A 113544-nucleotide genomic window follows, 5' to 3' on the forward strand; every position below is an offset into this window, starting at 1 on the left:
TCGACCCCGGAGTGGTCGTCAGGCCTCGACGGGGAGAAGAAACTCCCAGTTTCTTCGACAAAGTAACGTCCGGGCCGGCGATCAGCTTCTACCTTCGCTACCTGCCCGGGATTGATGACGAACCACTGGTCCGGCCATTCACGGACCGGTACGATGCGGCCGCATTCATCATAGGAAAAGCCGGCCGGGACCTTGCAGGAGTCACAGACGCGGAGTGTCAAAAGATCCGGAACTATTTCCCGGACTTTTTCGGGAGCGGGGACAGATGAGACAACAGGGAACCGGCCGGTCTGTGGATGTGATGAACAGGACGCGGTCAAAGGCCCGGGACACGAATATGCCGGACCGCAAAGGTGACCCCATGCAAAATCCCCCGGATATACCCGGCCCCGCGACCCACATCCCCCTCTTCCGTTCAGCACGGTATTCGCTGTACACCTCCGGGCCGGAAAAAAGCGGCACCGACATTTACGTCAGGATAAAACGGGACGGCACGCACCGGTATTTTATCCGGGACTGGTCGGAAGAGCAGGACACCTGCATGTCCGTCTCAGAAGAATTCGCGGTCCGGCTCCTCCGCGGGCTCGCCGCGATACCGGAGACGGCCATGTACATCGAGTCTGAGAATATCCGGCGCGTCCTGCCGGGATATTTTAACGCAAAGAGGGGAATAGCCGGCAAATGACCCGCTCGGGCTGCACCACCTTGAAAAAAGTATCAGAGAGATTTCTGCAGTTCGAGAATCTCTTTTCCGATCTGCGTTACTGTTTTTTTCTTAAAGGATTTCTTTCGCTCCCTTGTATAGTCGCCACTCCCGGGATCAAAACTCCGGATAAACCGGACTGCATCCTCCGGTCCAAGAGCATTGACCAGGGCATCGTACCCTTCGCTCTGGATCTGGGCAATTGTCTTACTCTCCGTCATGGTTCAACTCCATCAGCCAGCGCAACGGGTTATCGGCCCGTATTGATATATCTGGGCAATGCTTCTTCATAATCCTTATCACCTCATCATCAGTAGTCAGGAAGACCGCACCTGCTCTCTCAGCACATGCGATATGGATGGCATCCATTCCCATGATGCCGGTTTCTCCGATCTTTTCTGCCCGCGACAGCAGGACTTCATTAACCCGGATTGTCTCCCGGGCACGGTGGGTCAGCCGGATGACATGGGATTTTCTCACAGGATCCCCGATGAGACCAACCTCGTACATTACTGCAGTACTGGTAACCAGTTCCCAGTCAAGTGAGCAGCGTTTGAGGATCGCAAGAATTGCCTCGGTTTCAAGCCGGATACGTGTTTCGTGATGATTGTCAAAAGGCCGGCACAGGCAGCATACGTCCAGGTATATCTTCACAATAATCTTCCTGATTCTATATTATTATCAAAAACCGATAAAAGATTGCATCATTTTCCGGAGCTGAAAAACAGCCGGGGCTGCATCGCAACGAGAGCTTGGGATGCAATATCCTTGCAGGTGTAGGCACCGACATTTACGTCAGGATAAAACGGGACGGCACGCTCCGGTATTTTCTCCGGGACGGGTCGGAAGAGCAGGACTCCTGCATGTCCGTTTCAGAAGACTTTACGGTCCGGCTCCTCCGCGGGCTCGCTGCGATGCCGGAGACGGTCATGTACATCGAGTCTGAGAATATCCGGCGCGTCCTGCCGGGATACGTTATAAAAGGACGCAGGCGGTGAGGCAACCGAACGGCTGCTCCATCCTGTCGCCCGGTATACAAAAAGTTATTGCACTACCCGGTACGATATAATGAACAGTAAATACGAGAAGGGAAGGTATGGCATGCACAATTTCCGCTTTTCTGTTGTCATAGAAAAGGATGAGGACGGCTACACGGCATTCTGCCCGGAACTCCAGGGTTGTTATGCACAAGGAGAAACCTATGAAGAAGTCCTCGACAATATCCGTGATGTCATCCGCCTTCACGTTGACGATCGCATCGAATCGGGAGAGAAGATTCCCGAGGCCCGGCTCATCAACCTGACCATGGTGGATGTCTCGGTATGAGTGAGAAGCTCCCGCGGGTCCCGGCTGAGCGGGTTATTGCCCTGTTGAAGAAAAAGGGTTTTTCCTGCGTACGCCAAAGTGGGAGTCATAAAATTTTCAGGAATAATGCGGGAATCCGCGTGACAGTGCCGGATCATGCCGGGAAGATCCTGCACCCGAAGATCGTAAAACAGATCTGCAGGGACGCCGGCATCAGTCCCGAAGAACTGGGATAATTAAAATAAGCCGCATGTTCCGGTTTCCTCCCGCGCAGGTCGGAACAGCAGAAAGAGTGCATGTCCGTTTCAGAAGACTTTGCGGTCCGGCTCCTCCGCGGGCTCGCTGCGATGCCGGAGACGGTCATATACATCGTGTTTGAAAATATCCTGCACTTCCTGCCGGGATATTTTAACGCAAAGCGGGGAAAACCCGGCGAATGCCCTGCACGAGCCGGAAAAAATGTCAGGCAGAAAAATGCCGGGATCTATTTCCCGCCAGCAATCCCCCGTGCCCGTCCAGAACAAACGTCAACCCCCCGACCGCCCCGGAATCACCTTGCGCTCGTTCACGTCCTGCAACGGGATTTGCAAAGTTTATCATTTTATAATGCAGATAGTATGTCCGGATGTGATGCGCAGGTGACCCTATGCAAAACCCCCCAGTTCCCGGCAACGCGCCCGACCCCGCGACCGACATCCTCCTTTTCCGCTCAGCACGGTATTTGCTCTACACCCTCGAGCCGGTAAAACGCGGCACCGACATCTACGTAAGCATAAAACGGGACGGCACGTACCAGTGTTTCCTCTGGCACTGGTCGGAAGAGCAGAACCTCCTCACGCCTGTTTCAGAAGAACACGCGGTCCGGCTCCTCCACGGGCTCGCCGCAATGCCGGAGACGATTATGTACATGGAGTTTGAAAATATCCTGCACTTCCTGCCGGGATACTACACAGCAAAACGGGGCTAGCCGGTGACGGTAAGGAGCCTCGGGGAAATACCTGGAAGGGATCAGGAAACGAGAAACGCGGGGGACTTACTCTCTCGGAGCGGGTGATCCGGGAAAAATCCATGGTCCGCCACGACAAAGCCTGAAAAATCTTAAGCAGACTCTAAAAAACTCCCGGTTATTCCATTTTTTCTGCGTTGTTTTATATCCACATCCCATCTCTTCCTTCCGCTAACCGCTCCCGTGCAATCGCCACCGCGCTTTTTAATTTCTGTTCCAGCAGTTTGCGGGAGGGCAGCTCAGTGAAGTATTCCGCAACCCGGATACCACTTGCTTCGAGCTGGAGGAGTTCAATATGCCCGTCCGAGGAACCAGCACAGAGGATCAGGCCGATGGGCGGGTCTTCACCCATCTGGCGGTCATACCGGTCCAGCCACCGCAGGTAGAGCTCCATCTGTCCCTTGTCGGCCGCCCGGAACTTCCCGAGCTTCAGGTCGATAACAACAAGCCGGCGTAGTTTCCGGGGGTAAAAGAGAAGGTCGATATAATAATCCTCATGATCGACAGTAATCCGTCTTTGTCGGGCAACAAACGAGAAGTCGGTACCAAGTTCGAGAATGAACCGCTCCAGCTCGCGAAGTATCGAATTTTCCAGGTCTTTCTCAGAAAATGTATCGGACAATCCCAAAAAATCAAGGAAGTACGGGTCCCTGAACACCATATCCGGTGTCATTACGTCCTCATCACGCAATGCTGCGAGCTCTTTTTTTGCGAGTTCTTCCGGCTTCCTTGAAAGGGCAGTCCGTTCGAAGAGCATCCCCCGGATCTTTTCCTGGAGCACGCGGACACTCCACCGTTCGAGCCGGCACATCCCGGTATAGAATTCCCGGGCAAGGGGATCTTCGATATAAATGAGATTACGGAAATGGGTCCAGCTCAATTGTCCACTCAGTGAGTGGACTATTGAACGGTCCGGAAAAACCTCTGCAAAACGGATCATGTTGAAGAGATTGGTTCTCGCAAACCCGCGGCCATAATGAGCCGATAACTGGTCCGATAACTGGTCCGATAACTGGTCCGATAACAGATCAACCACCTGTTTACCGTACGCCGCACGATCTTCGCCAGGAATCTCTTTTCGGATCCGCTCACCGATATCCCAATAGAGCAGCACCATCTCAAGCGTTTATTCCTGCAGCAACCCGGATACGTGTTGACTCTACAAGGGACCGGATATCGCCAAGAAGAGCCACTGATGATTCAGGATTATCATGGACCGGAAAAATTATTTCTCCAGTCGTTTTCTTTGATGGTTTCTTTAGATGTTCCATGATGAAAGCCACTGGATCTCCAAAAAACAATTATTTTTTTCCCGGGATAACAGATGAGGTGCGGAGGGTGAAAGTTTTCCCACGTCCTTTTCGCAGGCAGATCCGGGAATATTTCCCGGACTTTTTCGGGAGAGGGGACGAGGTGTGCACGCCCGTTGCAGAAGAACATGCGGCCCGGGGCCTCATCCTGAGCGGTTGAACCAGCACCATCAGGATAATACAAATACCCGGGCAGCGCCACCTCAGGGTTACTATGGCCATCTCATCGAGCCCGTTCACGCTGGTCCTTATCCTCATCGCGCTCGCCATCGTATCGGCAGGGTGCACGGGCACGCCCGTCGCTGAGCCGCAGGCGGGCGGCACCATCCGTGCCTCCTCAGTCCCCCCGGCATCGGAGGTGTATCTCGATGGCGAATACCGGGGCTCCTCGCCTGCCATCATCGCGGACATCCCGGCCGGCCACCACACGCTGGAGTTCCGCAGGGAGGGTTACGAATCTGTCATGTATCCCGTCACGGTCACGGGCGGCATGGAGGATATCAGGGTGACGCTCACCAGCACGAATTACACCCTGCCGGTCACCGTCGCGACAACGACCACACCTTCAGACGGTCTCCCGCAAATCCACGTGGACGGGTACTGGACGCACCCACCGGCGGGCCGCAGCACGGAAAACCCGGTATCGCTGGTCGTGCACACCGAGGCCTTCAATGTCGGGCCGGTGGATGCCCGGGAAGTGACCGCATCGGTAAATTTCTATTATGAAGGGAGGATGATCTGCTGGAACACCGTATACCTCGGGACACTTGCGGCCGGCGGCCACGTGAGCCGGGACAACCAGTTCTCCTGCACGCTGCCATCGTCCATGTCGGACCAGGACCTGGAAGTCCGGTTTGAAAATGTGGTTGTAACGAAGTAAGACCGGCGCCCGGCCGGGAAGGGGACACACCATCCCGGTAATCGTAAGGGTCCGGAAAGAGACAGGAGCACTGGTTCTATTGTGCTATCGCTGTGATCGTTTGTTTTTTATCCAGAAGACATAGGGAAAACCAATACCGGTACTGCCGATCCCCAGGTCGAATAACGCCAGCCGTATTTTTCGCATAAACGAGTTGGGCCGGGTCCCGGCAATGATCGATTCCCGCGTTACCGGCCCCTGTGGCGGAACGAGTGCCGGAGACATAGTACAAAATTGTGATTTTATAGTTAAATGATCATGCACAGCCATCTCCACGCTCCCACAGGGACCGGGAAGCCGGGAAAACGGTACAAAAAACAGCAGGCAGTTCCATCAAAAACAAAAATATAAAGACCTTTATACTGACTTTTCCAGAGAAATACATACATGACATCCCGCACGCTCATAGTGACCCTCATCATAGTCACACTCGCCATTGTATCCGCAGGATGCACAGGCACCCCCGCTGCCCAGCCGCAGGCGTTGTCGGGGAACGGCACCCTCCATGCCACCACAGTACCGGCAGGAGCGGAGGTTTATCTCGACGGTGAATACCGGGGCCTCACGCCTTCCGCCATTGGCCCGGTCCCGGCTGGCCGCCACACGCTGGAGTTCAAAAAGAGCGGCTACGAGTCCGTGGAGCACCCCGTCACGGTCGTAGCAGGGGGATGGACGGGGTCTCGCTCCAGCTGAGGAGTATACAGACCATCATCCCGGCCAATACAACCGCAACCAGTCTTCCGCGTATCGACGCGCAAGGGTCCTGGGAGTACCAGTACGGGTTTAACAGCACCGCGGACCCGGAGAGATGGAACAGCACGACATTTCCGGTACCGCTGTTCCTGCACACCGAGTTTTCCAATGGCGGGACGGCCGGTGCCCGGCAGGTGACAGCATCGGCAAATGTCTACCATGACGGGTTGATGACCTGCGAAAACCCCATGGACCTCGGGGCGATTGCAGTGAGCGGTCACGTGACCCGGGACATCGAGGTCACCTGCACGCTGCCATCGGGGTATATCGAACAGAACCTTGTGGTCCTTGTCGAGAACGTGACGGTGAAGGCGTAAGGCCGGCACGGGGGAGCTATGCCATGACCCGTTGTTCTTACCCGGAGTGCAGGATCTCCCGGCTGCTTCGGCCGGGGATTTGTGGAGGGGCTGTAGGTTTTCTTCGGCAATACGACCCGGATGTTTTTAAAACACCAGTACAAATAAACCGGATCAGGTGAGCCAATGGAGACCATGAACATTCGGATACGGGGGGGAAAAGTAGGAATGCTGGTCCCCTGGATAAAAGAGAGTTTTCAGGAAATTCCCGGGAATTTTTTAAAATCCGGTGAGATACGCATTTTTGCAAAAGAGGAATATTATTTCAGAACCGGTTCAAACCTCCTTACTCTCGTAATCATGGATTTTGGAACACCGGACCGGTGTCTTGTGTCACTTGTTTCCGGGGGCGGGAGTGTAGGATTGTTCATACCGATATCATGGAACTCAGAAAACTCAGCAAATGCTGATTTTGTCTTCGATCTGAAAGCGGCCTGCCAAGAGTATTCCCTCGTTATTGAGGAGGTCCCCGGACCGGTATCCACGGGTGGGGTCCCGGATACGTACGGGTAATTCCCCCCGTAACGAAAACGGTACCGGCATATTCAGGGGCCTTGTCAAAAACGTCTTCCGGACCCTGTTGCATTCCTGATGACAATCTGCCGGATAACATACCAGCTCCCGGTGACGGGCGAGATCCATTCAGCAGATTGTTGACCGCAGCATTTTTTTCACTCTCGCCGGGGTGATTACATCCATGCCCGTTTTTGTAAAATGCGGGATGCCCGGCCCGGGGGCAGGCCGGCGGGTGTCCCGTTATATCACAAGCATCAGGAAGAGCAGGAAATACAGGGCAATCGAGACCGGGGGGACCAGCCGGAGCGACCAGTAGTTGACCTTCTGGATCCGGATCGTATCCTTATCTTCCATGTATTTCAGGATCAGGATGCCAGGGGTGTCCTCGACCTTCGAAGAACTTGGAGGAGTTCTTCTCATCCTCATGGTTCTGATGATCCATTCGGAGTCTGGTGATGGTCTCGGACCCGCAGGAACCAACCTTTTTGCCTTCCGGGCCAGATTCACTTCTAAGGGAACCCCATGAAGAACATCATCCTTATCGGCATGCCCGGCGCAGGCAAGAGCACCATGGGGGTGGTCCTTGCAAAGGCCCTCGGGCTGAAATTCATCGATACGGATCTCGCGATACAGGAAAAGATTGGGAGGCTCCTGCAGGAAATCATTGATACGGAGGGGGCCGGGGCGTTCAAGAAAATCGAGGAGGAGACAATACTCTCGCAACATGTTCACCATGCCGTCATTGCCACGGGGGGCAGCGTGGTGTTCAGCGAAACGGCGATGGAATACCTGAAGAGAGAGGGCGTAGTTGTTTACCTCAGGATCTCTTTTGAGGAAATGGAAAAAAGGCTCAGGAACATCACGACCCGGGGCATTGTCCTGAACAAGGGCCAGAGCCTCCGGGAAATGTATGACGAGAGGGTCCCCCTGTACGAAAAGTACGCCGACATCACCATTGATTGTTCAGGAGATGATTTTGAGACGGTTGTCGGACAGGTTGTGGATGAGACAGGTTAAACCCGCCCACATTGCATCCATTCCCATTAATTATCCTGAAATTCACCAACCAGGTCTGAAATCCGGCGTAAAATTTCATTGTGCCGGTCAAGACTGATGAACACCCGGTTGTCGGAAATGCGAATGGTATCGAGAAGTGCTGCATCATTCAGGGAGTCAAAACGGGAAATACTGGTGCCGGATAGAAATTCCCGGATTTTTTTTGCTTTCTGTTTTTCATAGTTCGATACATTCCTTGGTCGTCCACGGGCCATAATAATAAAAAGAGGGCTGAAATTGTATAAAAATTAGTTGAAAGACACCTGAATTATGATGAATATACCGGGTCCTGGCAGTAGTGAGTAAGTCGAAGAACGCTTTTCAGCGTTCTGTCGGAGAACTGCGTTCAGGGAAAGATTATTGATCCTCTCCTGCTTTAGGATTGGAGTGGTTCGCAGAATCCGAAGGGTTCATCAGAACCCTGAGGATGAGAAGATTTCAACAGAAATTTTCGAATCTCGACAAACTGAAGGGAGGCGAAAGCCGACCTTCTGGATGGGAGTGGTTTCTCAAAACCTCGATGAGCGGAAGGGAGGCGAAAGCCGACCTTCTGGCAATATTGGTACAAGGCACTATCTCTTATACTGTGACAGCTGATACTAGAGCACACTGTTCTATAACATAGGCAGTACGAGAAATCATTATGTTCGGATCAAGTAATTTTGGCGGCAACCGCGGTCCCCGTGACTTCGGCCCCCGTGAAATGACAAAAGTAGTCTGTTCAGACTGCGGAAAAGAGTGCGAAGTACCGTTCAAGCCAACCGAGGGAAGGCCCGTCTATTGCCGGGACTGCCTGCCGAAACACCGGAAGCCCCGCTTCTAAGTGTCTTAACGGTTAATTATTTTTCTTTTTTTTCCGAGCAGTCATCAGGCTGCGAGGACGAGAAGAACTCGCCAGAGTTCTTCGAAAAATGCTTATTAATTCTTCCTGTGGTTCGGGTCTGCTGACCCTCACCGATTCGAAGGGGTGAGGATCATAAGTATTGATTTCTTAAAAGAGCGGACGCGGTTTTTCACCAGGAAAACGAGAGGCTTAGTCCTCAAGGACCACCTTCACCTCCATATGGTTCTGATGGACCACTCATATTGGAAAATTTCCCCGCATTTTGTTCCAACTTCCTATGGTTTATATGCCCTTCACTCCAACCAGAAAATTACGACGGGGTAACGAGGAAGGTTTAAAAAAATGTCAACGCGGAATTCAAATAATAACATTTATTGTCGCTCTCCGGCACACATGGTGTATCAGGTTCGAGAGAAATGCCATAAAAAATGCCGGGCGTATTCCGGATTGATCGATATGGCCTTTTTTCCCGGATATGGTTTATCAGGGAAGTCCGGATGAGCATTCGATACCCCGCACTGGCACTGGCACTGATCGTTCTCGTTCTCATAGTTCCGGCGACAGCAGTTCCTGGGGGGAACTGGACCGAGATCAACGGGTCCGCAGAATTCCCGGAACGATACCATCATACGTCGGTTGTGTTTGACGACAAGATGTGGGTGATCGGAGGATATGATTCGGTCGGAGGGTATGATGGTGGATTCAGAAATGATACCTGGTATTCCTCTGGCGGAAGTGTATGGTATGAGGCAAACGCATCTGCAAAATTTCCGGCGCGTAATTTGCACTCATCTGTCATCTATAACAGTAAGATGTGGGTGATTGGGGGACAATCTTTCGGGGGTTATCCGCATAAGGATATCTGGAGTTCAACAGATGGGATTATATGGAACATGGTAACCGATACTGCTGGATTCTCCGCCCGTTACAGTCACGCGTCAATAAATTTTTTAAATAAAATATGGGTGATAGGAGGCTATGATGGTGGCTATGATGATGAGGTCTGGGCTTCTTCTGATGGTGTATCATGGAATAAGATCTCATCTGATGGAGACCACTTCACCGGCCGGGCGAGCCATTCATCGCTGGTTTTTAACAATAAAATCTGGGTGATTGGGGGAGACACAACGGGGATTGACACCGGGTATAAGAACGATGTCTGGTATTCTTCGGATGGCATAACATGGACTGAGACCGCAGTTGTCGGGGATCGCTTCACACCCCGGCATAGTCATACATCGGTTGTTTATGACAACAAGATGTGGGTAATTGGAGGACTCAGCGCAACCGGGATTATGGATGATGCCTGGTATTCAACCGATGGCATAACATGGATCAAGACCACACCCACCCTCGCCCCGCCAGCCCGGGAGAGCCATACGTCGGTTGTCTCCGGATCAAAAATGTGGATTATCGGGGGATATGATGGGTCATCCAATAAAAATGATGTATGGGCATCCCTGATAGCGCCGGTTGCAGGGTTTTCAGCCAGCCCGGTATCCGGTAATGCACCGCTTTTAGTAACATTCACAGACGCGTCTTTGGAATTTCCATCATCATATGTATGGACTTTTGGTGATGGGAGTACATCGTCATCAGTAAATCCTGTCCATTCGTACACGGCCGCCGGCACATACCCGGTATCCCTGACCGTGACGAACAGCGACGGGACCAGCACGGAAACCAAAGCCGCGTATATCACGGTCTTTGCTCCATCATCTTCCGGAACCGTTGCCAGCACCTCCGGCGATGACGACCCCCCGGACACCATGACGGATGTATCCCACACACCCATGACAATCACCGTGAACGTGGGAGGCAACTCGGCAGTACCCCTAGTGACAGTGACCGGCACCGGATTAAAAGACCTCATCGTTACCGCTACGGTGCTGGCCGGCCCGGGTACCGGTATTCCCCCGCCACCGGGGACCGTCTACGAGTACATCGGGCTTGTCCCGGCCCGGTACACCACGATCACCAGCGGGGAGATCACCTTTTCCATTCCGGCCACGTGGCTCGAAGAGCATGCGATCCGCCCGGACACGATCACCATGTACCACTATACCGGGACGGTGTGGGAATCCCTGCCCACAACGGTCCTTGCAACGAAAAACGGCCAGGTGCATTTCTCAACGACAAGCCCCGGGTTCTCCCTTTTTGCGATCAGCGGGATGCCGGGCGAATTGCCGGACATGCCCCTGACCAGCCCGTCCCCGCAGGCATCCGGTGACCCCACGCCCGTACCGGAACATACTCCCGACATTACACAACCACTCGCCACCCGGACAACTTCGCCCCCGCAGGTACAGCCCAATCAGCCGGCACCGGAATTCCCGCTTGCCCTCATCGCGGTCACTGCTGTGGCGTGTGTCGGGCTCTTCACCGGATGCATGCTGGTACGACGCTGGTGGACCCGCCGGCAGAACCCGGCATTGTTCCGGAAATACGAGTAACCGGCGGCCCTGCCGGAGTGCACGGGTCCCGTGGCACCGGTACCGCCCCTTGTTCCGGTTCCCAAAAAATTATTTCTTTCCCGCGATCACGACAAGCAGCCCGAGCGTCACGACAACAACCGCGACCGGGGGCGACGCCTTCGGGGTCGTTGCCGTTGCCACCGGCACCTGCTGCTCATCCAGCCATGCAAGAGCGTACGTCAGCTGGACGTCCTCGCCGGCCATCGCCCGGGCAACCGTCTCCTCAGTAAGCGGCACCCGGATTTGCGGCGCAATCCCCCCGGTGAGCGACGCATTGCTGTCCACCTGGACCACGCCGTCCTGGCCGAGAGACGCCCCGTCCGGGAAGAAGACGTACATGCCGAGCGGCAGGACCGCCTGGGGGCCGTTCATGCCAAACGCCCCGTTGCTCCCGTACCAGGAGATGACCTTCCCGGTGCCGGTCTTCGCAAACACCATCGGGAGCCCCTCGCCGGAACTGATCGTATCCGGGGAGACGAGCACCGCGACCGGGCCGGTATACCGGGCCGGCTGAGGCTGCGTCCAGGCCCCGGAGACGGGGGTGAACCGCCGTGAGCCGGGGTCGAACATCGTCGCGTACTCGTAGAAAACCGGTTTGTCAACAAACCAGCCGGCAAAGCAGGACGCGAGGTTGTCGTCCCCGCCGCTGTTGTACCGGAAGTCGATCACTACACCGGGGGCGTTCTTTGTATTCGCGTCCAGCATCGCGGCTCTGAACGGCTCGTACACTTCGTACGCTTCATCGTAGATCGCGATGTACACGTACCCTCCCGGCAGCGTCCGGTACGTGAGCGTGTCGGTGCTGACCTGCGGCTGGATATCGGTCAGGCGGTTTGCAGCGCCGATATCGTTCACCTCTTTCCCGAGGAAAAAGCTGCTCTTCTTCAGGCTGTCGTACCCGTCATCGTATGCCATGAGGTTCATGGTCCGCGGGTGCTGGATGGCACCGTACGTGATCTTGACCGAAGCCGACGCCCCCACCGGGGCCCGGGTCAGGAGCCGGGTCTTCTGGAGCAGGAGCCCCTCGGTCGTCGAGGGCTTCTTCACCGCCCAGATGGAGGACGTGGCGTTGATCGCATCGTGGATCTCCACCCCGTTCCACCCGGTCACCTCATCGCCAAAACGGATCCCCGCCGTCTCCGCTGCGCTGCCGTTTGCCACATAACTCACGATCACCTTTCCGGAATCCAGCCGGGTCAGCGCAAGCCCGTAGCCCCCACCGATGTCGGCATACTTTGCCCCGAAGTCTCCGTTTGTATCCAGCACTTCCACGTGCCCGTCCGGGATCGCGACCAGGTATCCCCGGAGGGCCCGGTAATACGCGGCCTTGTCCTGTTTCTTCTCCGCATCGGCGATCGCAGGCGCCCAGGTTTTGTAGAGTGCATCGAAGTCAACGGACCGCCACTGCGTAAAGGCATATCGTTCATTGATGAGGGTATGGAGCGAGAGGAACGCCTCGCTTAACGACCGGTTGCTGTAATCCGCGAGCGGGGTCTTGTTCGCCGCAACCGGTGAAAATGCGGCGATCAGTTCCTCGTTGTACGCGGTCTCGTTGTTCCGCTCGAACGGGACGCAGGTGTCGGTCCAGACCATCCCGCAGCCCGGGCAGCTGTCAGAACCGGCAGCGGCCACCGGGAAAACACCGGCCGTAAGGAGGAGGAGAAGGACACCAGGGATCACGAAGCGGGCGTTCATGCTCTTCAAAGGACTCTCTCCATTCGCTGGCAGGTAGCAGGGATCATAGTAGTTGCTGTATTTCGCCGTGCGGCTATATGTTGCTGACGCTTTCCCATGCGTATGGCGGGCAGCGGCCGGAATAACAACAACGGTGAAGAGGGGGCATGTACTCCGCAGGGAAAAAAGAACGGAGGTTCTCAACTGCTGACCAGCAGGCCGACCAGTACACCCGCAATTGCCGCAAGGGGCCGCGATGGTATCTGGTTCACGGCAATCACGGGCGATCCGGGGACAAGTTACATCGTTGCTCTCATTGTCCCTGCGATGATCGGGATCGTCGTTTTTTTCGTGATGACCCGTCAGGTCTTTTCATATTCGCGATAATTACCCATAAGAGAATGAAAAACAGCAGAAATTTGACGGAATAGAAAATAAACTGAATGCCCGGCAGTCCATTTTCAATAATCTCGTAGGGCTTTCCTGATGCATAGACAATCCCCTGTAAAACAGGCGATTCGAGAAACATAATCAGCTGGATAAGATAAAAGAGAAGCACCTGCCAATACGATTTCATCAGGAATAGAGCCAGGAACGGGACGATCCAGACGATAAAATAGGGAGTGAGTGCCACGTTGAGCAGGATAAAAGCAAAAACAGAAAAAAAGATGGCATAGCAAAGGATGACCGGCTTCCCGCTGGAGTGGTGGTAATACCAGTACAGTAAAAAACCTTCAATAATACAAAGCAGAATAACTGACAGTTCCCAGAATGGTTGAAAACCTGTGACGCTTTTTGCAATAACATCAAGATAATATATCAGGCTGTGGACTTCGCTGCCGGGGCGCCCCATCTGGGACTGGTAGGTGAAAAGAAATCCCTGAATATTCAGGAGAATAAACGGAATTACGGCCAAAAAAACCAGGAGGCAGGAAACAGCCAAGCCTTTTTTCATCGGGGCCGTGTCATTATGATTTTTAATCGTATGAACGATGAAAAACGGAAAACAGACGGCAGGAAACCATTTCGTCAGAAATCCACACGCCGCTGAAATATATGCAGGTATCTCTCTTCCATAAATAAATAATAAAAGAGAAAATACAAGGAAAAAAGTTGGAACGATATCAAAGGAAAATGAACCTGCAAATGCACTGAAAAATGCTGTGGCATACAACAATCCACAGAAAAATGCTTTGTTATTTCCAAATAACCTGGCTGCTATGAAATAGACGCAGACAAGCACCGCAATGTCAACAAGGCACATCAGGATGACATAAGAACCGACAAATACCGGATGACCCGGGACCAGCAGGGTAGGGATTGCTGCAATAAGGGCCGGGACAAGAAACAACTGGGGATATTCGATATGATAATCGACATAGGGTATATGACCGGAAAGTGCCTCGGATGCATATGAATGGTATATACTGAGCTCCACATTGTTCGTAACGGCAATATGATAGAGGGAGAGGGAGAGTACAATTATTTTTACAAAGATGAGGATACAAATCAGGAGAGATATCTCGTTAATAACCCGTTCCCGGGAATGTTCCGGTTTTTCTGTCGGCTTCTCTTTTGGCAATCGCTCAATAGTATCTTCATGGTGGTATGTCCACCATCCGATAAACATAATCACCGGAATCCCGACCGGGATGCAGAAACCATCAGGCCCATGAAAAAAGGGGCCGTACTGGAGTATATCCGAGATCGCAAAAAGGAGACCGCAAATAATTATCATTACAGAGGAAATCCTGAAGTACGGGTGAGAACCTTTTGCGAGTGATGCGATATTTACAATAAAAGAACAGACAAGAAGGATCGCTGCTAAAATCCCCACCATTAAGGGGACTGCATGTATTCCCGTGATATCTCCTTCAAAAATAAATCTGATAAGATTCGATACCGAGATGATTGAACTTCCATTTACCGTCTCCTGATACTGAAAAAGTGCCCATTGTATCCCGGCAACCGCCCAGTCTCCAATTGGGTAGCGTAATTTTTCAGGAACGCCGAACGCGTAAATATTTACAGGAATTAAAAAAACCAGGCAGTGAAGAATAAACGATGGGCGAAGTTTTATCATTTTTATTTTTACCAGTGGTTCAATATTCAATCATTCAGATATGAAATTTTTCTTATGATCCGACAGGTCATCAGACCTGGAGGACGAGAAGAACGCATCAGCGTTCTTCGAGTTCCGAGACCTTTATCAGAATCCGAATTGATAAACGTCATCAGGCCCGCATAAGTGGTTTTTACAACAAAGTGGAGCGGTTCGCTCATGTGGGATTGTGTGGCGGCCCCGCTCCATTTTTATTCCAGTATTTTATTACACCGGGATGCGCAACTATTCTGCATGGATAACACTCTGATCATCACCGACGCGGCCGGGTACGCAAAGGAAGCGCTCGTGGGGAAATGGACCCGCTGGCTTATCTTTGTCATCTGCGGCCTGCCCATGGCCCTCCTCCCGTTCGTGTTTGACTCAAAGAAGTTAGTAGACGGCGCGACCTTCCGCTGGGACCTCGTCCCCTGGACCGAGATCGCCATCATCTGTATTGTCGCCTTCCTCCTCTCGTTCCTCCTCTCGGGGTACCTGGCCCGGGTCTACCGGGGGGTAACACCCCCGCCGGAGTTCGACAACTGGGGGGCCCTGTATATCGACGGGATAAAAATTGCTGTCACCGGGTTCATCTGGTTCATCCCGATGTTTGTCGTGATCGCGGCCCTGTTCGCCGTCATCTTCGGCATGGGTGCAGGCGACACCGGATCTCAGATCGGGATGATCGGACTCATATTCCTCATTCTCCTCATTGAGATCGTGGTGGTCATCGTTACCGTCCTCTTCAGCATGCTGGGCATTATCCGGTGCGCCCGCACCGGCAGTATCCGGGAAGGTATCCGGTTTAGTGCAATCCTTGAGACGATCCGGACGATCGGCTGGCTGAATTACCTCATCGCCCTGGTGATCCTCATGGTCATCGGGTTTGTCTTCTTCATCATCCTCTCGATCGTCGCCTTCATCCCGTACGTGGGATGGGTGATCCAGCTCGTCTTCATCCCGTTCTACTCGGTCTTTTCCGCACGGTACCTCTGCCAGGTGTATGACCACGGCGTGCCACAGGCAACGGCCTGAATCTTTTTTTCCCTCTCTTTTTCTGCCGGTTACGACAGGACCTGTGCCATCTTCGCAAGCGACGCCGCCACCCGGCGCCGGAACACGTCGCGGTCGATCGCGGAGGCTGCGTGCCGGTCGAGCACCATGATCCGGTCGGCCTGGGCGATCAGGGCGTCCATGGCACACGCGGCAAAGACGAGCGCCGTGTCGCCGAGTTTCCCGCGGTCGTGGGCAAGGATCTCAGAGAGGGGCGTCACCTCCCCGGTCTGGAGACAGCTCTTCACGAGCAGGTTCGGGGCTGCCCGGTCCTCATCGATCAGGAGGAGCGGGGCCCTGCGGGCAACCGCGCCCTGCACCTGGAACGCCATCGTCATCGACCCGCTGCCCATGCCGCAGGCAGCCCGTGCGGTGCCGGCCATCCCGGGCGGGAGAGCGGAGAAGAACATGCTCACGTCCGCCCCGGCCAGCTCGCAGTTCACTGCTTCCGCGGTGCAGAGGCCGTCCACGGTCACGACCCGTTCCCGCCCGTCGCCAACCGCGTGGTCGTCCATGCCGGCGATGATCCCTTCGAGGAACGTGGTCTTGCCCTGTGCGTTCGAGCCGGCAACCGCGAACACCTCGCGTTTCCGGATGCCAAGGCCGGTCACGACCCGGTTGCTCGCCCCGAGCTCCAGCTCCACTGGCGCAAGCTCCTGCGGGCAGGTGAACGGTACGTTCACGCCTTCCTTGGGACCGGCAGTCCGGAAGAAGCAGCGGTACCGGGTGCAGTGCCGGGCGAGCCGGGCACCGTCACCGACAAAAGAGATCAGGCCGAGCGAAGGGAGCCGCTCCCGGAGCAGCTGCTGGTCGAGCGCATTGATCCACGCGGTCTCGAGCACCCGCACCGGCAGGGCGAAGACGCACGCCGCGACCGCTTCGCAGAGCGCTGCAACCGTCTCCGTGACCCGGAAGACCTCCACAGGGGAGAACCGGGCCGGGCAGGGGACGGCCCCGCAGAGGAGGAGGTGGACGCCCGACTCGTCCGCGAAGTTGCGGCTGTCGGCATGCCAGAGATCGGATGCGAGCGCTGACGGTGACCGGACAAGGGTGTAAGGTTCGGCAGTGGACGCGTAGTGCTGCGGAAATTGTGTGCCTTTCCCGGCGAGCGGGCCGAGCGCCGGCACGCAAAAAACCTGCTGCTTGACCCGCTCGATGATCAGGGCAACGGCACCGGCTGCACCCCGCACGTCAAGCGGGACCTCGGAGAGGAGCGGGCGGCGTATGATCACCGGTACCGAGAACCGGAGGGCGTCGCCGTCAAACGACCGGACCGCGTACGCCGTGACACCCGGCACCACCGCCGCCGTATCGATCGCCCACCGTTCATCACCGGGAAGGGCGAGCACCCCGGCAAGACAGGCATCCGGTCCATCATCCATGGTACGGGATTGCACCGTGAACCGTAAAAAAGCCGGTCATGAAAAGAGCTGGGCGGGGTTCCGCATTACTTCGAGCTGTCGTACCCGCACCGCTTGCAGCGGTAGGAGCCGTCGGGTTTCAGGACGATATTGGGGTCATGGCACTGGTCGCAGATCGGTCGGTCCTTCTTCACCTTCGACTTGGCCTGGGGGAGTTTTTCCATGGGAAGTGATTGCCGGGATTTCTATAAAGATATACCCCGTATTCCACCCTCATCCTTATGCACACACCCGCCCAATCCATGAACAGCAATGTCCCCCGACTCTGAAAAGCCTGCTGCCCGCGACCTCGAGACCATCGACCACTTCTTCGATAACTGGTGCAACCTCCCCTGGACCGAATGGGTCCCCTTCAATGCAACAAAACAGGTGTTCACCAAGATCCCGCAGGAGCCCGGCATCTACCGCATCCGTCCGGTGGGAAAAGAGTGCCTCGTATATATCGGCGAGACAAAACGGTCACTTCGCGAGCGCCTGCACAACCTCATAATCGAGCTTGCAAAGGCAGAGGGAATGCCCTGGAGCGATCCCCACACGGAAGCCCCGGCGCTCTGGGCATGGAGAACCGAGTGGTTATCAAACCACGAGGTCGAGAAGAATCCGAAGAATTCGATGAGTTCCGAGAGGTCATCAGATATCGTGGACGATAAGAGTCAGCAGGATTCGATGAGTTCTGATAGGTCATCAGATATCGTGGACGATAAGAGTCAGCAGGATTCGATGAGTTCCGAGGGGCCATCAGGCCGCGAGGACGAGAAGAATTCGAAGAATTCTTCGAGCGGCGAGGGGTTGGCAGACCACACCGAAGAGGCCCTGCTGCCAGTAGATCCCCACGGGTTCGAATGCTCGGCCGCACCGCTCGATGCCTCCGACAGCGGGCGCCGGGCCATGGAGAGTTTTCTCCTGTACCGGTACCGGCAGGAGAACGGGGAATCGCCACTCTGCAGCCTTGGCCGTTTCCACCCCCGGTACCGCAGGTCAACAACAAGGAAAGAAGGGGTGCGGGGCGCCCGGCTCGCGGAGGGGCAGAAAGACAACCCGGCCGGGAGACCGGGCCACCCGCCGCTCCGGCCTTCAGGAACACCCGGGGACCGGGACTGGATGGGGCTTGCCTGGAGCGAGCACGAGACACTCACGGAAGAAAAACTCCGAAACGTCCCCCGCAGCCCGGGCCTGTACCTCCTGCTCGGTGCCGGACAGGTCATCTCCATCGGAGGTGTCGGGGACTGTGCCGCCCGGCTGAACGGGCAGGCCGGGAGGTCGTGGGAGGGGATGGTGCCGCAGTTTTCGTACCATGTCCTTGACGAACCCATCCCCCCACACCAGCTCCGGGAGCTGGAGACGGACCTGATCGGAAATTTCTATGAACAGTTCCGGAAAGCGCCGGAACTCCAGTTCAGGAGCAGCAGTCACAGGCCGTGAACAACGTGGACCGGTTCTGGGGTGACCAATGACCCGCTACCTGATCGATATCCGCCTGATGGGTTCGGTGAAGCAGCAGATCAGCGGTTTAAGCCATCATCTGGATGAGAAATTCCGTCTCGGCAACAAGCTTGTTGTCCCGCATATTACACTTGCCGGGCCCTTTTCAACGGAGAATGAAGAAAAACTTCTCGAAGAGTTCAAACGGGTATGCACGGACCAGATAACGGTCCCGAAATACGAGGTCGGAGGGTACGGGTTTTTTGATGATACGCGGGTGGTCTTTGTTGCGATCACCCCGGACGAGTCCCTGAAACAATTCCGGTACAAGCTCGCGCAGGCAATCTCACCGTACTGCACATTACGGGACTATGACCGGGATTCTGCCGACACATTCAGGTTCCACGCAACACTCGCCATGAAACTTGACTGGCTCACCTTCCGTAGGATCAAATGGTATTTCAGGAAACAGGAACCGGTCGTGTACCGGCACCACCCGATCCGGGCGACCCTGCTCCGGAATTCAAAGATCGTATGCGAATATGATTTCGTCCAGGACCGTATGCTGACCCGGGCTCAGGCACTGAGCAGGGCGACGAGGAAGCGGGATTTTGATATGCTCAGGGCATGGGATGACGGGTGCCGGGAGGAATAACGGAGAATATTTCCCCCGATAAATACGGGCAAAAATATATCATCCCATAACCATATCATCGGTTATCAAATTCTGGGAGTTTATGATATGGCAGATAGTGCAGGCCAGACAGGCTCGATCAATGTGATCTCAACCCCGGGTGGGGCAAAGATCCAGGTAAGCCATAACAACAGTACCGAACAGATCGTTCCGGAGACACCGTACACCATCGGCGGGAAAGAGCCGGGCACCTATACCGTGACCGTCACCAAGGGTGGGGACTCGAATTCAAAGCAGGTGAAGGTTGAAGCGGATAAGACGGTCACCGTGTACCTGACCATCTTTAACGCCGAAGTAAATGCCGTCATCAGCAGGATTGGGTATTACACGGTCGCGTTCATCATGCTCCTTGCAGCAATCACCGTAGCAACGTATTTCAATTTCCTTATTCCTCACAGCAATTTGTTCAGGGAACTTATTTTTGTCGCATGTGCCGGTGGGCTTGGCGGCCTGGCCTTCAACATGTACGTCTATGTGTACCATATCGGCCGCGAGGAGGATTTCAGGGTGGAATACAAATATTCGTATTACCTCCGCCCGTTCCTCGGCATTCTCTATGGTACCTTTGTCTTCTTCCTGGTAGCCGGCGGCCTCATGATGCTGTCCGGGACAACGGCACCCACCATTGAGAATATGTACGTCCTGAAGTCCGTCATGTTCTATATCGCGCTCGCGTTCCTTGCCGGGTATGCGGAGGAGCCGTTCTCCCTCCAGCTGAAGACCCTGGCAGAGGCCCTGTTCAAGGAACCACCAAACACAGACACTGCAACAACAACCGCAAAATAACACCATCGCCTCACAGGAGATCACGAGAGGGGACGACCCCGGGTTCCGAAGAGGGGGCGGGCAGGGTACCGGATGAGAAAATTAAAAATTTACATCTTCGACTGGTCGCGGGGGAGTGCCGTGCCGTGGGCACCCGGGCCTTTTGCGCCGAGGCCGAGCATCGGGTCACGCTTCTTCTTCTTGTGCTCCCCGTCATCGGGAGACGCAGCCGGGACCTTGTCTAAGAAACACTCGACCGGGTCGCGCCCGCCGGCACAGGTCTTATCCTTGAATTCCGTGCAGTCCCCGCACACCGGCACCTGGGTTGGCAGCAGCGAGGGGAAGTGGTTCTTCCAGAGAGTGGGATCGATCTTGCCCTGTTCGAGAAAACGCTGGATATGCCGCGCCGTGTATTTCATGCTGATATCATAAGCACTGGATCCTCATATGCCTTCTTTCATGGCAGGGCCGGTCTCAGCCCTGTCGGCAGATCTCCGCGAGGAACACCTGCCCGTACTTCTCCTTCTTGAACGCTCCCACGCCAAACACGGCACCGAAACCGGCCATGTCGGAAGGCCGGGTGGCGGCAAGTTCACGCAGGGTCCGGTCGGGGAAGATCATGTACGGCGGCACGCCGTTCGTATCCGCGATCTCCTTCCGCAGCGCCTTTAAACGGCGGAACAAATCTTCAGCACCCGGGTCCAGCGAGGTTGCGGACTGCGCTTTCTCTTTTACCGTACCAGCCTCCGGCACCGGGAGCATCACCCGACAGCGGCCACGGAGCAGTTCGTCGGTCCGTGGCGTGCACCGGATCACCGGGTACTTGTCGCCCGCACGGGCAAGGAAGCCCTGCCGGACCAGCTCGCTTACCCAGGTGCGGTACTGTGCCTTGCTGTACTTCTTCCCGGCCCCGTACGCGGGGAGAGAAGCGAGGTTGTACTCCCGGATTTTTGCACCTTTCGAACCCCGGAGGACATCGGCAATCAGCTCGATCCCGAAATTCACGGGAAGCTGTTTCACGCAGGCTGCGATCGTCTTTGCCGCATCCGTGCAGTCCACCATGTCGGGGGGGTGGTCGCAGGTATCACACGCGCCGCAGTTCTCCTCCCGGTATTCTTCGCCGAAGTACGTGAGCAGGAACTTCCGGCGGCAGCCGGTTGTCTCGCAGTACTCTGCCATGTCCTGCAGTTTCTTCAACGCAACCCACAGGTGCTGGCCCCCGGTGTCGTCGTGCTCGAGCATCGAACGGACCCGCCCGTAGTCGCCCCGACTGTAGAGGAGGATGCACTCGCTGTACTGGCCGTCCCGGCCGGCCCGGCCCGTCTCCTGGTAATATCCCTCGAGGGTCTTGGGCAGGACGTAGTGGATCACGTACCGCACATCCGGCTTGTCGATGCCCATCCCGAACGCGACCGTGGCGCAGACCACCTGCACCCGGTCCTTGATGAACGCCTCCTGCACCTCTTCCCGCACCTGTTTCGAGAGCCCCGCATGGTAGGCACGCGCAATAAAGCCGCGTTTTTTGAGTTCCCCCGCCACCTCTTCGGTCTCCTCCCGCGAGAGGCAATAGATAATTCCCGAATCATCGCGGTGCTGCCCGAGATAGTCAGAAAGGAATATGAGCGGGTTCTTCTTTGGGATCACCCGGTACCGGAGGTTTGTACGGTTGAAGCTGCCCACGAACTCCCGGGCGCCGGTAAGGCCAAGCTGCTGCCGGATGTCCCGGCGCACCTCGGGGACCGCGGTCGCGGTCAGGGCGATGAGAGGGACCCCGGGGAAGAACTTCCGGAGCTGGGCGAGCTGCCGGTACTCGGGCCGGAAGTTGTGGCCCCACTCCGAGATGCAGTGCGCCTCGTCGATCGCGATCAGCCGGACCGGGACTGCGGAGAGGGTGGAGAGAAAATTCGGCTGCATGCACTTCTCCGGCGAGATAAAGAGGAGCCGGAGGCTGCCATCCGCGAGGTCCTCCCCGAGCCGGACCCGCTCGTGGTAATCGAGCGTGCTGTTCCAGGCCGCGGCCGGGATGCCCCGGGCCTGCAGGTCGTCGACCTGGTCCTTCATCAGCGAGATGAGGGGGGAGATGACAAGCGTGAGGCCGCCGAGGTAGAGCGCGGGCAGCTGGTAGCAGAGCGACTTGCCCCCACCGGTCGCCATGATCGCGAGGGTGTCGTGGCCGCCAAGGACCGACCCGATGATCTCCTTCTGGTGCGGCAGGAAAGCGGAGGAGCCCCAGTACATGTGAAGGAGTTGGGCGGTCGTGGCCATAGGATCCCTGATGCCCGGCAATACCGGGAATGCTGCCAAAGAATACGACGGCCGGCGGGAAGAATTTATGCAATGCCTGCTGTTCCCGAAGGGAAGAGCAGGCAGGAGAAGAAACTGTCAGGTTTCTTCGACCAGGGGGGAGATTTACCTCATGGCCCGCCTGAACCACAGGTTTTATGCCAATGCCAAAGGAATCCTTTAAGGAAGCATATGGCCAGAAAATGCGGCACGTGCGGTTTCCCTGCCCCCGACGGGGAATCGAAATTCTGCAACCGGTGCGGACAGGCGATCGTGGAGGAGCCGGAACCCGGGTTCCCGGTCTGCGGCACGTGCGGTGCCCGGGTTGCCGACCCCGAGGCGCAGTTCTGTGACAAGTGTGGCGGGCCGGTAAAGAAGACGAAATCGATGGCATGCCCGTCCTGCGGGAACCCGGCGATCAACGAGGACTCGAAGTTCTGCACCCGGTGCGGCATGACCTTTGCCAAGCCGGGCACGTGCCCATCCTGCGGTTTTGTCAACCCCGACAGCGAGGCGGTCTTCTGCAACCGGTGCGGGGCATCGCTCAAAGGTACAGGGACTGCAACCGCACCGTCAATCGCACCGTCCATCATCGTAACAAAGAAACAGCGGGTTCCCCTGCCGGTGCAGGAACCACCGGTCACTGACTGGGACCCGTGGAGCGACGGAGCCGATGATGCCAGTGCCCGGCCGGTCGCACCTCCGGTGAACCCGTACGGGTACCAGGACGAACCGGCATCGCGGCCCCCACAGATTCGCATGCCACCGAAGAAATATGCGCACCTCCCCCTGATCGCCGACGAGCTCAAGGGCGGGAAGAAGTCCTACGCGGACCCCGACGAATACACCGAGCCCCCTAAAAAAGAGCGCCCGTCAAAGAAAGGCGTCCTCGGATTCATGAAGCGGTAGACGATGGAAAGCGGCTGCCGTACAACGAACCCGAAAACGTATAACATCAGGCGGCAAACGGATCACTATCCAACGGGGTGGAGATTCATGAAGTCCGCGTTACCGGTCATTGCCGTCACTATCCTCATTGCCGCATGCCTTGTGCTGCCGGCCTCGGCAGCAGTCTATTACAGCACCAGCACCCCGCAGATCATCACCCGCGGCGACGAGTTAACCGTCAGCGGCACCGGCGCCACGAACGGCACGGTCGTCCTCTGGATCATTGGCAGGGACTATTTCGGGACCTGGGCGGTTGCGCCGGACCGGCACGGTAATTTCTCCTTCTTCTACAAACCCACCGAGACGGCCCGGTTCTCCGCCGGCCAGTATGCGGTCGTGCTCCAGGACCCGGGGCCAAACGGCATCATGGAGGTCGAGCCCGGCAAAGACGCGGGCGGCAACCTCACCATCATGAACCGTGGCAAGATCATCGTGCGGATCGGGACTAAAGAGGCGCTCAGGGCCAATGTCCAGAAGGAGACCGCTTCACTCACTGATGCCGCCAGACTGCAGGGCGTGGACGACACATTCGTCACGGAATATTTCTTTGTTGAGGACCCGATCGTGGTATTCAACGGGATCATCCCGGCATCGGACTCACGTCTCCCCGACCAGGTCACGGGCAACCGGATCTTCTTCAACGGCACGACCAACCTTCGGACAAGCGACGTCTTCCGGGCGGAGATCCGTAAGGACGGCGCGGAGACGCCGATCATGACAAAGGACCTTACGATCATCCCCGGCACCGGCCTGAACTCCTGGAACTATGAGCTGGACGAACCGGGCCTTCAACCGGGGAAGTATCGCATCTCCGTGCGCTGGGCCTCGTACAATACCACCGGCTCCAGCACAGCGTATTTTGCCGTCAGGGAAGGCACGGTCCCGGTAACGCCGGGCCTGCCGGCCCCCGCCATGAACACCGAGGCCCCGCTCCCGAAGGGGCTTGACACGCTGCTTATCCTCGGGATTGTGTTCGTCTCCGCCGTTGTCCTGTATACGGTCGGCAAAAAATAGGGATAATTGCGTTACGAGAAGTACGCAACGATATTCCGGAAGAGCTGCATGTTGAGCGACTCGGCAGGCAGCGCCCGGCCCTCGCGCCGCGCCTGCTCCTTCATGAGCGGCCAGTCATAGAGGTTGGTGAACTCCATTGCCCGCTCGGGGTGCGGCATCATGCCGAGCACCCGGCCGTTCGCGGAGGTGAGACCGGCGATGTCCTCCACCGAACCGTTCGGGTTGTAGGGATACTCACCGTCCGCAGGGTTCATGTCCTCCCGGCAGTACGTGAACGCGACCATCTTCTTCTGCCTGATCTTCTGGAGGGTTTCTTTCGAACACGAAAGGTTACCCTCGCCGTGGGAAACGGGGCAGTATATCCGTTTGATCCCCCGCGTCCAGAGGTTCTCGTTCGCCGGTTTCAGGGTGACAAACCGGCACTCCAGCCGGCCGCCGCGGTTTGGCATCAGGGCGATCTCCCGGGCATACGTCCTGTCGAACGCGGGGACGAGGCCGAGGTTTGCGAGGATCTGGAACCCGTTGCAGATGCCAAGCACAAGGTTGTCGCCGTCCATGAACTCCTGCAGCTCATCCCAGAGATTGTTCCTGACCCGGTTCGCGTAGGCATTGCCGGCACCGGTGTCGTCGCCATACGAGAAGCCGCCGGGGAAGACGAGCAGCCGGTAGTCTGCCATCGACCTGTCCCCCGCGATCAGGTCGTTGATGTGGACGATGTCCGCATCCATGCCGGCCCGGGTCAGGGCAACGTGTGTCTCCATCTCGGAGTTGATCCCATAGCCGCTCATGATCAGGGCCTTTTCAGGGATCCGTTCCGGTGCTGCCGGGGCCGTTGGCATTGCTGCCGGCCTCCTGATATTTCGCCGTACTGTTGCCATATCAGAACCTCCCAAACGAGGCCTTGTACGCCGTTTCAAGGTCCCTTACCGCCACGTCCAGGAGGAGCGTCTGTGCGGTGAGCCGGAACCGGCTCCCCCCCGTCCTCCCGAGCAGCACTGCGTCCGGCCCAAGCGCCTGCTCGAACGCCCGCTTGTGGTCCGGGGCAACCGTGACCACGAACCGTGAGAGCGACTCCGAGAAGAGGAAGTAGTCCGGGCGTATCGAGTCCGGGACAGGGACGGTGAGGTCCATGCCAAGCCGGCCGGCAACCGCGACTTTTGCGAGCGCAACCGCAAGACCACCGTGGTTGACCGGGAAGGCTGAGGCCACGAGTTCGTGGGCGATCGCGTTCGCGAGCCGGACATAGCGCTCCTTTGCCGCTGCCGCGTCCAGCACCGGCACGGTATTCCCGGTGCTCCCGAGCAGGGCGAAGTACTCCGACCCGCCCAGCTCCTCTTTAGTCCCGCCGATCACGTACACGAGATCGCCGGCGATCTTGGCATCCATCGAGACCGCCTTTCCCGCATCCGGGTGAACGCCGATGGAGGAGATGAGGAGGGTCGGCGGCACGGAGACCTTCACCTTCTCCCCTTCCGCGTCGAACCCCGAGAAGTCGTTGAACATGGAGTCCTTGCCGGAAATGAACGGGGTGCCGAATGTCTTCGAGAAGTCGTAGCACCCCTTTGCCGCGAGCTTCAGCTGCCCAAGGCGTTCGGGCTCATCGGACGAACACCAGCAGAAGTTGTCGAGGATCGCGACCGTGTCCAGGGGTACGCCCATGGCAACGAGCCCCCGCAGGGCCGTGTCGATGCCCGCACCGGCCATGTTGTACGGGTCGATCTCGGAGTACGAGGGGAAGAGGGCCTGCGAGAGGCCGACGGCCTTCTTCGACCCGGGGACAATCTTCGTCAGCGTTGCGACCGACTGCACCCGGCCCTTCCCCTGCACCGGCCCGAGCACGTGGCCGCCCTGCACGGTATGGTCGTACTGGATGGTGATGTACTCCTTCGAACAGATGTTCTTCCTCTTCATCATCGCGAGCAGGGTATCGTCGAGCCGCTCGGGGCAGGGGGTGTCCGGCTCGGGGTTTGCCTTCTTCAAAAAGATCGTTTTCAGCTGCTTCTTTGGCAGCCCGTCGTGCAGGAACGCAAGTTCGAGGTCCATCACGACCGCCCCGCCGCATTCCACAACACACCGGCCGGTGTCCGTGAACGTCCCGATCACGGTCGCTTCCACTTCCCGGCGCTCCATCAGCGCCATGAATGCCGCGAGGTTCTCCGGCTGCACGGCAAGCGTCATCCGCTCCTGCGACTCGGAGATCCAGACCTCCCACGGGGCCATGCCGTGGTACTTCAGCGGCACACAATCAAGCTGCACATGGCAGCCGTTGCACTCCTTTGCCATCTCTGCGACCGAGCAGGAGAGGCCGCCCGCCCCGTTGTCGGTGATGCTCCGGTAGAGGCCGGCATCGCGGGCCTCCTTGACGATCACGTCAGAGAACTTCTTCTGGGTGATCGGGTCGCCGATCTGCACCGCGGTGACCGGGCTCTTCGGGTCAAGCGCCTCCGATGAGAAGGTGGCGCCGTGGATCCCGTCCTTGCCCACCCGGCCGCCCACCATCACGATAAGGTCGCCGGCCTGCGCCGCCTTCTCGGAAAGCTTCCGGCCACCCGATTCCCAGGGGATCACGCCGACCGTGCCGGCAAAGACGAGCGGTTTTCCCGCGTAGCGGGGGTCGAAGTAACAGAACCCCTGCGGGGTCGGGATACCCGAGCAGTTGCCGCCAACACCCACGCCCCGGACCACACCGTCGAGGATCTGCCGGGGCGGGAGTACCGGGTTCGACATGTCCTTCCCGCGGAAGAGAGGGGCTGCAGCATCGGGGTCGCCAACACAGAAGCCGTAGATGTTGATGCATGGTTTTGCCCCGAGGCCGAAACCGATCGTGTCCCGGTTCACGCCCACGATGCCGGTCAGCGCCCCGCCAAACGGGTCGAGGGCCGAGGGGGAGTTGTGGGTCTCGACCTTGTGGGTGACGAGGAACTGGTCGTCGAAGATGATCGCGCCGGAGTTGTCGGAGAAGACCGAGACGCAGATGTCCCTGTCGCCCGCCGCCTCGCGGATCTCGTTCGTTGCCGCCTGGATGTACGTCTTGTAGAGCCCCTTTGGCACATCGTCGTCCATCGCGGAAGCGAAGATCGTGTGCTTGCAGTGCTCGCTCCAGGTCTGGGCAAGCGACTCGAGCTCCACGTCGGTCGGCTTCCGCCCGAGTTTCAGGAAATAGTCGCGGATCGCGTGGAGCTGGGCGAGGTCAAGGGCGAGCGGCCCCCGGCGCTCTCCCGTCTGCGGGTCAAGGATCCCTTCCTTCCCCAGCTTCATCAGCTCCGCGTCATCGATCCCAAGGTCCACCGGCCCCGCGGTCGGCAGCTCGTGGAGCTCCACGTGCGGCACGATACGGTCCATACCCGTATGCCCATATTCCTCCCGGGTCTTCGTGCGCACCCGGTTCACGAGGGGGTTTGCAAGCGTCCCGGCAAGGGCCCGGAGCGCCTCGGGGGCGAGCCGCCCGCGGACAAAGTAGAGCTGCGAGGAGTAGACCGCCTCCCCCTCGGCAAATTTCATTGCCAGGAAGTCCTCGATCGTCTGCCGGGCCGTGGTGCCGACATTGTCGGTCACGCCCGGGAGGAACCCGACCTCGATCGCGTAATCGAAAAGGGGCAGGGTTGCTTCGTCCACCGTGAACTCCTGCACGACCGGGTTGACGAGCTGCTGTGCTACCTGCACCAGCTCGTCCCGGGTGAAATCCCGTGCGCTCGTCGCGACCATGTACACATCGGTGAGGTGCAGTTCGTCGATGGGAAAGCCGAGCGACCGGATCCGGTCCGTCCGGGTCTTCAGGCGGGGGTCTTTGGTATAGTGAACTTCTATGCGGTGGACAAAAGAAGCCATGTACACAGATTTTGGCGCACTGGAGAAAATAGGTATCGTAAGGGCAGGTCACGGGTAGGAAAAAAGAGGGATCAGGCCATGTTACTTTCTCGTCACAACTACCGGGTCGAGCGTTGCATCGATCATCAGGTCGAAGTCCACCGTGTCCAGCCAGCCGGCCTTCTCGAACATGCTCATGAAGCAGATACCGGCAACTTTTGCCCCGACGTGTTTCCGGATGATATCCCGCACCTGCTCCTTGGTCACCGGCATCATCGGCATCGCAAGCCCGCCCATAAAGACGAGCAGTTTCGGGCGAAGTGTTGCCGGGCCGCCGGAGACCTGCATTCCCACATCCTCCACGTTCTGGATCTTTTTTGCCTTTGTCTCGTCAAGCAGGGGAACAAAGACCTGCTCCACGTGAAGGCCGCGGACCGCGACCGCATTGAACTCGATAAACGGCGTGCAGGTGCCCACGCAGCCGTAATAGGCGATCTGGTCCCCGTCCTTCAAGCCCAGGCCCTGCACAAACTCCTTGTAGGGGCGCAGGATACCGGGGATGCTCTTTGTTACCTCCCGTGTTACCATAACTGATCACCTGATCTCGGGCGGTATGCGGGATAAGTGTTGTTAAAAGCGGGGCACAGGTCACCGTTTCATAGCATGGCGGTAACACCAGCCGGCAATGAGTGGACTGACGATGACCCCGGCAATGACAACGATGCTGTGCCAGGAATAATTCTGCCGGATCACGAACTCCCGGATCACGATCATCGCGGCATAGATCGCACCGAGGAGGACGGAGAGTAATTTTGCAAGCGCCATCGGGTCCGCTGGCCGTGCAATGGGGAAGAACGCGAGCAGGAGGAGGAGGAGGAACAGGACGTACGTGAACGGGATGAGCGAGGGGGCAATAAAATACGGCTGGAGGTACGAGAAGATGCCGCTCATCACAAAGACAGGCAGGAGGAACACGGCCTCTTTTACCGTAAGCGGGTACCAGCGCATCGTGATCAGGACTCCGTTGGGCTGCCGGCATGATGAGTGTTGCGGCGGGAGAAAGGAGGATTACCGGAACCGGTCGTCCGACCGGGTCGTCTCCGCATTTTTACAAACCGACTCCAGCCACCCGCAGCGGGAGCCGGGGTACGCATCGAACACCGGCACGTACGGCTTGAGGTCGAGGAGCGGCGTGCCGTCCAGCACATCCACATCTTCGATGGTGAGCGTCCCGCCCGCCATGTCCACGGCAAGGAGCCGGACCACCGAGAGGCCGATCGCGTTCGGGCGCTTCGGAGACCGCGTAGCAAAGATGCCCCGGGGGGTTGTATCGAGGAACGGTTTTACCGTCAGGTTGTGATCCACGCACTTATGGAGGGCGTAGATGAGGATGACCCGCTCGAACCCGCTGAGGTCGAGGAGCCCTTCGCGGTACCGTGCGAAGATCTCAATCGTCCCTTGGGTACCCCGGGCCCCGTTCGGCTGGATGGGCATGCCGGCGATGTCACGGAACGGCGAGTGAATAGTGCCAACCGGGGCATAGGTGAAGGTGGCAGGGGGATCCTGCGTGTCGTGCATGAAGAGTTCTTGTCGCCCCGGCACTAAAAACCGATTGATTAAAAATTATTTCATCGCCATCATTGCATCGCGTTTCATCTCGATCGCGAGCGCAGTGCGGGAGCTTGCAACATGCTCGCGGAACTCGCGGGTGAGGGCGTTGATCGCGGCGTTGGTGGCTGCAAGTGATTTCACCGATTTGTTGGCCAGGGCCCCCCGGAGGTTGAGGTGCTGGGCATTGATCTGGTCTGATACATTCTGGAGGAGCATTGTGTTCACGCCCTGTTTTTCGAGATTGTAGATGGCCCTGAACCGTTCCATCGACGACCTGTTGAAGAGAGTGAGCCGGGCGGACTCGTTTGCAAGCCAGTGGACGGTCTCATTGTCCTCATCGATGCTCCGGGTCGCATTCAGGTAGGCCCGCGTACTGGCCCTCATGTCGGCCCGGCTCCCGTTGAAGAACACCAGCTGGGTCGTGGTCTCATCGGAGAATAACTTCGTCTGGGCACGAAGCTCCTCCCGGGCTTGTGTTATGTCGGCAGAAGTGGTCATGATCGGGACCGATGATGCAATCACCAGGTAATCGTCGCGGATTTGCCTGAGGGGGGTGGTCCCCTTACCGTTGCTGATGCTGTCGATGTACTTGATCGTGCATCGCATGCTGACGTCCATATCCTCTCCGACATAGGCGATATGCATCTTTTGGGATGCAATCACTTCCGGCCGGTCCTTCTGGTCAGGATCTGTACTCTTCGGGACCGGTGTGCCCGTGACGAGGGCAGAAACGCACGGCGCAACCAATACCAGGATCACGAGGCATGCTGCTACCCTGAATAATACTTTACGATCTCTTGAAATCACTGCAAATACCCCCTGTAAACATGAGAAAGAGAATTCACTTCCCAAAAGTGGGATCGGGCGTTTATAATATTGACCTGATGGCGGAGGTTATTCATCTAACCATCCGGTTATATTGAATATAATTTCCTGGATACGTGCGGCAATACGGATATACGCAGGGATCAGAAGACAGGAAGGTAAGGGAGAAATACTATACCAGAAGCTGACAAATTTTATCCTGAGGTACGTGCGTGGCAAAGGACTATTTTTTCAAAAACGACCGATCGGCCATCATCAACGAGGACCTCTTTGCCACAAAGAAGATTCAAAAAGAGAGTATCGACCTCGTAGTCACGTCGCCGCCCTACAACGTGGACATCCAGTACAATTCCCACGATGACCGGGGCACGTACGCGGAATATTTGGACTTCTCGTCCCGTTGGATGAAGCGGTGCCACGGGTGGATGAAAAGCGATGGCCGGTTCTGCTTAAACATCCCGCTTGACAAGAACAAGGGGGGCCAGCAGAGCGTAGGGGCCGATCTCACGACGCTCGCAAAGGAAGCCGGGTTCTCCTACCATTCGACGATCATCTGGAACGAGGGGAACATCTCGCGCAGGACCGCGTGGGGGTCGTGGGCAAGCGCCTCGGCGCCATACGTGATCGCGCCCGTGGAGCTGATCGTGGTGCTGTACAAGGACTCGTGGAAGAAAACGAGCGGTTCACGCGAGTCGGACATAACAAAAGAGGAGTTCATGACCTGGACGAACGGCCTCTGGACCTTCAACGGAGAAAGCAAGAAGAAGGTCGGGCACCCTGCGCCGTTCCCCGTGGAGCTGCCCTTCCGGTGCATGAAGCTCTTCTCGTTTGTGGACGACACCGTGCTCGACCCGTTCATGGGGAGCGGGAGCACGCTCCTTGCCGCCAGCCGGTGCCAGCGGAAGGGGGTCGGTATCGAGATCGATGCCCGCTACTGCGAGCTGGCACAAAAGCGGATCGAGTCCGGGTGTTAGCCGGGCTGGCTTTTGTGTGCGTGCATGGCCCGGGTTTGTCGTTTCCTGCCCCAAAAGGGCCGTTTCAACCAGAAACTTTGTAAATAACCCTGTCGTTCTTGTACAATCATGCACTACACCATCATCACGGAATCCCACGAGATGGGCGGGTTCACTGCCCGTTGCGTGGAGATCCCGTCCGCGCGTGGTTACGGCAACACCCAAGGTGAAGCGATTGCCAGTATCCGTGAGGCGATTGAAGTGGTGCGGGAAGCACAGAATGCGGAACTGCACAAAACCATTGCATCCGTCCATTCTGAGATCATCAGGATCGAAGTCGCTGACTCCGCATAAATTCCCCGGGTATAACCGGGGAATGAAAAGTTCTCTCCTTTTTAAAAATTACCCACGAGCGTATGTGCCCTAAAAAAGTTAAAACCCCGCCGGGTCGACCGCGTCCCACCGTACCTTTGCCTTCTGCACGAACCACCATGCCGGGACAAGAAGGAGCACTGAAGCAAGGACGTAATACGGATTTGCGAAGGCCACCGCGGTGAAGACCGTCAGGACGATCCCGACGAGGACAAGGTAGATGGCGAGCACTTTTACGTCGTACACCAGCACGTTCGGGGAAAGCCCTGCGAGCCAGGCCATGACCGCAACGGCATAGAACGAAACGGAAAGGCCAAGCACCACAGCGGGGAGAAGGTACGCGCCTTCTCCTGAAAGGAGGGCCACAACCGCGATAAAGAGCGCCGGTAGCAGCTGGAGAACGGCAAACGTTGTGAGTTTCCCGGTGATCAGCCTGCTGACCGCAACCGGCAGGCAGGCGTACGGCCCGAAGGTGTCGAACATCGTGACCCACGTGTACATCGTGGACGCGATCACGCCGGTGGTGATGGCAAAGATGAAGAGCAGGCCGTGGGGCGGGAAGTAGGGGCCCAGCAGGGAGAGGAAAAACCAGATCACGGCAAGGGGGAGGAGGAACGAGAAGATCGTCTGGCCGACCAGGCTCCCGCTCCGGTACAGGTCGAGCGTGTCCTTCGTGGCAAGCGGGGGGTCCGGCAGGAACGAGAGCCGCTGCATGAGGGGGGTGAACGAGTTCCGGTAGTTCTTCTCCGATCCCACGGATTCGGGACTGAAGAGTGCAATCGCGACCCCGAAGAGGACCGCAAGAATGGCGCAAGACGCGAGCAGGTTCGCCCACGTGAACGAGGCATTAAGGAGCAGCGGCGGGAAAAAGAGCGCCGGGTTCATGCCGGTCAGCACGGCAAGGCCGCCCCACCCCGCGACAAGGGCCAGCAGGAAGAGCCAGAGCGCCGGTTTTGACCGGGCATAGATGGTCGAGAGGAAGAAAACCGCACAGAGTCCGAAGAGGAACGCGAGCGCAAGGGTGAGGAGCAGGAGGAGGGCACTCGCGAGGGGGACGCCGGTGAAGGGCGAAGCAACGATGTACCCGAAACCAAAGGGAAAGACCCAGAGGATGAAGTAGTAGACCGTGTCCTTGACGACAAAGTTCGAGAAGATGAACTGCTCCGAGAGCGGGAGGCTCCGGGCGGAGTAGGCGAGGAGGCTTGCCTGCCCGAACCGCCGGTTCATCACCTCGTTGCCCAGGAGCCCGAACCCGCCGACCATGATCCCGAGCATCAGGTAACTTGCGTGGATGATCACCGTGAGATTGCCAGCGGGGAGCGTGGTCTGCATCAACGGGACGAGGAACGAGCCCATGAACGCGATCCCGAAGATCATGACCGGGAAGAGGGCAAACGAAAGGCTGCCAAACATCGTGGAATGGACCCGCCACTCTTCCTTCATCATGGCGTGGAAGAGTTCAAGCATGGCGATCCTTCCGGACGAGCGAGAGGAAGAACGAGGGCAGGTGTTCGCCCCTGCCGGTCAGGTCGGCAACGGGACCGGTGTGGAGCAGGTTGCCCTTGTGGAGGATTGCAAAACCCGAGCAGATCTCCTCAGCCACCTCCAGGATATGGGTCGAGATGAAGATCGTCTTTCCCTTCTTGACATACGCCGCGAGGTAGTCCTTGACTACGTCCTGCATGATCGGGTCGAAGTTGATGAGCGGTTCATCGATCAGGGCGAGCGCCGGCTCGTGGATGAACGCCTGCGTGAACATCAGCTTCTGCCGGGTGCCCCTCGACAAGTCCTTGCAGAGCACGTTCTTCTTGTCGGCAAAGTCGAGGAAGTCAAACCACCAGTCAGCCTTTGTCTCAATGTCCGGGATCTTCCGGACCGCGGCAACGAACCGGAGGTACTCCATCGCGGTGAGGAAACTGGGCGGGGTCTCCTGCTCGGGGATGATGCCCACACGCCCGCGTACCCCGACCGGGTCTGATGTCACATCGACCCCGAGCACGGTCGCCGTGCCACCGGTCGGCCGGGTCTGCCCGGTCAGCATCTTGATTATCGTGGTCTTGCCGGAGCCGTTCGGGCCAAGAAGGCCAAAGAGTGCCCCTTCCTCTACCGCAAGGGTCACGCGGTCCACTGCCTGTACTTCGCCATAAGTTTTCGATAAGTCACGTGCTTCCAGTACGATTGTCATGCCATCACTCCTCCACCTTCATTCCATACCAGATAAAATCAAGGCCGTTCCCGATGATCTTCTCACGTTCAGCCGGGTCATCTGTCAACAGTGCATGGGCGATCAATCCCGAAAGGGCAGAAGCCATTATACAGAAGAGACCTGACGGGTCGACATCCCGGATCTCGCCGTTTCGTATCCCGTCCCGGACAAGGTCTTCCAGGAAGAGGAAGTGGGACATGCCCTCCTCGTGGGCATTCGTTGAGACAAACGGCGAGTGGGCGAACTGCTCCATGAACTTCAGTTTCGCAGGGTTCCTTATACCCCATCCTGCCGCGTTCTTCCCGAGCCTGCGGAGCTTGTCCTTTGCGGTCTTCTCCTTATCAAGCCCCCGACACATTTCCCGGGCCGCCTCGCTCTTCACCCGGCGGTAAAGTGTATCGATCAGGTCCTCCTTGGTCCTGAAATAAAAGAAGAGCGTCCCGGTCGCAACCCCGGCCTTTTTGGAGATCAACGAGGTCGGGGTGCCAAAAAAGCCCCGCTCGGTGAAGAGGGTGAGCGCCGTATTCAGGATCGCCTCCTGCTTTTCCGGTGAAGGTTCACGCATGGGACTTCTCACCCAGGATTGCCCGCTTCACCCGTTTTACCCGGTTGATGCACCAGAGCCCCCCCTTCATGATGGGGACGACGATGTCCATCATCCCCTCCATCTCCTTTGAGACCTCTTTCATGAGATCGGGGATTGGCAGGTGTTGCGGACAGGCCTTGGCACACTTCCCACACTGGCGGCAGAGGCTGGCACAGGATTTCTCGCCCATGAGACCGCCGTGCCGGCCAACATACTGGAATTTTACCTCACGATCGTGGGGAAAGAGGGCGTGCGCATTGTAGCTGGCAAAGCAGCCGGGGATGTCGACCCCGGCCGGGCAGGGCATGCAGTACCCGCAGCCCGTGCACCCGACTTTCATGAGCCGGCGGTACTCATCGCGGACCCGGCCGATAAGCGCCCGCTCTTCATCGCTGAGCGAGCCACAGGCTGCATCTCCCGCGACGCAGAGGTTCTCATCGATGTGAACTTCGTCGTTCATCCCCGAGAGGACGACCGTAACCTCGGGATGATCCCAGACCCAGCGCAGGCCCCACTCGGCCGGCGATCGCTTCACAGGCGCTTCGTCCCAGATCTTCCGGATCGATTCCGGCACCCGGCCGGCCAGGTTGCCGCCACGCAGCGGCTCCATGATCATGACCGCGAGACCTTTTGCCGCAGCGTACTTCAGGCCCTCGGTGCCGGCCTGGTTTTTTTCATCGAGATAGTTGTACTGGATCTGGCAGAAGTCCCAGGTGTACGCATCCACGATCTCTTTGAAATCGTCAAGGCTCCCGTGGAACGAGAACCCGGCATTCCTGATGCGGCCGTCCTTCTTTGCAGAATCGAGGAATTCAAGCACGCCGAGGTCTTTCATGATCCGGAAACTTTTCCCGGCAAGACTGTGGAGGAGGTAGTAATCGATGTGATCGGTCTGTAGTGTCTTCAGCTGCCCGTCCAGGATCCGGTCCATATCCGCCCGCTCGAAAACTTCCCAGTGGGGGAGCTTGGTCGCGATCCGCACCTTCTCGCGGAACCCGCCGGCAAGCGCCTTTCCCAGCACCTGCTCGCTCTTCCCGAAGTGGTAGACAGGGGCGGTATCGATGTAATTTACTCCGTTGTCGATTGCGTGCCGGATCTGGCGGATCGCACGCTCCTCATCCACGCCGCCGGTCCGGGTGGACGGGAGGCGCATGCAGCCGAAGCCGAGCGCGGATAGTTTATCACCGGTTCTGGGAACAGTACGGTATAACATCGGGAACACCAGTGTAAATTGACTAGTCAGTCAATATGGTGGTGATATTAATAAAATTTATGGAACCGCTCTGTGTTACTCAGGATTCCCTTCATGGATCCCATAGATCCCGGACGCCCCCTCATGTCTCCGGACGATATGGAACCCGGAAAAAACCCTCCCATTCATATTCCAGCAGGGTTTCCGAACCTGTACGCGATCAATTATGGAGTGAGATTTGCCTAATGGAAAATTTTGGCATCTCGGATCAAACGAATACACACCTATTCTGTCTTTTCCTGAATCCTCCTGATCAGGTTTATCATATACTCTTCACCCTCATCAGAATTCAGCCATTCAATGATCAGAGACCTCAAATCATTATTACGCTTCTCGAAGAATGTGAGCAGCGCCGCTGTAATTATATCATTTCTTGAAGCATATTCTCCATTCTCAATCGCAGTATTGATTTTTTGTAACAGATCGTGGGGACATTTATACGAGATTTGTTCTTTTGGTTTACCCCGGATTGAAGGCATTTATTTATGAATGCAATGGAACTGTTAATTCTTTTTGCAATTCTAAAGAGATTCAAGAGAACCTTTTTATTATAATAAATTATTAATTGATTTGTTGAATATGAAGATTCCTGACGTATCAGCCGCTGGCAAATACAGGATAATGAATTCGATCATCAGGTGAAATGGGAAAATATTTGATCGCCAAAACTGGTCATGGTATTACCGTTGAAAAAATACAGTAATAAAACTGTCTGAGCGCGGATGATCTCTGTCCTTTATGTTGATGACGAACAGAACCTGCTGGATATTGCCAAGGTATTTCTTGAACAAACCGGTAAGTTTCATATCGATACTTCAGCATCAGTACCTGAAGCGCAGGAGAAACTTGTATCCATAAAATACGACGCGATATTATCCGATTACCAGATGCCCGTCATGGACGGGATACAATTCCTTAAATTCGTCCGGGAACACCATGGTTCGATCCCGTTCATCCTTTTCACCGGCCGGGGGCGTGAAGAAGTTGTCATCCAGGCACTGGAAAACGGCGCCGATTTTTATATCCAGAAAGGCGGGGATCCCAGATCACAGTTCGCCGAGTTGCAGAACAAGATCGAGAAAGCCGTCACGGAGAAACTGGCCATCCACGCCCAGAAGGTATCGGAGCAGCGGCTGACTGATATCATCAATTTTCTCCCAGACCCCACGCTCGTCATCGATGCGCAGGGAATTGCCATCGCATGGAATCGTGCCATGGAACAGATGACGGGTGTTCCCGCATCGGACATGCTCGGCAAAGGAAATTATGAATATGCACTCCCATTCTACCATGAGCGCCGCCCAATCCTGCTCGATCTCATCCTCTCGTACGATATCGCCATTGTACAGACCTATGAGAATATCCGGCAGAATGGCAGCTCACTCATATCGGAAAAATTCATTCAGGACATGTACGGGGGAAAAGGGGCATACCTCTGGTTTGTTGCATCCCCCCTCTGTGATGCTCACGGAAGTATTGTCGGGGCTATCGAATCGATCCGCGACATCACCTTACAGAAAAAACTGGAGCAGACTGTCAGGGCCAGCGAGCGGCGTTATCACAATGTTTTCGATGCCGCTGCGGAGGCGATGATCGTTGTTGACCGGGACTCCGGGAAAATACTTGATGCGAACATAGCTGCCATGCAGTTATACGGGTATACGCGCGATGAATTCAGGTCCCTGCAATCCCGCGATCTTACGGATGACAGAGCGCGGATGATACCGGCCGACCGGGAAGGAATCCTGCACATTCCCGAGCGACGGCACAGGAAAAAAGACGGCTTCCTGTTCCCGGCTGAAATCTCCGGTAATGTCTATCCCCAGAAGAAACAGACAATCGCTATCATTACCGTACGGGATATCACGGATCGTAAAAATGCAGAACGGGAACTTGCCTGGAGAAATGACGCCCTCAACGCGGCCAATGAACAACTCGCAGCAACCACGGAAGAACTCCGGCAGAATTGCGAAGAACTCGGCAACAACCAGCGTCAGCTGGTCCAGGCCAATGATTTCCTTACCAGCCTGATTTCTGCTTCGCCGTTTGCCATCATCGCTTTCGATGTCGGGGGTACAATCCTCCGATGGAATACCGCAGCCGAGCGGCTGTTCGGATGGTCAGAATATGAGATGGTCGGAAAAACTCTCCCGAACATTCCCATGGAGAAATTACCGGAATTCAGGGCATTTATCCAGCGGGTTCTTTCAGGAGAAGCCATTCCCGGTATTGAACTCCAGCGCATTACAAAAGACGGTTCGAAAGTCGACATACGTCTTTTCGCGGCACCGATATATTACGATGAGGTGACAATCACCGGCGTCCTTGGCATCATAGAAGATATTACGGAGCAAAAAGCGATTGCAGAGGCACTCTCGGATAACCGGAGGATCCTTGATACCCTTATGCATAATCTGCCCGTCATGGTCTACCGGTGCAGGAATGATCCCGAATGGACCATGGAATTTGTCAGCAACGGTTGTGTGGATCTTACCGGCTATGCTCCCGAAGATCTGATCCAGAATTGCACCATCTCCTTTGGGTCTCTCATAGTTCCTGAAGACCGGCACCGGGTGTACGATATGATCCGGCAGGGAGTTGACAGACTTCAGCCTTTCCAGATGGAATACAGGATATCCGACCGGGCCGGCCGGGTACGGGAAGTCTGGGGACAGGGGCGGGGGATTTTCAACAACCAGGGAGAACTTGTTGCCTTTGAAGGGTACATAACGGACACCGTTGAGATCAAACGGGCCTGAAAACCGATGGGGGATTACTGACACACAGTAACTCCCTGCCATTCATCTCCCTATCCCCGTAATGATTCCGACCACTTGTTGGGCGGTTACCGGGGCCACGATCCGTCGTGACGTCCCGTCATCCGGCGTATCATTCGATCCCGGGGCCCCGGATCCGAACCCCCCCGGTATTCTTCTCAAGTTCCTACTGCCGTTCCGGCAGCAGTCGCCCATCCAAAAGGGTCTATATTGACAGTTTTTTGAGCCCGAAATGTCCCCCATATGAGGATAATCAGGCCAATACGAGCATATTGCAAATCCGGTGTGCTATAATTCGCAAAAAAACGCGACTATCAGAAAACCGAGTTTTCAAATCGGGATCCGATTGGCAAACGGAGCCCTATACGAGGAGATAATTTTGCAGGGCGATTACTCCCTAGAGGGGAGTATGAGCGGTGAATGCTACAGGTCTAAAGACCTGAAGCAGGAGAAGATCAATATCTTCTTCTGAACGAAGTTCTTCGACTGCATGAGACCCGTATGGGTCGAGTGTAAATCCGGAACACCCCCGGAAACAGGGGTATCCCACAAGACCCCCTCCCTCACAGCAGTGTCTCCAGGATATCCCCTGCATCGCAGACCAGCTTGGGGCATATCGTTTTAAAGACGCCCGTCTCCCGGGCTGCCTTGAGCTTCTCGGGATCAGAGAGGTCGTGGCCGAGCAGCTCCGAGCAGTTCACCGAGTTGTTCCGCTCCCGGAATTCTTTCACGAACTTCTGCGCCACCTCATACGTCTTCTCCTTGGACGCGAGGTCTTCAATCGACATGCGCCCGTACTTCATGCCAATAACCATCAGGGCGCCGGAGACCGCCCCGCATGCATTCCCCGTGTGCCCCATCCCGCCGCCAAGGCCGCAGGAAAGTCTGAGGGCAGTCTTCTCATCGATGCCGAAGTCCTTTGCAAACGCACAACAGACTGCCTGCGAGCAGGACCAGCCGCCCACAAACAGTGCGGCTGCATCCTCACCTTTGGTCGTTGTCATGAATACCGGTTGTCCCGTGGAGAAAAAAAGGATTGCCGGCCCGTAGTTTTCCATACCTTTTTTTCTCCGGCAGTCCAATGAACGTGCAATATCCAGCCGCGATTACGCAAGGCTCCAGGTCATATCATGCAGTACCATTTTGCAGACAGGATTGCACGCGCCCCCGCATCATTCCTTGAAGAACTGTTCCGGGTCTCTTCCGATCCCACGATCATCTCCTTTGCCGGGGGGCTCCCGTCCTCTGCCCTCATCGATACCGAAGGTATTGCCCGGGCAACCCGCGAGGTCATGGAAGAAGAGCCGCAGGTCGCGCTCCAGTATACGACGACCGACGGGTACCTCCCGCTGCGTGAATTTATCGCGGACCGGTACCGCCACCGCCTTGGTGTCCCGGCAACCGCGGACGAGATCCAGATCGTCAACGGTTCTCAGCAGTGCCTCGACCTCTTTGCCAAGCTCTTCCTCAACACCGGCGACCACGTGGGTATGGAACGGCCCGGCTACCTGGGAGCGATCGAGGCCTTCTCGCTCTACGAACCGGTGATCGACACCGTGCCGCTCGAAGAGGACGGCCCGGACCTGAATGCCTTTGAACGGCTGGTTAAAAAAACGCAGGTGAAGTTCTTTTACGGCATCCCCAATTCCCAGAACCCCTCAGGGCGGACCTATTCGCAGGAGAAGCGCAAGGCGATCGCGGAGATCCTTGAGAGCAGCGGTACTGTTTTCTATGAGGACGATGCGTTCGGCGAGCTCTTCTTCGATGCACAGCCGCGGCTCCCGGTAAAACGCCGGGTCCCCGACCAGGCTGTCATCTCCGGCTCGTTCTCCAAGACCGTGGCACCGGGGATGCGGATCGGCTGGATGTATGCCCCATCGGGGATTCTTGCCAAATTCAATGTCGTCAAGCAGGCAGCCGACCTCCACTCCAACTTCCTCTGCCAGAAGATCCTGCACCGGTACCTCACCACCCATGACCTTGACGCAAACATACGGAAGATCGTGGCCGCGTACGGCCGGAAATGCCGGCTGATGTGCGAGTTGTTCGACGACCTGATGCCGCAGCTCACCCACACCCGCCCGGAAGGCGGGATGTTCCTTATGGCAACGCTCCCCGCAGGCCTCTCCTCCCGCAGGGTCTTTGACGAGGGCGTAAAGAACAAGGTTGCAGTGCTGCCGGGCCTCCCGTTCTATGTTGACGGGGGAGGTACGGACACGCTCCGGCTGAACTTCTCGTCGGCATCCGATGAGCAGATCGCGGAGGGGATGCAGCGGCTCGCGCGGGTGATCGCATCTCTCCGATAGGACCCCGTTTAAACCGGATCGCATAAATAGCGAAATCGCCCGATGTATCTATACAGGAAGAGATACTCTTGAGAAAACCTTGTGCACTTCTCATCATCCTTGTTCTGTGTGTATTCTGTTCAGCAATTGCTGTCCCGGTTGCCGCTGACGGGGATACCCCTGGAACGAATGTCACCATGGAGCCAACCGTGACCCTGAAGCCGGTTACGGCACCGACCACGGAAGCAACGACAGTCCCCACTACGGTCAAGACAACGGAGCCAACAACCATACCCACGACAACCGTTACAACCGTCGTCACAACGGAACCCACCACACGGGTAACGACCGAGCCTACCATTACACTCGTAACGATCCCGGTGACTGAACCCGGCGGGGGTAAGGGGTACATCGACACCCACTGCAACGTGGACGGCGCCTCGGTCTATTTCGATGGCAGTTACCAGTGCATGATTGCCCAGGGAATTTGTACCGTTGGAGTCTCCCCAACAGGTACACCGGTCAGTTCGATCACTGTTTCAAAATCCGGGTATACCACGTGGTCCGGATCCCCCGCCCACATGCCTTCTGACGGGGAACATGTCGAGGTATACTCAACGATTAACCCGCTCTCGACACCCCCGACAACCGTACCCCCGGTGCAGACCGGCACGATCTATGCCCAGTCCAGCCCGGCCGGGGCTGCGATCTACCTGAACGGTAACTTCTACGGGTATTCGCCGGTCACCATCCCGAACCTGGCGCCCGGGTCGTACTCCATGAAGGCCTCCCTGAGCGGGTATACACCCGACACACAGGTGCTCTCAGTCTATGCCGGCCAGACCGCCACCTATTACCCGGTGCTCCAGCCATCCCCGCCGGCACCCCGCAGCACCGGCACGGTCAGTGTGAGCTCAAATCCATCCGGTGCCCTCATCTACGTGGACGGATCTTACCAGGGAAAGACCCCGATGACGGTCACCCTCTACCCGGGAAGCCACATGTTCAGGCTCTCCCTTGCAGGGTATACGGATTACACCTCGACACTGTACGTGAATGCCAACAGCAACCAGAACCTGAACGCCGATCTGACACCGGCCGTCTACGGCACGGCCCAGGTCACGTCCCTGCCCGGGGCAAGTGTCTTCATCGACAGCAATTCACAGGGGAAGATCCCGTCATCCGGGACCCTCACGATCCACAACGTGGCAAACGGAAACCGGCTCTTCAAAGTGACGGCCCCGGGATACAACGACTGGCTCAACACGGTCTACATCCAACCGAATGTCGTCACTCCGATCAATGCCGTCCTAACCCAGATTGGCACAAACCCGACACCGGTCCCGGCCACGGGGGGAATCGAGATCGTATCCACTCCCACCGGCGCTGAAATCTATGTCGACAACCTGTTCAAGGGATATACCCCGTCCACGCTCACAGGCATTGCAGCCGGGGAGCACCAGGTCCTGCTCAAGTATACGGGGTATATCGATTACACGCAGGCTGTCACGGTGAACGCCGGGCAGACAACCCCGCTTGCAATCAATATGCAGTCCGCACCAACACCGACACCCGCATCCGCTCCCTCCCTTGCGATCTTCATCGGGGGGATCGTGATGGCGGCCGGTATCGGTGCTGTGCTCAGGAGGCGATCCTGAAATGACATGTTCGTGTTCTCAACCAACAAAACTCTGGACCGCTGCGGTCCTCGTTGTTATCATCATCGGTGCGCTCACCACATTTGCCTACACCAGTGAACAGAATGCGCTGAAGGGCGCCACCGATATGGGAATGAAGGCCACGGTCGGTGCCATGGCCACGCAGGTCCACGCGGGCGATCTCGCCGGCCTCCAGCCGGGAGACGAGACCTCGGAAAAGTACCTGGCCGTGGCAAAGAGCCTCCGGAACATGCGGAGCATGGATGATAACATCCTCAATGCCTACATCCTGAAGGTCTACCCCAACAGGACCGCCATCTTCCTCGTGGACGACCTCTCCCCACTCGACCCGCAGGGCTCGGCAAAGATCGGCGAGGTATCAACTGCTCCAGACGAGATGGAAATCTTTGCCGCCCTCTCCGGCCCGACCGTCTCGAAACAGCCGTACACCGACAAATACGGTTCGTTCATGAGCGCCTACGCCCCCATCGATGACGCAGTGACCGACTCTTCCGGCAATACGGTTGCCATCCTCGGCATCGATGTGTCGGCAGATGACTACAACCATTACACATCGCAGGGCGGGCTCATCATCCTGACAGGGCTCGTATCGATGATCCTCGCTGTCGGCGCCATCTTCTTCTTCGGCACCCGCAGGGAAGAAGAGAAGAGGGAATAATTTCACGGACGCGGAGAATCTCCCGTAACCTCTTTTTTCCCGCAACACCCACGATCATAGGAATGTCACCAGTCAGATTGTTGATGATAGCGGGACTCCTTGTTGCCGCACTTGTGTTCTGTGCGGGGTGTACCCAGTCCGTCCCTGTTGTGATGACCGAATCTGCCACCGGGGCTGGCACGCCGGGGCCGTCAGTAACAACTGCGGCCGCCCTGTCGCCCGCAGCACCTGCAACGACCGCAGTCCCGACACTCTCCGGGAAGAACGTGCGGCTCGAGACCTCGATGGGCAACATCGTCATCACGCTCGATCCAGACATGCCTATCACCGCGGGCAACTTCGAAGCGCTCGTACAGAAGGGCTTCTATGACGGCATCACGTTCCACCGCGTCGTGGACGGGTTTATGATCCAGGGCGGGGATCCCACGGGTACCGGCCGCGGCGACCCGGGCTACACGATCCCGGACGAGTTCACCAGTAAAAACAGGAATAACCGCGGTACGGTCGCGATGGCAAACGCCGGCGCCAACACCGGGGGGTCACAGTTCTTCATCAACCTCGTGGACAACAATTACCTTGACAGCATGCACCCGGTCTTCGGCACCGTGGTCGAAGGGATGGATGTTGTCGATGCGATCGGAAAAGTGGAGACCTCCGGGTTACCGATGAGCCGCCCGCTCCAGAACGTGACGATCATCCGTGCCGTGATGGTCTGATTTGCTCTTTTTTCCCGCGTATTTTCATATAACCGGAACTCCCATAGGTACTATATATTATGACATCTCCAGCACCGTCCGGGAAGATCGCCCGGCTTGAGACAAATATGGGTACGATCCGGATCGATCTTGCATCCGATATGCCAATCACGGCCGGCAACTTCGAAAAGCTCGTTCGCGAGGGCTTCTACAACGGCGTGATCTTCCACCGCATCATCGACGGTTTCATGATCCAGGGTGGAGATCCCAAAGGGACCGGCATGGGGGGTCCGGGCTACGCGATCAAGGATGAGTTCCCGCCCGGCAACCGGAACGACCGCGGCACCATCTCCATGGCAAACTCCGGGCCCAACACCGGCGGGTCGCAGTTTTTCATCAATCTGGTTAACAACAACTTCCTTGATGGCAAGCACCCAGCGTTCGGGAAAGTGATCGAGGGTATGGATATTGTCGATAAGATCGGGAAGACAAAGACCGGCCATGGTGACCGGCCGCTCAAGGATGTCACTATCGTCAAGGCGACAATAGAGTAACGTTCAGCAGGGTGCGTCAGTTTTCCTGACCACATACCCGCACAATTTTCCTTTTTTATCGCCCACGGGATCGTGACGTGAGCGTTGCGGCAAATTCCAGGATAGCATCCATGCACTGCTGCCGGTCCACCGCAGAGACCATCCGGACTTCAGATGACCCGAACTGCCCGGAAAACGCATCAGGGTGTGCCCCGGGGGAGTCGCTATGGTTCAGGAAGACGACAAACGGCACCCCTCCCCCGTGCAGGTAATCGGAGAGGTGCCAGGTGAACTCATCCACCGTTGACGAAACATCGATGAGGAGGACTGCGCCATCCATACCCCGGGCAACGATCTCCCGCGCGAACCCGAACCGCTCCTGCCCGGGCGTGCCGTACAGGTGGATCGCGAGCCCATCCTCCCGGATGCGCCCAAAGTCAAGCGCAACGGTGGTCGTCCCCCCGGCACAGTTGGCCTCGATATGCGTTGCACCCGGGTCGAGCGTCCGGATCATCGTGGTCTTACCGGCCCCGAATGCGCCAAAAATGACAATCTTCAGTTTTGTCTCCCCGTTCATTGGCTGAAGATTGAGGAGATTCATAGTTCACCGTTTCGGTTACACGGTAAGGGAGGTACAAAAATATATTGAAAAAGGGACTGGGATAGGGGTATTGGGACGGTCTTATACCGCGAGATAGTCGTTCGGGGTGGGCATGACTTCTTTTAAGCCCTTGCGCTTGCGGATGGCAACCACGACTTCCTTGACCATGTTGTTGGGCACAAGTTCGAACCCGGAGAACTCGGTGTTCCACATTGCACGGCCTTCGGTTGCAGACCGGATGTCACCGGCAAACCCGAAGAGCTCGGCCACCGGTGCCTTACCGACAACGGTGATTGTATCGCCCAGACTCTCCATGTCGAAGACCTGACCGCGCCGCCCCTGGATCTGGGAGGTTGCAGCACCCATCTGGTCCATCGGGACGGTGATCTGGATCTTCTGGACCGGCTCGAGGAGCGAGTCCCCGGCAATCAGCATGCCACCCTTGATGGCGCCACGGACTGCGGGGATGACCTGTGCGGGGCCACGGTGGATCGCATCCTCGTGGAGCTTGACATCGGTGAGGGTCATCTTGAGGTTCTGGACAGGCTCATCTGCGAGCGGACCGCCCGCGAGTGCCTCGTGGATACCCTCGATGACCAGTTCCATGGTCTCATTGAGGTACTGGATACCTTTTGTCCGGTCGATGAGCATGCAGGTACCCTTGATGTCCTTGACACTCTTGGCATCGTCCTTGTCCATGCCTGCCGCAACCAGGACATCACGGCGCTCGATCTGCTGCTGGTTCATCGAGACATCGCCCTTCTTGATCAGGTCGACAATGGCATCGGGCAGGGGCTCGAGGGTAAAGTAGAAGCGGTTGTGACGGTTCGGGGACTTTCCTTCTACATTTTCCACTTTAGCGGTGACGGTCTCGCGGTACACCACGATCGGTTCGGAGGTGACAATCTCGACACCCTTGTCGCGCTTGATACGGCCGGTGATGATCTCGAGGTGCAGTTCTCCCATACCGGAGATGAGGTGTTCGCCCGTCTCTTCGTTGATGGTGATGACGAGTGTCGGGTCTTCCTTTGCCACCTGACGGAGCACTTCAACGAGTTTGGGCAGGTCCTTCATACTCTTTGCTTCTACGGCAACGGTCATGACCGGTTCCGAGTAGTGCTTGAGGGACTCAAACGTATCCATCTCCATGAGCGAGGAGATGGTGGAGCCGACAAAGGCATCCTTGAGACCGGTGACTGCAGGGATATTCCCCGCAACGATCTCCTCGACTTCCACACGTTTTGGCCCCATGAAGATACCGACCTGCTGGAGACGGTTCTCCTTCTTGGCCGAGCCCATCACATAGAGCACGTCACCCCGCTTGAGGGAGCCTGAGAAGAGACGCCCGGTGGCGACTTCACCCGCATGGGGGTCGAAAGAGATATCGGTGACCATCATACATACGGGAGCATTCGGGTCGCAGGTGAGCATTCCCTTGCCTTCCTTCGAGGTCTTGTCACCATGCCAGATGACGTTGACACGCCGGGGCTGGGCAACGAGCGGATCGGGAAGGTGGCGCACGACCATGTCGAGAACCACTTCGTAGAGCGGGCTGTTCTTTGCGAGGTACTTCATATCGCCTGCACGGCACTTCTCGAACACCTCCTTGAACGAGACGCCACCCTTCTTCATGTAGGGCACCGAAACAGCCCAGTTGTAGAGCGCGGAACCGAAAGCAACGGTACCCTCGGATGCATCGAGTTTCCAGCCGTTGTTGTAGGACTCCTCGTTCATGCCCTTGATCAACTTGTTGACCTTGTCAATTACTTTACCGAGCCGGATCTGCATCTCCGTTTCATCGACTTTCAGCTCGTTGACGAGCCGGTCGACCTTGTTGATGAAGAGTACCGGGCGGACCTGCTCCTTCAATGCCTGCCGGAGCACGGTCTCGGTCTGGGGCATCGTGCCCTCGACTGCATCGACGAGCACGACCGCGCCGTCGACCGCACGCATGGCACGAGTGACGTCGCCACCGAAGTCAACGTGACCGGGCGTATCGATCATATTGATTAAGTAATCCTGACCCTCGTACTCGTGCACCATTGAAACGTTGGACGCGTCGATGGTGATACCACGGGCCTGCTCTTCCGCATCCGAGTCCATGAAGAGCTGCCTGCCTGCAAGCTCTTCTGATATGATACCGGCACCGGATAGCAGGTTGTCGGAGAGTGTGGTCTTACCGTGATCGATATGGGCTACAATACCGATGTTCCGAATGTGCTTCGGATCCTTCATGAGCTCAGTTACGCGCTCAACTGATTTTTTGCCGCGGACCATGAAAATAACCTCAAAAAAGATGTGATTAACGGGCGGACTTCGCGATCCGCTCGCGTTCTTCCTTTTTACCTACCGAGTAACACTTCATGTCGCCCTTTGAGGCGGCGATGATTTCATCGGCGAGAACTGCACTGGCGCTCTTCTTGCTGGTGCTGGACCCCTTCAGTGTTGCTTCGGCGATGAAGTGGATTGCCGTGTCGACCCTGCGCATAGGTGCAGTGTCGACTGATTTCGGAACGTTGATACCACCGTATTTTAAGCGGACGGTCTCTTCACGGGGACCTGAATTGCCGATTGCTTCGACCAGCACCTCGATCGGGTTGCGCTTGGTCTTCTTGTTGATGATCTCGAATGCTTCCCGCACGATCCGGATGGCCAGCTCTTTCTTTCCGGTATTATTCTCGGTCTGCATCAGGCGGTTGATCAACCGCTCGACAATCATCATGTTGCTCTTACCAAATTCCTGGCGCGAAAACTTGCCGCAGGAGTGGGGGATGATCTGGGAGGTGAGGGTAACGTAGCGTGTGAGGCTGGGGTCGTTGACCTTGACTTCGGAGGCATCCCATTTGTTGAACAGGAGTTTCTTTCCGGCTGCTTCTGACATCCAAATCACCTGCGCGGTTTCTCTTTCCTGCCGATGACCATCTCGTGGAGGCAGACGTTGTTCACCTTAGTGACCACGTACCGGACACCCGGGATATCTCCCATGGACCGGCCGAGACGGCCACCGATGCCCTCAATCTCGACTTCATCGTGTTCATCGATAAAGTTGATGGCGCCATCGCCTACGGCGAATGCGCTGACCTGCCGGCCGTTCTTAATCAGCTGGACACGCACACACTTCCGGATCGCGGAGTTGGGCTGTTTTGCCTCGACACCGATCTTCTCAAGCACGATACCTCTCGCTTGTGGAGCACCCTCGCACGGGTCTGACTTCACATCAAGATTGAGCTCGCGGCGGGCGTAATTCTTGTCTGCCCACCGGAACTTATTTGAGTCCCGAACCAGTTTTCTGGCTGCAAATTTACCCTGTCCCATTAAATAGCCTCTTTTAAATTGATTTTGTGGTTATCGATAACCCACATTGGGATATGTACTAACGCGGGGAACCGATTTATAAATTGTGGCACTCCACCTGCCTGTCTTATACTATTGATCCTCAGCCATAATAACATTTTATCCTCCAGAACCCAAATGTTGATCAATGAAAGTCGGGATCTATAAAGAGGTGCAGATTGATACCAGCCACCGTCTGCTCCATTACAAGGGGAAGTGCGCCAACCTCCATGGGCACCGGTGGAAGGTGGAGGTCTGGATGGAGGGGGAGCCGGATCCGGCCACGCAAATCCTGATCGATTACACCCTGATCAAGCAGGTCATCGGCAAGTACGATCACCAGATCATCCTCAACCAGGATGACCCGATGGTGCCCTGCATCCGTAAGTTCAACCCGGTGATCACAACGCCCGGCGATCCGACCAGTGAACTGATCGCATCGATCATCCGCGAGGATCTCTACGCGGTCTGCCGGGAACAGGGGATAAAAGCAACAGTACCGAAGATCCGGGTCTGGGAATCCCCGACATCCTGCGCTGAGCTTAAAGAATGAAGATCGCAGAGATTTTTTTGAGCCTTCAGGGTGAAGGCAAAAACCAGGGGAAGCCCTGCCTGTTCATCCGGCTTGCGGGCTGCAACCTCAACTGCACCTGGTGCGACACGACATACGCACGGGACGGCGTGACGATGAGCCTTGACTCCGTGCTCGAACAGGTCTGGCGCATCAATCCCCCGTATGTCTGTATTACGGGAGGAGAACCGCTCATCCAAGCGGATGCGCTCGAACCCCTCCTGGCCTCGCTGCACAAGCGGGGGACAGCGATCGATATCGAGACGAACGGGACGATCGACTTTTCCTGTCTTCAGCAGTACGCATCGGTCTGCATGGACGTAAAGTGCCCCTCGTCCGGAGAGCAAAGTGACCTGGCGTTACTTGAAAAGATCCGGCCGCAGGACAGTGTCAAGTTTGTCGTGAACGATGAGACGGACTGCCAGTACGCGCAGGAGGTCATGAATACGCACCGGATTGCGGGGGAGATCTTCTTCTCACCGGTCTTTGGCACGGACTACACAAAAATTACAAATTTTATCCTTGTTAATAACCTGCCGATCCGGTTCCAGATCCAGCTCCACAAGCTCATCGGGGTGAAATGATGAAGGCGGTATGTTTACTCTCAGGGGGAATGGACTCCTCCACGCTCGCGTATGTTGCAAAGAGCAAAGGCTTCGATATCCTGGCCCTGCACCTGAACTACGGTCAGCGGACGGAAGGAAAGGAACTCACGAGCGCAAAGAAGATCGCGGGACTGCTGGACGCACAAGCCTTTGTCGAGATCAATCTCGATTATTTCACGAAGTTCGGGGCGAGCAGCCTGACAGACAAGGAGATCGCAGTCGAGGAGTTTGACCCGGCCCGGGCCCACATGCCCAACACGTACGTGCCGTTCAGGAACGCGAACCTGCTTGCGATTGCAACGAGTTTTGCCGAGGCGCAGAGTGCAGACGCGATCTTCATCGGCGTCCAGTCGCTCGACTACAGCGGCTACCCGGACTGTCGCCCGGAGTTTATTGCAGCGTTCCAGAAGGTGATCGACCTCGGGACTAAGGACACCACGAAGATCACGCTCTTCACGCCGTTCATAAAAATGACCAAGACCGATATCCTGCGCGAGGGTATCCGGCTTGGCGTGCCCTACGAACACACCTGGTCCTGCTACCGGAACGAGGGGAAAGCCTGCGGTACCTGCGGGTCCTGCCACTTCCGGAAAGAGGCGTTCGATGCCATGGGGATCCGGGATCCCATCGAGTACGAGGGATAAATGGAGATCTTCCGCGGCAGGCGCCTCTGGATCGAGACGAAGACCATCCGGCTCCCTACGGGGACCGAACGGGAGAAGGTGATCGTCCACCCGTCCAATGCGGTCGCGATCTTCCCCATTGAAGGGGACCGGTGCAAGCTCCTGAAGCAGTACCGCTATGCGATCGACCAGTACATCCTCGAAGTACCGGCCGGCACCATGGAACAGGGCGAGGAGCCCCTTGTCACAGCGGGGCGGGAACTGATCGAGGAAACAGGTTTTGCGGCAAAGACCATTGTCCCGAAGGGGTTTATCTATACGACCCCCGGCTTCACGGACGAGAAGATCTTCCTGTTCGAGGCCCGGGACCTTTCGCCATCGCAGGAGTACGGGAAAGACGAGGATGAGGTGATCGAGGTGATCGATGTTGCCGTCCGTGATCTTCCGGGGATGATCCGCGATGGCAGCATTGTTGACGGGAAGACGATCTGCCTGATCCAGCGCTGCCTGGGGTGCTGATGATGCGGGCACTTACGTTCCTTATGCTCGCTGCAGTCCTCATTACAGCCGCGGCCTTTGCCGGTTGTTCCGGCACAACACTAAAATCCACGTATTCCGTGGATGACAAAGGCGCACTCTCCGTCACCTGCGTGCCGGCAACCACAACTGTTGAAGTGCTCTTCTCAAACGAGACCTATACGAAGTCCAGGATCACCCTGCACACGCAGAGCGGGGACGTAGTCACCTATCTTGCTGCACCGTCAGCACCGAAAGCGGCCATCGTATACGTGCCGGGCGCCGGCGAGACCATTGCCGGCCATGAGGAGCGCATGGTGAAGTATGCAACGGCCGGGTATGCCTTCCTCTTTGTCGACACACGCGGGAGAGGCGGCGAGACCCCCGGTGTCCCGTTCGGCCAGCAGCTGATCCAGCAGGACTTTGAAAAATTCCAGTCCGGTGAATGGCCGCAGTATTATCTCACGATCTGCGATCTCATCAATGCCCGGCAGTTCCTCTCGGAGAGGTTCTCTGTCCCGGTATATGCAGTGGGATCGAGCAATGGTGGCCGGTATGCCGCCATTGCGGCGGGGGTGGACACGGGATCGGCAGGGTACGTGGGCATCTCCACCTCCGACTGGGGGGTGCTGGACACGGTACTGGAGCAGGGACTCGCGGGAGACCCGGTACGGTTCGCTGCATCGCTTGAACCCAGTACGTATATCGGGAAGATCTCCCCGCGCCCGGTCTGGGTCTTCCATAATGCAACCGACCCCATCATCCCGTTTGCAAACGGGAAAGCGCTCTTTCTGAATGCCGGGGAGCCAAAGACCTTCACGGAGTTCTCCGGCAGCCATGGCATCAACACGGACGTGGATGATGCAATCATTATGCAATGGGCGCAAATTTATGCCACCCGCGGGTGAATAGGTAATAGCTTTACTAGAGAGGTTTGAGTCCGGCAATGGCTGAAGTTGTGGAGATGGACGATGCGCGGAAGCGCTATGAATTCAAAAAGACGCTGGAGAAGCTCCAGTCGCAGCAGGGGGACGGGACGGAGCTGATCACGCTCTACATTCCTCCCGACAAGCAGATCTATGATGTGACCAACCAGCTCAAGGACGAGTTCGGGCAGTGCGCGAACATCAAGAGCAAGCAGACGCGGACGAATGTCCAGAGCGCGATCTCCTCCATCCTCTCCCGCCTCAAGTACTACAAGCGCCCCCCCGAGAAAGGTATCGCCGTCTTCTGCGGCACGGTGAAGCTCTACGGCGACCGGACCGACCTCCAGTGCACGATCATCGAACCACCGGAAGCCCTCAACCTCTACATGTACCGGTGCAGCTCCAACTTCGAGCTCGAACCCCTCAGGCAGATGCTCGAGGAGAAGTACGTGTACGGCCTGCTCGTCCTCGACAAGCGTGAAGCATACTGGGGATTCCTGCGGGGCAACCGGATCGAACCGATGGGCGGGGCGAACTCAACCGTGCCGGGCAAGATGCGGAAAGGCGGCCAGTCGGCAGCCCGGTTCGGGCGCCTGCGCGAGATCGCCATCGACGAGTTCTATACAAAAATCGGCGAGCGGTCGAGCGCGATCTTCCTTGCCGAGAAAGATTTTTTCCAACGGTTCAAAGGCGTCCTTATCGGGGGACCGAGCCCGACCAAAGAGGAGTTCGAGAAGGGAGCATATCTCCACCATGAGGTCCAGAAACGGATCATCGGCCTCTTCGATGTCGCTTACACCAACGAGGACGGGCTCGCGGAGCTCGTGGACGCGGCAAAGGATGCCCTCAAGGGCATGACCGTGATCAAGGAGAAGGGGTTCATGGAACGGTTCCTCAGGGAACTTGTCAAGGACGACGGGCTTGCCGCGTACGGCGAGGAAAGTATCCGGCGCAACCTTGAGATCGGTGCCGTCGATATCCTCCTCCTCTCGGGAAACCTCCGCAAGTCGCGGCTGAAGATCAAGTGCCAGAGCTGCGACTACACGAGCGAGAAGACCGTGAATGTTGAGCCGGGAAAAACCATTGCGGATATTTCCCTCGGGAACTGCCCGAAATGCACGGCCCCGATCGTTCTTGAAGAAGAGATCGATATCATTGACGAACTGACAAAACTTGCCGACCAGAGCAGCGCGAAGGTCGAGATCATCTCGGATGATTTCGAGGAGGGATCGATCCTCTTCTCGGCATTCGGCGGGATTGCAGCAATCCTCCGCTACAGGACGGGATACTAAATGCTTCATGACGTGTTCATTACCATTGAGACCGCAATCAAAGAGACCAGCGGCGCTGCGGATGCGCTCCTGACCAACGGGGGAGAGCATGCGGACCTCGCATCGACCGTGGCGTTTGCCCTGGCGAAACAGAAAAAGCAGGCCCCGGTCAAAATTGCACAGGATCTTGTTGATGAGTTAAAAAAGCGCCCGGAACTTTCCGGCATGACGATTGAGGCCACGGGGCCGTACATCAATTTCATATTAGGCAACGCGTACGTCAGCGAGATGCTCAAAGCCGCGGTCCAGCCCGGGTACGGTAACCTCGAAAAGAAGACCACGCGGGTTGTCCTCGAACACACCAGCGCCAACCCGAACGGTCCCCTCCATGTCGGGCACATCCGGAACTCGATCATTGGCGACACCCTCGCCCGTGTATTCCGTAAGGCAGGGTACCCGCTTGAGGTGCAGTATTATGTCAATGACATGGGCCGCCAGATCGCAATCGTGGTCTGGGGGTTCGACAACCTTGACAGTGCCCAGTATCCGGGAGAGAAAGAGGACGCCCACATTGCCCGGGTGTATATTGCGGCAAACCGCGAGATCGAAAAGGATGAGGGGATCACCCAGCAGGTGAACACCCTTATGCAGCTCGTTGAGAACGGTGACCCGGCAACGGTCAGGAAGTTCAGGAAAGAGGTGGCCCGCTGCCTTGACGGGTTCAGGGTCACGATGAAGGACCTCAACGTTGCCCATGACCGGTTCGTCTGGGAGAGCGACTTTATCCGGAACGGGAACACGGAGCGGATTATCAACAAGCTCAAGAGGATGCCGCAGGCCCACGAGGATGAGACACTCTACCTTGACCTCTCTGAATTCGGGTTCGAGAATAAGTATGTCATCCGGCGGAGTGACGGCACTTCTGTTTACGCAGCCCGTGACCTCGCGTTCCATGCCTGGAAAGGCGCAAACTTCGATCGCGTCATCGATGTCCTTGGCGCTGACCACAAGCTGATTGGTGCACAGCTCCAGTGCACCATGAAAATCCTTGGAGAGAAAGTCCCGGAGATCGTCCACTTCGAGTTCGTCTCCCTGCCGGAAGGTTCGATGAGTACCCGGGCCGGCAAGTTCGTCTCTGCCGATGACCTCATCGCCGAGATCCGGAAACGTGCCTTTGATGAGGTAACAACCCGGAGGCCGGAGCTTGATGAAGCGACACGGCGCTCGATCGCACAATCCGTCGGGCTTGCAGCGATCCGCTACGATATCGTGAAAGTCTCACCGGAGAAGAGCACGGTCTTTGACTGGAAGGAGGCGCTGGACTTTGAACGCCAGAGCGGCCCCTACATCCAGTACGCCCATGCCCGGGCCTGCAGCATCCTTGAGAAAGCCGGGGAGTTTGCCGAGTGCTATGATATGGAGACCGAGCAGGAGATCATACTCGCAAAACAGATCGCAAAGTTCCCCATGACCATCGAAAAGGTCGTTGCCGAACTCCGGCCGCACATCCTTGCCACCTATGCCCGGGAACTTGCAGACACGTTCAACACCTTCTATCACTTCGAGCCGGTACTGAAGAGTGAAGGAAAAGTACGGGACCGCCGGCTGACGCTGGTAAAAGCGGTGCAGAACACCTTGAAAGAGTCCCTCGAAACGCTCGGGATCGATGCCATCCGATCCATGTGACCCCCTGAGGAAACAGGGGTACCAGTTTTTTTCAAAGGCCTCGTCAGCAGCGCTCAAACCCTGCATGTGGTGCAAACGGGCGCTGGCCGGCGGGGACATGTGCTACAAGCACCAGTTCTACGGGATCGACAGCCACCGCTGCGTCCAGATGACCCCGACCCTGCGCTGCAACCAGCGCTGCCTTTTCTGCTGGCGGTCGTTTGAGCACGAGCCGAAAGAGGCGGAGGAGTGCCCCCCGGAGACAATCCTTGCCGGCATCCATAAGTACCAGAAGAAGGCGCTCGCCGGCTACAACGCGGTGCTTGACAATACGGTGACGGAGGAGCGGTGGCAGGAGGCGCTCGACCCGAAGCATGTCGCTATCTCCCTCTCCGGCGAGCCGACGCTCTACTCACAACTCCCGGAACTCATCGACCTCTTCAACAGCAAAGGGTACACCACGTTCCTGGTCAGCAATGGTACTAACCCGGATATGCTCAAAAGATGCCATCCGTTCCAGATGTACGTTTCGCTCGATGCACCGGACAAGGATACCTACATGGCCGTCTGCCGCCCGCTCGGGGACTACTGGGAGCGGGTGCAGGAGAGCCTCCGTCTCCTCCGTTCCCGCAGGTCGGCGATCCGGGTCACGCTCGTGAAAGGCCTCAACGATTTCGCCCCGGAGCGGTATGCCACGATCCTGCAGGAGTCGGGCGCAAGTTTTGTGGAAATAAAGGGATATATGTATCTGGGATACAGTAGAAACCGGTTGGCAAGAGAGAACATGCCGGAGCACGCCGAGGTGCGGTCATTTGCGGAGAAGATCGCAGCCGCGTGCGATTACCGGTTCAAGGATGAGAACACACTGAGCAGAGTGGTAGTGCTGGAGCATATGACATGAGATTCAATCCCGAGGACTGGAAACGAAAATCACACGAGAATTTCGAAGGGGCATGGCATGACGGGCCATCGGTCCTGACACCGGCAGCCCATGATGATACCTACCCGTGCAGGGTCTACAAGCGTGCGCAGGCGCACCCGGTCTTTGCCACCATCAACCGCCTTCGCGAGACCTACCTCTCGATGGGGTTCGATGAGGCAGAAGTCCCGGTCATCATCGATGAAAAGGACATCTACCGGCAGTTCGGGCCTGAAGCGATGGCGGTGCTCGACCGCGTCTTCTACCTTGGCGGCCTCCCGCGGCCGAACGTGGGGATCGCCCGGGACCGGCTCGACAAGATCAACGCGATTCTCAGCAAGACGATGCCCTCCGCAACCGAGGAGAAGCTCCGCGAAACACTCCATGCGTACAAGAAATCCGAGATCGATGGCGACGAGCTGACCTTCGAGCTCTCCAAGGTCCTCGAGACCGATGACGGGGTCGTTGTCCATATCCTCGATGCCGTCTTCCCGGAGTTCCGCGAGCTTGCCCCGGAGTCCTCGCGTTCAACCCTCCGCAGCCACATGACAAGCGGCTGGTTCATGACGCTCGGTTCCATCTGGGACAAGAGACCGCTCCCCCTCCGGCTCTTCTCGGTGGACCGTTGTTTCCGGCGCGAGCAGGCAGAAGGGCCGACCCGGCTCATGACCTACCACTCCGCGTCCTGTATCGTTGCCGGTGACGATGTGACAATCGACGATGGAAAAGCGGTGAGCGAAGCGCTCCTCTCCGCATTCGGGTACACCGATTTCCGGTTCCAGCCGGATGAGAAGCGCTCCAAGTATTACATGCCGGATTCCCAGACTGAAGTATATGCCCGCCACCCGGTCCATGGCTGGGTAGAGGTAGCAACCTTTGGCATGTACTCCCCCTCGGCACTTGCCGAGTATGGGGTCGGTGTCCCGGTCATGAACCTTGGCCTCGGTGTCGAGCGGCTGGCGATGATCGCGTACAATGCGAACGATGTCCGACAACTCTGCTACCCCCAGTTCTTCCCCGGGTCCCTGAGCGACCGGGAGATTACCCGGGCTGTGCACCTGCGCGAGGAGCCGGTCTCGGCGGAGGGCAAGATGCTCGCCGCTGCGATCGCAAAAACCGCTGCCGCAAACGGGGCTGCGCAGGGCCCGTGTGCTTTCGATGCCTGGGAGGGATCGATGGGGGGCATGAAGGTGAAGGTCGTGGTGGAAGAGACCGAGTCCAACGCGAAACTCTGCGGCCCGGCCTGCGCCAACGAGATCTTTGTCCACGAGGGCTCGGTCCTCGGGGTCCCCGATGCAGAGAAGTGGCAGCAGGTACGGACCGAGGGGGTGCCGACCGGCATCTCCTATCTCTCTGCGGTATCGGCCCTTGCCGCAGCACGGATCGAGGATGCAGCCCGGTGCGGGAAAGGGACACTGGTCCAGGTAAAGATGGCAAAACTCCCAAGCGATATCAACCTGAAAATCGAGGAGTACGCAATGCGCTTTGTCACCGACAATAAGAAGAAAGTCGATGTCCGCGGACCGGTCTTCCTCTCGGTCCGCTCGGAAGTTATTCCCTGATTATTCCTTTTTTTCCGGATCAGGTTCCGACAGATCCTCGTCAGTCTTGAATCCGTAATTGCCCGGCGGAACATCCATCTCAAACCTCGCCCCCTTACCCGGTATCCCGCATTCCCGGATCCGGATACCGGTGATCGCAAGGATCTCGCGGATAAGGTACAGGCCAAGCCCGGTGTTCTGGAAGTATTCACGCCGGAATATCTTCTCTTTCACTCCGTCCGGCACGCCGACGCCGTTGTCTTCGTACACGATCACCAGGCCGTCCGCACCTTCGCACCAGGAGATACGGATCTCTGATACCGTCTTGCCATGGCGGAGGGAATTTTCCACCAGGTTGTAGAACACCTTCTCCACGAGGGGGTCCGCAAAGATCCCAAGATTGTCACGAGGATAATCGATACGGATACCGGAAAGGTCCACCCCCGATATGGCTTTTTTCACCAGCACATCCATGCTCTGCCACTGGGCGGCATTGCTGCCGATCTCCTGGTACTCCTTGGTGAAGATGATCTGCCCGCGGATGGTCTCCGCCGCATGGCACGCCTTGTCGAGATATTCATCCACCTTCCCCCCCGTGGGGGATTGCCGGGCAAGTTCCAGGTAGCTGAAGACCGCGGTGAGCTGGTTGAGGACATCATGACGGGTGATGGTGTTCATCACACCCAGGTTCCGGTGGGCCTCCACAAGGGCAAATTCCGTATTTTTCTGGGCAGTGATGTCCCGTCCAACCGCCTGGTATTCGGTGGGCTGCGACTGATCGCTGAAAAGAGCCCGGTAGCTCCACTGCTGCCAGAGGGTCGTTCCATCACTGGAGAGCATGCGCGAATCAAATGTCCGGACCGGGTTCTCCCGGGTCAGGCTTCGCAACTGGCTGAAGAACGCTTCCCGGTGGTCCGGAGAGATACTTTCCAGGATGTTCCTTCCCACGATCACGTCATGGGGTTTATCGAAATACGTACAATATGCATCATTGGCAAAGACAATCGTGCCATCCGGGAGGAACCGGAAGATAAATTCCGACTGGTCCTCGACAACACTGCGGTACTGCTTCTCCCGCTCCCTGAGGTCGTCTTCCAGCCGTCTCTGCTGGATCGCCTGGTAGATGAAATGTTTGAGGACCATGAACTCTTTTTTTGGCTCCCGGCCCTTGAGCACATAGAAGGTGGCACCGGTATTCAGGGCATTGATCACGGCCTTGTGGTCTGCCTTCTTTGCAAAGAAGATGAACGGGGTCCGGTTCTTCTCATTGCGCCGCAACACTTCAAGAAAGGTCTGGCCATCCGTTGCGGGCAACCGGTATTCGGAGACAATGATATCGAACCAGGTTGTCCGGAGCAGGTCGATGGCTTCGGGTGCTGAATTGATCGGGACAACAGAGATCCCGCCGCAACTGTCGAGGTACTCTTTGAGGGCCGCCTGAAGAGCCATGTCGGAATCGACGTGGAGCAGTGAGATCATAAAATATATTTATCCTGATTGGTTGCGGGAACACAACAAAGTATTGTCTCCATTCAGGTAATGCACTCATGTACTGTACATGGGGAGGGAAATGCCCTCCGGGGTCAGGCACGTTCCCGGATGAAGATTCGGCGGTGGATGATGCGCCAGGAGAGGATGAGCTGGATGATATCCGTGGGCGTAACCGTTTCCCGCCCCTCGAACATGGCGATCGGGTGGACGCCGGTCTGGTACTCGATGCTCTTCTCCAGCTTATGGATCGTATCGTAGTTCATCTCACCATCGAACGTGAGCACCCGCATCTTCGCGCAGTCCACGAACTGGGTGGAGAACTCAATCAGGAAATCACGGTCATGGAACGAGAGGAGCGAGAAGAGGTCGATATTGAGATCGATATCCGTGATCGTCCGCCGCATCCGGTTCTGCATGAGGGAGATATTGTAGACATTCCGTTCGGGGCCGTTGTCCTTCCCGTACTTTGAGTGCGCGATCCGGATGATCGCATCCGCTTCACACCGCTGCGGCGCGATGAACGTATCATAATCCTTCTCGCGTCGGACAATCTCCTCTGTAACTTCCGTTGAGCTGTAGCCCCGGCGTTCCATGTCGCGGAGCCGTTTCCATGCGTATTTCACCTCTTTCTCCGGGTCGACAAAGATGGAGAAGTCCATCAGTTCCCGGAGGCGAGGGGTGAAGAGCGTGTGCAGCCCTTCAAGGATCAGGATCTTCTGCGGGGAGAATGGAACCGGTGGATCGAACCGGCCGGTGGTGTGGTTGTACACCGGTTTTTCAATGGGGAGTCCCTGCTTCAGCCGGGCGATGTCCTCCTCCAGCTTGGTGAGATTGTTGGTATCCGGGTGGAGGGGAGTGATGTCAAGCCGTTTCCGTTCCTCCCGGTCGTACGTGTGGTAATCATCAAGGGTGATGGTGGATACCAGGGTTGGCCCGAATATCTGCCGGATCGCGTTCGTGAACGTGGTCTTTCCCGACCCGCTGTCCCCCGCAACACCGATGGTGAAGACGATGGGGGAATGTGCAATGATCTCCTTGAAGTTGGGAAGATAGTCCATGGGGTAAGTACCTGTCTGGTGCAGATCCATATTAAGACCCTGTGAATGGTGCTGCACTGGTAATAACAGTAAAATGTGATCTAATTAACACATTTCCAAAGATGGGTTAGAAATAGATAACATTAATATAGATTTGTGTTAGAAATAGATAACATACAAACGTGAAGACCATGAAACCAAGAAATCTCTACCGGATCATGATCGGGGCGCTGATGACCGCAAGTGGCCTTACTGTGCTCGTGATGAGTAATGGGGAGGGAATCATCGGAATCCTCCTTCTCTGTGCAGGCCTTGCGTTCCTGATCACCGGGATCATCCGCCACAGGAGATATGGCGATGACCCGGAATCAGACGAGCGATCGAAGAAGATTGGGGCATATGGGATAACCTATGCGTGGCTCACCGGTCTCCTCTTCATGACCGGCCTCTTCTGGCTGGATGAGCTCAACATGCTCACACTCAGCGTACAGAATGCACTCGCACTCTCGATCCTTGTCCTTGCACTCTCAGCTGTCATCTACCAGATCTGGCTCTTCCGTAATGGGGATGTTGGGTGACAGGGTATTGTCCCTGCATCACTGAGAATAACTATGAAAACGACCAGACCGGGATTACAGGTTCCGGGGATCCTATGCAGACACGGATAAAGGAATACCGCAACAACCTCTCGCTGACCCAGGACGATCTGGCGAAAAAAGTCGGCGTGCGCCGCGAGACGATCGTCTTTCTGGAACAGGGAAAATATAACCCGTCCCTCAAGCTCGCCCATGACGTGGCAAAAACGCTGAACGCAACGATCGACGAGCTGTTTATTTTCGATGATGACAGACAGGATGGTCCGTACGGGCAGGATGGGCCGGCGGCCCGGGTCGTACTGGAGGAATGAGAATACGACGCACTGTACCTGTCGATAATGAGCGTCTCCATCTGGACGAGTTATCCTCCTCTGAGTCCCTCCTTCTTTTTTCAATAGCCTGAAATTTTCTGAAATCCACACGACAACAATTCCGCGCAGTTCATTCAGCTAATCGAACGGTTACAGAAATTCCAACCGCAATTCACGCCCCGTTGACTGTCGAAAATTATTTCGTCACAACCTTTCACCACCAAATATATAATAGACCGCATCGAACCTGAGCTGATCACAAGGTTCGCCGCTGCTCGTATATCCGTAGCGGCCGGGTACACTCGTACCCCGGAGGCTTTGTGGGAAGTATCGCGTGCCGCACCCGCAGGGTCTAAACAAAAAAATCCCCGTGTAGCGAAATGGCCACGCGAGCGCGTACACGACGCGGCGCACTTCCCCGTGTTCAATTACGATTAGGGGACCTGCCGCCCGACGACGTGCCGCAGAACCACAGGAAAACACAGGCTACGATTCAGAAATCCAGGTGAACAACCATGAACAGGAAAAAAGTTCCGGGACCGACCGCGGGCAACAGCGCTGGCGGCCGGAAGATCCGGAGGAGGTGCACTCCGTGAAAGGAGGGACTGATATGCCCCGGGGAATAGCGTTTGCGCTCCCCATCGCAACCCGGAGGGGCCACGTGATGATCTTCATCCCGTCGCTCTTCAACCTCGGCGATTTCATCATCGCGGGGAGCGGCAGGTTCGTGATCGTCCGGATACGATTCGCACAGAAAATTTCCGCGGACATCCGGCAGGTAGAAGCAGAATTAGCCACGACGATTGCAGGGCTCAGGGCCGTCCCCCGTCAGGGGCCGGTCTCCTGCGAGCTCTGGCTGTACTCGCGGTACGGAACGCTCCGGTATTTCAAAGTCGGGGATACGGGCATCGAAGAGATCGACAGTCTCGGGCTGTCACCCGCGGAAACGCCGGTGCTCCCTTTAAAGACCGGATGCGTGGAGACTACAGCGGCCAACGCGGCGACCGTGCCGGCATCGCCGCCCCCACCGGACCCGTACGAGATCTTCCGCCGCTGGCACCGGAAACGGAACGCGGTGCGGAAGGCCGCAGGGATCCGGGATCTCCTCCACCCGGCAATCCTGGAACTGATGTGCCGGGAGAGCAACGGGACAGCAGCAGGAAAGACCGGCAGGAGATCCCCGGCCCGGGCAGGATCGGGGAATGTCGCCGGAGGAAACGGGGAGGGGATCTGAGATGAACCCATCTGAGGCCATTTCAGCCCCCGTCCGGGCCTCCTGCCAGCCGGACCGGCAGGTTCGTTCCCGAAAACCACCTATCGGTTTTGGGATACTGCCATTTTCTCCCCCAATTGGCATAAATGAGCCATTTCCGCGCCCGGAAATAACCACATATGGCAAGCCGTTATTGCGGTTTTTCCGAACCGGACAGGCTGGAGGCCCCGTCCGGAACGCAGCCACCCGGCCACCGGGGGGATCCGTGAGATCCTCCGGGGGATCATTACCCCGGCATTACAGGGGTTGGGAACGGGTATCCGGCATAGGCCCATCTGAGGCCATTTCTGCCTCCTTCAGGCTCTCATACCGGCCGGACCGGCAGGTTCGTTCCCCTAAACCACACATCAGTTTTGGGAAAATGTCATTCTCGCCCCAGATTCGCGTAAATGCACTATCTCCGCGCCCGGAAATAACCACATATGGCAAGCCGTCAGTGCAGTTTTTCCGATCCGGACAGGCTGGACTGCCCCGAAGGGGGCCTTCCGGCGACCGGGGATATCCATGAATGTACCGACGATAAGAATGTTGGAGACCTGTGAGGAGGTCAGTATCCATGACTGAAACAACCAGGAAGAACGATTACCTTGAATTCGATGAAGATGTGCTCGGTGGCGCCGAGCTCCACGTGAAGTTCGTGCGCCACGAGCAGGGGCCGGGCATTATGCTTGAGTTCACGCCGCCGCACCGGCCCGACGGGAAAGAAGAAGGGATCCCGGATATCAACGCCCGCTTGTCCGGTGTCTGCCGGTCGTACATCCTCGACATGGAAGATCAGGCCCGGTTCCGGCTCCTCACGCTCGTTGAGAAAGACGGCGGGATGGACCGGATGCTGTACCGGCTGGTCGTTGCCGGGCGGGTCTCGGACGATAAATCGCGCCGGACCCGGGTCCTCGACCGGATCGATCCGGAGTTCCTTGAGATCGATGCCGGCCTTGCCGGCCGGGCGCTCGCGTGCCGGCAGGAGATCGAGCGGGTACTTGCGGGCGGGAAGCCCCGGCCCCTGCCGGGCGAGCCGGGGCCGGGCGCGGGACGGCACCACCGGGGCGGCAGGCGACCGCGCGATCGGGCGCACAGCCGCGGAGCAGGTACCGGACCGATGGTTGTACAGGGAGGGGTGGCCGGCGATGAGAACCCGGAGAGATCAGAGCCGGTCTTCGAAGTCCTCGGTGCGCCGCAGTATCCCCTGGACGTGCCGGAACTGACCGCCGAGGAGGTCCGGGAGGGCCTGCTCAGGGGACAGGAGTTCCTGGTTCTCCAGATGCAGATCGTGGGAACGATCGAGAAAGGGCCGGACCGGGAATCGATCGCGATGGACTATCTTGCCGCGATCAACCAGAACGCGGTCTCGTCAGAATGGATGCGGGAGAGAACCGGGCTCCTGGCAACCGTCTGCGAGCAGACGATCATGGCCACGGGCTCGCAGACGACGCGCCACCTCTTTGCCTCCCTCCGGAAAAGAGGGGAGGAGGAGAAGTGCCTGTACCGGCTCTCGGTCTGGGCGGCGATGATGGATGACGGCAAACCCCGGTACAGCATCCGTGACGAGATCGACCCGGTCTTCCTGCAGGAAGATCCGGAAGCGGGGACGAGGGCAGCCGAGGCGCGGCGGCTCGCGGCAAAGGTGATGGGGGGGGAGGGATGAAGCTGATCGAAGCGCTCCGCCCGGACATCAGGAAGGATCTGGAACGATCCGGCATCGCCGAGCTCGTCTCGGTCTCGGTGAGTGCGATGGCGGATCCCGACAGGGAAGAGGGCGAGTTCGCGATGAAGATCGATGCCTATGTCGGCGACAATTTCAAGGCCGGGATTCCGGCCATCGATCAGGCGCTCGAAGCAGTCGATGCGATCGCCACGGCGGGGGATGAGGACTTCGCCCCCTCCCTCCGCGACACGCTCCGCGTTATGCTTGGCGGGGGTCAGCCGGGAGCCATCAGGCTGCATGAGGGTGCGGTCAACGATCGGCCGGCCGGGAATCCACCGGATCCGGGGACTCCGGGGAATGTCCCGCTTCCGGGGAAGCCCGATAGCTGCCCACTTGTCTGGATCATGGGATGGTCAGTGGCGACGGACGAACCTGCTGATGCGGCTGCCGATCCCGGGCGACACCACTACAATACGGAAAAGCTTCTCGTGTATTCGGATGATGTAGACATTTCTGAGTTCGTTGACGAAGATTCGTGGACCCGGATCAAGGACCGGATACGGCGGATCGATCTGATTATCGGGGGGATGGTGGCGGGGATGATGGGGGAGGGGTGAGCCGGTTACTTCTTTTTTCTTCCATGAGAATTCAGGAATCTTATTCATCGTCTCTTCGCGATACTATTCTGCAGGATCTTCATGGCGCAATCTTCCAACAATACCAGACTGGACATCACAACTCTCGAAGGCTGGCTCTGGGAGGCGGCCTGTAAAATCCGCGGGGAGATCGATGCCCCGAAATACAAGGACTATATCCTGCCTCTCATTTTTCTGAAGAGGTTGTCTGATGTTTTCGATGATGAAGCAAAAAAGCTTGAGAGTAACTATGGCGGGCGGGAGATCGTGGAAAAGATCCTCGCGGAAGATCACCAGCTGGTGCGTTTCTACCTCCCGGCTGAATCCCGGTGGGATTCCTTAGCCCGGAAGAGCACAGGACTCGGTGAGCATATCACCGACGCGATGCGATCCATCGCCCGGGAGAATCCCAAGCTCCAGGGTTCGATAGATATCGTGGATTTCAATGCGACAGCAGCCGGTCAACGGATCATCACAGACGATTCGCTCAAAACGCTGATCACCGTGATGGGAAAACACCGGCTCGGGCTCGCGGACGTAGAACCGGATATTATCGGACGGGCTTACGAATACCTGCTCCGGAAATTTGCGGAAGGTTCTGGGCAGAGTGCGGGGGAATTCTATACCCCGCGTGAGGTTGCCATTCTCATGGCCCAACTCCTCAATCCGAAACCGGGTGAGGAGATTTATGATCCGTGCTGCGGGTCCGGTGGCCTGCTGATCAAGTGTGCGATGAACTTCCGGGAGCGGTATCACAATGATCCGGAAGTTGCTCCGCTCCAGTTCTGCGGGCAGGAGAACCAGCACGGGACGTTTGCGATGGCGAAGATGAACACGTTCATCCACGACATGGAGGCACAGATCGCGCTGGGCAATACGATGGAGCACCCGGCATTCCTGAAAGCCGAAGGAGCGCTCCGCCCGTTTGATATCGTCACCGCAAACCCGATGTGGAACCAGGATTTCGAGCAGAAAGTCTACGAGACCGACGCATACAACCGGTTCGCGTACGGGTACCCTCCTTCCAGCAGCGCTGACTGGGGATGGATCCAGCACATGTTCGCCTCCTTAAAGAAGAACGGGCGGATGGCCGTTGTGCTCGACACCGGCGCGGTCTCCCGGGGCAGCGGGAATACCGGGAAGAACCGGGAACGCGACATCAGGAAATATTTCGCGGAGCACGATCTCGTGGAAGCGGTCATTCTCCTGCCGGAGAACCTGTTCTATAACACGACGGCTCCGGGGATTGTCCTCGTTATCAACCGGAAGAAGCAGCATAAGGGTGAGTGCCTGCTGGTCAATGCCTCGAAACTCTTCCAGAAGGGGCGACCGAAGAACTTCATGCCGGATGAGAGTATTGCGCAGGTTGCCGGGATTTTCCGGGAGTGGAATGCGGTGGACGGGATCAGCGCTATTGTTTCCGCGGCTGACGTTGCGAAGAACGATTTCAACCTGAGCCCGTCCCGGTACGTTGCGCAGAACGGGAAGGACGAGACGCTCCCCCTGGAGGATGCGGTTGTGCTGCTGCGGGAAGCTGAAGAGGAGCGACGGGACGCGGATGAGAAGTTGAAGAAGGTGCTGGCGGGGCTGGGACTCGGTATTGAGGAAAAACATTAGAGGATAATAGCATGACGTCACCGATTTTTTTGCTGAAGAAGGATGATGAGATCCGCCAGTTGGATCCCAAGATGTATGAAAAAGAAGAAGTCCTGCATTCACTTCTTGCAACCCATCCGAATCTGTTATTTTCAGATTATCCGGATCTGAACGATATCGGATTATTATTGATAAAAAACGAAGCTCCGACCTATGAGTCTGAAGAAGCGGTCAGACCCTCCTGGCTTGATATCCTGTTAATCGGAAATGACTGCATTCCGGTTTTTATTGAGGTAAAACTCAGTACGAATCCAGAAATACGGAGAACGATTGTCGGGCAGGTAATGGAATATGCCGGAAACGCTGTCGCCAACTGGAAGCTTGAAGATCTGCAGGAAATGTTCAGGCAGACCTGTGCAATCCAGAAACGGGATGCAACCGAAGCGCTGGCAGAATTTCTCGGCCCTGATAAGAATCTCGATGAGTTCTGGGATACTGCATATACGAATCTGCGGGCGGGGAAAATCCGCATCGTTTTCGCATCGGATGCCATTCCCCCATCGTTGAAAAATATCGTTCGGTTCCTCCGGAACCAGATGAAACCAGCAGTAATTCTGGCTGTGGATATCCCCCAGTTCATCAGCGAAGAGCACCAGGTTGTTGTGCCAAAAGTATTCGGTCAGACAATCCAGCAGACCGGGATTAAGGGAACAGTCCAGAAGCGGAAATGGAATGAAGCGGATTTCATGGCAGCTCTTCAGAATACAACATCCGAAGACGAAGTCAGGGTTGCCAAGCAAATTCTCACGTGGGCACAGGATCGGAAACTCCGGATTTGGTGGGGCGAAGGCACTCAGGAGGGTTCCTTCTACCCCCTGCTGGATTTCAAACAGGGGCAGTATCAGGTAATTGCAGTGAGGACAAGCGGCCGGAGTGACTTTGAATTCGGGAGGCTCAAGGGGTATACTGCATTTGCGTCAGATGAACAGCGCCTGAAATTTCTTGAGATGATCAATGCTATTCCCGGCATGAATATCCCCGAAAAGAAGATTGCCGGGTACCCGTCATTCACCCTGAGTACGTTAAAGGACCCTCAGGTGTTTGACCAGTTTGTCAGGGTTCTGGATTATTTCCTTGCGCAGATCCGGGGGACGTAATTTTCCCCGGAAACGTGAAGACACAACCGTCCTTCATGAGATCAATAAACAGGTATATAGCCAGAGCACGAATAATACAAGAATAACAGGAGCATGACACCATGTCGCCTTCTACCGTTAAGAAACGTATCTACAACCCGGTGACAGAGAGATACTATGAGATCCGCCAACACTCAAGTAAATTTGGTGAGGCCGGCCAGATCAAAGGATTGTGGAGTTCCAAGAAGAAAAAAAGCCACTGATTTTTTGAGGCGATACTATCTCTAGTAAAGTCTGGTTCATTGATGCAAATGTTCTGACCCATTGGGTGCTTGGATCCGGCGGGGTTCTCGATATTCTCTGTAACGGGTATCATCTCACTACCGAATTCCGCGATGTCTACACCAATCATTATGTCGATTCGATTTCGTTCATTAATGAAATTGTTAAAGAAGAAATCCCCCATTCAGATCACGAGTTCTATGTCTCTTCCCTTGCCATCAATGAACTTTTTTATGCAGTGAAGGACGAACTGAGAAGCATTATCCTGTTCAATAAGGGCATGCCAATATCGCGGTGGCGGGATGCCCGGGTAAATCCGGATATTCCAGGAAAATGCTTCAGGGCAGTCTACAATCAGACCCTTCGATCTTTTGATACGCTGTTAGGAGATGGTTCAATCATTTATCTCCCTGAAGAATCCTCCGAGAGTGTCCCGGAATACTGGTCGATCTATGCCCCGCTCCTGTTCCTCACAAAGGATGCCAAGACGCAGGACGCAACGCTCCTGACAACGGCGATCATCAACCGTGCGGATTATTTTGTGACCAAGGACGAGCCTTTGATCAAGGCTGCAAAGAAAAACCTGATGGCAGATTACAATATGGAGCTCATCAAGCCGTCAACAGGGCTGGCTCTGCTGAAGAAGCAGGGGTGGTGATGGGGAATTCGGATCATGGCCGGCAACGTGGGGTATTGACCGGCGTTTTGCTTTCCATTAAACCGAAATACGTCAGGGCGATTCTGGACGGGACCAAGCAGTACGAGTTCCGCAAGCAGATTTTCAAGGATGAATCCGTAAAAACGGTGTACATTTATTCCACTTCTCCACAGAAGAAAATTGTTGCCCGATTCCGGCTTGGTAAAATTGTCAAAGAGTATCCCGAATATTTGTGGGAACAGTACTGTGATGTCTCCGGCCTGAGCGAACATGAGTTCTTCGAATATTTTTCTGACCGGGATACCGGATATGCGATCCGGATTGAGGGCCTGGAGCCATATCCCGAGCCAGTAGATCCGCATACGGTGTTCGAGCGGTTTGTTGCGCCTCAGTCGTTTTGTTATGTGAATTATCCGATTAATCAAACAACTTAATACTTCCAATCGGTAAATTATCCATATCAACAGTGAGTCGTGGGCCTCATGATACAGGAACTTATTATTGAAAATTTTAAAGGATTTAAAAAATACAAAATTGAATTTGGTCACTTGAATCTTCTCGTTGGCGGAAATAATTCTGGGAAAACAACAATTTTTCACGCCCTCCAGACAGTCTTTTGGTGCATCGAGAAAACAGCAGATACATCATCTAATACAGAAGTTGTTTTCGGTAAAACGCAGGTCCCTGAAATTGGTGCTTTTCCATATTTTAATTCAAAAGATATTTTTTATCACCAAAAAACCAGGGAAGGTGGAAAACCCTCACGGATCAAATTCAGAATAAAATTCCAAGATATCCCAGAACTTTCCTTTAGTATTTACCCCGCATTTAGTCGCAACCTGATGGTAGATGGTAATAAAATAAAAATCTCGAAGGATGATTATGAAAAAATTACAAAAAATCTAAAACCCGTATATGTTCCTAGCACTATTGGAATTACGGTTAAAGAAGAGTTGTTTCGAGCGATATCTCAAGAGCGTTTAATTTCTGAAGGGAGACAGAATGAAGTCCTTCGTAACCAGATCTATCGCTTAAAACAAAATTCTCCTGATGAATGGAATGAATTTAAACAAATTGTTTCACCAATTTTTCAATTAGAGGGTATTGATGTCCCTTTTGACGAAAATAAAGACGAATGGCTTTCTGTTTTGTACAGTGAGGATAATTGCGAATTCGACTGTATATCCGCAGGTTCTGGTTTTTTGCAGCTAATTAATTTGCTGGTTTTTGTCTTTTTGCATGAATCTAGAGTGGCTTTATTAGACGAACCTGATTCGCATATGCATTCCGATCTTCAACAAATTTCATTCGATTTATTGCATAAGCTCTCCGAACGAAGGAATATCCAATTGATTATTGCAACACACAGCCCGACATTTATTGATTCCGCAGGGCTCGAAAATGTTCTCGTAATTGATAGAAATTTTGAAACTCCCTTGCAAACTCAAAATCTCGAAGAACTAATACCCCTACTTGGAGATCGAGGAATATCGCTCCCTCCTACGAAGGTTATTGATACTTTGAGATCGAGGAAAGTTCTATTTGTAGAAGGAAATGATGCAGATTATGAAGAATTTATCAAAGCTATAGGAATACGTTATTCTCCTACATTTTTATCCCAGATCCGGGGACTAACGGTTTTCGAGACCGAAGGTGCGACTAAAAAATGGCCCTACGACACAATTGCCGCATTTGAAAAACTATTGGGTGTCCCGATAAAATATGTCTATATTTCAGACAGAGATTTTTCGACGGATGTTCAAATAGCAGACAAACAAAAAGCGAGTCAAAAATTCAAGAGTCAGAAATCACATTTCTTAAAACGAAGAAATCGTGAGTCATATTTATGTGATCCGAAAATTCTCTCGAAATTGCTGATACATAAATGGAATGCAAAGCACGAGGGCAAACCAATTCCTGATGATTTAACCGAGGAATCAATTAAACAATTCTTTATTGAAAAGGCTAAAGAATTTGAGGATAATACAAGAACGACATTATTGGTCCAACAAGAGCCATATATTCGGGGACCAACTGAAGAAAGAACTAGAAAAACCGGTGAGTTAAATCTCTTTTTTAGAGATAATTATACGAGTTTAATCGCAGCGAATCAAATTCCATACACTTTAGCTGATTGCAAAGAAATGTTAAAAAATTACAGAACTACGATAACTGAAAAACATAAAATTTCATTTAGTGATAAAGAAATTTTATCACAATTTGAAAAAGATGATATCCCTGAAGAGATTCAAAAAATTTTGCTTGATATTATCGCAATGTTTGCAACCTAGTTTCTCGATATTTTTGGAGTTACTGTGATTTGTGAGTCTGACATTCCAGAAGGATACAAGATAACGGAGTTAGGTTCGATACCGGAGGAGTGGCAAATCAAAAAAATCGGTGAGTTATTCAACGTGCAGCAAGGCATATCCATGTCTAAAGCACGGAGAGATGGACCAAACAAACACCCATTTCTCAGAACACTGAACGTTTTTTGGAGAGGTATTAATCTAACAACACTCGATTATATGGATTTTTCAGAGAAGGAAATTGAAAAGCTGAATTTATTGCCGGGGGATCTTTTAGTCTGCGAGGGGGGAGATATTGGAAGAACCGCGATGTGGCGAGGAGAACTCGAATCATGTGGTTATCAAAATCACCTCCACCGGCTACGGGTTAAAAATGACGATGTGAATCCGGAATTTATCGCGTTTTGGATGCAGGCTGCGATGGATGTTCTTGGATTTTATCAGGATGAAGGGAATAAAACAACAATCCCAAATCTTTCACAATCGCGCCTGAAAAATTTCATCATCCCCCTCCCCCCACTTCCCGAACAGCACGCCATCGCCACCACCCTCCGCACCGTGCAGGAAGCAAAGGAGAAGACCGATGCGGTGATCGCGGCGACGAAGGCGCTCAAGGCGGCGATGATGAAGCACCTGTTCACGTACGGCCCGGTGCCGCCAGAGTATGCGGAGCGGGTGGCGCTGAAGGAGACGGAGATTGGGCCGGTGCCGGAAGATTGGGAAATAAAAAAATTTGAAGATTTTTGTATATTGCAGAGGGGTCAAGATCTCCGCATTTGTGATATACATAAAGGGAATATTCCGGTAATTGGGGCAACATCAATAATTGGATACCATAAATATGCAAATGTTAAAGGACCAGGGGTAACGGTTGTGAGAAGTGGATCATCCGCTGGAAAATCCATGTATATTGAAGAAGATTTCTGGGCCCACAATGTTGTATTATACGTTAAAGACTTCAAAGGAAACAATCCTAAATTTGTTCACTATAAACTGCAACAGCTCGATCTAACTCAATACAAATCTGGGGTTTCAGTACCGACATTAAATCGAAATACATTCAGTATGGTCTCAGTGGACGTCCCACCAAAAAAGATACAAGATAAAATTGTGGAGACAATTACTCCAATAGAGAAAAAACTCGCCGCCGAAAAATCCCGCAGAGAAGCGCTCGACACCCTGTTCGCATCGCTCCTGCACGATCTCATGACCGCGAAGATTCGGATCAACACATCCTGACGGGAACGATTGCACCGGACGCTCCCGAAGCATCGTTCATCACCGGAAGATACTTTAATCCTGTCAGGAAGATACTGTTCAATTACAACCAGTGAAGTGCCCGCATGAAACAAACACGAATGCGCTATACGGTTCTTATGGACAAGAACGAGAGCGGTGGCTACACGGTGACCGTTCCCTCCCTGCCCGGCTGCATCTCGCAGGGCGACACTTGGGATGAGGCTCTCAAAAATATCGAAGAAGCAATCACCGGGTACATCGAAACCCTGAAGCTCCTCAAAAAGCCCGTACCGGTTGAAGTGGAAGTGACCCTCAAGGACCCGGTAGTTGCATGAAGGTTCCCCGGGTGACCGGAGACAAGGTACTCAGGGCGCTTCACCATGCAGGACTTGCCCTCGTCCATACCAGAGGGAGCCATCATTTTCTCTATCACGCAGAGAAAGACTGCCTGGTCACGGTGTCCGTCCATTCTGGTGCCACCCTTGCACCAAAAACGCTGAAGTCCATTTTATCGCAGGCGCAGATCACGGTCGAAGAATTTGTCGCCCTGCTGTAATGACCAAAGAAATATCCTAAACAGATGCGTCCGGTTCGCATCGCTCCTGCACGATCTCATGACCGCAAAGAGACGGATTCCAAATCATTGACTACTAAAATGGATTATAACCGAATATTTTCATGCAGACAAAAACGGCTATACCCGTTATGAATAATGCAATAATTGCGCCAATCGTATAATCAACAATTTTTGTTTTCCAGCTCCCCATAATAATTATCTGACTATTAAGTCTCTCCACAGCATTTGCAAGGATTGTAAGTTCCTGACGCAGTTCATTTTCGCTTAATTGGTTCTTGTGGATTCCTTCAATTATGTTCTTTGAGGATATTGGAATAGCGGTATGACCAACTCTTTGGAAAAAAACCCCTTTAAATGAATGGAGCGATTTTTCACTTTTTGGAACTTTAGCAACAACAACTGATTTATTTTCGAATTGGACTGTTTCAATTGAAATCTCAAGAGGAGGATCAATTTGAGTAGTTGCTTGTTTTAAAATTCGGATAGTTCTTGGAATGTCTTCCACTCCAACAATATGGGCTAAATCATCGATTCCGATAATTATTGTTCCACCTTTGGTATTCGCAAAAGCACCCAATATTTTTGCAATTATTTGAGGATCAAACAATCTAGTTTTAAATTCAACGGACTCATTCTCGCCATTTTTGATTAAATCGTTTAATTCTTCGATGGTTACCATGATGGCTCAAAATTCTTTCAGGAGAATATTTGACCTGATACACAAAAGGGTTTGTTTTTATTTTATTTTTTAATATTCGAGTAAAATACAATTTTTTTGGTAAAAGATTTAGGTATAATAAATCAATTGAATCATTAGCATGACACTCTGGATGGTTCGCAGCGGCCGGTACGGTGAACGGGAGGATTTTGCCCTTGAGAACAAAGTTGCCGTCATTGGCTGGAACGAATTGCCAGACCTCTCAAAAATCGAGACTCGGGAACAATTGAGAGTCCTCCTTGAAAAAACATTTCCTGACGATAAACCCAAGACGCATATCAACTGGGAAAGCCAGATCTGGCCGTTTCTACGAGGCATGGAGATCGGGGATCTTATCGCAATGCCGCTAAAGAGCAGGACCGCAATTGCATTCGGAAAGATTACCAGCCCCTATCGTTTCCGAAAGGACTTTCCGGAGAATGCACACCATACCCGAAACGTTGACTGGATAAAAGAGATCCCCCGCGACAAGTTTGACCAGGATCTCCTCTATTCACTTGGCGCTTTCATGACGGTGTGCCGAATTCACAGGAATAATGCTGAAGTGAGAGTTCAGGAAATACTCGAAGGGACGGCCACACCGAATCAAAGAAAGACGGGAGTAAAGACGGAAATCAAAAAATCCGCTGACGGAGAGCTCTATATCGAAATTCCCTTTGATATTGAGGAGATGGCAACCGATCAACTTCGTAATCTTATCAGCAGGAAATTCAGAGGACATGATCTCACCCGGCTTGTTGGTGCTATCCTTGAGGCTCAGGGATATACAATAAGTGTTGCAAAACCCGGCGCGGATGGTGGTGTCGACATTATCGCTGGAAAAGGTCCATTGGGTTTTGATCACCCTCGCTTAGCAGTTCAGGTCAAGTCCAGCGACAGCCCGTGTGATGTAAAGATTGTCCGGGAACTGCAGGGAGTTATGAAGAATTTCCAAGCCGAACATGGCTTGTTGGTATCATGGGGCGGCTACAGCGGGACGGTCCCAAAAGAAACATCAACAAAATTTTTCGAGATTCGACTCTGGAATGCGGATGATCTCATTCAGATGATTCAAACATATTACGATAAAATCCCTGATGAGATTAAAGCGGACCTTCCCCTAAAACGAATCTGGATTCTCGTTCCGGAAGAGGAATAATTCATGACACTCGGCGGTGAACGTGCATCAGTACAGAATCCGTTCATCGACTATGCCGAATCGGTACAATGGGAATATATCCTAAAGGACAAGGCAACGGCACTCCGGGGCGGCACCACCGGAATTCTTTTTAAGGAAATTTTCATCGATCAGATTATCCGGCTCAATGATTCGTTCATGACCCGCGAGCTTGCAACAGAACTCGCCAAACGGATCGGGCGCATACCTCCCACCATCGAAGGCAACCTCACCGCATGGGAATATCTCAAAGGGATAAAGACCATCTTTGTCCCAAAAGAGAACCGGGAGCGCAATGTCCGGTTCATCGACACCGATGATATCGACACCAACACCTTCCAGATCACCGATGAGTTCTCGTTCACCAACGGCTCGAAGACGATCCGCGAGGATGTCGTCTTCCTCGTCAATGGCATCCCGGTCTTCTTTGTCGAGACCAAGGCCGCCCACAAGAAGGAAGGCATCGCCGAAGCCCTCGACCAGATCCGGCGCTACCACCGCGAATGTCCCGAGATGCTCGCCGTCCTCCAGATCTACGCGCTCACCCACATCATCCGGTATTATTACAGCGCGACCTGGAACACCTCGAAGAAGACGCTCTTCAACTGGAAGGATGAATCCGGTGGAAACTACGAGACGCTGGTCAAAACCTTCTGTGACCGGAAGTGTTTCATCACCCTGCTTACCGATGGGATCCTCTTCACCCGGCAGGATGAGGAATTAAAGAAAGTCGTGCTCCGCCAGCACCAGATGCGGGCTGTTGACAAACTGCTCGGCCGGGCCCGGGATGCCGGAAAGAAACGCGGCCTGATCTGGCACACACAGGGGTCAGGCAAGACCTACACGATGATCGTAGCAGCACAGAAGATCCTCAATGAGCCGGTCTTTGAGAACCCGACCGTGATCATGCTCGTGGACCGGAACGAACTCGAAACCCAGCTCTTCGGTAATCTCACCGCTGCCGGCATCGGGAATGTCGAAGTCGCGGAGAGCAAACGGGAGTTGCAGGCACTTCTGGCATCCGATCACCGGGGTCTCATCGTCTCCATGATCCACAAGTTCGAGGGGATGCCGGAGAAGATCAATACCCGGGACACGATCTTTATTCTCGTGGACGAGGCCCACCGGACAACCACCGGCACGCTGGGCAATTACCTCATGGGAGCACTCCCGAACGCAACTTATATCGGATTCACCGGGACTCCCATCGACAAGACCGCGTACGGGCAGGGCACGTTCATCACGTTCGGCCGCGACGATCCTCCACACGGCTATCTCGACCGGTACCGCATCGCAGAGTCCATCAGTGACGGGACCACGGTTCCGCTCAATTACACGCTTGCCCCCAACGATCTGCTCGTTGACCGACGGACCCTCGAAAAAGAATTCCTTGACCTTGCCGAAACGGAAGGGATCAGCGATGTCGCAGAACTCAACAAAGTACTGGAGAAAGCAGTCAATCTCCGGAACATGATGAAGAGCCCCGAGCGGGTGCCGAAAGTCGCGAAGTTTGTGGCAGACCATTTCCGGCACAATGTGGAGCCCATGGGATACAAGGCGTTCCTGGTTGCCGTTGACCGGGAAGCCTGCGCACTCTACAAGAAAGAACTCGACAAACTCCTTCCCGTGGAATATTCCGAAGTCATCTACAGCCCAAATCCACGGGATGAAGGCAATGACCGCGTAGACCTCCGCACATACTATCACGCGGAAGATGAAGAGAAAAGAATCCGCAAGGCATTTAGAAATCCGGACAAAGATCCTAGGATCCTCATTGTCACGGAAAAACTTCTTACCGGGTTCGATGCCCCTGTCCTCTACTGCATATATCTCGATAAACCGATGCGCGACCATGTCCTCCTCCAGGCGATTGCCCGCGTCAACAGGCCCTACGAAGACGCTGAAGGCCGGAAGAAACCCTCGGGATTCGTACTCGATATTGTCGGGATCTTCGATAACCTCAAAAAAGCGCTCGCGTTTGATTCCAGTGACATCGAAGGGATTGTAAATGACATCGACGTCCTCAAAACACGGTTCACCCGGCTGATGTCACAGGAAGCGCAGCAATACTTCGGGCTTGCGAAAGGAAAGAAACGGGACAAGGCGGTCGAAGCAGTACTCGAATATTTCCTGAACGAAGAAGTCCGCCTGACGTTCTACGGATTCTTCCACGAAATTTCAGACATCTATGAAATCCTCTCACCTGACGCATTCCTGAGACCATACCTCGATGATGTGGACACACTTGCGAGAATGTACCGCATGGTCCGGGAGAACTTCGATCCCGGGATCTCTGTCGACCGCGAGTTCTCCCGTAAAGTGGCACGACTCGTCCAGGACCACACCGTAAGCAGCGAGATCGGGGCACCGGGAAGAATCTACGAGATCGACGACAAAGTTCTCAGGTATATCGAAGAACAACCAGCCTCTGACATCGAAAAAGTGTTTAACCTGAGCAAAGGAATTACCAATCTTGTAAGAAAACATTCGGAAGAGTCCCCCTACCTCCTTTCCATCAGCGAGAAGGCGGATGCCGTGATCCAGCTCTACAAGGATCGCCAGAAAACCACGCAGGAGACTCTCGCCGAACTCAAAACGATCATCGAAGAGATCAATGCGGCCCGGCTTGAACAGGAGAAACGCAATATTCCGATGGAAGAGTTCACCATTTTCTGGCTCCTCAATAAGACCAATGTCACCGATACGGAAACGAAAGCCCACGAGATGAAAGGGATCCTGAACCAGTATCCCCACTGGAGAGCCAGCGAACAACAGGCCCGCGATGTGAAGCAGGAGTTGTATACGATAATCCTGAAATCGGGAATCAGTGAGATCAAAGAAATCAAAAAGATCGTTGACCAGATTATGAACGTCCTCAAGCGGGCTGTAGAATGATCTCGTCGGAGTCTTTCAAGCGCTCCGTAGGAGAATGGGCTGAAATCTGCAAGGTCGAAATAAAGGAGATCCATCTTCGGAAAATGAAGACCAAGCTTGCGAGCTGTTCGAGCAGGGGCCGGCTGACGTTCGACCGGACAATTTTACGATTACCAAAAGATGAACGAAAAAAAATCATAATCCATGAATTGTTGCATCTGAAATATCCTAACCATGGGAAGATGTTCCGGGCGCTGTTGAAGGCATATACTTCCGATTAACTGAATCTCCCAAGGGTCAAGACCACCATAACAGTTCTCCCCGGGCAGGACGATGCGACCTACCGCGAACTCCGGGCGGCGCATGGCACCAATGACCGCGCGCTGTTTGCAAACTTCAATGTCTTAAAAAAATGGGCTATCCCGCATCGGAAAAGACAAAGATCCCATATACTCTCCGTATTCCCCGGCCAAGTCAACCACCCATCACGGGGTAACCGGCATCATTCCCGCCACCCCGGTACTACCGCCCGTAGACTCCGGCCCCCGGCACAGCGCCCCGAGCACGATCGCCGTCGCATCCTTGTCCAGGGGTTGGTTGTCGTTCCCGCATTTCGGGGAGTAGATGCAGGAGGGGCACCCGGTCTCGCACCGGCAGTCCCTCACCAGTTCATACGCACTTAAGAACAGTTGGGGGAGAATGCTGAATGCCTTCTCCGCAAGCCCGATTCCGCCTTCATACGCATCATAGACAAAAACCACCGGTTCGCCATCCTCACCGTATGCCGGTGACGACAAACCACCGATGTCCCACCGATCGCACATCACGTGGAGGGGCATGAGCGCGATGACCGCGTGTTCCGCCCCGTGCAGTCCACCGGCAAGGTCGAGACCGACGCCGGAGACTTTTTGTTCAATGGATTCGGGGAGGATAAACCAAAAGGCCCGTGTCCTGAACGTGAGGGCCGGGAGAGACAGGGGCTCCAGACCGATGATCGTGTCGCCCCTTTTGATCTTATAACCGGTGTACTGCTCTGTCACCTCCACATCACCAAACGCACACCGGACCCCGTTGACCGTCCTGGTCTCCAGCGTTTCGATAATGGAAAGGTCCACTTCCTTGAGGGGCTGGGTATAATAGTCTACATCAGTTTCCGTCACCCGGATCGTATGCGTCTCAAGGTCCATCTCGTTCACGACAAACGTCTCGCCCTGGTGGAGCATGATCGCACCCTTGTGTGCCTCGCGGTATGCCTGGCCGAGATCAAGGGTCTCAAGCAGCCTGCCGTGGCACATCACCCGGAACGTTTCACCGGGAACACCATCGAGCCTCACGGCGTCCGCTGCACGCCCGCGCCCGGCATATACCCAGCCGCGGGATGTCCTTCGTAAAAGGTCATTTGATTCAAGTTCAGGCAGGAGCCACGAGACAAATTCTCCAAAAAAATCCCGGTCTGCTTCTTCCCGCAGGGGCAGTTCGGCAGCAGCGCAGAGAAGGTGCCCGGAGACGATATACGGGTTGCCGGTATCGATGATCGCGTGCTCGTGGGAGCGTTCGAAGAACTGTTCCGGGTGGTGCATGAAGTACTGGTCAAGGGGATTTGCCTGTGCAACGAGGATGGCAAGGGATTCATCCCCTTTCCTCCCGGCCCGCCCGGCCTGCTGACGGGTGGACATCATGGTGCCGGGATACCCGGAAATAATAACCGCATCCAGTGAGCCGATGTCGATGCCCAGTTCGAGGGCATTTGTTGAAACGACTCCTTTCAGGACTCCTTCCTTGAGCTGCCGTTCGATTACCCGCCGTTCTTCCGGCAGGAAACCCGCCCGGTATGCTGAGATCGATTCCGCGAGCCGTGATGAGATCCTGCGTGCATCGTCACGCGCCCAGACCGTGACCAGCTCGGCCATCTTTCGGGATCCGGTGAAACAAAGGGTCTGGAGGTCTTCTTTGACACAGGATACAAGGAGGTCCTTTGTCTCCTGGTGCAGGGACCGTTCGCTGATACCATCATAAAACGGATTGTACAATACGAAATTTTTCCTGCCATGGGGTGAGCCATCATTATCAACAAGCGAGAACTCCAGCCCGGTGAGATGGCGGGCAAATTCGCACGGGTTTGCAAGCGTCGCCGTGGACAGGATGAAACGGGGATTCGATCCATAATGCCGGCAGAGGCGCAGGAGACGGCGTATCACAAAGGCGATATGGGACCCAAATACCCCACGATACCGGTGTGCCTCATCGATGATGATGAAATCCAGGTTTGACAGGAACGGCTGCCATTTTGCATGCCATGACAGCACCTGGTGCAGTTCATGGGGATTTGAGATGATAACCCGGGAGTGTTCACGGATCGCGGCCCTCTTTGACTGCGGGGTGTCCCCGTCATAGATGGCAGGTTTGGCGGCAATGCCGGTGAACTGAGCCATCTGTTCAAGTGTCAGGAACTGGTCGTTCGAGAGGGCCTTTGTCGGATAAAGGTAGAGTGCCCGTGCATCAGGATGGCTTTCAAGATCGCTGAAGACGGGAATGTTGAAAGCGAGGGTCTTGCCGCTCGCAGTGGACGTGGTGAGGATCACGTTCTTTCCGGCCCGCACATGGTTGATCGCTTCGCACTGGTGGGAGTAGAGCCGGATCCCTCTCTGGTCAAGATATGCCTCAAGTGATGGGGACAGGGAGGTTTCCAGCAACCCGTACCGGGCAGGTTCCGGCTCGGTCGTCTTCATATGAACGAACCGGGTCCGGTAGACCGGGTTTACGTTCAGGAGCCGGATCAGGTCAGCGACAGCCATAGGTCTCCCCCAGCAGGTGGAAGAAGAGGCGGGCAAGTGAGACCACATCCTGCCGGTTGTGTTCAACGATCGGGACAAGCGGCCCGATATTTCCGGAGCGGAGGTATGTTTCGTAAAATTCGGGCACCATCTGCCCCGGCACATCATCGCTCCGGCTGATCCCGAGAATCTCCCGTTCAAGCGCAGCAAGACGCAGCGAGGGGAGCTGATCTTTCCACCTGCGACGGCTGAAATGGAGGACGTCAAAGTGAGGGATCTTTGCAGGAGATCCCAGCCCATAGTATGCCAGGCGATCGACAATGTAGGGCAGATCAAATGATTTTCCATTGAAGGTGACGAGCGCCACCCGATCACCGGAAAGGTGTCCGGCAGTTGCGATAAGGGCTGCCTGTTCCTCGGCGATGTCTCGCAGCAGGTACTGGTACACGACCAGTTTTCCGTTATCGATGACACCGATCCCGAAAAGGATGATAGGACGGGAAAAAAGCCCGAGAGTCTCGATATCAAGGAATACATAATCTTCCGGCTCATGGAGGCCGGCAGTCCCAAGAACAGATACATGGGATTTGGAGTGCCGGCTGCCGATCATGTCCATGATCGCGGAGGTATTTCCATCAGATAGACATGCAAGGACCTCATGTGCACGCGATCTCAGTTTGGGATGTTCCATCAGATCCGGTATGGAATGATATCCCCGTGCATTCAGCTTCTTCCGGGTCGCTGGTCCGATGCCATGGACAAGCGTCAGGTCACAAAGGAGATCAGTCCTGAAACAATCGGAATCCAATACAGGTCGCGATAAATCCTGGCGGGATTCCAGGGTAAAACAGGTGCCGCCACCATTGACGAGCTCTTTGCCGTGGAACTGTTCATCGATCGTCATCCCCCGGTAACGCGAGAGGAGCATTTCGAGATAGTGCCGGGCCTGTTCGTATTCGGATGAAAAAACAAACGAGTTTGAAAAACCGGCCCCGAATGCATTCCCGTCGCGGACAATTTCATATTCCCGCATTCCCTGCATCCGCTGCTGCCAGAGTGCGCCGATTCGTGCAGGGGCGGGGAGGGCAGACATCGTATGGATAGAAAATCCCGGTACGGACGTTTAAATATCCGGGCGGGCGGGGTGAAAGTGCTAAAGAGGAGGCTATCGGTCCCCTTTGAGGATGAGACGTTTAATCTACCGGGCGATGCAATCCTTCTGGTATAAACCGGGAATAGTGTGCATGCGGGTATGACATTTTCACTGATGTCATTACCAAGGAATCGGTGTTTCTGATGAAGGTCAAAGGATTGCTGATCGATATTGACGGTGTCCTGTATGTAGGGGACCAGCCGATACAAGGGGGTCGTGAGGCCATCGAATACCTCACGGAAAATAAATATCAGTTCCGGTTTATCTCCAACACAACCCGCAAATGCCGGAAGACTATCTCCGGACAATTATCAGCAATGGGTCTGGACATTCCCGAAGAGAGTATTTTCACACCGCCACGTGCAGCGATTGCCTACATGAAAAGCACCGGACGGGACCATTTTCATCTGCTCACGACGGGGGATGTTGACCAGGACTTTATCGATGCCGGGGTCCGGGACGATTCAGAAAAAACTGATTTTGTCATTGTTGGTGATGCCGGGGAGGCACTGACATATAGAAGCCTGAACACCGCGTTCAGGCTTCTCATTGAAGGTGCGGAATTGATCGCGCTGGAAAAAGACCGGTACTGGATGACGCGTAATGGCCTGTCACTCTCTGCAGGTCCATTCGTATCCGCACTCGAGTTCGCGACGGGAAAACAGGCCATTGTTATGGGAAAACCGTCAAAATCTTTCTTTAACCTGGCACTCAGGGACATGGATCTTCAGCCGGGCGAGGTGGCAATGATTGGCGATGATATTTTCACGGATGTCGGGGGTGCACAAGCGGCCGGTATAACCGGCATCCTTGTCCGGACCGGAAAATTCCGCGAGGATATCCTGCAGGATTCAAAAGTCCGGCCTGATGCGATCATTGATTCGATTGCCCGACTGCAGGAGATCCTGTGAGATCCTTGAATTCCCTTTATCGTTTTATGAAATATGTGGTTTTTACCCTCTTTCTCATTGGGATCGTAGTTGTAAGTGCAAACCTTATCATTAACCAGAACACGGTCGTCCCCCCGCATATCGAACCGCAGGAGACCAACATCTCCATTCCCGCCCCGGTCCACTCCTTTCCATTCGAACAGGTAATAATATCGGTCACGAGCCCGGTTGATCCTTCGGTATATGTCGGGGCGAAGGTAGCGGATAAGGAGACCCTCATCCGGGGAAATGTATCCGAAGACGCATGGCTGGAGACCACGTACCTCTCGATGATCGATGATCCCAGCCAGGAACAGTTCTATACCGATCTTATCCGTGACCTGAGAGTGATCCGGGACGAACATGGTCTAAACGACGATGAATATCTCGAACTGATCGCAGTATTTGTCCAGTCAGTCCGCTACGAAACAACAAGCGAGAGCCCGCCAAAATTCCCTATCGAGACCTATGTCGATAAATCCGGAGATTGTGATGACAAGAGCCTGCTCCTTGCAGGCCTTCTTTCCCGGGAGGGGTATAATGTCTCCCTGTTATCGTTTACACCGGAGTCACACATGGCAATCGGGGTTGCCTGCCCGGATGATGAATACAGGCAGACGGGATATGTATTCATTGAGACCACCAACCTCTCCTTTGTCGGAGTACCAACAGACAGCCTCCGTGAAGGCGTTACACTGTATTCTGATCCACAGGTTATTCCCGTAGGAAACGGAACGAAAACGTTCGGAAGTTGTAAGGAGTCACTCTATTTGGGTTCTATCATCAAAACATCCGAAATGAACGTGAAGGATCTTACCATACGGATCGATTCGCTGAAAGCCGAAATGGATGGATATTACGTGCAGCGTGATGCTCAAAAATACAACCAGCAGGTACCACTCTACAATGACCTGCAGCGCCAACGCATGCAGTACGCAGAACTCCATAATTATATTCTCAATCACCAGTACGACCGGAAGGGCACCTACCAGCATGTAAAAAACAATATACCCGGGTAAGATTCGTGGAGGGATTTATTTCTCAAGCTCTTCAAGGTGTACCATTTTTGGTACAGGATACGATTCCGTTGTGCATCCATTGTCTCCTGATGCTGTCAGTCTCGCCATTGCCATATCGGAGTATTGTGCCGATATATCGATACCGATAAACCTGCGCCCGAGTTTCCATGCCACAAGGGAGGTCGTGCCTGCACCGTTGAACGGATCGAGCACCAGGTCATTTTTATAAGAGAACAGTTTCATGAGCCGCCGGGGCAGTTCTTCCGGAAACATTGCCGGGTGATCATAGTCTTTCATCCGCGTTTCCGGGGGAAACGACCACCTGCCCAGTACCCATTCCTTGAATTCCCCTGCCGTGATATCGATGTCTTCCCGGCGGCCGGCCTTTTTATGCGATTCCTTGTCAAAGATCTCGATGTATTCCCAGGTGTATTTGATATAGGGCATTGAAGGGGATTTCCAGCTCCCCCAGGCCGTGTATTTCGCATTGTAATTGTTCTTCTCCCAGAGTAACTCCGCCCTCCAGAGGAGGCCCAGCCCGGAAAGCTGTTGCGAAATGATGTGGTGCGTTGGTACATAATCCGAGAAGAGGGGCTGGACGTTCACCGCCATCCTGCCACCGGGCTTGAGTACGCGTTCGCATTCCCGCCAGACACGGAGGAGTTTCCCGAAATATTCATTCCACTCATGCGTATCATCCTGCGAGTCCTGGGCGTAGGAATGGCCGAAATTGTAGGGGGGGGACGTGATGATGAGATCGATACTCCGGTCAGGAATCCGGATGAGAGCTTCCTGCGCATCTCCGCATATGATCCGGTTGATGAAGGGACGGATACCTGAAGGTTCATCAGTATGCAGGTTTTTTTGTGCATCCTGGGATCCCCGGCGAATCCTGGCTTTCCCTTCTTTATCCCCGATCTTCGGTCTCATCACACGCTATCACATCTTACTATACCATACGATGAGTAAAAGATGCCGCATCACTGCAATAATGTCAACGAGAAAAGCGTTTAATGCAACAATGGACATATTGTCTACGATTATCTTATGCTGGATATCAAAGACCTGCATGTGAAGGTCGGCGACAAGGAAGTGTTGCACGACATCAATCTCCACATCGGTGAGGGTGAGACCCATGTACTTCTTGGCCCCAATGGATCAGGGAAGACGACGCTCCTGATGACCATTATGGGTTATTCTCAATATACCATCACGGAGGGGAAGATCGTCTTCAAGGGGGAAGATGTAACCAACATGAAGGCCCATGAGCGGGCCAAGCGGGGGATCGGCATGCTCTTCCAGCGGCCCCCGACGATATCAGGGTTGAAACTGGGAAAACTCCTCTCCGCAATTTCCCGAACCAAAACAGAGAACATCCCTGAGCTTGCCAAATCCCTCCACATGGACAAATTCCTGGAACGGGATATCAACAAGGGTTTTTCCGGGGGCGAGATCAAACGCAGCGAAGTGCTCCAGCTCACCATGCAAAACCCGGATTTTATCATGCTCGATGAACCGGAGAGCGGTGTCGATATCGAGAATATTTCCCTCATCGGAAATGCAATCGGATCTCTTCTGGAAAAGGACAAACACATTATCAAGCGGCAGAAGAGCGGGCTCATCATCACCCATACGGGGTATATCCTCGACTATCTCGAAACCGATCGCGGCCACGTGATGTGCGACGGGCAGATCAAGTGCCATGGGAATCCCCGTGAAATCTTGAAAGACATCAAACAGCATGGATACAAGGAGTGTCTCGAATGCCGCAACCCGTGAACGTCACCGAGATCTCGAAAACCGACCGGGAGAGGCTGGCCCAGACCGGTATCGACCTTGAGATGAAGAACCGGTGCGGTAGTTACCTCCAGATGGACCAGGACGTGGTCCATGCAGAATGTGCGGAGGAGGGGATCGAGGTTCTCTCGTACAAAAAGGCGATGGAGAAATACGACGGCCTGAAAGAGTACGCATGGAAGGTTGTCTCCCCGGAAAAAGACGAGGTCACAAAATACGTTGCAGCACAAAAAGATCCAAAGGGTTACGTGATCATCGCCCACAAGGGTTCGAACAACATCTTCCCCATACAGGCCTGCCTGTTCCTCGGGCGCGAACAGATCCAGCATGTTCACAACATTATCATTGCCGAAGAGGGAGCGGAGCTCCATATTATTTCAGGTTGTGCAAGCGGCGAACATGTAGGCACCGGTGGGATGCACTACGGGGTCTCCGAGTTCTACGTGAAAAAGAACGCGAAGATCAGTTTCACGATGATCCATAACTGGAGCGAAAATATTGAGGTATACCCACGGAGTGCTTCGATCGTTGAGGAAAACGGTGTGTTCCTCTCCAATTACGTCTGCATGCAACCGGTGAAAAAGGTGCAGATGTACCCGACTGCCACACTGAAAGGGGAGAACTCGGTCGCCCGGTTCAGCAGTGTCGTGATTGCAACTCCTGGTTCGTATATGGATCTTGGCTCCCGTGCAATCCTTGAGGGTGCCGGAGCCAGCGCCGAGCTGATTACCCGTGCCATCACCAAAGGTGGTACAATCATGTCCCGGGGCCATATCAATGGAAAAACTGCCGGTACCCGGGGGCACCTCGAGTGTAAGGGTCTCATCCTCAAGGATGGGATCATCTACGCGGTCCCGGAGATCGAAGGGTCTGTCGTCGGGACCGAGCTCTCGCATGAGGCTGCCGTAGGGAAACTCGCCCGTGAAGAGATCGAGTATCTCATGGCACGGGGACTGGATGAGGATGAGGCAACAGCAACCATCATCCGCGGGTTTCTCGATGTCAAGATCTCCGGTCTCCCGGAAGCCCTGCAACAGCAGATCGATGCTTCGATTGATGAGGCGGAAAAATCAGGGTTCTGAACTGATCGGTATGAATACATTTCCCCGGGCTGACGAGCGTTCCAGGATGGTGGAACACCAGATACGGTCCCGGGGTATAACAAACTCCCGGGTACTCACTGCGATGCGGGAAATTCCCCGCCACCTGTTCATTCCTCCACCATACAACACGTCTGCATACGAGGATGCTCCGCTCCCTATCGGAAACGGCCAGACGATATCACAACCCTACATTGTTGCTCTCATGACGGCACTGATTGATCCCCTGCCTGAAGACCGTGTCCTCGAAATCGGTGCCGGAAGCGGGTACCAGGCTGCGATCCTCTCGATGCTTGTGCAGCAGGTAACAACGATCGAACGCATTCCTGCGGTTGCAGATCTCGCAAGAGAGAACCTTGTAAAAATCGGATTACAGAACATCAGTATCATTGTCGGGGACGGGACACGGGGATATCCCGATCATGCACCGTACGACGGGATCATGATAACAGCAGCGACACCGGAAATTCCCCCACCCCTGATCGATCAACTCACAATCGGGGGAATACTGGTTGCACCGGTAGGGGGACGTGAGATCCAGGAACTGATCACCCTTACAAGAAATGAAAACGGAGTGGTCCGATCGTCCCATGGGGGAGTCCGGTTTGTTCCGCTCATCGGAGAACATGGCTGGGCGGATTCCTGATGACGATCATCGATATTACCAGACAATTGGCTGGAAATTCCCTTACCTATCCCGGCGACACTACCCCGCATTTCACGCAACGAGACAGCGGCCTTTACCTGATCTCTGACATTCAGTTGAGCAGCCACTCCGGAACGCATATCGACGCACCGGTCCATTACCTGAAAACCGGCCTGACCATCGATGAACTGCCGCTCCCTCATCTGGTCGGGCCGTGCCGCGTGCTGGATGTGTCCAATGCCGGTTCGCTTATTGATGCCTCGCACATTAAGGGAAGGACCGGAGGAGTGCCACGTATCCTGCTCAAGACCACCTTCTCCGGGTGTACTTCATTCCAAGAGGATTACCCTTCCCTTACGAGGGATGCCGCGGAGTACCTTACAAAAACAGGCACGCTCTGTGTTGGTATCGACTCTTTCTCCATTGAGGCATTCGTCTGTGATGGATCGGTACACCGCGAACTACTCAGCCATGGGTGTATCATTATCGAACTTCTCGATCTCTCCAGAGTCCCGGAAGGGGATTACACGCTGATCGCATTACCCCTCCGTCTCGCCGGTCTTGACGGTGCTCCTGCTCGTGTTATCCTCTTGGACAAAGAAGGATGTGAATGATGGATATCATCGTTGAATCGGTTAAACAGATCGAAGGGCATCTTGAACACAGCGGGTGTGCAGATGCAGGTGTAGTGCTTGATGTTGATCCCTGTGGGGTAATCTGCCAGTTTGAAAGTGGTGCTTCCATGTCGGCCACGTTTGGCGGAAGAAGTGCCGAGTTCACGACGTTCGATCCCATACGGGCACCAACAAAGATCTCATTCATGTTTGGTGCATCGCTGGACACTCCCCCCGTGCGGGGTGCCGCATGTGCAATTATCAACGTCATACTGGGATTCCTCTGTATATCCCGGGTGCTCCACGCTTGTCAGAAATCCTGTCATACTCCCTGTTGGGACCAGATCTCCCAGGAGATTGGGGGAAAGAGAATTTTCTGCATCGGTTCGCCCGGAAAAATGGAGCAGGGGCATTCCTTTTACTTAACCAACGATCTGCCTGAGGCTGAGATCATTCTTATAAACGGCGAGGGGATCATTGCAATGGGGACAGGTGATATTATCGAGGAGAATAAAAAGACGAAGCGGATCATCTGTATCGGCCCTTCAACAGCCGGGATCGCCCGCCTCCACGAGATCGAGCACTGGTGCCCGTATGGACGGAGCAGCCTTGACTGATTCCCGCTTATTCTGAGCCTGCAGAGCATACGGAGAGTAAACTCTTTTGAATAAACACCCAATAAGGTACTATGCTTTTCGGATCGTCCGGGATACGAAGAAAATTTGACCAGACGCTCATCGATACGGCACTGAAAATCGGGAACGTGCTCGCCTCCGGGCCCTCCGACGTCATTATCGGGATGGACACGCGGACTACCAGTCCCCTTCTCGCCCACCTTGTTATCTCGGGCATCATGGGTAATGGCGGGACTGCACACGTTGCAGGGGTTGTCCCAACACCCACGGTCGCGTTCAACACACGTCCCGTCAAGGCGGGATGTATGATCACCGCTTCGCATAATCCGGAGGAATATAACGGTCTGAAACTCTTCAATCCCGACGGGTCATCGTTTACCCAGATACAGCAGAAAGAGATGGAAGAGCTGCTCAAGATACTGCATTATACTGACTGGCAGCACCTGGGAAAAGAATGTGTGATCGATGCCCTGGCACCACATAAACAAGCAATATCAGATAAAGTCCACATTGATCATGAAATCTCAGTAGTCATCGATTGCGGTAACGGAGCCGGATGCATGCTGACACCCAGGCTCCTGTCAGATGCCGGGATCAGGACAACGTGTATCAACTGCAATCCTTCAGGGCACTTTGCCCGCCCGTCAGAGCCCTTGCCGGAATACCTCGGGTATATCGGCGACATGGTAAAAAGAACCCGTGCTGACTGTGCAGTAGTCCACGATGGCGATGCCGACCGCATGATGGCATTCGACAACAAGGGGAGGTACATCGGCGGTGATCATCTCCTCATGCTCTTTACAAAATACATGGGTGCAAAGCGTGTTGTCACTACCAGCGATGCTTCCATGATCATCGATGAGATCGCAGAAGTGCACCGTACGCCGGTTGGCGATGCATATGTTTCCGAGGAGCTGCTGAACTGGGGCGAGTTTGGCGGGGAGCCTTCCGGAGCATGGGTATTCCCGCAAATCTCTCTCTGTCCCGATGGCCCGTTTGCCGCAGCACTGTTCTGCGAGATCGCATCCGAATGGGATATTGCAGAGGAGATTGATGGGATGCCGAGCTATCCCATCCTCCGGGAGTCATTTCACACCACGTCTGCAAGGGAAATTCTTGCCGGGCTTGGTGCATCCAGTCCCACAGACGGCATACGTATTTCCGAAGACGACGGGTGGTGTCTGATACGGGCAAGCGGAACCGAGCCAAAGATCCGTATCACTGCCGAAGGAAAAAGCCTGGACCGGGCAAAAGCAATGCTCGCAAAGGGCAAAGAACTCGTCCGACAAGGGAAAACTGCTTAAAGTATGTAAGAAAGAGCTGTACTTATGCAATGTGTCGTTCTCGCAGCCGGGGAAGGGAAGCGAATGCGCCCCCTGACCGCGAAGCGCCCGAAAGTGATGCTTCCCCTTGCCAACCGCCCGATGATGGAGCATCTCGTCCTTGCAGCCCGGGATGCCGGTATCACGGAGTTCATTTTTATTGTCGGATATGGCGAACGTGAAATCCGTAAACATTTCGGTGATGGAGGAAAGTTCGGGATTCATATCGAATATTCCACACAACGACACCAGCGGGGGACTGCTGATGCTGTGGGTGCAGCGCGGGATCTTGTCACAGGTCAATTTCTCGTCATGAATGGGGACATGATCCTCAAAAAAGAGGATATTAAAAAAATGTGCCACGGGAAATCTCCCTGTATGGGCATAAGCACAACAGACCATCCCGGAGATTATGGAGTGGTATTGACAGAACGTGGCCTTATCACATCTCTTGAAGAGAAATCAAAAAATCCAAAATCGAACCTGATCAATGCCGGGGCATACCTGTTTTCACCGGAAATCTTTGATCTCATCGATAACGTTCACTCTTCACCACGAGGGGAACTTGAACTTACCGATGCCTTATCAGGATTAGTTGAGGCCCATCAATTGCATGCATACCACCTTTCCTACTGGATGGACGTCGGTTACCCCTGGGACATGCTCGACGCGAATGCAATGCTTATGGAAACCCTCGAAGCCGATAAAAAAGGAACCGTCGAGGAAGGAGTGACTCTTCAGAATAATGTGATCATCGGGGAAGGGACCGTAATAAAATCCGGCACCTATATTGAGGGGCCCTGCGTTATCGGGAAAAACTGTCGCATCGGACCCCATGCCTATATCCGTGGGGTAACCAGTATTGGCGATGATTGTCACATCGGGCATTGTTCCGAACTCAAGAACTCGATTATCATGAGCGGGACAAAGATACCGCATTTTAACTATATCGGGGATTCTGTTGTTGGGGCGGGGTGCAACTTCGGTGCAGGAACAAAGATCGCAAACCTCCGTCACGACCATACAAATATCAGGGTCTGTGGGAAAGATACCCGCCGGAAAAAATTCGGGGCAGTCATCGGTGATGAAGTCCGGTTTGGTATCAACTGTTCCATTAATGTCGGTACCATGATCGGAAGTGAAGCGCAGTTTGCACCGAACAGCTTCATTGAAGGCTGTATCGGGGATAAGGCAGTAATCAGGTAGGTGAACTATGCAGGCAGTAATTCTCGCAGCAGGAGAGGGAAAGCGGGTACGTCCCCTGACAAGGAGCCGGCCCAAGGCAATGATCCCGGTGGCCAACCGCCCGATCATTGAATATGTGATCGAAGCCCTGTTGAAAAACGGGATCCGGGAAATCATCGTTGTTGTCGGGTACCGGAAAGAACAGGTTACGAGGTTTCTGAACCAGCTGGATGTACCGATAGAAGTGGTGGTCCAGGACAAACAGCTGGGAACGGGACACGCCCTTCTGGCTGCTGAATCCAGGATACGCGACAATTTTCTCGTGCTCCCCGGGGATAATTATATTGACCCTTCATCGATCGCCCGCATCAAGGATCTGCCGAACTCCATGCTGGTGAAAGAACACCCGAACCCATCGAATTTCGGCGTTGTGATGTTAAATGAGGGACATGTTACCGGTATTGTTGAAAAGCCTGAATATGCGTCCAGTTTCATGGTGAGCACCGGGATTTATTCCCTTACCAGGGAGATCTTCCCCCACATCAGGGAAAACGATCTGACCGATGCGATCTCTTCCATGATTGAAAGCGGTGTGAAAATCCAGGGTATCCCTGCCGATGACTGGCAGGATGCAATCTTCACATGGGATCTTCTCAAGATGAACCGTCGTTTGTTACATAATCTGCCACCGTCACGCGATGGTTCAGCCAGCAGGCAGGCGATCATCCAGGGCGCCGTCCGGATCGGCAAGGGATCGACCATCGGCCCGAATACGGTCATTACCGGCCCGGTGATCATTGGAAATGACTGTACTATCGGGCCAAACTGCTGTATCATGCCCAATACCAGTATCGGTTCCCGGGTAACAGTTGAGCCATTCACCGTTATCGGTGATGCAATAATCATGGACGATACATCAATCGGTTCCCACTCACGGATTATTGATGCCGTCATGGGTGAACGGTGCAGCCTTGCCGATCATACCTCCACCTGGACAACATCCGGGCTCCTTGAAATTGAGGGGGTCGTAACGCGATCTGAGTTCGGGGTGATTCTCGGGGACACCGTATCAAGCGGGCCATTCTCGGTTTTTAAAAACTCGATCATCGGTAACAATACATCTATTGAGGGTCTTACTGACCTGACATCACGATATATTCAGGATAATTCCACGGTGATATAAGGTGTGCGGGATTGTGGGGTACATCGGCAGAAGAGAAGCGGCACCATTAATCGTCGAAGGATTGAAACGGCTTGAGTATCGAGGTTATGACTCGTTTGGGGTAGCAACAAAAAACAAAGGAATTACTCTTGCAAAACACCAAGGCAGGATCTCTGAAAATGCCGGTTCTGTATCCCGCTTGAAAGGTAAGATTGGTATCGGGCACACGCGCTGGGCAACTCACGGGGCTCCAAGCGATGAAAATGCCCACCCGCATGCCGATTGTTCGGGGAAAATTGCGCTGGTTCACAACGGGATTATTGAGAATTATTCCGGATTGAGACTCCAGCTCCTGGAACGTGGGCATACGTTCCGTTCAGAAACAGATACAGAGGTCATCGTCCATCTTATTGAAGAAGAATATGCAAAAAAGAAGGATCTTCTCGTAGCAGTACAGGAGGTCATTCCCCGCATCAAAGGTTCTTTTGCCATACTGGTAATCGCTGAAGATGAGGACCTGATTATCGCGGCCAGGAACGCAAGCCCTCTGGTAATCGGCATCGGGGATGGGGAGAACTTTATCGCATCCGACATGACCCCCATGCTCGAATATACGGAGCGTGCAATTTTTCTTGAAGACGGGGACATCGTATCCTTGACACAGGACGCCGTTGAAATCTTGAACAATGGCCAGAAGGTTACACGCCCGGTTGAACTGATCGACTGGTCTGTTGAGGATGTAAAAAAGGGAGGTTTTGCTCACTATATGCTCAAAGAGATCTATGAGCAGCCCCAGGCATTTTACAATACCATCCGTGCAATAAACCAAGGTTCCCTGCCTAGATTTGCCCGTCATCCCGATTCCATCACGGTTGTCGCATGCGGGTCATCATTTCATGCGGGCCTTATTTTCAAGTACCTGGTTGAAGGGACGTGTAAAATCCCTACCCGGCTGGAATATGCATCTGAATTCAGGTACTATCCCCCCCCGGTAAACGGGCTCGTCATCGGGATTACCCAGTCGGGGGAAACTGCAGATACCCTTACTGCGCTCAGGCAGGCAAAAGCTCATAACTGCAGGACGCTCGCGATCACCAATGTTCTTGGGAGTACCGTCACAAGAATCGCAGATGCGACCCTTTTCATGCGTGCCGGTCCGGAAATCAGTGTCGCTGCAACAAAATCCTTTATTTCCCAACTGGCGGTGCTCATGCAGGTCATCAGCAATTTATGCGGTGGGAAAGAGGAGGGGATCCTTTTACAGGCCCACAAGTCGATTGAGGAAGTACTCCTGATGGATCTTACGGACAGTGTACAGTTCTGTAAAGAGGCCCAGAGTATCTTTTACGTGGGGCGAGGCCCGTTCTTTGCGGTTTCTCTCGAAGGCGCATTGAAAATGAAGGAGATTTCCTATATTCATGCGGAAGGGTATGCGGCAGGCGAACTCAAGCATGGTCCTTTCGCCCTCCTTTCGGAAAAAACCCCGGTGATTGCACTCTGCATGCCCGGGGAAACGTATGGTGTGATGATGTCCAATATCAAGGAGATGAAAGCACGGGGGGCTCCCGTCATCGCAATAGGGTGTATCGGGGACACAGAACTATCTGATATTGCCGATCATTTCATCGCGCTTCCACGGACAGATCTGTTCATCCAGGTCCTGACAACACTTGTTGTGCTCCAGCTCCTTGCATATCGTACTGCAGATGCATTGGGAAGAGATATCGACAAACCAAGAAACCTTGCAAAGAGTGTGACGGTTGAATGATTGAATACGGATTAAATTCTGTGGGACCGAATGCCAGGATCTTCGATCCTGTCACCCTTGGATTCCCTTCACGGGATAATCTGTCGAAGACAGGTTTTCCAGGCACGACGATTGGGAAGAATGTGGTACTCCGCTCAGGTTCGATCATTTACTGTGATGTTGTTATCGGGGATGATTTCCAGACCGGGCACAATGTCATGATCCGGGAAAAGACCCGGATCGGTAACCGGGTCGCTGTCGGAACCGGTACCGTGATTGAGGGTTACTCAACGATTGGAAACGATGTGAGCATTCAGAGCATGGTATTCATCCCGACCGAAACGCAAATCGGCAATCATGTTTTTATTGGCCCGAACGCGGTTCTGACCAATGACCGGTATCCCCCGACACGGATCGGGGGCCTCAGGGGACCCATCATAAAAGACGGGGCCGCAATCGGGGCAAATACCACGCTGCTCCCGGGGATCTGTATCGGCGAGGGAGCACTCGTTGCCGCGGGGGCTGTTGTAACCCACGATGTTCCTGATCACATGCTCGCAATCGGATCCCCGGCGAGAATAAAGGATCTCCCCGGCGAGATACGCCAGAGCGAATAAGAACGAGATTTATTCCAGATTAATAACAATAATTATTCTTGGCATATGAAGATCCTCCTCATTTCTACCCAGGATTATATCCACCATCCAATACCTTCCCGGCATCACTACATCTTTGAGGACCTGGCCCAGCGCCATGAAGTGCATGTTGCACACTTCCATGTCAGCAGGGAGAACACCCGGCCAACGGGATTGATCGTTGAGGAAGCAACACAGTTCCCGTTGAGAAGTCCCCTGTTGCATTATACGTTCAACACCCCTTATCACTATTATATTTTTGACAAGATCGTGCGGGAAGGGAACTACGATGCAATTGTTGCTGCACATGTGCTTGCGGGAACCGCAGTCATCCGTGCTGCAAAAAAATATAACGTGCCGGTTGTGTTTGATCTCAAGGACTGGTTTCCGGACTCTGCTGCTGCTTATTTCAAGAACCGTTTTCTTCAGGAAGCAGTTCGTAAGAGCGTCTGGGCAATCACCAGATACAATCTCTCCAATAGTGATAAAATTACCACCGTTTCCCCATCACTCGTTGAGAAACTCGCCCGTTTTGGATTTACCGCAGAGCTCATTACAAACGGGGTTGACACCGATATTTTCAAACCCCTTGACGGATCAGTGGTCAGAAAAGAACTTGGGATCGGTACCGATGATTTTGTCATTGGTTTCTCGGGCAGTGTAGAGCGATGGTACGCGATAGATGATATGATCCGGGCACTGCCCGCCCTGATTGAACACCGACAGAAGACCAGACTCCTGATAGTGGGGGGATCACTTTTTACCAATTACCAGCAGGAGCTTGCATCACTCGCATCCGATCTCAATGTATCGGATCATGTCATTTTCACCGGGACAAAACCCTATCACGAGTTGCCAAGATATATCGCATGCATGGATGCCTGTACCATTCCACTTTCTCCACCCCAGTGGGGGAATATCGCACTGCCGAATAAATTCTTTGAATATTCTGCCTGTGGGAAACCGATCATCATGCGCCCAATGCCGGACGTTGAAAGGACCGGTGCTCCCCACCTGCGGGTCTACCGGACCCAGGACGAGTATATCGGATATATCAAGGAAATAATGGAACAACCGGTTACATACACATTAAATCTGGAAAAAAACAGTTGGAAGGAGAAATCAAGGCAATTTGAAGCGGTTCTTCATAACGTGATATGAGGTATTATCCAAATTTATTAATGGTCTCAACAGAAACCGGATACGGAAGATAGGTTGATTTCATGGTATCACTGGATCTGAAGAACCGTATGACCTGGCTGGTCATCGCTTGTGTAACTTTTTTTTCCCTCTTTGCGCTCTGGCTTCGATTACTGCCCATGTTCAACATGGGGAATATCGATATCCTGTCCATGGTCGCGAGCGATGACCCACTCTATAATCTCCGCCAGGTCGAATTTTTACTATCGAATCACCTGAACTACCAGTGGTTTGACCCGATGACCCTGTACCCGGCTGGTTCTGAAATTTACTGGGGTCCGCTGTTTCCGATAATCATTGCGATGGGATGTCTCATCACCGGGGCAGCCACCCGTCCCGAGATTATCAGTGTCGGGTTATTAATTCCTCCCCTGATGGGAGCGGCTATCGTCGCTGTCATGTATTATGTCGGAAAGCTCTGCGGGAACTGGAAAACCGGGCTGCTGGCATCGGGTTTCACCGCCATCGTAACCGGCCAGTTCTTTTCCCGTGCCATGTACGGATACATGGACCACCATATCGCCGAAGTCCTTTTTGCCACGATATTCTGCCTTTTTTACATGTACGCGGTCCTTTCCGAGAAGGATACCAGGATCGATCTGAAAAAATTCAGTACCTATAAAACAGCAGTCCTGATTTCTGTGCTAGCGGGCATTGCATACCTGCTCGGCCTTTTCGTAATGCCGACAATGATCCTCTTTGCGATGATCGCGGGTATCTTTACGGTCATCCAGTTTATTATCGATACGTACCGTGGCAAGACAAGTGAATACCTCCTGATAATCAATCTCGTCATCTTTATTATCGCTATTATCGGGCTCTTGGCGTTCGGCCTGAAAAACACCGGTATGAATCTTTCATCCTATTCCGTAGGACACATCTTTGCATACCTGGGCATGATTGGCGGGACGGTCTTTCTCTATCTTCTCCAGCAGTATCTCAAAGCACGAGAGAGGTTTTTTTATCCCGCAACGATCATCGTTTCCGTCGTAGTATTTGCAGTAGTCCTGCATTTCGCAAGTCCGCAACTGTACTCCCTCTTTATCTCTGCGCTCTTTGCATTCTTCGGGCAGGCTGCAGTCTCAAATACCGTCCAGGAGGCCCGGGGATGGGCAATGGATCTTGCCTGGACAACGTTCAATTACGGGCTCCTTCTGATGGCGGGCGGATTCCTTGTCATGATTTACAATAATATCCGCGAAGAACGACCAGAGCAGGTGTTCGCAATAGTCTGGTCGGTAATCATTTTATTTTCAACATGGCAGCACATCCGGTACGAATATTATCTCGCAATCAATGTCGCATTACTCGCAGCCGTCTGTGTCGGCTTCATCTTTGAGCGGGGCTGGCAGGACATCCGGCAGATGACAACAGGGATCGCTTCCCCGACTGGTTCAGATACTGTAAAAGCTGATGATGTGTCGATAAAACGTAAAAAACAGAAAAAAACCAGCAAGAGTTCCCCCACCGGTCATGGGATATATTTTGTTTCTGTTGCTCTATCTGTAGTAATTGTTGCCCTGGCACTCCTTTTCACCTACACATCCATATCATATAGTTACATCAATGCATCAGGCAGCCCGTCAACACTGAACCCGGACTGGAAAGAGTCCGCAGAGTGGATGGTGAACAATACACCGGATACAGGTGTGAATTATTATACACTTTATGATAAAAATACATTCAGCTATCCAAATGGTTCATATGGTGTGATGTCCTGGTGGGACTACGGGCATATCATCACAACTATCGGAAAACGGATTCCCAATGCCAACCCGTTCCAGCAGGGTGTTGCCGGAGGTACCGGATCTGCTGCATACTTTATGGCAACATCGGAAGATACGGCAAATACGATCCTTGACACCGTTGGAACCCGGTACATAATTACTGATGTTGAGATGGACCAGGGTAAATTCTGGGCAATGGCGACGTGGTTCAATTCGACTGAATCAACCGGTCCGTATTATGATACACTGTTCCTGCCAGGGCAGGATAACTCACTCAGTGCAACAGTCCTCAATAAACAACCGTATTACCTGACAATGATCTCCCGGCTCCATAATTTTGATGGATCAATGGCTGAGGCGGACAGCGTTTATTACATTGTATACGCCGATCCTGGAATAACAGGTCTGTCATTACCGGTTATCACGGATGCGGAGCTTATGAACGCATCTGCAGCAGTACAGAAAGCGGCCCAGTATAACCGAAACCCCGCAGCCGGCCATCATGCCGCCGTTTACAGCCCGAGTGTCATTGCACCGCTGGAAACAGTACCTGCGCTCCAGCACTACCGGCTTGTCCATGAGTCCCCGACTAATGTATTCAGCACGGATATGTATGACCTGAAATATGTCAAAACGTTCGAATATGTGAAAGGAGCCCATATCACGGGAGAGGGCATCATTGAGGTCCCGGTTGTTTCCAATACCGGGAGGAATTACACGTACCGTCAGGCAAGCGTCAACGGGGAGTTCATCGTCCCCTATTCGACATCTGGTAACCCCTACGAGGTAAAAACAACCGGGAAATACAGGGTCATCGGTACTGGCCGCGAATATGATGTTTCGGAATCAGCGGTCATGCAGGGACTGACAGTCCAGTAATCAATACCTATTCATTTTTTCGTAATAATCCCTCAATGGATTTCTTCCGGTTATGAAGAAACGTCCCGCGTTTCTCATAAAGCGATGTGAAAAAACATATATCGCCGGACACTCATCATTCACATATATGATTGCAGAAGAGATTTCCCTCGGTATGAAGGTGAGATACCCCCGGACCGGAACGACCGGTAAAATCCTGCGTATCGAAGAGATCAGGGGTGTCACCTTCGCTGAACTGGATTCAACGAATCTCCTGTACCGCATTGATCACCTGATCCTGGCAACCGGCCCGGCAAAAACTACAAAAACCATTGTTGAGGATGCAAAACAAGTCATTGCCCGTGAACGGGAATTTGCTGCAGGTAGTGAACTGCAGGAAGCCCTGAAGAATATCGATCAGAGTTGTGAGGGCGGGGGTTAATCACTTCGGAAATAGTCCTGCAATACTCTTTGATATCCAGAATATGCAGGGACCGGACCGGGGAGAGATCGAAAACAGAGCCAGAGTTTTTCATGGTGATCCAACCGTTACGGACGTTTCTTACTTACATTTTTGCTTCATATGCGCAGAGTACGTCGAAATAAAAAAGAAAGCGCAAACAATCCGCCGGATTTGCTCTTTACTGGTTACGTATAAGTATGATCGTTATAAATACACTAGGGAGGTTCGATTTCATTTGCATGATGTGACAGTTCCCAGTGTCAATATCGGGGTCGTGGGTCATGTCGATCACGGCAAGACCACACTCGTTAATGCGCTCACCGGGGCATGGACAGACCGGCACAGCGAGGAGGTGAAGCGGGGTATCTCTATACGGCTCGGATATGCCGACGCAACGTTATACCGGTGCGATACGTGTGAAGGTACCGAAGCATTTTCGACCAGCCCGAAATGTCCGGTCTGTGGGGGCAACGGGACTCCATTCCGCTCGGTCTCGTTTGTTGACGCGCCGGGACACGAGACACTCATGGCAACGATGCTGTCAGGATCTGCACTGATGGACGGGGCAATGCTCGTCATCGCTGCAAGCGAGAAATGCCCGCAGCCGCAGACAAAAGAGCACCTGATGGCGCTCGAGCTTGTTGGCATTAAAAAAATTGTCATCGTCCAGAGCAAGATCGATGTGGTCAGCCAGAAAGAGGCGATGGACAACTATCTTGAGATCAAGGCTTTCATCAAAGGGACGATTGCTGAGAACGCACCCATTATTCCGGTATCTTCACAGAAGGGGATCAACATGGGAGCGCTTGTGCAGTCGCTGGACCAGGTAATCCCTGTGCCCGAGCGTGACCCTGACGCCGAACCGTTGATGCTGATCGCCCGCTCATTCGATGTGAACAAACCAGGCTGTAACTGGAAGGATGTAAAAGGCGGCGTCGTCGGGGGGTCTCTTATTCGGGGCATCCTCCGCGCAGACGAGAAGATCGAGATCCGTCCAGGCAGACAGACACAGATCGAGAACAGGATCAAATGGATCCCGATTACCACGACAGTCACATCGATCAACGCCGGATCGAAAATCGTCGAGATTGCAACACCCGGAGGACTGCTGGGTGTCGGAACGAAACTTGATCCCGCACTCACAAAAAGCGATGCCCTTGCCGGACAAGTACTGGGTCACGAAGGAAAACTCCCACCGGTGTGGGACAAGATCCGGTGCAGGGTGACCCTGATGGAACGGGTTGTGGGTGCCACAAGCGAACTCATTATCGAACCACTGAAGCATTCCGAACCACTGATGCTTTCAGTAGGTACTGCGGTTACCGTGGGTGTTGTCACGAACACCAAGAAAGACAATGTCGAGATTCAGCTGAAACGACCCGTATGTGCAGAGATTGGCTCACGGATTGCTATCAGCCGACAGGTGGGAGCACGCTGGCGCTTGATCGGGATGGGCGTACTGGGAGAGTAAAAGTCCTCCTTGACGCCAACGCACTGATGATGCCTGCCCAGTTCCAGATTGATCTCTTTGATGAGCTCAGGAACATTCTTGGGGGGTTCGAACCCATCGTACTCTCATCAGTGATGCGCGAACTCGACGGGCTCACCCGGGCGAAGGGTCGCCACGGGGCCGCAGCCCGCCTTGGCCTCGCGCTTGGTGAGAGATGCACCATCGCAGAGTGCGGAGACACACAACCAGGCTCAGGTACGGTCGATGCGCAGGTGATCGAATATGCGGTGCGGAATGGCTGCCTGGTGGTAACGAACGACCGTCATGTAAGGGATGAGTTGTTCGCACGTGGTATCGGGGTAATATCCATGAGAAAACAGAAGAAACTGGAACTATTGCGGAGATGAGGTGAAGTATGTATCATAAACTGATGCTTGAGGACAAGGTACGGGTTCCCCCCCAGCGGCTGGGAGAGAAGCTCGAAAAAGTTATCCTTGATGTCCTTCAGGAACAGCTTGAAGGAAGTATTGACAAGGAGATCGGGATTTTTATCTGCGTCACGAAAGTTGAGGACGTTGGCGAGGGCGAACTCGTCCCGGGCGACGGCGGTGTCTATTACGATGTGAAGTTTGAGGCACTGGTACTGCGGCTCGCTCTCCAGGAAGTGATCGAGGGAGTTGTCGTGGAGACGACCAGCTTCGGCGCATTCGTCAGCCTCGGCCCCATTGATGCAATGCTGCACGTCAGCCAGATATCGGACGAGTACATCAACTACGATGAGAAGAATGCACGGCTCATCTGCCAGGAATCCAAACGCTTTATTGGCGTGGGTGATGTCGTCCGGGTCCGGGTCGTGACATTATCCTTAAACGAGCGCGAGCCCCGTGACAGCAAGATCGGGCTCACCATGAGGCAGGCAGGACTCGGTACGGCCCTCTGGCTCGAAGAGGAGATTGCAAAGGAGAAGGAGAAAGCCGAACAGTCAGCAGGTACCACAAAGGAGCGGGCACCCGAGAAGACAAAGGGCAAGAGGAAGGAGCATGCCTCCGGCGAATAAGAAGAAACAGGGCAAGGTCTGTCGCGACTGTCACCGGGTAGTGGATGGTGAGAGCTGCGTGATCTGCGGAACATCAAATCTGAGCGATGACTGGTCAGGGTACCTGGTAATCATCGACCCGGAAAATTCTGAAGTGGCAAAACGGATGAATATCAAACTCCCGGGCCGCTACGCACTGAAGGTCCGCTGATGCTCACCCTCCCGGAAGAGCACCGGCGGCTCTTCAAGGAACCATTTGGAATCCTGTACCGGGAACTTGATGAGATCATCCCCCATCTCACCCACCGTACCGTTTTTACCGTCGGGGACGTTGTCACCCACAATATTCATAAAAAGGGCATCATCCCTGCCGTTGCCGTGGTTGACGGGTATACCATGCGATCTCCCTGCAGTAAAATGCCAACTGTTTCCGGAGAATGCATCCGGGTTAACAATCCTGCGGGCTCACTCACGGACAGCCTGATCGAAGCGATCAACCATGCGGTTGCGCACCCGCCGGTCACGATCATCGTAGAGGGCGAAGAGGATCTCGCGGTGATCCCGATGGTGATCGCTGCTCCCCTTGGATCCATTGTCCTCTACGGGCAGCCACACGAGGGTGTTGTCCTTCGCGAAGTCACACCTGAAGCACAGGCAACCGCACGCCAGTTTCTTGAACGGTTCACCAGATCCAGAATATAATTCCCCGCAGATTTTCTTTAACCAGTTCTCATATTCTTTTGCCGGATATCGCGGAGTGATATTTTAAATAACCCGGTTCCCAATAATTACAGGATATCGATGGATTTTGAGATCACCAGCGATAAAAGGAATGAACTTTTATCCAGAAGAGAGGTTCAGTTTACCCTCAAATACGATGGAGCAACCCCCTCCCGTATGCAGATCATCGGCAAACTCTGCGCACTGCTCAATGTGAAAGAGCACCAGGTTACCCTTGACACCCTGCACAGCAGCTTTGGCAAGACCGAACTTACCGGATCAGCTCGTATCTACGACAGCGAAGAAGGTAAGAACAAGACCGAACGCCCGCACCTTTCAACGCGCGGTATGCCCAAACCCAGGGAAGAGGGAGCAGCATAACGATGGCAGCAAAGAAAGCGGCAGCCGCGAAGGGCCCCAAGAGGGGCGCTTACTTCAAGGTCGAAGGTGAAACAGTCACCACGGCAAAGAAATATTGCCCGCGCTGCGGACCCGGTGTCATGATGGCGGACCACAAGGACCGGATCACCTGCGGCAAGTGCGGATATACTGAATTCAGAAAATAAGATCCAATGCCTGTTTTTGGGCAGATACTGGGGATTGAGGGCACGGCCTGGAACCTCAGTGCCGCTCTTTTTAATCGCGATCTCGTCTGTCTTACTTCACGGCCCTACAGCCCCGCACAGGGCGGAATACACCCTCGTGAAGCCGCACAGCACCATGCATCGGCAATGAAGGAACTCCTCGGGTCTGTCCTCAAAGAACCGGAAAAGATTGATGGAATCGCATTCTCGCAGGGACCGGGCCTCGGCCCCTGCCTTCGGACTGTTGCCACCGCGGCCCGTTCGCTTGCCCTTGCCCTTGATGTCCCCCTTGTGGGAGTGAACCATTGTATCGCCCACGTGGAGATCGGGTGTTTTGCCACGGGATGCAAAGACCCGATCGTGCTCTATGCAAGCGGGGCAAATACCCAGGTGATCGGGTACCTGAACGGACGGTACCGGATCTTTGGAGAGACGCTGGATGTCGGTATCGGGAACGCGCTCGACAAGTTTGCCCGGGCAAAGAATTTCCCGCACCCGGGCGGCCCGCATATTGAGGCACAGGCAAAAGAGGGCCGGTATGTTGAACTTCCCTACACCGTGAAGGGGATGGACCTTGCCTTCTCCGGGCTCGTCTCCGCGGCAAAAGATCACAAGGCCCCTTTGCCCGATGTCTGTTACAGCCTGCAGGAGACCGCGTTTGCGATGTGCGTTGAAGTAACTGAGCGGGCGATGTCCCTTGCCGGTAAGAACGAGGTGTTGCTCGTAGGGGGCGTTGGGGCGAACCGTCGTCTCCAGGAGATGCTCCGTATCATGTGCGAGGATCGCGGGGCGGAATTTTTTGTCCCCGAACAGAAATATCTCGGGGATAACGGGGCGATGATTGCGTACACGGGAAAACTGATGCTCGAGAGCGGGACGAGCCTTGCCATCGAATCCTCCCGTATCAATCCCTCGTTCCGATCCGATGAGGTCGAAGTCACGTGGAGACAGGATACGTCGGGACCTGCAACGAATCCGGATCCGTCACACCTGACCGAGCGACGCGGTGCCGAAGCGGTTGTTACGTTTTGCAAAGGAGTGGCAAAAAAACGCCGGATTGCCAAAAGGTACCGCGTCACGGCCCTTGACAAGCGACTGATTGCCGAGCGGACCCGGGCAGAGGCGCGGCTCATCCATGCCGCACGGAGGGGCGGGGTGCCTACTCCTGTCATGAGTGATATCACGGAAGATACCATCGCCATGGAACAAGTACCGGGAACCCTGCTCACGGACGATCTTTCGAAGAAAAATATCCGTGAGGCAGGGCGCATGATCGGCCTCCTCCATTCAGCGGGCATTATACATGGGGATCTCACTACCAACAACCTGATCGTACGCGAAGGGGACCGTAAGTGCGTGCTGATCGACTTCGGTCTTGCACAGGCAACACAAGAAATCGAGCAGCGGGGGGTGGATATCCACGTCCTGTTCCAGACCCTAAAAAGTACGGCACCCGATCGATCGGATGACCTGAAAGCCGCATTTACTGAAGGGTATGCGGAGACATTCCCCTGCGCTGATGAAGTCATCGCCCGCGAGCACGAGATCGAACTGAGGGGGAGATATCTCTGAAGATCACGATAGTGACGAGTAACGTCAACAAGGTGGCGGAAGTTGCAGCGTTTTTCAAAGGGTCGGTTGAGGTGACCCACGTTTCCCTTGACCTTCCTGAGTACCGCTCGGATGATGTGGGAGAAATCGCCCGGGGCAAGGCGCAGTACGCGTATTCGCAGCTGAAAACACCTGTCATGGTTGATGATACAGGACTGTTCATTGATGCCCTGAAAGGGTTCCCCGGCCCGTATGCTGCGTATGTTTTACAGTCCATCGGCAATACCGGTATCCTGAAACTGATGCAGAATACCCCGGACCGCAGCGCACGGTTCATCACGGCCATCGCATTTGCAGATGCACGGGACGTTCATGTATTCAAAGGAGTGATTGAAGGACAGATCACCTCTGCCCCGCGGGGGAGAGAGGGGTTTGGGTATGATCCCATCTTTGATGTGGAGGGAAAGACGCTCGCCGAGATCTCCCTTGAGGAGAAGAGCCGGATCTCCCACCGTGCCCGGGCCCTTGCCGCATTCCACGACTGGTTCGTACAGGAATACCCGGATGCGAGAGACACAAACGGTTAATATGTCTTACAGCTTTGTTATAAGGGCAGAACGGAGTGTTCAATAATGGCAAAATTCCCAGAAGCCGAAGCCCGGCTACTCAACGTGAAAATATGCATGCACTGTAACGCACGCAACGCGATTCGCGCAACCAGCTGCCGCAAGTGCGGTTACCAGAACCTGCGCCCGAAGAACAAGGAACGCAAAGCGTAATCATTTTCCATATTCCAGTTTCCTTTTTTCCGGTCGCCCCGGTTTTTCCATTACCCGGATAATTGCTTCTCTCAATCCGGCCAACCTGATCTTTCGGGATGTCCGGCATTAATTCCGAATACCGGATTTCTGTGCCGGACCCGCATCCGTTTGAAAAATTTTCGATCATCCCCTTACCCCCTGATTAAAAATTTTCAGGCAGGGGAGGGGTGATCTGTCCGTACCATCACGCCGGAGAGAATGAAGCGGTGTTAGTTGTACAACCGCGACGCGGTTAGTTAACCGTGCCGCGGTTCGTGAACTGACACCCTCTGATCGCGATTGAAAATTTTTCATCGCGATCGCGGGAAAAAAGTGTTCGTGCAAACCAGGGAAATGTGAGAGCCGGAAACTGCCAGGGATATGAAGCGCCCGGCACGCACCAGCAGGATCGCTGTTCAGGCAGAGTAGTACGTGACCCGCTTGCCCTTTTTGGCATACTCACCGGCAAAGGTCTCGATATTTCGCTTGTACCCGATCCGGTCCACGAATCCCAGTTCACGGAGTTTCTCGCGCACACGCATCACATCCGCCTCATCGACCCAGTCTTTCGTGTACACGTAAATCACTTTACGGTTGTCGCGGGAATCGGGATTGGGCTTTGCCGTGCTCACCTTTGCCGAGATCCCCAGCTCAAGAGAGACGGTTGCATCCCGCACCTTCTTCCACGCAGCATCCGCCGCATCGGGTTCCTGGAAGATCAGCCATTTCCCTGCATTCTCATCTTCAATCGCTTCGGGTGCGCTGCCGGGTGCATCCAGCACGATCCAGTACATCTGCGAGGTCTTTGAAGGAAGCACCCCTTCACCGTCACAAAGCATCTGGTAAATGGTATCAATGCCAGAAAACCGGGCAAGCATGACATCAGCCAACTGCGGGTATTCTACCCTGAACTTCTCAAAAATCGCGGTCAGGTCAGCTTTGAAGTCGGTACCGCTTTCCACGAGTGCATACAGGTACTTGCCTTGTGCCTGCAACCCGCGGTTCAGCAGGTGCTCGAAGATACCGTATGCCACATCCGCCAGTGCTTCGGGATCTGCTTCAGCCATTTGTACCAAAAACGATGTTGGAAAAAAAATAGTTTCTGTATTGATCCTGCGATCTGTTGCCATACGCAATAGTGAAGTGGAGAGAGACCACCAGGATGCGGGCAAAGCATCACGGACATCCGGCATTGTAATTTTCGATTGTTTTAAGAACGCACGGTATAAACATGTACCAACTATGGAATGGAAACGCGACTGGGGCCTCACGGCCAGGGTCTGGTTCACAGGACTGTTATTGCTCCTGCTCTACCTCGTGTTTATGACCATCCTCCTTGCATTCGGAGTGAGTTACTGGTTCATCATTCTTCTCGCCGTTGGGATGGGGTTCATCCAGTACTTCTTCTCCGATAAGCTGGTGCTCTGGAGTACCGGGGCAAAGGTCATTGAGGAAGACGAGCGCCCAGAACTTCACCTGATGGTACAGAAGCTCTGCAGGGAAGCGGATCTCCCGATGCCGAAGATCGCGATTATGCAGAGCCCGGTGCCGAACGCCTTTGCAACCGGGAGGAGCCCGAAGCATGCAGTCGTTGCGTGCACGGACTCGATCATGCGCCTGTTGAGCAAAGACGAGCTTGAGGCGGTGCTCGCACACGAGCTCTCGCATGTCAAGAACCGCGACATCCTGACGATGACACTCGCCAGCTTCATCGCGATGATCGCCTCGATGATCATGCAGAGCTTCTTCTTCTCCGCACTCTTCGGGGGGAACAACCGGGAGAACGGCGGGGCATGGATCGTCATCTGGATCGTCTCAATTGTTGTTTACGCGATCAGCACGCTCCTGATCCTCGCCCTTTCACGGTACCGCGAGTTTGCCGCAGACCGGGGCAGCGCCCAGATCACCCGGAACCCGAGGGCCCTCATATCAGCGCTGAATAAGATTAGCGGGCGGATCGATGTGATCCCCCCGGCAGCAAAGGCTAAGGTCGAGGGTGCAAACGCGTTCTTCATCATACCGGCGCTCTCCGGCAACGCCATCATGGAACTGCTCTCGACTCACCCGCCGCTCGAGAAGCGGATTGCCAACCTCGAAAAAGTCGAGGCGGAACTCCGCGGGTATTAATTTTTTATCCTTTTTTCCGGGCTTATACGGATGCCCCTTTCAACAAGAACGGTCTCATCGATTTTTTCCGGAACCAAGTGGACGATAGGGAGTTCGGAGGAAAAGATCTTCGGCAGGATTGAGTGCCAGTCACCACAAGCCATGCAGTGACAATTATTAATACAGCTCCCCGCCTAATTTGTAAAGCACAGTGCATCGATGGTCTAGAGGCATGACTTAGGCCTTCCAAGCCTATAGCCCGGGTTCGATTCCCGGTCGATGCATTTGGGGCTCGTGGTCTAGTTGGCTATGACGTCGCCTTCACACGGCGAAGATCTCGAGTTCGAATCTCGACGGGCCCATCTCTGTTTTCCGTAGTCCTGATGCATATTGCATATGTCCCGGTATCGGACTTCCCAATATAAGCTCCACGGGAAACGGGATCCCCACCCCTCCGAAAAAACATGAGGGGGTGGAAGGTGGCTGAAAAAAAAGAAGAGGGGATACCCCTCTCCAACGGATAACATGCTCACCGGATACGCAGGCTCTCCAGCCAGGCCTCAAATTCCGGATAAAACCGGGCAATCAGTTCGATCTCGTCGGGGGTGCGCATCCCGGTTCTTTTGCGGTAGTACTGCACATGGTCGTCCTCATCCCGGTGGTTCAGTTCACCATCAAGAGGGTCTAATTCCGCTTCGCGGCTGCTACGGCAGGGCTCGTTGGTTGCTGTACGGCAATATGCCGTCCTCACTGCCGACCGGAGCGGTTTTACTGCACACCAGGTCCCCGCAAACCCGTCCCAGTGGTCATTAACCGCAAATCCCGCCTTAGCCAGGGGCAGATCCCATGTGGCATCCACCAATACCCAGCGGTCATTGATCCGGACCCGGCAGGCAAGATGGTAGGCAACCGGCATCCCGGATGCCAGTCTGCGGAGTTCCGGCGGATACCTGATGTCTGGATCGTTCCAGAGGAAGGGGAAGGTCGCAAACACAACATCAAGGTTTAGCTTCCGGTACATCGCAGCAAGCAGGAAGTGTTTCGGCCCGCAGTATCCCCGGCCAATGGTGAGGATTTGTTCCGGTGCAGTATTTGCATCTTTCATGGGGACTGCAAGGGAGTACGGGATATCCCGGATGTGCTCAAATATCGAGACCCTGCTCTCCCGGGGATCAAGCCCGTGCGTCCATTCCCAGAAGGCCTTGTTGACACGCGACACCATGGAACATCCGGTTGTATATGCATGACTACCGCATCCGGCCAGATAAAACCTGCAGTAACAGGGAAATGCGTGTTGTCGGATGCCCTACGGTACCGGGAATAAAATGCGAAACTCCCCCACCAGGGAAAAACTATGGGCAGGGCCGCCAGTTTTGCCGGCGGCCTTGCGTGCAAAAGGAAAATGTGAGATTATGCGTTCTTCATCTTGGCTTTTGCGACGAATCCGTCTTTGCCAATGTAGTACATGAAGCCCTTTTCTTTGGCAATCTTCTCAGTTCCGACTTTCTTCTTCTTGCCGGACTTGTTGTGCTTCATCGGGGCGGCCCAGACATACCCATCCTTGCCAATGAAGTAGAGGTATCCCTTTTCGCGCTGAATCTTTTCTTTTCCAATTTTGGTTCCCATTTAAACACCTCAAAACCGCAATCGGGTTTTGATAATGAGAGTTGCCGACTGATAATATAAAAAGTTTCCGTCGAAAGCCCGTCGAAACCCGGATTTTTACCACTTATTTAAGGCTTTTTTGGTTATTGTGCCGCTTTATTCACTCCGTTTCAAATGCCCCTAAAATTGCCCCGTTTGGCATTTTTCGCGCTAAACAAAGGCTGAATGGGGGTTGGTGCACTCAGAAGCACCGGAAGCAGAAGCGCGGCACGAAGGGGCATCGGTTGGGATATTTGCCGGGGGTGCGGCAGGATCATCAAATACTCATAACAGGCTGGATCCCGGGAGGATCGGTACGGGCGATCGCAAGCAGTATTTCCGGATCATGCAGTACCCCTGCGATCAATGAGCCGTTTCGGACGCCCTTTCGTGGTATTGAGTTTCAGCCCCCCGGGTCCGGTAAAACTGACAGGGATCTTCAGGTTACCACCATGGTACTGATCGGCGAGACCGGGCTTGTGCTCCAGAAAGCGCTCGATGAGATGATCTTCCACCAGCTTCCGGTCGCACCGGTCCACGTCCGGACATTCAACGCTGATACTGAGCACAACTTCATCCTGAACCTCCCCATCCGATATGGTTGCCTCATATTCCCCCGAGAGGTAGTCCATGTTCTCCGGTTGGAAGACCGCCGCTTCGATATCGACCCGGTTCATCGCATTCCCGAAGATCCACGCGGTCTCTGCCTCCCGCTGGGGATTATAGATCCGCATGTGCGTCCTCCCGCAGCCGCACCGCTCCCGCGACAGTATGACGGTTGTGTCCTCGGTATCGTAGTTGATGAGGAGCATCCCGCTTTTCCCCCCTTCTGGGAGCAGGGTAGTGAGGACTGCCCTGCCGCACTCGCCATCTGGTACAAATTCCTGCATCTGCGGGTCATAGACATCCAGATGCACAAGATCTTCCGGTACATGCAGTCCGTTCAGTTCCCTGCATTCGCCACACATGGTACCTTCAGTACTGCCATAGGTATTGTACACCGGGCAGTCCCACTGCTCCGCAAGATACCTGCGGGATTCGTCAGCGAAACTCTCCCCGCCCACCACCAGTTTGTTGATGGCGATATCTCCGGGCGTTATCCCTTCCGCCTTCAACCTGCGGTGGAGACGGAGCAGCTTGAAGACGCTGCCGATGATTGCCGTTGGCCGGTAATTTCTCAGGATCCGCGAATCAAAGGCACACTTGCCTACAGGGATGATCCCCATTCCTATCCGCCGGGCAGCAATCGTCATCGTGTTGGCACCTACGTTCATGCCATACGAGGCACAGACCACAATACGGTCGTTTGCGGAAAATCCCTGCGAGACAAAACTGCGGGCATACTTCTCTGCATAGCGCTTCCAGTCATCCCATGTCAGGAAAAAACCCTTGGGAGTGCCACTCGTCCCGCTCGTCTCCTGGATGGAAAAGACATTCTCCCACCGCGTGGAAAGGAACTCGAATTCCGGTGTAACCGGAGGCTGGTGTTCACGGATGGATTTACCGGAGATGAGCGGGAGCTCCAGCAGGTCCTCGTGGACGCGGATCGCATCGGGTTCAATCCTGTTCTCCCGGAACCAGTGCCGGTAAAACGGTGAGTGCTCAGCCGCGTACTGTACCGTGTAGCGGACCCGCTCATCGATGAGCGCATCGAGATCGCTGCGTTCCAGGGTCTCGATATCGCGGGAAAAATATCCCCCGTTGACCATGACAGAGGATTGCGATATAAATTGTTTATAGATTTGTATCAGGGAAGTACTGACCGCAGTCCGGCAATGCCCTAAATTTATCGTCAACCGGCGCCCAGAAGCATAGGTATTTCTATGTACTTCCACCTCATCCTCACCGACGACTGCAACCTCTGTTGCAGTTACTGCCGGGCAAAAGCATTCCTCGATCTCGAGGAGAGCGAAGGGGAACGGGCGGTTGAGATTGATGAGGACATTCCCTTAAATCTTGAATTCAACCTGAAAACGCTGTACAAATTTCTGGAGAAAGATCCCTCGCTCACGCTCACGTTTTATGGAGGGGAACCCCTCCTGCGGGCAGATCTCATCGAACGTATCGTCAGTGAAGCCTCCACAGTCAAGCAGTTCATGATGCAGACCAACGGACTGCTGCTGGACAGCCTTTCTCCGGAGATTACCAACCGGTTCACCACCATCCTCGTCTCACTTGACGGCCCCCGTGAGCTCACCGATGCAAACAGGGGAACCGGCGTGTATGACCGGGTGATGGAAAATGTCCGGAGAGTCCGTGCAGATGGATTCCGGGGTGAACTCATCGCACGGATGACGGTCACCGAAAAGACGGATATCGTGGAGGCCGTTCACTGGCTCGCAGAGAACCCCGATCACCCGTTTGCGTCCATTCACTGGCAGCTTGATGCGAACTTTACCGGTGATTTTTCACAGAGACGTTTTGCGGACTGGGCAGACGGGAGTTACAATCCCGGTATCCGTACCCTTGTCCGCGACTGGGTCGATCACATGGAATCAGCAGGAGAGATCCTGAGGTGGTACCCGTTTCTCGACCCTATGGATGACCTGCTTAATGACCGCCCCAGCAGGCTCCGGTGCGGTTCGGGGCATGCCAATTACAGCATCATGACCGATGGCCATATCGCACCCTGCCCGGTCATGATCGGGATGAAACAGTATTATGTCGGGCACATCCGGGATGCCGATCCCTGCCGGCTTGACCGCATCGAAGTGGGCGGGGAATGCCTAAACTGCAACATCCGCAGTTTCTGCGGAGGGAGGTGCCTGTATTCCAATATCATCCGCCCGTGGGGAGAGACCGGGCGCCGGCTTGTCTGCGGAACCGTGGAGAACCTTCAGGCAGTCCTTACAGGTGCCCTGCCCCGCGTCCGGTCCTTGATAAAAGAAGGTACAATAACTGCAGAAGATTTCAAACACGAGAAGTTCAACGGGTGCGAGATCATCCCGTAATCACAATATAACCACATTTGTATAAAAACGATTGTGATAATGCAGATGTTTTTATACCGGACGGATAATTGTTTACTTGCAGGTCAATACTGCATGGGTAATACAATGGAAAGAAAGAGTTTTGGTGGCCCGAGAAACTTCGGTCCCAGAGAAATGACAAAGACGGTCTGTTCAGACTGCGGAAAGGAATGTGAAGTCCCCTTCAAGCCCACGGAAGGGAGGCCGGTCTACTGTAGGGACTGCCTGCCCAAGCACCGGAAACCCCGGTTCTGATTTCATCATTTTTCTCCTTTTTGTTACCGTGCTGTTTGCCTGTTCCCGATATGGTGAGTGCCGTTTCCGTTAGCCTCATTGCCTCCCCAGTCGTATGTCCGGGTATGGCAGCATCGTGGAGAGAGGCAAAAGACTGTGCGGCCCGTGAGGGGCTTCCCCATGTCTATCATGACTGCGACGACAACGTCTATGGGGCGTGCAGGGAAGGAGAACCGCAGGGTTCATTCAGGGGAGGAGCATTCATGGAGCACCGCTGCATCTGCATGCCATCGCACCTGAGTGCAGACGAGCTGGAAGAGAAGGAGAAGAAGTTCTTATCTGAAAACCCGGATTGGTGAGGCCGGTTAAGGGGAGGCCCCGCTCCCGTTACCATTATTGATTTCTTTTAATTTCCTGGCGGAACCGGTGGATGATATCGTAAAGCATCATGCGGAATTCGGCACCGATCTCATCCCAGGATTTCACGTCCGTGACCTGACTGGTGTCATCACGAACAGGTTGTGCATGAATCACCTGCCCGTCCGCGGGAGTATCGATCCGGGGCTGCCACCAGAGCTGGCGCATGATCTCAAAATAACCACTCGCAAGGACGATCAGGAACACCAGCGGAACAATAATGAATGACAGGTACCAGAACATCTGGTACAGCGTGGTTGATGCAGCCAGGTCCACCCACTGGAACACCCGCAGGATAAATGCAATGCAGAAGACGCTGCCAATTGCCCGTATGATCGGTGCCGGCAGGTTGAGGGGGAAGGGGAATGCTCCGAAGATCGCACCAACAAACAGGATGATGGAGATCAGCACCAGGAGCCAGAAATTTTCGTTGATGAAGGATACCCCGGAGTGGAAGAACGGGTTCGATACATAGTGCGCCAGGATATTTGCCAGAACGACCACGATCAGAAAACATATGATCCCAATCATCCGTGAGGCAAATATCCAGCCGAATGATTTTGTACGACAGTGCACGATAGAACCTGCGCTTTATGCTGTATCTATTTTGTTGGCAGGGCTATAAGAGTGTTAGACATCCGCACCTGAACACGATTTGGGTCTCTTCACGGAGTTCTGGCATCCAATCTCTTTTTCAAACCGGCTCCAGTGATACCCGGGATTTTTTCTTATTTGAATTGCCGGCGATCAATCCACGTGTCAATCTCAGGGCATCGGGCTATGTTCATCTTCGCCAGTCTGAATCAGGTCATGTCTGTAACACAGGGCCCGCGTAATAAAAAATACATCAATAACCAAAAAATTACAATAATGTATAAATATGTACAAAGTTGACCTGTATACCAGACAAGAGTCATGGTTCCTGCAGAGACCCTGCACAGGAACCGATGCATCAGAGAAAAAAAACCGGCAGCTGCCTGGCGCCATACCGGTGAACGGACCCATAAATTATGAAGACAACACTGACGCTCAATCTCGGACCTGAAGAATTTATAACCGCGGTGAAGACCCAGCCAAAACCGCTCATCATACCGCTGTGTGCAGAACTGCCGCTCCCGGATATCTCTCCCCTTGATATCTATGAGGGGACCAAAACGGGGTGCGGGTTCCTGCTCGAATCAATGGATGGGAGCGAGAAACTCGCCCGGTACTCGTTTATCGGCATCGATCCGGAAATGATCGTAACCATCGGCAATACCGTGAATATCCGGGGCAACGAGTCCTTTGTTGCCATTGCCCGTGACCCTGATGGCGATAACCCGGTGGACCAGATCAAGTCGATCCTTTCCCGCTTCCATTACATGAATGTTAAGGCCCCCCGGTTCTTCGGAGGTATGGTCGGCTATTTTGCCTACGACTGCATCTATTCCCTCTTCGAAAAAGTCAAGAAGACAAAAAACCGCGACAATGGTTCACGGGAGACGGATCACGATGCCTGTTTCATGCTCACCAAGGACTGCATCATCATCGATCACCGGGATAAGAAACTGTTTATCTTCTCCAGCCCGTTCCTGACCTACGACTCCGATCTGGCTGAAGAATATCAGAAGAGTGCTGTAAAGATCCAGCTCCTTGCCAACCATCTGGCTACGCTTGGCCAGAAGGTCTGCGAAAGATCGCAGTGCTGTGGAAATGCCCCATCTGTCCCAATCGCCAGGGCCGCAGCACAGCAGTGCTTCGAGCAGGCCATCGAAAACGTCAAGGAACATATCATTGCCGGGGATATATTCCAGGCCGTGATCTCGCGGCGCCTGGAATTTCCGGTATGTAGTGAGCCCTTTACCATCTATGCAGCACTCCGTGAGATCAATCCAAGCCCCTACATGTATTACCTGGATTTCGGGGAGGAGAAAGTCATCGGGGCGAGCCCCGAGATGCTGGTGCGTGTCGAGAGGCGCCAGGTGACCACGGTCCCCATTGCCGGGACACGGCCCCGGGGCCGCACACCATCCGAAGACGACCAGCTGGCCGAAGACCTGCTCCGTGACAAGAAAGAGCGTGCGGAGCATACGATGCTCGTCGACCTCGCACGAAACGATATCGGGCG

The 113544-nt window shown here is 54.6% G+C and carries 121 protein-coding genes and 2 tRNA genes (1 of these 123 running past the window's edge); 84 read left to right on the top strand and 39 right to left on the bottom strand.

All coding sequences use genetic code 11. The features are described from left to right. Positions 1-11: 11 nt before the first annotated feature. Positions 12-269 carry a hypothetical protein gene (locus M0R30_RS05400; RefSeq protein ID WP_292544353.1) on the top strand — a complete coding sequence of 86 codons (258 nt, stop codon included), beginning with the start codon at positions 12-14 and terminating at the stop codon, positions 267-269. Then, a complete protein-coding gene (locus M0R30_RS05405; protein ID WP_292544356.1) occupies positions 266-685 on the top strand; it encodes a hypothetical protein in 420 nt (139 codons plus the stop codon). The genes M0R30_RS05400 and M0R30_RS05405 overlap by 4 nt, the downstream gene beginning before the upstream one ends. A 32-nt stretch (positions 686-717) precedes the next feature. Here the strand turns inward: M0R30_RS05405 and M0R30_RS05410 are convergent, their stop codons facing one another. Both M0R30_RS05410 and M0R30_RS05415 read right to left on the bottom strand, forming a co-directional pair. Continuing rightward, positions 718-924 (bottom strand): hypothetical protein, encoded by a 207-nt coding sequence (locus M0R30_RS05410; RefSeq protein ID WP_292544359.1) that lies wholly within the window; start codon positions 922-924, stop codon positions 718-720. Next, on the bottom strand, positions 911-1357 hold the full coding sequence (locus M0R30_RS05415; RefSeq protein WP_292544361.1) for a PIN domain-containing protein: 447 nt from the start codon (positions 1355-1357) through the stop codon (positions 911-913). Before M0R30_RS05415 ends, M0R30_RS05410 begins: the two co-directional genes overlap by 14 nt. A 98-nt stretch (positions 1358-1455) precedes the next feature. Between M0R30_RS05415 and M0R30_RS05420 the strand changes: the two genes are divergently transcribed. The 4 genes from M0R30_RS05420 (at position 1456) to M0R30_RS05435 (ending at position 2975) form a co-directional block, all read left to right on the top strand. Continuing rightward, positions 1456-1701, top strand: a complete 246-nt coding sequence (locus M0R30_RS05420) for a hypothetical protein (protein ID WP_292544364.1) — start codon at positions 1456-1458, stop codon at positions 1699-1701. Positions 1702-1771: 70 nt separating this feature from the next. Continuing rightward, positions 1772-2029 carry a type II toxin-antitoxin system HicB family antitoxin gene (locus M0R30_RS05425; protein ID WP_292544367.1) on the top strand — a complete coding sequence of 86 codons (258 nt, stop codon included), beginning with the start codon at positions 1772-1774 and terminating at the stop codon, positions 2027-2029. Then, the gene (locus M0R30_RS05430) at positions 2026-2244 is read left to right on the top strand and encodes a type II toxin-antitoxin system HicA family toxin (protein WP_292544371.1); all 219 of its coding nucleotides are present in this window, start codon (positions 2026-2028) and stop codon (positions 2242-2244) included. The genes M0R30_RS05425 and M0R30_RS05430 overlap by 4 nt, the downstream gene beginning before the upstream one ends. A gap of 410 nt (positions 2245-2654) precedes the next feature. Further along, positions 2655-2975 carry a hypothetical protein gene (locus M0R30_RS05435; RefSeq protein ID WP_292544374.1) on the top strand — a complete coding sequence of 107 codons (321 nt, stop codon included), beginning with the start codon at positions 2655-2657 and terminating at the stop codon, positions 2973-2975. Positions 2976-3156: 181 nt separating this feature from the next. On the opposite strand, the gene M0R30_RS05440 is transcribed toward M0R30_RS05435, so the two are convergent. Beyond that, positions 3157-4131, bottom strand: coding sequence for a PDDEXK nuclease domain-containing protein (locus M0R30_RS05440; protein ID WP_292544377.1), 975 nt, complete (start codon positions 4129-4131; stop codon positions 3157-3159). 1 nt (position 4132) lies between these two features. Then, on the bottom strand, positions 4133-4285 hold the full coding sequence (locus M0R30_RS05445) for a hypothetical protein (protein WP_292544378.1): 153 nt from the start codon (positions 4283-4285) through the stop codon (positions 4133-4135). A gap of 253 nt (positions 4286-4538) precedes the next feature. Between M0R30_RS05445 and M0R30_RS05450 the strand changes: the two genes are divergently transcribed. From M0R30_RS05450 to M0R30_RS05460, 3 genes are all read left to right on the top strand, one after another. Further along, complete coding sequence (locus M0R30_RS05450; RefSeq protein ID WP_292544380.1) at positions 4539-5204, top strand: PEGA domain-containing protein; 666 nt, start codon at positions 4539-4541, stop codon at positions 5202-5204. Positions 5205-5630: 426 nt separating this feature from the next. Beyond that, positions 5631-5936, top strand: a complete 306-nt coding sequence (locus M0R30_RS05455; RefSeq protein WP_292544383.1) for a PEGA domain-containing protein — start codon at positions 5631-5633, stop codon at positions 5934-5936. Beyond that, positions 5912-6313: a hypothetical protein gene (locus M0R30_RS05460; protein ID WP_292544384.1), complete on the top strand. Its 402-nt coding sequence runs from the start codon at positions 5912-5914 to the stop codon at positions 6311-6313. The genes M0R30_RS05455 and M0R30_RS05460 overlap by 25 nt, the downstream gene beginning before the upstream one ends. Before the next feature lie 795 nt (positions 6314-7108). On the opposite strand, the gene M0R30_RS05465 is transcribed toward M0R30_RS05460, so the two are convergent. After that, positions 7109-7288, bottom strand: coding sequence for a hypothetical protein (locus tag M0R30_RS05465; protein ID WP_292544387.1), 180 nt, complete (start codon positions 7286-7288; stop codon positions 7109-7111). 102 nt (positions 7289-7390) lie between these two features. Between M0R30_RS05465 and M0R30_RS05470 the strand changes: the two genes are divergently transcribed. Further along, positions 7391-7885 carry a shikimate kinase gene (locus tag M0R30_RS05470; protein ID WP_292544389.1) on the top strand — a complete coding sequence of 165 codons (495 nt, stop codon included), beginning with the start codon at positions 7391-7393 and terminating at the stop codon, positions 7883-7885. Positions 7886-7911: 26 nt separating this feature from the next. Here M0R30_RS05470 and M0R30_RS05475 read toward each other — a convergent pair whose 3' ends face one another. Beyond that, entirely contained in the window at positions 7912-8139 is a 228-nt protein-coding gene (locus tag M0R30_RS05475; protein WP_292544392.1) for a hypothetical protein, read from the bottom strand. 428 nt (positions 8140-8567) lie between these two features. Between M0R30_RS05475 and M0R30_RS05480 the strand changes: the two genes are divergently transcribed. Further along, positions 8568-8747: a CxxC-x17-CxxC domain-containing protein gene (locus tag M0R30_RS05480; RefSeq protein ID WP_292544394.1), complete on the top strand. Its 180-nt coding sequence runs from the start codon at positions 8568-8570 to the stop codon at positions 8745-8747. Positions 8748-9733: 986 nt separating this feature from the next. After that, on the top strand, positions 9734-11221 hold the full coding sequence (locus tag M0R30_RS05485) for a PGF-pre-PGF domain-containing protein (RefSeq protein ID WP_292544396.1): 1488 nt from the start codon (positions 9734-9736) through the stop codon (positions 11219-11221). A 69-nt stretch (positions 11222-11290) separates the two neighbouring features. On the opposite strand, the gene M0R30_RS05490 is transcribed toward M0R30_RS05485, so the two are convergent. Beyond that, a complete protein-coding gene (locus M0R30_RS05490) occupies positions 11291-13120 on the bottom strand; it encodes a S41 family peptidase (RefSeq protein ID WP_292544399.1) in 1830 nt (609 codons plus the stop codon). A gap of 109 nt (positions 13121-13229) precedes the next feature. After that, positions 13230-14999 (bottom strand): hypothetical protein, encoded by a 1770-nt coding sequence (locus tag M0R30_RS05495; protein WP_292544400.1) that lies wholly within the window; start codon positions 14997-14999, stop codon positions 13230-13232. Between the two features lie 273 nt (positions 15000-15272). On the opposite strand from M0R30_RS05495, the gene M0R30_RS05500 reads away from it, so the two are divergent. Beyond that, a complete protein-coding gene (locus tag M0R30_RS05500) occupies positions 15273-16052 on the top strand; it encodes a DUF4013 domain-containing protein (RefSeq protein WP_292544402.1) in 780 nt (259 codons plus the stop codon). Positions 16053-16081: 29 nt separating this feature from the next. Here M0R30_RS05500 and M0R30_RS05505 read toward each other — a convergent pair whose 3' ends face one another. Both M0R30_RS05505 and M0R30_RS05510 read right to left on the bottom strand, forming a co-directional pair. Next, entirely contained in the window at positions 16082-17452 is a 1371-nt protein-coding gene (locus M0R30_RS05505) for a P-loop domain-containing protein (RefSeq protein WP_292544405.1), read from the bottom strand. Positions 17453-17517: 65 nt separating this feature from the next. Then, positions 17518-17655, bottom strand: coding sequence for a hypothetical protein (locus M0R30_RS05510; RefSeq protein WP_292544408.1), 138 nt, complete (start codon positions 17653-17655; stop codon positions 17518-17520). A gap of 88 nt (positions 17656-17743) precedes the next feature. On the opposite strand from M0R30_RS05510, the gene M0R30_RS05515 reads away from it, so the two are divergent. The 3 genes from M0R30_RS05515 (at position 17744) to M0R30_RS05525 (ending at position 20393) form a co-directional block, all read left to right on the top strand. Then, positions 17744-18913, top strand: coding sequence for a hypothetical protein (locus tag M0R30_RS05515; RefSeq protein ID WP_292544411.1), 1170 nt, complete (start codon positions 17744-17746; stop codon positions 18911-18913). A 28-nt stretch (positions 18914-18941) separates the two neighbouring features. Then, entirely contained in the window at positions 18942-19568 is a 627-nt protein-coding gene (locus M0R30_RS05520; protein WP_292544413.1) for a 2'-5' RNA ligase family protein, read from the top strand. 87 nt (positions 19569-19655) lie between these two features. After that, on the top strand, positions 19656-20393 hold the full coding sequence (locus M0R30_RS05525; protein ID WP_292544416.1) for a PEGA domain-containing protein: 738 nt from the start codon (positions 19656-19658) through the stop codon (positions 20391-20393). 89 nt (positions 20394-20482) lie between these two features. On the opposite strand, the gene M0R30_RS05530 is transcribed toward M0R30_RS05525, so the two are convergent. Next, complete coding sequence (locus M0R30_RS05530; protein ID WP_292544418.1) at positions 20483-20791, bottom strand: hypothetical protein; 309 nt, start codon at positions 20789-20791, stop codon at positions 20483-20485. 55 nt (positions 20792-20846) lie between these two features. After that, positions 20847-22637: a DNA helicase RecQ gene (gene recQ / locus M0R30_RS05535; RefSeq protein ID WP_292544420.1), complete on the bottom strand. Its 1791-nt coding sequence runs from the start codon at positions 22635-22637 to the stop codon at positions 20847-20849. A 210-nt stretch (positions 22638-22847) separates the two neighbouring features. Between recQ and M0R30_RS05540 the strand changes: the two genes are divergently transcribed. After that, on the top strand, positions 22848-23564 hold the full coding sequence (locus tag M0R30_RS05540; protein ID WP_292544423.1) for a zinc ribbon domain-containing protein: 717 nt from the start codon (positions 22848-22850) through the stop codon (positions 23562-23564). An 87-nt stretch (positions 23565-23651) separates the two neighbouring features. Then, complete coding sequence (locus tag M0R30_RS05545) at positions 23652-24617, top strand: hypothetical protein (protein ID WP_292544426.1); 966 nt, start codon at positions 23652-23654, stop codon at positions 24615-24617. Between the two features lie 11 nt (positions 24618-24628). Here the strand turns inward: M0R30_RS05545 and M0R30_RS05550 are convergent, their stop codons facing one another. From M0R30_RS05550 to M0R30_RS05575, 6 genes are all read right to left on the bottom strand, one after another. Next, on the bottom strand, positions 24629-25495 hold the full coding sequence (locus M0R30_RS05550) for a phosphoribosylformylglycinamidine synthase subunit PurQ (RefSeq protein WP_292544428.1): 867 nt from the start codon (positions 25493-25495) through the stop codon (positions 24629-24631). A 1-nt stretch (position 25496) separates the two neighbouring features. Then, entirely contained in the window at positions 25497-28445 is a 2949-nt protein-coding gene (locus tag M0R30_RS05555; protein ID WP_292544430.1) for an AIR synthase-related protein, read from the bottom strand. An 81-nt stretch (positions 28446-28526) separates the two neighbouring features. Continuing rightward, a complete protein-coding gene (locus M0R30_RS05560) occupies positions 28527-29012 on the bottom strand; it encodes a DUF2124 domain-containing protein (RefSeq protein ID WP_292544433.1) in 486 nt (161 codons plus the stop codon). Between the two features lie 60 nt (positions 29013-29072). Beyond that, on the bottom strand, positions 29073-29432 hold the full coding sequence (locus tag M0R30_RS05565; RefSeq protein WP_292544436.1) for a hypothetical protein: 360 nt from the start codon (positions 29430-29432) through the stop codon (positions 29073-29075). Between the two features lie 60 nt (positions 29433-29492). Next, the gene (gene tsaA, locus M0R30_RS05570; protein ID WP_292544438.1) at positions 29493-30002 is read right to left on the bottom strand and encodes a tRNA (N6-threonylcarbamoyladenosine(37)-N6)-methyltransferase TrmO; all 510 of its coding nucleotides are present in this window, start codon (positions 30000-30002) and stop codon (positions 29493-29495) included. 45 nt (positions 30003-30047) lie between these two features. After that, on the bottom strand, positions 30048-30842 hold the full coding sequence (locus tag M0R30_RS05575; protein ID WP_292544442.1) for a hypothetical protein: 795 nt from the start codon (positions 30840-30842) through the stop codon (positions 30048-30050). Between the two features lie 230 nt (positions 30843-31072). On the opposite strand from M0R30_RS05575, the gene M0R30_RS05580 reads away from it, so the two are divergent. Then, positions 31073-31834 (top strand): site-specific DNA-methyltransferase, encoded by a 762-nt coding sequence (locus M0R30_RS05580; RefSeq protein ID WP_292544445.1) that lies wholly within the window; start codon positions 31073-31075, stop codon positions 31832-31834. A 108-nt stretch (positions 31835-31942) separates the two neighbouring features. Continuing rightward, entirely contained in the window at positions 31943-32167 is a 225-nt protein-coding gene (locus tag M0R30_RS05585; protein ID WP_292544447.1) for a type II toxin-antitoxin system HicB family antitoxin, read from the top strand. A 78-nt stretch (positions 32168-32245) separates the two neighbouring features. On the opposite strand, the gene M0R30_RS05590 is transcribed toward M0R30_RS05585, so the two are convergent. The 5 genes from M0R30_RS05590 to M0R30_RS05610 all read right to left on the bottom strand — a co-directional run bounded on the left by M0R30_RS05590 (position 32246) and on the right by M0R30_RS05610 (position 36708). Then, positions 32246-33652: a hypothetical protein gene (locus M0R30_RS05590; RefSeq protein WP_292544450.1), complete on the bottom strand. Its 1407-nt coding sequence runs from the start codon at positions 33650-33652 to the stop codon at positions 32246-32248. Continuing rightward, complete coding sequence (locus M0R30_RS05595) at positions 33645-34370, bottom strand: ABC transporter ATP-binding protein (protein ID WP_292544452.1); 726 nt, start codon at positions 34368-34370, stop codon at positions 33645-33647. The genes M0R30_RS05590 and M0R30_RS05595 overlap by 8 nt, the downstream gene beginning before the upstream one ends. 4 nt (positions 34371-34374) lie before the next feature. Continuing rightward, positions 34375-34956 (bottom strand): TetR/AcrR family transcriptional regulator, encoded by a 582-nt coding sequence (locus tag M0R30_RS05600; RefSeq protein ID WP_292544455.1) that lies wholly within the window; start codon positions 34954-34956, stop codon positions 34375-34377. Further along, positions 34949-36190 carry an aldo/keto reductase gene (locus M0R30_RS05605; protein ID WP_292544458.1) on the bottom strand — a complete coding sequence of 414 codons (1242 nt, stop codon included), beginning with the start codon at positions 36188-36190 and terminating at the stop codon, positions 34949-34951. Before M0R30_RS05605 ends, M0R30_RS05600 begins: the two co-directional genes overlap by 8 nt. A gap of 263 nt (positions 36191-36453) precedes the next feature. Beyond that, positions 36454-36708: a hypothetical protein gene (locus M0R30_RS05610; RefSeq protein WP_292544460.1), complete on the bottom strand. Its 255-nt coding sequence runs from the start codon at positions 36706-36708 to the stop codon at positions 36454-36456. Between the two features lie 243 nt (positions 36709-36951). Between M0R30_RS05610 and M0R30_RS05615 the strand changes: the two genes are divergently transcribed. Together M0R30_RS05615 and M0R30_RS05620 are read left to right on the top strand one after the other, a co-directional pair. After that, positions 36952-38988 (top strand): PAS domain S-box protein, encoded by a 2037-nt coding sequence (locus tag M0R30_RS05615; protein WP_292544462.1) that lies wholly within the window; start codon positions 36952-36954, stop codon positions 38986-38988. A gap of 364 nt (positions 38989-39352) precedes the next feature. Next, positions 39353-39478, top strand: a complete 126-nt coding sequence (locus M0R30_RS05620) for a hypothetical protein (RefSeq protein ID WP_292544465.1) — start codon at positions 39353-39355, stop codon at positions 39476-39478. 91 nt (positions 39479-39569) lie between these two features. Here the strand turns inward: M0R30_RS05620 and M0R30_RS05625 are convergent, their stop codons facing one another. Continuing rightward, positions 39570-40010 (bottom strand): C-GCAxxG-C-C family protein, encoded by a 441-nt coding sequence (locus M0R30_RS05625; protein WP_292544467.1) that lies wholly within the window; start codon positions 40008-40010, stop codon positions 39570-39572. 126 nt (positions 40011-40136) lie between these two features. Here M0R30_RS05625 and M0R30_RS05630 point away from each other — a divergent pair, with 126 nt between their 5' ends. The 5 genes from M0R30_RS05630 (at position 40137) to M0R30_RS05650 (ending at position 44877) form a co-directional block, all read left to right on the top strand. After that, the gene (locus tag M0R30_RS05630) at positions 40137-41312 is read left to right on the top strand and encodes a PLP-dependent aminotransferase family protein (protein ID WP_292544470.1); all 1176 of its coding nucleotides are present in this window, start codon (positions 40137-40139) and stop codon (positions 41310-41312) included. A 68-nt stretch (positions 41313-41380) separates the two neighbouring features. Beyond that, positions 41381-42949 (top strand): PEGA domain-containing protein, encoded by a 1569-nt coding sequence (locus tag M0R30_RS05635; protein ID WP_292544471.1) that lies wholly within the window; start codon positions 41381-41383, stop codon positions 42947-42949. Between the two features lies 1 nt (position 42950). After that, a complete protein-coding gene (locus M0R30_RS05640; protein ID WP_292544474.1) occupies positions 42951-43628 on the top strand; it encodes a hypothetical protein in 678 nt (225 codons plus the stop codon). A 62-nt stretch (positions 43629-43690) separates the two neighbouring features. Next, positions 43691-44344, top strand: a complete 654-nt coding sequence (locus M0R30_RS05645) for a peptidylprolyl isomerase (protein ID WP_366513116.1) — start codon at positions 43691-43693, stop codon at positions 44342-44344. 59 nt (positions 44345-44403) lie between these two features. After that, positions 44404-44877: a peptidylprolyl isomerase gene (locus M0R30_RS05650; protein WP_292544476.1), complete on the top strand. Its 474-nt coding sequence runs from the start codon at positions 44404-44406 to the stop codon at positions 44875-44877. 55 nt (positions 44878-44932) lie between these two features. Here the strand turns inward: M0R30_RS05650 and M0R30_RS05655 are convergent, their stop codons facing one another. The 4 genes from M0R30_RS05655 to M0R30_RS05670 all read right to left on the bottom strand — a co-directional run bounded on the left by M0R30_RS05655 (position 44933) and on the right by M0R30_RS05670 (position 48772). After that, on the bottom strand, positions 44933-45457 hold the full coding sequence (locus M0R30_RS05655) for a GTP-binding protein (RefSeq protein ID WP_292544479.1): 525 nt from the start codon (positions 45455-45457) through the stop codon (positions 44933-44935). An 81-nt stretch (positions 45458-45538) separates the two neighbouring features. Then, positions 45539-47734: an elongation factor EF-2 gene (locus M0R30_RS05660; protein ID WP_292544482.1), complete on the bottom strand. Its 2196-nt coding sequence runs from the start codon at positions 47732-47734 to the stop codon at positions 45539-45541. Positions 47735-47759: 25 nt separating this feature from the next. Beyond that, entirely contained in the window at positions 47760-48338 is a 579-nt protein-coding gene (locus M0R30_RS05665; protein WP_292544484.1) for a 30S ribosomal protein S7, read from the bottom strand. 5 nt (positions 48339-48343) lie between these two features. Next, complete coding sequence (locus tag M0R30_RS05670; RefSeq protein ID WP_292544486.1) at positions 48344-48772, bottom strand: 30S ribosomal protein S12; 429 nt, start codon at positions 48770-48772, stop codon at positions 48344-48346. Positions 48773-48938: 166 nt separating this feature from the next. On the opposite strand from M0R30_RS05670, the gene M0R30_RS05675 reads away from it, so the two are divergent. The 9 genes from M0R30_RS05675 to sepS are packed head-to-tail and all read left to right on the top strand — an operon-like array spanning position 48939 to position 57448. Continuing rightward, a complete protein-coding gene (locus M0R30_RS05675; RefSeq protein ID WP_292544489.1) occupies positions 48939-49343 on the top strand; it encodes a 6-carboxytetrahydropterin synthase in 405 nt (134 codons plus the stop codon). Further along, positions 49340-49945, top strand: a complete 606-nt coding sequence (locus M0R30_RS05680; protein WP_292544492.1) for a radical SAM protein — start codon at positions 49340-49342, stop codon at positions 49943-49945. The genes M0R30_RS05675 and M0R30_RS05680 overlap by 4 nt, the downstream gene beginning before the upstream one ends. Continuing rightward, the gene (gene queC, locus M0R30_RS05685) at positions 49945-50610 is read left to right on the top strand and encodes a 7-cyano-7-deazaguanine synthase QueC (RefSeq protein WP_292544786.1); all 666 of its coding nucleotides are present in this window, start codon (positions 49945-49947) and stop codon (positions 50608-50610) included. Before M0R30_RS05680 ends, queC begins: the two co-directional genes overlap by 1 nt. Beyond that, complete coding sequence (locus M0R30_RS05690) at positions 50611-51108, top strand: NUDIX hydrolase (protein WP_292544494.1); 498 nt, start codon at positions 50611-50613, stop codon at positions 51106-51108. It begins immediately after the preceding gene. Beyond that, the gene (locus tag M0R30_RS05695) at positions 51108-52013 is read left to right on the top strand and encodes an alpha/beta hydrolase (protein ID WP_292544497.1); all 906 of its coding nucleotides are present in this window, start codon (positions 51108-51110) and stop codon (positions 52011-52013) included. Before M0R30_RS05690 ends, M0R30_RS05695 begins: the two co-directional genes overlap by 1 nt. Before the next feature lie 38 nt (positions 52014-52051). Continuing rightward, entirely contained in the window at positions 52052-53323 is a 1272-nt protein-coding gene (prf1, locus tag M0R30_RS05700; RefSeq protein WP_292544499.1) for a peptide chain release factor aRF-1, read from the top strand. Then, a complete protein-coding gene (argS, locus tag M0R30_RS05705; RefSeq protein WP_292544500.1) occupies positions 53324-54988 on the top strand; it encodes an arginine--tRNA ligase in 1665 nt (554 codons plus the stop codon). It begins immediately after the preceding gene. Continuing rightward, positions 54969-55868 (top strand): 4-demethylwyosine synthase TYW1, encoded by a 900-nt coding sequence (twy1, locus tag M0R30_RS05710; RefSeq protein ID WP_292544502.1) that lies wholly within the window; start codon positions 54969-54971, stop codon positions 55866-55868. The genes argS and twy1 overlap by 20 nt, the downstream gene beginning before the upstream one ends. Next, entirely contained in the window at positions 55865-57448 is a 1584-nt protein-coding gene (gene sepS / locus M0R30_RS05715; RefSeq protein ID WP_292544506.1) for an O-phosphoserine--tRNA ligase, read from the top strand. Before twy1 ends, sepS begins: the two co-directional genes overlap by 4 nt. Here the strand turns inward: sepS and M0R30_RS05720 are convergent, their stop codons facing one another. Then, on the bottom strand, positions 57449-58906 hold the full coding sequence (locus M0R30_RS05720; RefSeq protein ID WP_292544509.1) for a PAS domain S-box protein: 1458 nt from the start codon (positions 58904-58906) through the stop codon (positions 57449-57451). A gap of 104 nt (positions 58907-59010) precedes the next feature. Then, on the bottom strand, positions 59011-59976 hold the full coding sequence (locus tag M0R30_RS05725; protein ID WP_292544512.1) for a phosphoribulokinase: 966 nt from the start codon (positions 59974-59976) through the stop codon (positions 59011-59013). Between the two features lie 170 nt (positions 59977-60146). On the opposite strand from M0R30_RS05725, the gene M0R30_RS05730 reads away from it, so the two are divergent. The 13 genes from M0R30_RS05730 (at position 60147) to M0R30_RS05790 (ending at position 72191) form a co-directional block, all read left to right on the top strand. Then, positions 60147-60533, top strand: coding sequence for a hypothetical protein (locus tag M0R30_RS05730; RefSeq protein ID WP_292544515.1), 387 nt, complete (start codon positions 60147-60149; stop codon positions 60531-60533). Between the two features lie 74 nt (positions 60534-60607). Next, a complete protein-coding gene (locus M0R30_RS05735; protein WP_292544518.1) occupies positions 60608-60862 on the top strand; it encodes a helix-turn-helix transcriptional regulator in 255 nt (84 codons plus the stop codon). A gap of 610 nt (positions 60863-61472) precedes the next feature. After that, positions 61473-62096 carry a hypothetical protein gene (locus M0R30_RS05740; RefSeq protein ID WP_292544520.1) on the top strand — a complete coding sequence of 208 codons (624 nt, stop codon included), beginning with the start codon at positions 61473-61475 and terminating at the stop codon, positions 62094-62096. Positions 62097-62691: 595 nt separating this feature from the next. Then, on the top strand, positions 62692-63780 hold the full coding sequence (locus tag M0R30_RS05745; protein WP_292544523.1) for a hypothetical protein: 1089 nt from the start codon (positions 62692-62694) through the stop codon (positions 63778-63780). Continuing rightward, positions 63777-64397, top strand: coding sequence for a hypothetical protein (locus tag M0R30_RS05750; protein WP_292544524.1), 621 nt, complete (start codon positions 63777-63779; stop codon positions 64395-64397). The genes M0R30_RS05745 and M0R30_RS05750 overlap by 4 nt, the downstream gene beginning before the upstream one ends. 81 nt (positions 64398-64478) lie before the next feature. Beyond that, on the top strand, positions 64479-66032 hold the full coding sequence (locus M0R30_RS05755) for a type I restriction-modification system subunit M (protein WP_292544527.1): 1554 nt from the start codon (positions 64479-64481) through the stop codon (positions 66030-66032). An 11-nt stretch (positions 66033-66043) separates the two neighbouring features. After that, positions 66044-67168: a hypothetical protein gene (locus tag M0R30_RS05760; RefSeq protein ID WP_292544530.1), complete on the top strand. Its 1125-nt coding sequence runs from the start codon at positions 66044-66046 to the stop codon at positions 67166-67168. Positions 67169-67475: 307 nt separating this feature from the next. Then, a complete protein-coding gene (locus M0R30_RS05765) occupies positions 67476-68087 on the top strand; it encodes a hypothetical protein (protein ID WP_292544532.1) in 612 nt (203 codons plus the stop codon). Then, the gene (locus M0R30_RS05770; RefSeq protein ID WP_292544535.1) at positions 68087-68521 is read left to right on the top strand and encodes a hypothetical protein; all 435 of its coding nucleotides are present in this window, start codon (positions 68087-68089) and stop codon (positions 68519-68521) included. Before M0R30_RS05765 ends, M0R30_RS05770 begins: the two co-directional genes overlap by 1 nt. 48 nt (positions 68522-68569) lie before the next feature. After that, a complete protein-coding gene (locus M0R30_RS05775) occupies positions 68570-70378 on the top strand; it encodes an ATP-binding protein (RefSeq protein ID WP_292544538.1) in 1809 nt (602 codons plus the stop codon). A 24-nt stretch (positions 70379-70402) separates the two neighbouring features. Next, positions 70403-71635 carry a restriction endonuclease subunit S gene (locus tag M0R30_RS05780; RefSeq protein ID WP_292544541.1) on the top strand — a complete coding sequence of 411 codons (1233 nt, stop codon included), beginning with the start codon at positions 70403-70405 and terminating at the stop codon, positions 71633-71635. Positions 71636-71739: 104 nt separating this feature from the next. Further along, on the top strand, positions 71740-71970 hold the full coding sequence (locus M0R30_RS05785) for a type II toxin-antitoxin system HicB family antitoxin (RefSeq protein ID WP_292544544.1): 231 nt from the start codon (positions 71740-71742) through the stop codon (positions 71968-71970). After that, positions 71967-72191, top strand: a complete 225-nt coding sequence (locus tag M0R30_RS05790) for a type II toxin-antitoxin system HicA family toxin (RefSeq protein WP_292544546.1) — start codon at positions 71967-71969, stop codon at positions 72189-72191. Before M0R30_RS05785 ends, M0R30_RS05790 begins: the two co-directional genes overlap by 4 nt. 94 nt (positions 72192-72285) lie before the next feature. On the opposite strand, the gene M0R30_RS05795 is transcribed toward M0R30_RS05790, so the two are convergent. Next, on the bottom strand, positions 72286-72891 hold the full coding sequence (locus M0R30_RS05795; RefSeq protein ID WP_292544549.1) for an RNA-binding domain-containing protein: 606 nt from the start codon (positions 72889-72891) through the stop codon (positions 72286-72288). Between the two features lie 139 nt (positions 72892-73030). Here M0R30_RS05795 and M0R30_RS05800 point away from each other — a divergent pair, with 139 nt between their 5' ends. The 3 genes from M0R30_RS05800 to M0R30_RS05810 are packed head-to-tail and all read left to right on the top strand — an operon-like array spanning position 73031 to position 77241. Next, a complete protein-coding gene (locus M0R30_RS05800; protein WP_292544552.1) occupies positions 73031-74068 on the top strand; it encodes a restriction endonuclease in 1038 nt (345 codons plus the stop codon). A gap of 3 nt (positions 74069-74071) precedes the next feature. Further along, a complete protein-coding gene (locus M0R30_RS05805) occupies positions 74072-76981 on the top strand; it encodes an HsdR family type I site-specific deoxyribonuclease (RefSeq protein WP_292544555.1) in 2910 nt (969 codons plus the stop codon). Next, positions 76978-77241, top strand: a complete 264-nt coding sequence (locus tag M0R30_RS05810; protein ID WP_292544556.1) for a M48 family metallopeptidase — start codon at positions 76978-76980, stop codon at positions 77239-77241. The genes M0R30_RS05805 and M0R30_RS05810 overlap by 4 nt, the downstream gene beginning before the upstream one ends. Before the next feature lie 204 nt (positions 77242-77445). Here M0R30_RS05810 and M0R30_RS05815 read toward each other — a convergent pair whose 3' ends face one another. Together M0R30_RS05815 and M0R30_RS05820 are read right to left on the bottom strand one after the other, a co-directional pair. After that, positions 77446-79755: a DEAD/DEAH box helicase gene (locus M0R30_RS05815; protein WP_292544557.1), complete on the bottom strand. Its 2310-nt coding sequence runs from the start codon at positions 79753-79755 to the stop codon at positions 77446-77448. Then, complete coding sequence (locus tag M0R30_RS05820) at positions 79742-80827, bottom strand: ribonuclease H-like domain-containing protein (protein ID WP_292544559.1); 1086 nt, start codon at positions 80825-80827, stop codon at positions 79742-79744. Before M0R30_RS05820 ends, M0R30_RS05815 begins: the two co-directional genes overlap by 14 nt. 203 nt (positions 80828-81030) lie before the next feature. On the opposite strand from M0R30_RS05820, the gene M0R30_RS05825 reads away from it, so the two are divergent. Together M0R30_RS05825 and M0R30_RS05830 are read left to right on the top strand one after the other, a co-directional pair. After that, positions 81031-81798 (top strand): TIGR01458 family HAD-type hydrolase, encoded by a 768-nt coding sequence (locus M0R30_RS05825; protein WP_292544561.1) that lies wholly within the window; start codon positions 81031-81033, stop codon positions 81796-81798. Between the two features lie 26 nt (positions 81799-81824). Beyond that, positions 81825-82835: a hypothetical protein gene (locus M0R30_RS05830; RefSeq protein ID WP_292544562.1), complete on the top strand. Its 1011-nt coding sequence runs from the start codon at positions 81825-81827 to the stop codon at positions 82833-82835. A 15-nt stretch (positions 82836-82850) separates the two neighbouring features. Here M0R30_RS05830 and M0R30_RS05835 read toward each other — a convergent pair whose 3' ends face one another. Next, a complete protein-coding gene (locus M0R30_RS05835) occupies positions 82851-83765 on the bottom strand; it encodes a site-specific DNA-methyltransferase (protein ID WP_292544564.1) in 915 nt (304 codons plus the stop codon). 117 nt (positions 83766-83882) lie between these two features. Here M0R30_RS05835 and M0R30_RS05840 point away from each other — a divergent pair, with 117 nt between their 5' ends. The 23 genes from M0R30_RS05840 to M0R30_RS05950 all read left to right on the top strand — a co-directional run bounded on the left by M0R30_RS05840 (position 83883) and on the right by M0R30_RS05950 (position 104046). Beyond that, positions 83883-84614, top strand: coding sequence for an ABC transporter ATP-binding protein (locus tag M0R30_RS05840; protein WP_292544566.1), 732 nt, complete (start codon positions 83883-83885; stop codon positions 84612-84614). Then, positions 84599-85714: a SufD family Fe-S cluster assembly protein gene (locus M0R30_RS05845; RefSeq protein WP_292544568.1), complete on the top strand. Its 1116-nt coding sequence runs from the start codon at positions 84599-84601 to the stop codon at positions 85712-85714. Before M0R30_RS05840 ends, M0R30_RS05845 begins: the two co-directional genes overlap by 16 nt. Before the next feature lie 10 nt (positions 85715-85724). Beyond that, positions 85725-86378, top strand: a complete 654-nt coding sequence (locus M0R30_RS05850) for a protein-L-isoaspartate(D-aspartate) O-methyltransferase (RefSeq protein ID WP_292544570.1) — start codon at positions 85725-85727, stop codon at positions 86376-86378. After that, positions 86378-86992 (top strand): cyclase family protein, encoded by a 615-nt coding sequence (locus M0R30_RS05855; protein ID WP_292544572.1) that lies wholly within the window; start codon positions 86378-86380, stop codon positions 86990-86992. Before M0R30_RS05850 ends, M0R30_RS05855 begins: the two co-directional genes overlap by 1 nt. Next, positions 86989-87609: a hypothetical protein gene (locus tag M0R30_RS05860; protein ID WP_292544574.1), complete on the top strand. Its 621-nt coding sequence runs from the start codon at positions 86989-86991 to the stop codon at positions 87607-87609. Before M0R30_RS05855 ends, M0R30_RS05860 begins: the two co-directional genes overlap by 4 nt. Before the next feature lie 71 nt (positions 87610-87680). Further along, entirely contained in the window at positions 87681-88931 is a 1251-nt protein-coding gene (locus M0R30_RS05865) for a phosphopentomutase/phosphoglucosamine mutase (protein ID WP_292544576.1), read from the top strand. A gap of 24 nt (positions 88932-88955) precedes the next feature. Next, positions 88956-90155: a bifunctional sugar-1-phosphate nucleotidylyltransferase/acetyltransferase gene (gene glmU, locus M0R30_RS05870; RefSeq protein ID WP_292544577.1), complete on the top strand. Its 1200-nt coding sequence runs from the start codon at positions 88956-88958 to the stop codon at positions 90153-90155. A gap of 7 nt (positions 90156-90162) precedes the next feature. Continuing rightward, positions 90163-91317, top strand: coding sequence for a bifunctional sugar-1-phosphate nucleotidylyltransferase/acetyltransferase (gene glmU / locus M0R30_RS05875; RefSeq protein ID WP_292544579.1), 1155 nt, complete (start codon positions 90163-90165; stop codon positions 91315-91317). A gap of 1 nt (position 91318) precedes the next feature. Further along, positions 91319-93064 carry a glutamine--fructose-6-phosphate transaminase (isomerizing) gene (glmS, locus tag M0R30_RS05880; RefSeq protein WP_292544581.1) on the top strand — a complete coding sequence of 582 codons (1746 nt, stop codon included), beginning with the start codon at positions 91319-91321 and terminating at the stop codon, positions 93062-93064. Continuing rightward, entirely contained in the window at positions 93061-93660 is a 600-nt protein-coding gene (locus M0R30_RS05885) for an acyltransferase (RefSeq protein WP_292544583.1), read from the top strand. The genes glmS and M0R30_RS05885 overlap by 4 nt, the downstream gene beginning before the upstream one ends. 45 nt (positions 93661-93705) lie before the next feature. After that, positions 93706-94839: a glycosyltransferase gene (locus M0R30_RS05890; RefSeq protein ID WP_292544585.1), complete on the top strand. Its 1134-nt coding sequence runs from the start codon at positions 93706-93708 to the stop codon at positions 94837-94839. A gap of 62 nt (positions 94840-94901) precedes the next feature. Then, positions 94902-97484, top strand: coding sequence for an oligosaccharyl transferase, archaeosortase A system-associated (locus M0R30_RS05895; RefSeq protein WP_292544586.1), 2583 nt, complete (start codon positions 94902-94904; stop codon positions 97482-97484). Between the two features lie 127 nt (positions 97485-97611). Beyond that, on the top strand, positions 97612-97905 hold the full coding sequence (locus tag M0R30_RS05900; protein WP_292544588.1) for a DUF2098 domain-containing protein: 294 nt from the start codon (positions 97612-97614) through the stop codon (positions 97903-97905). Positions 97906-98161: 256 nt separating this feature from the next. Further along, positions 98162-99397 carry a translation initiation factor IF-2 subunit gamma gene (locus M0R30_RS05905; RefSeq protein WP_292544591.1) on the top strand — a complete coding sequence of 412 codons (1236 nt, stop codon included), beginning with the start codon at positions 98162-98164 and terminating at the stop codon, positions 99395-99397. Further along, positions 99310-99783, top strand: coding sequence for a PIN domain-containing protein (locus M0R30_RS05910; protein WP_366513117.1), 474 nt, complete (start codon positions 99310-99312; stop codon positions 99781-99783). Before M0R30_RS05905 ends, M0R30_RS05910 begins: the two co-directional genes overlap by 88 nt. Before the next feature lie 8 nt (positions 99784-99791). After that, a complete protein-coding gene (locus tag M0R30_RS05915) occupies positions 99792-100433 on the top strand; it encodes a DNA-directed RNA polymerase (RefSeq protein ID WP_292544593.1) in 642 nt (213 codons plus the stop codon). Then, positions 100417-100623 carry a transcription elongation factor subunit Spt4 gene (gene spt4, locus M0R30_RS05920; protein ID WP_292415840.1) on the top strand — a complete coding sequence of 69 codons (207 nt, stop codon included), beginning with the start codon at positions 100417-100419 and terminating at the stop codon, positions 100621-100623. Before M0R30_RS05915 ends, spt4 begins: the two co-directional genes overlap by 17 nt. Then, a complete protein-coding gene (locus tag M0R30_RS05925) occupies positions 100623-101114 on the top strand; it encodes a GTP-dependent dephospho-CoA kinase family protein (RefSeq protein WP_292544596.1) in 492 nt (163 codons plus the stop codon). The genes spt4 and M0R30_RS05925 overlap by 1 nt, the downstream gene beginning before the upstream one ends. A 99-nt stretch (positions 101115-101213) precedes the next feature. Then, positions 101214-101513: a 30S ribosomal protein S24e gene (locus M0R30_RS05930; protein WP_292544599.1), complete on the top strand. Its 300-nt coding sequence runs from the start codon at positions 101214-101216 to the stop codon at positions 101511-101513. Between the two features lie 2 nt (positions 101514-101515). After that, entirely contained in the window at positions 101516-101698 is a 183-nt protein-coding gene (locus M0R30_RS05935) for a 30S ribosomal protein S27ae (protein ID WP_292544602.1), read from the top strand. Positions 101699-101704: 6 nt separating this feature from the next. Continuing rightward, positions 101705-103288 carry a bifunctional N(6)-L-threonylcarbamoyladenine synthase/serine/threonine protein kinase gene (locus M0R30_RS05940; RefSeq protein WP_292544604.1) on the top strand — a complete coding sequence of 528 codons (1584 nt, stop codon included), beginning with the start codon at positions 101705-101707 and terminating at the stop codon, positions 103286-103288. After that, positions 103285-103854, top strand: a complete 570-nt coding sequence (locus M0R30_RS05945) for an XTP/dITP diphosphatase (RefSeq protein WP_292544792.1) — start codon at positions 103285-103287, stop codon at positions 103852-103854. Before M0R30_RS05940 ends, M0R30_RS05945 begins: the two co-directional genes overlap by 4 nt. 45 nt (positions 103855-103899) lie before the next feature. Then, a complete protein-coding gene (locus M0R30_RS05950; RefSeq protein ID WP_292544608.1) occupies positions 103900-104046 on the top strand; it encodes a 50S ribosomal protein L40e in 147 nt (48 codons plus the stop codon). A gap of 437 nt (positions 104047-104483) precedes the next feature. On the opposite strand, the gene M0R30_RS05955 is transcribed toward M0R30_RS05950, so the two are convergent. Continuing rightward, positions 104484-105134, bottom strand: a complete 651-nt coding sequence (locus tag M0R30_RS05955; protein ID WP_292544611.1) for a putative phosphothreonine lyase domain-containg protein — start codon at positions 105132-105134, stop codon at positions 104484-104486. 175 nt (positions 105135-105309) lie between these two features. Between M0R30_RS05955 and htpX the strand changes: the two genes are divergently transcribed. The 3 genes from htpX to M0R30_RS05970 all read left to right on the top strand — a co-directional run bounded on the left by htpX (position 105310) and on the right by M0R30_RS05970 (position 106535). Next, the gene (htpX, locus tag M0R30_RS05960) at positions 105310-106194 is read left to right on the top strand and encodes a zinc metalloprotease HtpX (RefSeq protein WP_292544614.1); all 885 of its coding nucleotides are present in this window, start codon (positions 105310-105312) and stop codon (positions 106192-106194) included. A 192-nt stretch (positions 106195-106386) separates the two neighbouring features. Continuing rightward, positions 106387-106457 (top strand) — tRNA-Gly (locus M0R30_RS05965). 4 nt (positions 106458-106461) lie between these two features. Then, positions 106462-106535, top strand: a tRNA-Val gene (locus M0R30_RS05970). Positions 106536-106702: 167 nt separating this feature from the next. Here the strand turns inward: M0R30_RS05970 and M0R30_RS05975 are convergent. The 3 genes from M0R30_RS05975 to ftsA form a co-directional block, all read right to left on the bottom strand. Beyond that, positions 106703-107395, bottom strand: coding sequence for a hypothetical protein (locus tag M0R30_RS05975; RefSeq protein WP_292544616.1), 693 nt, complete (start codon positions 107393-107395; stop codon positions 106703-106705). A gap of 188 nt (positions 107396-107583) precedes the next feature. Further along, positions 107584-107799, bottom strand: a complete 216-nt coding sequence (locus tag M0R30_RS05980; RefSeq protein WP_292544619.1) for a hypothetical protein — start codon at positions 107797-107799, stop codon at positions 107584-107586. A gap of 362 nt (positions 107800-108161) precedes the next feature. Next, complete coding sequence (ftsA, locus tag M0R30_RS05985; protein WP_292544622.1) at positions 108162-109526, bottom strand: coenzyme F390 synthetase; 1365 nt, start codon at positions 109524-109526, stop codon at positions 108162-108164. A gap of 114 nt (positions 109527-109640) precedes the next feature. Between ftsA and M0R30_RS05990 the strand changes: the two genes are divergently transcribed. The 3 genes from M0R30_RS05990 (at position 109641) to M0R30_RS06000 (ending at position 111379) form a co-directional block, all read left to right on the top strand. Next, on the top strand, positions 109641-110768 hold the full coding sequence (locus M0R30_RS05990) for a TIGR04084 family radical SAM/SPASM domain-containing protein (RefSeq protein WP_292544625.1): 1128 nt from the start codon (positions 109641-109643) through the stop codon (positions 110766-110768). A gap of 105 nt (positions 110769-110873) precedes the next feature. Further along, positions 110874-111041: a CxxC-x17-CxxC domain-containing protein gene (locus tag M0R30_RS05995; RefSeq protein WP_015286826.1), complete on the top strand. Its 168-nt coding sequence runs from the start codon at positions 110874-110876 to the stop codon at positions 111039-111041. 104 nt (positions 111042-111145) lie between these two features. Further along, on the top strand, positions 111146-111379 hold the full coding sequence (locus M0R30_RS06000) for a hypothetical protein (RefSeq protein ID WP_292544628.1): 234 nt from the start codon (positions 111146-111148) through the stop codon (positions 111377-111379). 34 nt (positions 111380-111413) lie between these two features. On the opposite strand, the gene M0R30_RS06005 is transcribed toward M0R30_RS06000, so the two are convergent. Then, on the bottom strand, positions 111414-112013 hold the full coding sequence (locus M0R30_RS06005) for a hypothetical protein (protein WP_292544631.1): 600 nt from the start codon (positions 112011-112013) through the stop codon (positions 111414-111416). Positions 112014-112447: 434 nt separating this feature from the next. On the opposite strand from M0R30_RS06005, the gene trpE reads away from it, so the two are divergent. Further along, positions 112448-113544: the 5' portion of an anthranilate synthase component I gene (trpE, locus tag M0R30_RS06010; RefSeq protein WP_292544633.1), read on the top strand. The gene runs 430 nt beyond the window's last position; 1097 of the gene's 1527 nt are visible here — the first part of the coding sequence; its start codon is at positions 112448-112450; the stop codon falls past the right edge of the window.

Source organism: Methanoregula sp. (assembly GCF_023227875.1).
In the GTDB taxonomy this organism is placed as follows: domain Archaea; phylum Halobacteriota; class Methanomicrobia; order Methanomicrobiales; family Methanospirillaceae; genus Methanoregula.

Excerpts from the sequence above, each read along its gene's own strand:
- M0R30_RS05405 (WP_292544356.1), top strand. The coding sequence starts at position 266 with ATGAGACAACAGGGAACCGGCCGGTCTGTGGATGTGATGAACAGGACG.
- M0R30_RS05410 (WP_292544359.1), bottom strand. The coding sequence starts at position 924 with ATGACGGAGAGTAAGACAATTGCCCAGATCCAGAGCGAAGGGTACGAT.
- M0R30_RS05425 (WP_292544367.1), top strand. The coding sequence starts at position 1,772 with ATGAACAGTAAATACGAGAAGGGAAGGTATGGCATGCACAATTTCCGC.
- M0R30_RS05430 (WP_292544371.1), top strand. The coding sequence starts at position 2,026 with ATGAGTGAGAAGCTCCCGCGGGTCCCGGCTGAGCGGGTTATTGCCCTG.
- M0R30_RS05435 (WP_292544374.1), top strand. The coding sequence starts at position 2,655 with ATGCAAAACCCCCCAGTTCCCGGCAACGCGCCCGACCCCGCGACCGAC.
- M0R30_RS05440 (WP_292544377.1), bottom strand. The coding sequence starts at position 4,131 with ATGGTGCTGCTCTATTGGGATATCGGTGAGCGGATCCGAAAAGAGATT.
- M0R30_RS05445 (WP_292544378.1), bottom strand. The coding sequence starts at position 4,285 with ATGGAACATCTAAAGAAACCATCAAAGAAAACGACTGGAGAAATAATT.
- M0R30_RS05450 (WP_292544380.1), top strand. The coding sequence starts at position 4,539 with ATGGCCATCTCATCGAGCCCGTTCACGCTGGTCCTTATCCTCATCGCG.
- M0R30_RS05455 (WP_292544383.1), top strand. The coding sequence starts at position 5,631 with ATGACATCCCGCACGCTCATAGTGACCCTCATCATAGTCACACTCGCC.
- M0R30_RS05460 (WP_292544384.1), top strand. The coding sequence starts at position 5,912 with ATGGACGGGGTCTCGCTCCAGCTGAGGAGTATACAGACCATCATCCCG.
- M0R30_RS05465 (WP_292544387.1), bottom strand. The coding sequence starts at position 7,288 with ATGAGAAGAACTCCTCCAAGTTCTTCGAAGGTCGAGGACACCCCTGGC.
- M0R30_RS05470 (WP_292544389.1), top strand. The coding sequence starts at position 7,391 with ATGAAGAACATCATCCTTATCGGCATGCCCGGCGCAGGCAAGAGCACC.
- M0R30_RS05475 (WP_292544392.1), bottom strand. The coding sequence starts at position 8,139 with ATGGCCCGTGGACGACCAAGGAATGTATCGAACTATGAAAAACAGAAA.
- M0R30_RS05480 (WP_292544394.1), top strand. The coding sequence starts at position 8,568 with ATGTTCGGATCAAGTAATTTTGGCGGCAACCGCGGTCCCCGTGACTTC.
- M0R30_RS05495 (WP_292544400.1), bottom strand. The coding sequence starts at position 14,999 with ATGATAAAACTTCGCCCATCGTTTATTCTTCACTGCCTGGTTTTTTTA.
- M0R30_RS05500 (WP_292544402.1), top strand. The coding sequence starts at position 15,273 with ATGGATAACACTCTGATCATCACCGACGCGGCCGGGTACGCAAAGGAA.
- M0R30_RS05505 (WP_292544405.1), bottom strand. The coding sequence starts at position 17,452 with ATGGATGATGGACCGGATGCCTGTCTTGCCGGGGTGCTCGCCCTTCCC.
- M0R30_RS05510 (WP_292544408.1), bottom strand. The coding sequence starts at position 17,655 with ATGGAAAAACTCCCCCAGGCCAAGTCGAAGGTGAAGAAGGACCGACCG.
- M0R30_RS05515 (WP_292544411.1), top strand. The coding sequence starts at position 17,744 with ATGTCCCCCGACTCTGAAAAGCCTGCTGCCCGCGACCTCGAGACCATC.
- M0R30_RS05520 (WP_292544413.1), top strand. The coding sequence starts at position 18,942 with ATGACCCGCTACCTGATCGATATCCGCCTGATGGGTTCGGTGAAGCAG.
- M0R30_RS05525 (WP_292544416.1), top strand. The coding sequence starts at position 19,656 with ATGGCAGATAGTGCAGGCCAGACAGGCTCGATCAATGTGATCTCAACC.
- M0R30_RS05530 (WP_292544418.1), bottom strand. The coding sequence starts at position 20,791 with ATGAAATACACGGCGCGGCATATCCAGCGTTTTCTCGAACAGGGCAAG.
- recQ (WP_292544420.1), bottom strand. The coding sequence starts at position 22,637 with ATGGCCACGACCGCCCAACTCCTTCACATGTACTGGGGCTCCTCCGCT.
- M0R30_RS05540 (WP_292544423.1), top strand. The coding sequence starts at position 22,848 with ATGGCCAGAAAATGCGGCACGTGCGGTTTCCCTGCCCCCGACGGGGAA.
- M0R30_RS05545 (WP_292544426.1), top strand. The coding sequence starts at position 23,652 with ATGAAGTCCGCGTTACCGGTCATTGCCGTCACTATCCTCATTGCCGCA.
- M0R30_RS05550 (WP_292544428.1), bottom strand. The coding sequence starts at position 25,495 with ATGGCAACAGTACGGCGAAATATCAGGAGGCCGGCAGCAATGCCAACG.
- M0R30_RS05555 (WP_292544430.1), bottom strand. The coding sequence starts at position 28,445 with ATGGCTTCTTTTGTCCACCGCATAGAAGTTCACTATACCAAAGACCCC.
- M0R30_RS05560 (WP_292544433.1), bottom strand. The coding sequence starts at position 29,012 with ATGGTAACACGGGAGGTAACAAAGAGCATCCCCGGTATCCTGCGCCCC.
- M0R30_RS05565 (WP_292544436.1), bottom strand. The coding sequence starts at position 29,432 with ATGCGCTGGTACCCGCTTACGGTAAAAGAGGCCGTGTTCCTCCTGCCT.
- tsaA (WP_292544438.1), bottom strand. The coding sequence starts at position 30,002 with ATGCACGACACGCAGGATCCCCCTGCCACCTTCACCTATGCCCCGGTT.
- M0R30_RS05585 (WP_292544447.1), top strand. The coding sequence starts at position 31,943 with ATGCACTACACCATCATCACGGAATCCCACGAGATGGGCGGGTTCACT.
- M0R30_RS05590 (WP_292544450.1), bottom strand. The coding sequence starts at position 33,652 with ATGCTTGAACTCTTCCACGCCATGATGAAGGAAGAGTGGCGGGTCCAT.
- M0R30_RS05595 (WP_292544452.1), bottom strand. The coding sequence starts at position 34,370 with ATGACAATCGTACTGGAAGCACGTGACTTATCGAAAACTTATGGCGAA.
- M0R30_RS05600 (WP_292544455.1), bottom strand. The coding sequence starts at position 34,956 with ATGCGTGAACCTTCACCGGAAAAGCAGGAGGCGATCCTGAATACGGCG.
- M0R30_RS05605 (WP_292544458.1), bottom strand. The coding sequence starts at position 36,190 with ATGTTATACCGTACTGTTCCCAGAACCGGTGATAAACTATCCGCGCTC.
- M0R30_RS05610 (WP_292544460.1), bottom strand. The coding sequence starts at position 36,708 with ATGCCTTCAATCCGGGGTAAACCAAAAGAACAAATCTCGTATAAATGT.
- M0R30_RS05615 (WP_292544462.1), top strand. The coding sequence starts at position 36,952 with ATGATCTCTGTCCTTTATGTTGATGACGAACAGAACCTGCTGGATATT.
- M0R30_RS05625 (WP_292544467.1), bottom strand. The coding sequence starts at position 40,010 with ATGACAACGACCAAAGGTGAGGATGCAGCCGCACTGTTTGTGGGCGGC.
- M0R30_RS05630 (WP_292544470.1), top strand. The coding sequence starts at position 40,137 with ATGCAGTACCATTTTGCAGACAGGATTGCACGCGCCCCCGCATCATTC.
- M0R30_RS05640 (WP_292544474.1), top strand. The coding sequence starts at position 42,951 with ATGACATGTTCGTGTTCTCAACCAACAAAACTCTGGACCGCTGCGGTC.
- M0R30_RS05645 (WP_366513116.1), top strand. The coding sequence starts at position 43,691 with ATGTCACCAGTCAGATTGTTGATGATAGCGGGACTCCTTGTTGCCGCA.
- M0R30_RS05650 (WP_292544476.1), top strand. The coding sequence starts at position 44,404 with ATGACATCTCCAGCACCGTCCGGGAAGATCGCCCGGCTTGAGACAAAT.
- M0R30_RS05655 (WP_292544479.1), bottom strand. The coding sequence starts at position 45,457 with ATGAATCTCCTCAATCTTCAGCCAATGAACGGGGAGACAAAACTGAAG.
- M0R30_RS05660 (WP_292544482.1), bottom strand. The coding sequence starts at position 47,734 with ATGGTCCGCGGCAAAAAATCAGTTGAGCGCGTAACTGAGCTCATGAAG.
- M0R30_RS05665 (WP_292544484.1), bottom strand. The coding sequence starts at position 48,338 with ATGTCAGAAGCAGCCGGAAAGAAACTCCTGTTCAACAAATGGGATGCC.
- M0R30_RS05670 (WP_292544486.1), bottom strand. The coding sequence starts at position 48,772 with ATGGGACAGGGTAAATTTGCAGCCAGAAAACTGGTTCGGGACTCAAAT.
- M0R30_RS05675 (WP_292544489.1), top strand. The coding sequence starts at position 48,939 with ATGAAAGTCGGGATCTATAAAGAGGTGCAGATTGATACCAGCCACCGT.
- M0R30_RS05680 (WP_292544492.1), top strand. The coding sequence starts at position 49,340 with ATGAAGATCGCAGAGATTTTTTTGAGCCTTCAGGGTGAAGGCAAAAAC.
- queC (WP_292544786.1), top strand. The coding sequence starts at position 49,945 with ATGAAGGCGGTATGTTTACTCTCAGGGGGAATGGACTCCTCCACGCTC.
- M0R30_RS05690 (WP_292544494.1), top strand. The coding sequence starts at position 50,611 with ATGGAGATCTTCCGCGGCAGGCGCCTCTGGATCGAGACGAAGACCATC.
- M0R30_RS05695 (WP_292544497.1), top strand. The coding sequence starts at position 51,108 with ATGATGCGGGCACTTACGTTCCTTATGCTCGCTGCAGTCCTCATTACA.
- prf1 (WP_292544499.1), top strand. The coding sequence starts at position 52,052 with ATGGCTGAAGTTGTGGAGATGGACGATGCGCGGAAGCGCTATGAATTC.
- argS (WP_292544500.1), top strand. The coding sequence starts at position 53,324 with ATGCTTCATGACGTGTTCATTACCATTGAGACCGCAATCAAAGAGACC.
- twy1 (WP_292544502.1), top strand. The coding sequence starts at position 54,969 with ATGCCATCCGATCCATGTGACCCCCTGAGGAAACAGGGGTACCAGTTT.
- sepS (WP_292544506.1), top strand. The coding sequence starts at position 55,865 with ATGAGATTCAATCCCGAGGACTGGAAACGAAAATCACACGAGAATTTC.
- M0R30_RS05720 (WP_292544509.1), bottom strand. The coding sequence starts at position 58,906 with ATGATCTCACTGCTCCACGTCGATTCCGACATGGCTCTTCAGGCGGCC.
- M0R30_RS05725 (WP_292544512.1), bottom strand. The coding sequence starts at position 59,976 with ATGGACTATCTTCCCAACTTCAAGGAGATCATTGCACATTCCCCCATC.
- M0R30_RS05730 (WP_292544515.1), top strand. The coding sequence starts at position 60,147 with ATGAAACCAAGAAATCTCTACCGGATCATGATCGGGGCGCTGATGACC.
- M0R30_RS05735 (WP_292544518.1), top strand. The coding sequence starts at position 60,608 with ATGCAGACACGGATAAAGGAATACCGCAACAACCTCTCGCTGACCCAG.
- M0R30_RS05740 (WP_292544520.1), top strand. The coding sequence starts at position 61,473 with ATGCCCCGGGGAATAGCGTTTGCGCTCCCCATCGCAACCCGGAGGGGC.
- M0R30_RS05745 (WP_292544523.1), top strand. The coding sequence starts at position 62,692 with ATGACTGAAACAACCAGGAAGAACGATTACCTTGAATTCGATGAAGAT.
- M0R30_RS05750 (WP_292544524.1), top strand. The coding sequence starts at position 63,777 with ATGAAGCTGATCGAAGCGCTCCGCCCGGACATCAGGAAGGATCTGGAA.
- M0R30_RS05755 (WP_292544527.1), top strand. The coding sequence starts at position 64,479 with ATGGCGCAATCTTCCAACAATACCAGACTGGACATCACAACTCTCGAA.
- M0R30_RS05760 (WP_292544530.1), top strand. The coding sequence starts at position 66,044 with ATGACGTCACCGATTTTTTTGCTGAAGAAGGATGATGAGATCCGCCAG.
- M0R30_RS05770 (WP_292544535.1), top strand. The coding sequence starts at position 68,087 with ATGGGGAATTCGGATCATGGCCGGCAACGTGGGGTATTGACCGGCGTT.
- M0R30_RS05775 (WP_292544538.1), top strand. The coding sequence starts at position 68,570 with ATGATACAGGAACTTATTATTGAAAATTTTAAAGGATTTAAAAAATAC.
- M0R30_RS05785 (WP_292544544.1), top strand. The coding sequence starts at position 71,740 with ATGAAACAAACACGAATGCGCTATACGGTTCTTATGGACAAGAACGAG.
- M0R30_RS05790 (WP_292544546.1), top strand. The coding sequence starts at position 71,967 with ATGAAGGTTCCCCGGGTGACCGGAGACAAGGTACTCAGGGCGCTTCAC.
- M0R30_RS05795 (WP_292544549.1), bottom strand. The coding sequence starts at position 72,891 with ATGGTAACCATCGAAGAATTAAACGATTTAATCAAAAATGGCGAGAAT.
- M0R30_RS05800 (WP_292544552.1), top strand. The coding sequence starts at position 73,031 with ATGACACTCTGGATGGTTCGCAGCGGCCGGTACGGTGAACGGGAGGAT.
- M0R30_RS05805 (WP_292544555.1), top strand. The coding sequence starts at position 74,072 with ATGACACTCGGCGGTGAACGTGCATCAGTACAGAATCCGTTCATCGAC.
- M0R30_RS05810 (WP_292544556.1), top strand. The coding sequence starts at position 76,978 with ATGATCTCGTCGGAGTCTTTCAAGCGCTCCGTAGGAGAATGGGCTGAA.
- M0R30_RS05815 (WP_292544557.1), bottom strand. The coding sequence starts at position 79,755 with ATGGCTGTCGCTGACCTGATCCGGCTCCTGAACGTAAACCCGGTCTAC.
- M0R30_RS05820 (WP_292544559.1), bottom strand. The coding sequence starts at position 80,827 with ATGTCTGCCCTCCCCGCCCCTGCACGAATCGGCGCACTCTGGCAGCAG.
- M0R30_RS05825 (WP_292544561.1), top strand. The coding sequence starts at position 81,031 with ATGAAGGTCAAAGGATTGCTGATCGATATTGACGGTGTCCTGTATGTA.
- M0R30_RS05830 (WP_292544562.1), top strand. The coding sequence starts at position 81,825 with ATGAAATATGTGGTTTTTACCCTCTTTCTCATTGGGATCGTAGTTGTA.
- M0R30_RS05835 (WP_292544564.1), bottom strand. The coding sequence starts at position 83,765 with ATGAGACCGAAGATCGGGGATAAAGAAGGGAAAGCCAGGATTCGCCGG.
- M0R30_RS05840 (WP_292544566.1), top strand. The coding sequence starts at position 83,883 with ATGCTGGATATCAAAGACCTGCATGTGAAGGTCGGCGACAAGGAAGTG.
- M0R30_RS05845 (WP_292544568.1), top strand. The coding sequence starts at position 84,599 with ATGCCGCAACCCGTGAACGTCACCGAGATCTCGAAAACCGACCGGGAG.
- M0R30_RS05850 (WP_292544570.1), top strand. The coding sequence starts at position 85,725 with ATGAATACATTTCCCCGGGCTGACGAGCGTTCCAGGATGGTGGAACAC.
- M0R30_RS05855 (WP_292544572.1), top strand. The coding sequence starts at position 86,378 with ATGACGATCATCGATATTACCAGACAATTGGCTGGAAATTCCCTTACC.
- M0R30_RS05860 (WP_292544574.1), top strand. The coding sequence starts at position 86,989 with ATGATGGATATCATCGTTGAATCGGTTAAACAGATCGAAGGGCATCTT.
- M0R30_RS05865 (WP_292544576.1), top strand. The coding sequence starts at position 87,681 with ATGCTTTTCGGATCGTCCGGGATACGAAGAAAATTTGACCAGACGCTC.
- glmU (WP_292544577.1), top strand. The coding sequence starts at position 88,956 with ATGCAATGTGTCGTTCTCGCAGCCGGGGAAGGGAAGCGAATGCGCCCC.
- glmU (WP_292544579.1), top strand. The coding sequence starts at position 90,163 with ATGCAGGCAGTAATTCTCGCAGCAGGAGAGGGAAAGCGGGTACGTCCC.
- M0R30_RS05885 (WP_292544583.1), top strand. The coding sequence starts at position 93,061 with ATGATTGAATACGGATTAAATTCTGTGGGACCGAATGCCAGGATCTTC.
- M0R30_RS05890 (WP_292544585.1), top strand. The coding sequence starts at position 93,706 with ATGAAGATCCTCCTCATTTCTACCCAGGATTATATCCACCATCCAATA.
- M0R30_RS05895 (WP_292544586.1), top strand. The coding sequence starts at position 94,902 with ATGGTATCACTGGATCTGAAGAACCGTATGACCTGGCTGGTCATCGCT.
- M0R30_RS05900 (WP_292544588.1), top strand. The coding sequence starts at position 97,612 with ATGATTGCAGAAGAGATTTCCCTCGGTATGAAGGTGAGATACCCCCGG.
- M0R30_RS05910 (WP_366513117.1), top strand. The coding sequence starts at position 99,310 with ATGTGCAGAGATTGGCTCACGGATTGCTATCAGCCGACAGGTGGGAGC.
- M0R30_RS05915 (WP_292544593.1), top strand. The coding sequence starts at position 99,792 with ATGTATCATAAACTGATGCTTGAGGACAAGGTACGGGTTCCCCCCCAG.
- spt4 (WP_292415840.1), top strand. The coding sequence starts at position 100,417 with ATGCCTCCGGCGAATAAGAAGAAACAGGGCAAGGTCTGTCGCGACTGT.
- M0R30_RS05925 (WP_292544596.1), top strand. The coding sequence starts at position 100,623 with ATGCTCACCCTCCCGGAAGAGCACCGGCGGCTCTTCAAGGAACCATTT.
- M0R30_RS05930 (WP_292544599.1), top strand. The coding sequence starts at position 101,214 with ATGGATTTTGAGATCACCAGCGATAAAAGGAATGAACTTTTATCCAGA.
- M0R30_RS05935 (WP_292544602.1), top strand. The coding sequence starts at position 101,516 with ATGGCAGCAAAGAAAGCGGCAGCCGCGAAGGGCCCCAAGAGGGGCGCT.
- M0R30_RS05940 (WP_292544604.1), top strand. The coding sequence starts at position 101,705 with ATGCCTGTTTTTGGGCAGATACTGGGGATTGAGGGCACGGCCTGGAAC.
- M0R30_RS05950 (WP_292544608.1), top strand. The coding sequence starts at position 103,900 with ATGGCAAAATTCCCAGAAGCCGAAGCCCGGCTACTCAACGTGAAAATA.
- M0R30_RS05955 (WP_292544611.1), bottom strand. The coding sequence starts at position 105,134 with ATGGCTGAAGCAGATCCCGAAGCACTGGCGGATGTGGCATACGGTATC.
- htpX (WP_292544614.1), top strand. The coding sequence starts at position 105,310 with ATGGAATGGAAACGCGACTGGGGCCTCACGGCCAGGGTCTGGTTCACA.
- M0R30_RS05975 (WP_292544616.1), bottom strand. The coding sequence starts at position 107,395 with ATGGTGTCGCGTGTCAACAAGGCCTTCTGGGAATGGACGCACGGGCTT.
- M0R30_RS05980 (WP_292544619.1), bottom strand. The coding sequence starts at position 107,799 with ATGGGAACCAAAATTGGAAAAGAAAAGATTCAGCGCGAAAAGGGATAC.
- ftsA (WP_292544622.1), bottom strand. The coding sequence starts at position 109,526 with ATGGTCAACGGGGGATATTTTTCCCGCGATATCGAGACCCTGGAACGC.
- M0R30_RS05990 (WP_292544625.1), top strand. The coding sequence starts at position 109,641 with ATGTACTTCCACCTCATCCTCACCGACGACTGCAACCTCTGTTGCAGT.
- M0R30_RS05995 (WP_015286826.1), top strand. The coding sequence starts at position 110,874 with ATGGAAAGAAAGAGTTTTGGTGGCCCGAGAAACTTCGGTCCCAGAGAA.
- M0R30_RS06000 (WP_292544628.1), top strand. The coding sequence starts at position 111,146 with ATGGCAGCATCGTGGAGAGAGGCAAAAGACTGTGCGGCCCGTGAGGGG.